The organism is Yokenella regensburgei, assembly GCF_003634235.1.
Taxonomy (GTDB): domain Bacteria; phylum Pseudomonadota; class Gammaproteobacteria; order Enterobacterales; family Enterobacteriaceae; genus Yokenella; species Yokenella regensburgei.
In genome coordinates, this window is record NZ_RBIZ01000004.1 from 173,015 (window position 1) to 288,357 (window position 115,343).

Below are 115,343 nucleotides of genomic sequence, written 5' to 3' on the forward strand. Positions count from 1 at the left end.
GGAAACCGCCCTCGCTCGCCGGGCAGGGCTAAAAACCCAACGTGGGATCGAGGTGAACGAGACGATGCAAACCAGTCACCCGGATATTTATGCCCTCGGTGACTGTGCAGAAATCAACGGCATGGTGCTACCATTCCTGCAGCCGATTTTACTCAGCGCGATGACGCTTGCCAAAAACCTGCTGGGGCAAAACGGTGGGCTGAAGCTTCCGCCGATGCTGGTGAAAGTGAAAACGCCGGACGTGCCGCTGCACCTGGCGGGTGACACCCGCCGCGCCGATCTCACCTGGAATATCGTCTGCAACGGACGGGGGATGGTCGCGAAAGGGATCGACGCAGAAGACAAACTGCGCGCCTTCGTGGTCAGCGAAGACCATATGAAAGATGCGTTTGCACTGCTGAAAAACTTATCAGCGTAACGGCGAGTATTAACCCTCCAGCCACTTAATCGCAGCACATGGATGTGTCGCTTGCATGTCGACTTACCGACATTTTAGCCCCTATGTCCGGGGCTTTTTTTGTTTCCTGAGTATCTGTAAGAAGCTGGCAACCCAGACTTAAACATGGAATGCGATTCTCTTCCCACCGGGTAAGGTCACATCAATACGCAGCTCCCCCCCCAGGGCAGACACGTAGCGTTTGAGAGTAGAAAGTCTCGGGTCGTTGCCAGGCTGCTCGATTTTCGCAAGCGTCGGCTGCTTAACACCCATGGCTGCTGCAAGTTGAGTTTGCGACAAATTTAATTCTTCACGCAGCTGCGTCAATGCCACGATCTGGCGCATTTCCTCAACTTTCTCAGTCACGCGCTGCTGATCCTCAGGACTCTGCTGCGCCATCAGCGCTTTTAAAGTAGACATATGACTTCCTTACTTTACCAGGTGCTTACTGAATTCGTTATCAGCTAACCTAATCATTTCTTTGTAAAAACGTCGCTCATTGACCCCTCTTTTACTACCGGCACAAAGCACTACCGCTTTGCGTCCAGGGTCAAATGCAAAGAATGCTCTCACCGGATTACCGGCATGCTGTATACGAAGCTCTTTCATATTGGCGTAGTTTGACTCATTAACCGTATCGACATAAGGGCGACCCAGTTGTGGACCAAATTCTTCCAGAAGATGCATCGCAGCCAGCATATCAATTTTTAAAGCTTGTGTTTGCACCATAAACCATTCATCAAACAAATCCGTTGTTTCAACATCCCACATCCGCGATCCCTCATAGCTTATTTGCTATAAATCATATTATAGCCTATTTGCTATAATATCAATACCACCACGCGATACCTGCTCAAATCATCATAAATCCGGAACAACTCGAAAAATCACGGCCTGTTTTAATCCAGGAGCCTGCCCTATTCTGGCTGTGAATTAACCACCCGGAGAGAAAAAATGACGACGCTTACTCACGACCTGCGCTACTTTGCTCAGTACTTTACGTCGGTTCGTCATGCTGAGAACCCGGGGAAATTTAGCTGGTTATATCTTTCCCCGCAGGAGCGCATCGAGCGGCTTGAAGAGCTGCTGTCTCCGCTCAGCAAAGACGCGCTTTCCCGCCACTAGCGGGCTTTCCGGCGGTACATCGCCGCCGGATGCTCCATGCTCAGATCTTGTTGCCATCTACCGACAGCGCGTCGTAGCCGCGCCAGCGATAGTTCACCACCGACAACAACCAGCACGCCACGAACAGCGCAACCACCACAAAGCCGGCATTGCCGAGGTTGTCGTTAAGAAATGCCACCCCACGCCACAGCCCGCCGTCGAGGGAAAACTTGTCGGCAAACAGCCCCAGCGCTTCCAGGCCGCCGATAAACAGCGCCACGACGACCGAAGTACCGGTAATGGTCATGTTGTAATAAAGCTTGCGCTGAGGCTTGTTGAACGCCCAGCCATAGGCACCGACCATCAGCACATTGTCGAGGGTATCGATAAGCGCCATACCGCTGGCAAACAGCGCCGGGAACACCATGATTGACCAGATGGACATCCCGTGGGAGGCTCCGGCCGCGGAAATACCCAGCACCCCGATTTCTGTCGCGGTGTCAAACCCCAGCCCGAATAAGAAACCCACCAGATACATATGCCAGCTCTTACCCACCAGGCGGAACGTACGGCCAAACAGCCAGCTCATGCTCCCACCGGTGAAGGCGGCATCGGCGTCCACTTTCTTGCCGCGCTTCAGTGCCTGAAAACTACGCCAGACGCTGCGTAAAATCACCAGATTAACCAGCGCCATGGCGAGTAAAAACAACGCCGATACCGCCGTTCCGATGACGCTGCCGGTATCATGAAACCACGCCATGTTTTTCTGAAATGCCGTCGCGGTGGCGGCAATCGCTACGGTTGCCAGCACCACAATCGTCGAATGACCCAGCGAAAACCACGCCCCTACGCCGCAGGGACGACGACCCTGCTGCATCATTTTTCGCGTAACGGTATCGATCGCCGCAATATGATCGGCATCGACCGCGTGGCGCAGACCATAGCCCCACGCCAGCACGCTCGCCGCCATCAGCGCCCCGCTATGCGCAAACTGCTGCCAGGCCAGCGCCCATACCAGCAAGTTCACCAGAGCTAAAACCAGCACCAGTACCGCCGCCCGCGGCTGCTGGCGTAAGATTCGTAAGAACATCGTGTCTACCTCAATGTACTAATCGGGCGGCGGCAATCACCGCCTGACCGAAGGAGATTGCTCCATCGCCAGCAGGCAGCAGGCGTGGGAACAGAAGAGTAAAGTCGCAGAGCCAGGTGCGAAGTCTGGCGGTCAGCAACCGGTTGTGCATCACGCCACCGCTAAACGCCAGTGTCTGAATGCCATGCGCCAGCGCCTGCTCGCGCATCATCATCGCCAGCCCCTGCGCCAGTGCATCATGGAACGCCCATGCTTTTTGATCTGCCGGTGCCTGCCAGTGCAGCCAGCTCTGCCAGAAAGAAGCCAGGCATAGCTCGCCGTTGCGATACGGCAACCGCAGCGGGTGATCGACGCTTGCACACTGCATCGCCAGCGCTTCGAGGCGACAGGCCGCCTCCCCTTCATAGCTCTGCGTATCGGGGGCGCAGCCCGTCGCGTAAGCAACCGCATCAAACAACCGCCCGCAGGACGACGCCAGCGGTGAGTTAATGCCCCGCGCGACGGCGTTGGCCAGCGGCGGCCAGTTATGCTGATGCAGCACGGCAAGCTCCGGCTCCTGCTGCCAGTAAGGGATAAACGCCAGGCATTGTGCCAGCAGGTTACGCCATGGTTGTCGCGCCGCCAGTTCACCACCCGGTAGCGCCACCGCGGGCAGGCCCCCCAGACGCTGGCAGTCGCGATAGTTCACCCGCAGACACTCACCGCCCCACAGCGCACCGCCTTCTCCCATACCGATGCCGTCGAGCGTCAGTGCGATAACGTCACCGCCGTCGAGCGGCCACTGATGCTCCGCCAGGCAGGCCGCCGCATGAGCATGGTGATGCAGCACGGTCTGCTGCGGTAAACCAAGCGACGCCGCCCACCGCGTGGAGCGGAAACCAGGATGGGCATCAACCACCACCTGCTGCGGGGTAAAATCGTAGATGCGCTGCATCAGCGTCAGCGCCTGCCGCCACTGCTGCTCGACGCCGTCGTCATCCACATCGCCAAAGTGCTGGCTCAGCACCGCCTGCTCGCCGCGCACCAGGCAGAAAGTATTTTTCATATCCGCACCAAGGCACAGCAGCGGCGGCACATCGTGAAACCCCGGCGGCAGCGGCAGCGCGTCCGGCACAAAGCCACGGGCGCGGCGCAGCATTTCGCCGCTGGCACGCATCACCGAGTCATCCATCCGCTGGACGATATCGCGGTTATGCAGCAAAAAGCCGTCGGCGATCTCCGCAAGGCTCGCCAGCGCCTCCTCATTGCTGACGGCCGGCGGTTTACCGCTCAAGTTACCGGAGGTCATCACCAGCGGACGCGCCAGTGCCTGCATCAGTAAATGCTGGACAGGGTTGGCGGGCAGCATCACGCCGACTTCACGTAGCCCCGGGGCGATATCCGGGCTTAAACCCTCAATCAGCGATTTATCAACCAGCACAATCGGGGCGGCGGGGGTCGTAAGACACTGGCGGGCGCTGAGCGGTAGACCGCTGGCATCAGAGGTCATCACCGCCAGCGGTTTCGCCGGGCGATGTTTGCGCAGGCGGAGCAGGGCTACCGCCTCATCGTTTCCGGCATCGCAGGCAAGATGAAAACCGCCAATGGCTTTGATGGCAACAATGCCACCCGCAGCAAGCATGGCAATAGCCGCCTGCAGCGCCGCCTCACCCGCCAGAGACTGCCCGGACGATCGCCAGGAGAGCATTGGCCCGCAGGCTTCACAGGCTACCGGCTGCGCATGAAAACGCCGGTCTGCCGGGTTGCGGTACTCCGCTTCACATGCCGCGCATAACGGGAATGCCGCCATCACCGTGAACGGTCGGTCATAGGGCATGGAATTGATGATGGTAAAGCGCGGCCCGCAATGGGTGCAGTTGATAAACGGGTAACGGTAACGGCGCTCGGCGGGCGTGTTCATTTCGGAAAGACACGCCGGACAGGTGGCCGCATCGGGCACAATTTGGGTGGACATGCTCCCGGCGCCGCTTTCACGAATCGTGAAATCATCCGGTATCTGCGGCCAGTCAAACGCGCTCATAGTGACGCTTTCGATACTCGCCAGCGGCGGACAGCGATCGTGCAGCTGGGCGACAAAATCCCCTTCACCGCCCACCAGCCTGACCAGCACGCCGGAGCCATCGTTACAGACATCCCCCACCCGTCCCAGCTGATGGGCAAGCTGCCAGACAAAGGGGCGGAATCCCACCCCCTGTACTTTGCCGCGAATACGCAGCGCGGTTCCGTAATGGCTCATGCAGGACATTAGAATGGCATGGTCATGGCAGGATCCAGCGCCGTACGACGGCGTTTTTCCGCGCTGAGCTTATCCAGCGTACCGCGGTCGATGCACACCAGCGCATGGGTTGGACACACGCTGATGCAGGCCGGGCCCTCTTTATGCTGGTGGCAAAGATCGCATTTGTTAGCTTCCGCCTTGTCAGCCATCACACTCAGCCCGCTGCCGCTATTGCGGATAACCGGGCGCACCACCACCTCCATCGCTCCGTACGGGCAGGCCACAACGCAGGTTTTGCAACCGATGCAGCGCTCCTGCATCACGTGCACAAAACCAAACTCACGTTTAATGGCCCCGTTCGGGCAGACGTTGGCGCAGGGAGCATCTTCACACTGGCGACAGGCGGTGGCGGTAGAGACGTTAACGCCTTTAATCACGTGAATACGGGGCAGAAAGTTACGCGGCGTCAGCGCGGCACAATCCTGATTCTCCTGATGAGAGACCACGCAGGCCACTTCGCAGGTGCGGCAGCCAATGCACTTGCTCGCATCAGCAATGATGAAACGGTTCATCGGTTTCTCCAGCAATGTCAGTTAGTTGACCAGAGAATGCATAATCCACGCCACTTCTGTAGTGACATGATTATTAAAGACTAATTCTATAATTAAAGGGAAATCGACCTGTCATCGTCACAAATGACGATGACAGGTGACGAGCTCAGGGGTGCGGGTGACGAAGCACGGACTCACGCAGGATGAGTTCTCCCTGAAACGCCTGCTGCTGCTTAAAATCACCGCCATCAAGCATGAATATCAGCCGGTTGATGGTCTCTTTAATCATCTCAGTCACCGGGATCCGCACGCTGGAGAGCGCGGGAAGGGTGTAAGGCGCGAGAGCGATATCATCAAAACCAAACACTGAAACCTGCTGCGGGACACTGATACCCTGCTGCTGCAGCTGTCTGATGGCACCGATCGCCATGTCATCGTTGCTGGCCACCAGCGCGCTGAATTCAGCGTCACGGGCCAGCAGTGTATCCACCGCAGCGGCGCCGGTGGCGGGAGTCCACTTCCCCTGCGCAATCAGCGCATCACGCAGCGGGATCCCGTGCGCCGCGAGCGCATCTTTATAGCCTGAAAGGCGTTCCACGCCGGTAGGGGAATCCAGTGAACCGGTGATAAACGCAATGTCGCGATGTCCGAGCGCAATGAGCTGCTCGACCGCCGCCCGGCTGGTGGCTTTATGATCGCAGAACACGCTGTGGCTGCTGTTACGTCGTAGACGGCGGTTCAGCACCATAATCGGCTGACTGTGGTTCTGGACGATGTCGTCCATCTCATCGACGCTGAGGAAACGCGGATAAATAACAATAGCGTCGCAGCGCAGATCGAGCAGATACTGAATCGCCTCCCGCTCTTCCTGCGCGCTGTGTTTACCGTCGGCGAGGATCAAACGACGCCCCTGATCTTCGGTCATTCGCGCAGCGTGAAACAAAAGCTCGCTGAAATAGGTGCCGTGATACAGGGTGTTGGTCACCACCAGACCCAGGGTCTGAGATTTCTGCGTCGCCAGGTTGCGCGCCAGCAAATTGGGGCGATAGCCGCTCTCTTCGATGGCCTTAAAAACGCGATCTTTGGTTTCCTGGCTGACGTAACCGTTGCCGGACAGCACTCGTGAAACCGTGGCCTTCGACACTCCTGCGCGCTTTGCCACTTCCAGCATCGTTGCCATATTGTAATACCGTATCAATGAGTTGCTGGCAGTGTACTTCAGCCGCTGCGCTTTTTCAGCACCAGGAACCGCCAGGCGATCTCAATCACAAAAATAAAAAATGACCAAAAAGTGATCTTGTTTGGAATCATGAAACTCTTCATGATTTTGTGGAACCGGTTTCCTACACACCCTACACGACGATAAAACAGGACCACAACCCGATGTCCAAAAACTACCCGGCTCTGGCCCGCGCCATCATCGACGCGCTTGGCGGCGTCGACAACATTACCGCCGTCACCCACTGCATGACCCGCTTACGCTTTGTGGTGGTCAATAACGAGCGTGTCGATGCCGCTACGCTTAAAAGCCTGAGCGGCGTGCTGGGCGTGGTGCGCAGCGACAACCAGTGCCAGGTCATAATCGGCAATACGGTTTCCCAGGCGTTCCGCGAAGTCACCGCCCTGCTCCCCGGCACGCTGCCACTCGCCGTCGAACAGGCAAAACCCAAACTCACGCTGCGCCGTATCGGCGCGGGGATCCTCGATGCGCTGATCGGCACCATGTCACCGCTGATCCCGGCGATCATCGGCGGCTCGATGATCAAGCTGCTGGCGATGGTGCTGGAGATGTCCGGTTTGCTCAGCAAAGGGTCGCCAACGCTGACCATTCTGACGGTGATTGGTGACGGCGCCTTTTTCTTCCTGCCGCTGATGGTGGCCGCTTCCGCCGCGCTGAAGTTCAAAACCAACCTGTCGCTTGCCATCGCCATTGCCGGCGTGCTGGTGCACCCGGCGTTTATCGATCTCATGGCAAAAGCCGCCCAGGGTGAACAGGTACAGTTTGCGATGATCCCGGTCACGGCGGTGAAATACACCTATACGGTGATCCCGGCGCTGGTGATGACCTGGTGCCTGTCGTACATCGAGCGCTGGGTCGACAAAATCACTCCTGCGGTGACCAAAAACTTCCTCAAACCGATGCTGATCGTTCTGATTGCCGCCCCGCTGGCTATCCTGCTGATTGGCCCGATTGGTATCTGGATCGGTAGCGCCATTTCCGCGCTGGTGTACACCATTCACGGTTATCTGGGCTGGCTCTCCGTCGCCATTATGGGCGCGCTGTGGCCGCTGCTGGTGATGACCGGGATGCACCGCGTGTTTACACCAACCATCATTCAGACCATCGCTGAAACCGGTAAAGAAGGCATGGTGATGCCCTCAGAAATTGGTGCCAACCTGTCGCTCGGCGGCTCTTCGCTGGCGGTGGCATGGAAAACCAAAAACCCGGAACTGCGCCAGACGGCGCTGGCAGCGGCGGCTTCAGCCATTCTCGCCGGGATCTCCGAACCTGCATTGTACGGCGTGGCGGTACGCCTCAAGCGGCCGCTGATAGCCAGCCTCATCAGCGGTTTTATCTGCGGCGCGGTCGCCGGTATTGCCGGGCTCGCCAGCCATTCGATGGCGGCTCCGGGCCTCTTCACCAGCGTACAGTTTTTTGACCCGGCTAACCCGATGACCATCGTCTGGGTGTTCGGCGTCATGGCGCTGGCGGTAGTGCTCTCTTTCATCCTGACGCTGCTGCTGGGCTTTGAAGATATTCCCGTCGACGCCGACGCCGCCGAGGCGCGGGCAAAACATGCGGCAGAAAACCGCGTTGTAAAAATTTGATTCACATATTAATGAGGTAACGGATGTCGAGTTTTCCGCAGGGATTTTTATGGGGCGGCGCCCTGGCCGCCAACCAGTCGGAAGGGGCATACCTTGCTGGCGGTAAAGGCTTAACCACCGTGGATACCATTCCCCACGGCGAACACCGGATGCCGGTTAAGCTGGGGCTTGAGAAACGCTTCACCCTGCGTGAAGACGAATATTATCCGAGCCATGAGGCTATCGATTTCTATCATCGTTACAAAGAAGATATCGCTCTGATGGCGGAGATGGGCTTTAGCGTCTTTCGCACCTCTATCGCCTGGAGCCGCCTCTACCCGCGCGGCGATGAGTTGACGCCAAACCCTGAGGGCATTGCCTTCTACCGTGCCGTTTTTGAAGAGTGCCATAAATACGGAATCGAACCGCTGGTCACGTTGTGCCACTTCGACGTACCGATGCATCTGGTGACCGAGTACGGCTCCTGGCGCAGCCGCAAGATGGTCGAGTTTTTTACCCGCTATGCGCGAACCTGTTTCGAAGCCTTTGACGGGCTGGTGAAATACTGGCTGACCTTCAATGAAATCAACATCATGCTCCATAGCCCTTACTCGGGCGCCGGTCTGGTATTTGAAGAAGGTGAAAATCAGGAGCAGGTAAAATATCAGGCCGCACACCACGAGCTGGTGGCGAGCGCCCTCGCCACCCAAATCGCTCATCAGGTCAACCCCAACAATCAGGTCGGCTGTATGCTCGCTGGCGGTAATTTTTACCCCTGGTCCTGCAAACCTGAAGATGTCTGGGCGGCACTGGAAAAAGACCGCGAGAATCTGTTCTTTATTGACGTCCAGGCGCGCGGAGCTTATCCGGCCTATGCCGCACGGGTGTTCCGTGAAAAAGGCATCAGCATTGTCAAAGCGCCGGGTGATGATGAAGCCTTGCGGCACACCGTCGACTTCGTCTCTTTCAGCTATTACGCCTCTCGCTGCGCCTCAGCTGATATGAATCAGCAGAAGACTAATGCGGCAAACGTGGTGAAATCGCTGAAAAACCCGCACATCCAGGCAAGCGAATGGGGCTGGGGGATTGACCCGCTGGGACTGCGCATCACCATGAACATGATGTACGACCGCTACCAGAAACCGCTGTTCCTGGTCGAAAACGGCCTCGGCGCGCGCGATGAAGTTAACGCCCATGGTGAAATTCACGATGACTACCGCATTGCCTACCTGCGTGAACACATTAAAGCGATGGCACAAGCCATTGACGACGGCGTGCCGCTGATGGGCTATACCACCTGGGGCTGCATCGATCTGGTGTCCGCCTCTACCGGTGAAATGAGTAAGCGCTATGGGTTTGTGTATGTCGATCGTGATGACGCTGGCCACGGTACGCTGGCGCGCACGCGTAAGAAATCATTCTGGTGGTACAAAAAAGTGATCGCCAGTAACGGGGAAGATTTGACGTAGGTGTCGGGTTCCCCTTCACCCTGACCCTCTCCCCACGGGGAGAGGGAAAAATGCTACTCTTCTTCCGCTACCAGCAGAGCGAAACCGCCGTTGCCCTGCCAGTCGCCGAGACGTTGATACAGCACCTCGACGGCGGCTTTAATCTTCGGCGTCATCGGATAATAAAAACCAACAATATCAGGCTGAATGCCGACAAATATCACCTCGCCGATGTCCTCTTTCAGCTGATCGATCAGGTAGTTCAGCGGCATATTGTGGGTGGTCATCAGGAACATTTCTGCAATATCGTCCGGGTCGACAATGCGAATTTCACCGGGTTCGAGCCCCATGTCAGTGGCATCGACAATCATCAGCCGCTGTGGCTGCAGTTCACGGATGGCTGCCACTTCTCTTTCCGGCGCACTGCCGCCATCGAAAACAATCCACTCACCCTGCGGCGCGGCGGCACACATTTCCGCCAGCAGCGGACCGGCTCCGTCGTCTCCCATCATGCTGTTGCCGACGCACAGTATTACGCTGGTCACATTAATCTCCCACCTTAATTGAAGAAACACCCTGCTGATGTCAACGAAACTTCAGCGCCGAATATCTTATATTGCACGCAGCACATAAATACTGATCTCAAATAGCATTGCTGAATCATTGCGACTATCAGACGATTTCTATCGAACAGGCTGAAGAGATGAATGACGTAAAGAAGCTGTCAGGCAAGAAAATAAGAACGATTCCCATTTCAAATGAGGAATGGAATAAACACCTGATAGCGATGATTAATTCCGGCGTCGAACCTGAACTGCTGGAATTCTTTCATCAGTTAAAAGACGAGCGTGACGAATATCGTATTCTGGTTGATATCACCAACTCGGTGCTGGCCCACCTCGATCGTGATGGTCTGGTCGGCGCTATCGCCGAAGATATTCATCGTTATTTCGCCATTCCGTCAGTCGCTATCGCCTTTCTCGACGGCGGAAATGCAGGGCACTACCCGGTTACGCACTGCCTGTGGAAAGAGGATAACCGCTATTACTGCGAACAGAAAAACTATCCGCTGACAAATCACCTCCAGCAGCCACAGGCGGTGGCGCTGAGTGAACACACCAGTGAACCGCTGCTTCACCATCTTTATTGTGCTGGAATGCGGGTGGCGCTGCTATTACCGCTAACCTTTAATTCCCACTCGCCGGGTATTTTGATCCTCGCCCATACCGATATCGGCGCGTTTACTCCCGCCGTCTGTTCGCTTTTGGGACAAATCGCATCGCGTATCAGCATTGCCGTCGATAATTCCAACGCCTGGGACGAAATAACCCGGCTTAAAGATGCACTGAAACAGGAAAATACCTGGCTTAACGAACAGATCCAAAATGCTGAAAGCCTGAACGATATTATTTTCCAGAGCGCGGCGATGAAGAATTTGCTGCGCCAGGTCGAGATTGTCGCGACCAGCGACAGCACCGTTCTATTGTTGGGTGAAACCGGCACTGGCAAAGAGCTTATCGCTCGCGCCATTCACAAACTCAGCCCACTGTCTGCCGGACCGCTGGTAAAAATTAACTGTGCCGCGATCCCGGCAAGCCTGCTGGAAAGCGACCTCTTTGGTCATGAAAAAGGAGCGTTTACCGGTGCCACCAGCACCCATATCGGACGCTTCGAAATGGCGGAAGGCGGTACGCTGTTTCTCGACGAAATTGGCGACATGCCGCTTGAGCTGCAGCCCAAACTGTTGCGGGTACTGCAGGAGCGCGAAATCGAGCGCGTCGGCGGCCACCAGGTTATCCCGGTGAACGTGCGGGTAGTGGCCGCCACCAACCGCAATCTGCAGCAGATGGTGGAAGAGAAAACCTTCCGCAGTGACCTCTTTTACCGCCTGAACGTCTTCCCGGTGGAGGTGCCTCCGCTGCGCGATCGCCCGGAGGATATTCCCCCACTGGTGACCAGCTTTACCCGTAAGCTGGCAGCGCGAATGAATAAAACTATCGATACCGTCCCTGCCGCCGGGATCCAGGCGCTGTGCAGCTACCCGTGGCCGGGTAACGTGAGGGAGCTACAGAACGTGATTGAACGTGCGGTGATCCTCACCCAGGGCAGTACGCTGAATCTGCAGCTTAACGATCTGAAAATACCGACCGCTGTCGCCCCGGTGGCACCCGCCCACACGGCAACCCGCAGGCTGCCCGCCATGTTCAACCCGCAGACGCCGGAGAACGACGATGCCGAGCGGGCCCGTATTATTCAGGCGCTACGCGAAACCAACGGGATTGTCGCCGGGCCGAAAGGCGCGGCTATCAAGCTTGGGCTAAAGCGCACTACGCTATTATCGAGAATGCAGCGGTTAGGGATTAACACGCGGGAGCTGTAAGCGCTCCCGCATTATACCCGTCATACTTCAAGCTGCAGGTGCGTTGGCTACGTTTGCCTGCAACTCGAATTATTTAGGGTTTAGTTGGGCATCAATGACGTTTAACGATCAGGTAAATCGCCGGTTCGCGCTCAATTTCCGCCAGCAGCTCAATCAGGCGCAGGCTCCAGCTTTTGAAGGGCTCTGCGCCGGTTTTACTCAGCGCATCAACGGTATGGGCGAGCAACGAGGTGTGCGTCGAGTCGATGGTAATTTCACCAAACTTCAGCAGCCCGCTCAGTTTGCGCCGCCCCTCACCTTCGGGCAACAGCGCCAGCCAGTCGTTGAAGCCTGCCAGCGGACACTGTAGCTCCGTTTTCAGACAATCAATCATGCCGACGTGATGACCAATCGCCAGCGAGTAGTACATCACCTGCTGGCTTTCGGTGGGCATATCCTCGTCGCTGTCGACAAACTTCTGGCGCAGCGACCAGAAGGTCACTTTTCCGCTGTCGCTCATGCCACCACCTGCCCGGCAACAATGCCCGTCAACCGCTGCACAATCTCTGCCAGCCGCGGATCGTTTTCCTGCTTGAGCCAGGCTTCAACGCCCGCCGCTTCTTTGTGCTGCAACAGGTCGAGGAAACGGTGGCTTATCATTTTCCCCTGCCGGTAACCGGCCATTCGCCGCGCTTCACGCTCAACCGACACGCGCAGGCTCAACGGGATATCCGGCAGGATAAGCGTTGGCTTCTCGTCCTCACCCTGGACGTGTTCAATGCCTTTCAGTTTTTGGTCGAGCAACCCCAGCGCTACGGCAAAACCGTGGATGGTCGCCGCAGGAGTTGGCGGGCAGCCCGGGATCCACACGTCTACCGGCACGATGGTGTCGCTACCGCCCCAGACGCAGTAGAGATCGTGGAAGATCCCACCGCCGACGCCGCAGGCGCCGTAGGAGATGCAGATTTTCGGATCCGGAGCCGATTCATACGCCCGCAGCGCGGGTACGCGCATGGCGCGGGTCACGGCGCCGGTGAATAGCAGAATATCGGCATGACGCGGTGAAGCCACCACTTTGATACCGAAACGCTCGGCGTCGAAAACCGGGGTAATCGCGGAGAAGATCTCGATTTCGCAGCCGTTACAGCCGCCGCAGTCCACGCGGTAAACATAAGCCGAACGCTTGATATCTTTCAGCAGCGTTTGCTTCATCCGTGCGACGTCGTCGGCAAGCGTAATCGGCTGGCTGACGTGATGGTTAAATTCGCTCATGACGCTCCTCCGCGACGGTAAAACTGATGGGCTGCCGGTCATGACTGGCGAGGGTCTGCTTGCGTTTGCACGCCGGGCAGGTACAGAACTGCTCGCTCATCCCCGCCAGCGCCTCATCGCTGACGCCGGACTGGCGCAACAGCTCGATGGCATATTGCACCGATTTCTCCGGCGTGAAAGGCTGCTGGCACGACACGCAGTGCTGCAGGCGAAACACCGCCGTCACGTAAAGATCGGCTTTATTCGTGACCGCCAGTTCGAAATCTTCCGACAGCCGAATGGCGTTCGTCGGGCACACTTCTTCGCAGCGGCCGCAGAAGATGCAGCGACCAATGAACAACTGCCAGATGCGTTCGTTCGTTTCCGGATGCGTTTCCATAGTCAACGCATTCGCCGGGCACGCCATCGTACAGGCGGCGCAGGCGATACACTGCTGTGGGTTCAGCTCCGGTTTTCCACGAAATCCCGGGCAAACCTCCAGCGGCTGGAACGGGTATTTCACCGTCGGTTCACCGGCTTTCAGGATAGTTTTAAACAGTTTCAGCATCGTTCAATCCTTACTTAAGCGGCGACTGGGCGCGCTCAATGCCATAACGTTCAATCTCTTTGTACGGCACCGTGGTGGATTTGCGTTTGCGCACGTCCACTAAGGTCACGCGGTCGGTACAGGAGTAGCACGGGTCAAGACTCCCGATAATCAACGGCGCATCAGAGATATGGTTGCCGCGTAGCATGTAGCGCAGCACCGGCCAGTTGGCGTAGGTCGCCGCACGGCAGCGCCAGCGGAACAGCTTCTGGTTATCGCCGAGCATGCTCCAGTGCACGTCTTCACCACGCGGTGCCTCAACGTAGCCCAGCGCAAACTTATGCGGCTGATAGGTAAAGCCCTCGGTCAGCAGCGGCCCTTCGCCCATGGTTTCCAGCGCATATTCAATCATCGCCAGCGAGTCAAAGGTCTCTTTTACCCGCACCATCACGCGGGAGAAGACGTCGCCGCCGTCAAAGGCAAACAGGGTTTTCGGTAGGTTGCCGTAGTCGGCGTACGGGTGGTCAAAACGCATATCGCGCTTGAAGCCGCTGCCACGGATAAGCGGGCCCACCGGGCTGTAGTCGCGCGCCACCTGACGGTCGAGGATCCCCACGCCCTGGGTACGCTGTTCGATGTTTGGCGTCGCCATCAGCATCTCAACCAGGTCACTGACCTCGGCACGCATCTCGCGTACCAGCTGCAGCGTTTTGATCCGCTGCTCTTTCAGAATGTCGCGGCGAATACCGCCAATCAGGTTCAGGCCGTAGGTTTTACGCGAACCAGTGAGCAGTTCCGCCATGGTCATCGACTTCTCGCGCACGCGGAAGAACTGCATAAAACCGGTGTCGAAGCCGACAAAGTGACTGGACAGTCCGATATTCAGCAGATGGCTGTGCAGGCGTTCAACCTCCAGCAGAATCGAGCGAATGGTGTGCGCCCGCTGTGGCACGACGATACCTAAGGCATTTTCAACCGACGTGGCGTAGGCCACGCTGTGGGCAAAGCCGCAAATGCCGCACACGCGGTCAGAAAGGAAGGTGACTTCGTTATAGCCCATGCGCGTTTCAGCGAGCTTTTCCATCCCACGGTGTACGTAGAACAGACGGTAATCAGCATCGACTATCTGCTCGCCGTCGACGAACAGGCGGAAGTGGCCTGGCTCATCGGAGGTGATATGCATCGGGCCTACGGGCACCACGCGCGAACTCTTGTCACCGTCATTGATAAACGGATAGGTTTCAGTCTCCGTCGTCGGTGCCGGGCGCTGGCGATAGTCCATCGCATCTTTGCGCAGCGGATACATATCATCCGGCCAGTCGTCCGGCAGCACCAGACGGCGCTCATCCGGCAGACCCACCGGCGTCAGGCCGTACATGTCACGGATTTCACGTTCGCCCCACACCGCCGCCGGAACGCGTGGCGTGACGGACGGGAACTCAAGAGAGTGATCGACCAGCGCCTTCACCACCACCCAGCACTTCTCGCCCTCTTCCATCGACAGCGCATAGTACACGGCGAAATGGCCGTTAAGGGTGCGCTCATCGTTGCCGAACAGCACCGGCAACCAGCCGCCGCACTGGTAGTAAAGAAACTCGACTATCTCCGGCATCACGTTCATTTTGACGGTGATGGTGAGCTGGTCGTTGGTCTGGCGTTCTTCATCAAGAATGGCGCCGGGGAATTTCTCCCGCACCGCCGCCACATAGCCCATACCACGAAGACCACCCTGCGCCAGGCCGTTCATATATTGTTGATAACTCACTTCATTTCTCCAGTACACTCACGGGTGCAATCACTGTGATTCGAGGATGTGGCGCGGCTTGCCGCCCATGGCCATTGAAAGGTTTGCTGCGGCGTGGCCTTCATCACCACCGAGGCGGCGTTTTCCAGCATGCGGCTTACCGGCTGCGGAATATGCGTCCCCATAAGCAGCATCAGCACCAGCAGAATCGCCATCGGCAGCGTGGTCAGCAGACCAAGCTCACCGCGGCTGGTGGCTTGTGGGGCGGCACCAAACAGCAGACAGGCCACCATGCGTACCAGGCCGCCGAGCACCACGGTTAACAGCAGCAACAGGACGATGGTCAGCCATAAATGCCCGGCTGCCAGCCCCGCGGTGACGGTCATAAACTCACTGAGGAAGATGTTGAACGGCGGCATCCCGCCGAGCGCCAGCGCGCCTCCCGCCAGCAGTACTGCGCTGAACGGCATCAGTTTGAGCATGCCGCGCACCACGCCTAAATCACGGGTGCCGTACTTGAGCAGTACGTTACCGGAACCACAGAACAGCAGCGTTTTCGCAAGGCTGTGGTTGAGGGTGTGCAGCAATGCCGCCAGCACGCCAAGCGGGCCGCCAATCCCTAATGCCACGGCGATAAGCCCCATGTTCTCCACGCTGGAGTAGGCCAGCAGACGCTTAATGTCATGCTGTACCAGGATAAAGAACGCCGCCACGGCCACCGACAGCAGGCCGAAAATCAGCAGCAGCGTGCTCGGGAACTGTGGGCCAATGGCCTGGCTGATGATGATGTAGAAACGAATAATCACCAGCAGCGCGCAGTTGAGCAGCACCGCCGACAACAGTGCACTGGTAGGGCTTGGCGCTTCACTGTGCGCGTCCGGCAGCCAGGCATGCATCGGGAACAGCCCGGTTTTGGTACCAAAACCAATCAGCACGAACACAAACGCCAGGTGCATCAGCGTTGGGTCAAGTTCCCCGGCATGTTTCAGGACCTCGGTCCAGAAAATGGCATTGCCAGGATCCGGCATAAAGCTTGCCGCATTGGCGTACACGAGGATGGTGCCGAACAGGCCAAACGCAACGCCGACGGTACAGATGATGATGTACTTCCACGCCGCTTCCAGCGACGAACGCTGGCCGTAGATCCCCACCAGAAACGCCGAACTGAGGGTGGTGGCTTCAATGGCTGCCCACATCACAATCAGATTATTACTGGTCACCACCAGCATCATGGTGAACAGGAACAGATGGAAGAAACCGTAGTAGTTGCACAGCGTCGCAACCGAGATTTCCCCTTCGTCTACCTCGTGGCGCATATAACCCATCGAGTACATCCCGGTCAGAAAACCGATAAGGCCAAGGATGCCAAGGAACAGTGCGCTCAGGCTGTCGACGTGCAGCCACAGGTTGCTGGAGAAAATGTCCCCCTGCTGATACACCGCGCCTACGGCGTAAAAAGTAACGCCGAGGAGCGCGAGAATACCGATACCGTGCAGCAGCGTGACCGCCGACCGTGCCGCAGCGCCGAGCGGCCTGCAGGCAAACGCCAGCAGCGAAAACAGCAGCGGCGTGACGATGAGTAAAGTAAAAATAGCATTATGACTCATGGTGTTATCCCTTCAGCGCCGTCAGTTTATTCACATCCAGCGTGCCGAGCGTGCGCCAGATTTTCCTCACCAGCAGCACCATGACGATCACCGCAAAGATAGCGTCAGTGGCAATCCCAATCTCCACCAGCTCCGGCGCTTTGTTCGCCAGCAGGGCGAGCACCAGGTGGGAGCCGTTCTCCATCAGGCAGTAGCCAAACACCTGCTTAAGGATGTTGCGTTGGGTCACGATGCACAGCAGCCCCAGCAGGAAGTGACCCAGCGCCACCGCCAGAGCAGGCTTCAGCTCGTGCAGCAGCGGCAGCGCCACCGGGCGCACCACAAACCAACACAGCACCACGATCACCGCTGCGGCAACCATCAGCATTGCCGGGCTTATCAGGCTCACATCGGCTGCAGGGTCGGAGATCTTACGCAGGGCAAAGCCCATGATCAGCGGCACCAGCACCACCTTGGTGAGAAACGCGCTAAACGACCACATCAGCAGTTGTTCAGAATCCAGCGTTCTCGAGAGGGTGAAGAAAATCAGCACCAGCACCAGAGATTGCAGGGCGTAGAACCAGCAGGAACTACGCGGATGCCTGGCACCAATCACCAGCAGTGATGTCACCATCATCAACCCGGCGAGATTATTAACAATTAAGGCTCCGGTCATCATCGACTCCCTTAGTTAAGCCAGAGGGCAGCAATGACGCTCGAGCACAGCGACATCACTATCAGCACGACCAATACCACACGCATTGCCAGCGGCAGCGGCGACATCTGCGCCACTTCCGGGCTCGGCTCACCGGGCACCACGCGACCAAACCAGTAAATCAGCCAGCCGAAGCTTGCCACCGACTCAATCAGCGCCAGCACCATTACCGGGATCAGCGCCCAGTCGTGGGTAGAGAGTGAGAAACCGGCGGCAAAAATCGGGAATTTACTGAAAAATCCGTTGAATGGCGGCACCCCGGCAATCGCCAGCGCGGCGGCGCAAAAGCCGATACCGAGCAGCGGAGATTTCCCCATCACGCCGCGCAGTTTCGGCAGCAGGCGCGTACCGCAGCTGTAGCTGAACGCCCCGGCAACGAGGAAGAACAGGCTCTTGGCGAACGCGTGGTTGAAGATGTAGGCGATACCGCCGTCGAAGGCCTCTTTCGAGCCCAGCACCGCCAGCGACAGCGCGAGGAAGATCCAGGCGAGCTGCGCAATGGTGGACCACGCCAGCAGGCGCTTCATATCTTTCTGCGGCAGATACATCATAAAGCCGTAGATAAGGGTGATGGTCGCCATCACAATGCCGACCCAGCCAATCACGTGCGGCACATTGCCGCCGTCAATAATGGCGCGGGCAAAGATATAAACCCCGACTTTGACCATAGAAGCGGCGTGCAGGTAAGCACTCACCGGGGTAGGTGCTTCCATCGCGTCCGGCAGCCAGGCCTGTAACGGCAGCTGCGCAGATTTCCCCCATGCGGCGAACAGGATCCCGCCGTAGACGATGTAGCTGGCGCTGCCGGAAAGCTCGCGGAGCGCGCTCAGGGCAAATGTCCCGGTGTTGAGGAACAGCGTGGCCGCCGCCAGATACAGCCCCAGTGAAGCCACGTGGGTGATCAGCAGCGCTTTCATTGCCGAACGCTGGGATTTTGGCGTCTGGTAGTAACCAATCAGCGCCCAGGAACAGCCGCCGGTAATTTCGAAGAACAGCAGTTGCCCAAGCAGCGTGGATGAAAGCACCAGCCCGGCCATCGCGCCGATAAAGATAAGCAGAAACGCGTAGTAGCGATTGCCGCCATCATGCGGATGCTCACGGTTGCCGGTGGTCAGATAACCGGTCGAGTACAGGCTAACCAGCAGGCCAAGGAACACCACCGCAAACACAATCAGCGTGCTTATCCGGTCGATAGTGAAGCCGAAGAGCGCCACGCCGTGATAGCTCGCAAGCGTTACCGTTTGGGCGACCTTTCCGCCCACCAGAAATTGCCAGCCGAGCGCCACGGTGCCAAGGGTTGCCAGCAGCGCAAACAGGGTACAGATAATGCGCGCCCGGCGCTGGGGCAGACAGGCCGTCAGCAGTGCGCCGATAAACGGCAGCAGCAGGGTCGTCAGCGCTATTTTTTCCATCATTGAGTGCGCTCCTTACAGACCGGTAAAGTAAAAGACGAAGGCCAGCACCGCGACGCCGAAACCAAGCCAGGTCACGCGGTGGGTCAACAGAAAGCGTCCGCGCGCCAGCGAGTTCTCAACGATGGAGGCCAGCACAAACACCACCACCAGCTTGATGAGCATCACCACCAGCGCCAGCAGCAAGGCCGATGCCGTAAAGCTCGTCGCTTTGCCAAACGGAATGAACACCGCGAGGAACATTTCGGCGACCACCACCTGCTTGAGGCCAATCCCCCACTTCACCAGCGCAAAGTCGGAGCCGGAATACTCGGTCAGTGGCCCTTCCTGCAGCTCCTGCTCGGCTTCCGCAACGTCGAACGGGATTTTGCCCATTTCGATAAACGCGGCAAATCCGCAGGCGAGGAAGGCCATGAAAATCGCCAGTGGTGAAGACCAGCCTTCTGACAGCACGGCGCTGATGGTGCCAATATTGGTAGAACCGACAATCAGCGCCACCACCAGCAGGCCGAGGATTAAAATCGGCTCCACCAGGATGCCAAGCGTCAGCTCGCGGCTGGCGCCAATTCCGGCGAAGGTGCTGCTGCTGTCGAGCCCGGAAAGCGAAAAGAAGAAGCGGAACAACGCAAACAGGTACAGCAGGGTTATCAGGTCTCCCGCCCCGCCGAACGGCGAGGTACGGGTAAAGACCGGCAGCGCCATCGCCACCAGCAGCATGCTGCTGAGCAGCACCCACGGCATAACGCGGAACATTGCGCCGGACTGCTTCGGCCCTACCGGCTGGCGCTTCATGAGCTTGCCGAGGTCCCGGTAGTCCTGAAGAATGCCCGGGCCACGGCGCGACTGCATTCGTGCGCGGATCTGGCGGGAAATGCCGGTCATCAGCGGCGTCAGCGCCAGCAGCACCGCTGCCTGGCAGAGCGCAAACAGCCCCATTCCCCACTCTGGCGTTTGTTGGATTAACATCTCATTCTCCTCACAGGGCCACGGTCAGTAACAGAACGACCAGCGCCACCACCACGTACAGGCAGTAGAGGCGGAAGTCCCCGCTCTGCATCCGCTGGATCCCGGCACCCATCCGCTGAACCAGGCGCACCAGCGGCCAGATAATGCGATCGTCCCAGAACGGCTCGACCGCCGCGGCGCCTTCGGTGACTTTCGTCAGGCTGCGGTTTAGCCGTGCAGAAGGATCAAGCTGCTTACGCATCCGGTACAACGGAGCGAACATCACCCGCAGCGGCTGGGTAAAGCTGCCTGCGGAAGCAGACATCGCCTCTTCCCACGCGTAGCCACAGGCCCACGGCTCACCGCGACGGCGAAACGCACCACGCTCACCGCGCAGCGCCCACCACACCGCAAGCGGCAGTACCGGCAGCGCAATCAGCAGCAGGAACGAGACCGCCGGAGAGAGCATCGCCTGTCCGCTGCTTCCCGGCTGCAGCACCATGTTGCTTGCCACGGTCACCTCGGCGCCGTGGGTCAGCGAAGCCGCCACCTGCGCCAGTACCGGAGCCACGACGGAAGCCCCGACGCCCAGCGCCACGCACAGCAGCGCCATGACGATCATCGCCGCGGTCATCGGCCACGGCACCTCACGCGCATGCTCCGCCTGCTCGCTGCGCGCACCGCCGCAGAAGCTAATTCCGTAAACTTTGACGAAGCACATCGCCGCCAGCGCACCGGTTATCGCCAGCATGACGATGGCTACCGGCCCCGCCAGACGCATAGCGAAATCGCCGTCGTGACTCATGGTGAAGAGCGACTGATAGGTAAACCACTCGCTGACGAAGCCGTTCAGCGGTGGCAATGCAGAAATGGACATACAGCCGATGAGGAAAGCAGCACCGGTAAGCGGCATCAGCTTCGCGAGACCGCCCATTTTTTCCATATCACGGGTGTGAACGCGGAAGATAACCGCCCCGGCGCCAAGGAACAGCAGGCCTTTAAACAGAGCATGATTCAAAAGGTGGAACAGTGCGCCAAGCAGACCAATGACCGCCAGCACCGGGTGATGGCTGGCAATGCCGACCATTCCAACGCCAACGCCCATCAGGATGATGCCGATGTTCTCAACCGTGTGCCACGCCAGCAGGCGTTTGATATCGTGTTCGGCCAGCGCATACAGCACGCCCAGCACTGAAGATACCGCGCCAAAGGCCAGCACCAGAATGCCCCACCAGCTCTGGCTTGCACCGAGCAGGTCGATACCCACTTTGATGATACCGAAGATCCCGACCTTCACCATCACCCCGGACATCAGCGCGGAAGCATGGGAAGGCGCCGCCGGGTGCGCTTTCGGCAGCCAGCTATGCAAGGGCAACATACCGGCTTTGGCACCAAACCCGAGGAACGCGAGGATAAAGACGACCGATGCCATTACCGGATTCAGATTCAGGTGACGGAAGGATTCAAACTCGAGGCTGCCGCTTTCGCGCCACATCAGGAAGAAGGCCACCATGATGAGCACCGAACCGGCATGGGCGATAAAGAAGTAGAGCAAGCCCGCTTTAATGGACTCTTCGCTCTGGTCGGCAATCACCAGGAACCACGATGCCAGCGACATCATTTCAAACAGAATGATGAACCAGAAGCCGTTATCCATCACCATCAGGCCAACCATCGAGGCGATGAACAGATTCATAAAGAAGCCCATCGACGCAGCGCCTTTGCCAAGATACTCCTCCATATAGGAGAGCGAGTAGAGCGCGCAAAGAGTGACCAACAGCGAGATGACCATCACCATGAAGGCGGCCAGGCTGTCCATACGGACGCTAAATGAGGCAAACGAGAACGGCCCCGTCGCGCTCCAGGTCAGCACCTCACCACCTAACAAGACCGGCAGCGCGCTGCAAAGCCCGAGGATCCCGCCCACGATGGCGCACAGCCCGGCAATGCGGATAGCGCCCCGCTCGTTATTCTGCAGCAGCAGCGAAATCACCCCACCGGCGACATACAGCACCACAGACCACATCAGTAATTGCAGTGAATCCATCAGTTTTGCTCCCCTGTAAGGTTAGCCATGCCCGGCAGCGCATCCGGCATCGACAGCGCCGTCAGCGCCCGGCGCTGCTGCATCTGTGCGTCTACCGATTCAGGCTCGATCAGGTGCAGCGCGTGCGTTGGACAAGAGCGAATGCAGGCAGGCCCTTCCGGCAGGAAATGGCACAGATCGCACTTCACCGCGATGCTGCGGATACCCGCGTCCCAGCTCAGGAACGGGTTTATCCCCTCCGGACTTGTCGGGACGTCGCCGAGCAGCGAAACGGGTACCACGTGTTCGTACTGGCGGGGCACGTCCACCGGCGTACTGCCTGCCGGAGTAATGGCGCCAAAGGGGCACACCAGGCCGCAGAGCTTGCAGCCAATGCACAGGCTCTCATTAAGCTGAACGCCGCCGTCTTCGAAGGCGATAGCGTTCACCGGGCACACCTGTTTGCAGGGTGCGTCTTCGCAATGACGACACAGCATCGGCGCAGTGCTGTTTCCGGTTCGCGTCATCGTAAGCCTGGGGTGTTGCTGTAACCCCTGCGCTTTGTGGACATCCGTGCATGCCGCGAGGCAGGTATTGCATCCGATGCACCACTGAGGATCCGCAATCACAAAGCGGTTCATGTGTATTCCTCTGAAGCTGAAGAAAATGATCTCGCTGGATTAGCAAATCCCGTGCCATTTAATTATTTGTAATAAAATCAAATAAATATACAAAACAAGCGCTCATGGGAGGGTGTCATCGACAGCGTGACGACGTTTGTGACGATGGCAATTTCCCGGTTTCCCTGTCGCCGTCATTAGTGGCGAAGCATCGTCATAAGTGTCACTTCCGGAGTGTCATCCAGACTGTTATCCTTAATAATCATGTGGATACAAGATGGCCTGTATTTTGCACTTCCCCGGCGAATTGCAGACGGAGGCACGATGCACGAAATCACCCTTTGCCAGCGGGCGCTGGAAATTGTTGAACAACAGGCCATGGCGCACGGTGCCAAACGCGTCACCGGGGTATGGTTGAAGGTCGGAGCGTTTTCCTGCGTCGAACCCAGCGCCCTGACCTTCTGCTTTGAGCTGGTGTGTCGTGACACCCTGGCTGAAGGCAGTCAATTGCACATTGAAGAACAACAGGCGGAGTGCTGGTGCGAACAGTGTCAGCAGTACGTTCAGCTGATATCACAGCACGTGCGGCGCTGCCCGCAGTGCCAGAGCGATTCGCTGCAGATCGTGGCGGACGACGGCATGCAGATCCAGCGCATAGAAATAGAGAAGGAATAAGTTATGTGTACCACTTGCGGTTGCGGTGAAGGCAACCTGTATATTGAAGGTGACGAACGTAATCCCCATTCGGCGTTTCGCAGCGCCCCTTTCGCGCCGGCCGCACGGCCAACGATGACGATAACCGGCGTCAAAACCCAGGACTTTACGCCGAGCCAGGATGAGCAAGGTGACCTCCACTACGGCCATGGTGAAGCCGGTACCCACGCACCGGGCATGAGCCAGCGGCGGATGCTCGAAGTTGAAATCGACGTTCTGGAGAAGAATAACCATCTGGCAGCCCGCAACCGCGCGCGCTTTGCCGCCGAAAAACAACTGGTGCTGAACCTGGTATCCAGCCCTGGCTCCGGTAAAACCACTCTGCTTACCGAAACGCTGCAGCGCCTGAAAAACCAGGTCCCCTGCGCGGTCATCGAAGGCGACCAGCAGACGGTGAACGACGCCGCCCGCATTCGTGCCACGGGTACACCGGCGATTCAGGTCAATACCGGCAAAGGCTGTCACCTCGACGCGCAGATGATTGCCGACGCTGCGCCGCGCCTGCCGCTGGAATCTGGCGGCATTCTGTTTATTGAAAACGTCGGCAACCTGGTGTGCCCGGCGAGTTTCGATCTCGGCGAGCGGCACAAAGTGGCGGTGCTCTCCGTGACCGAAGGCGAAGACAAACCGCTCAAGTACCCGCATATGTTTGCCGCCGCCTCGCTGATGCTGCTCAACAAAATCGATTTACTGCCGTATCTCAACTTCGACGTCGAGAAGTGCCTGGCCTATGCCCGGGAAGTGAACCCGCAGATTGAAATTCTGCTTATCTCCGCCACCAGCGGTGAAGGCATGGCCGAGTGGCTCGACTGGCTGGAGACGCAGCGATGTGCATAGGCGTTCCCGGCCAGATTTGCGCCATTGACGACAACATGGCGAAGGTCGACGTCAGTGGGATCCGCCGCGACGTCGACCTCACGCTTGTCGGCGTCACAGACGAACACGGCCAGCCGCGGCTTGGTCAGTGGGTGCTGGTCCACGTGGGCTTCGCCATGAGCATCATCAATGAAGACGAAGCCCGCGACACCCTCGAGGCGCTGCACAACATGTTTGAAGTCGAGCCCGACGTGGGCGCACTGCTTTACGGCGAGGAACGCTGATGCGATTTATCGATGAATACCGCGCCCCGGAGCAGGTGATGCAGCTTATCGCCCATCTGAACGAAAGAGCGAAGCGCCTGAATTACAGCGCCGCACGACCGCTGCGCATTATGGAAGTCTGCGGCGGACACACTCACGCCATTTTCAAATTTGGCCTCGATCAGCTGCTGCCGGAGAACATTGAGTTTATCCATGGCCCCGGCTGCCCGGTCTGCGTACTGCCGATGGGGCGTATCGACGCCTGTCATGAAATCGCCAGTCACCCGGAGGTCATTTTCTGCACCTTCGGTGACGCGATGCGCGTACCAGGGAAACACGGATCGCTGATGCAGGCGAAAGCGCTAGGGGCGGATGTACGCATTGTTTACTCACCGATGGATGCGCTGGCGCTTGCCGAACAGAACCCGGGGCGCAAAGTGGTCTTTTTCGGCCTTGGCTTCGAAACCACCATGCCCACAACCGCCATCACCCTGCAGCAGGCGCTGGCGCGCAACATCGACAACTTCTTCTTTTTTTGTCAGCACATTACGCTCATCCCAACGCTTAAAAGCCTGCTCGAACAGCCGGACAACGGTATCGACGCCTTTCTGGCGCCCGGCCACGTCAGCATGGTGATTGGCACCGAAGCGTACCAGTTTATTGCAAGCTGTTATCAGCGCCCGCTGGTGGTCGCAGGCTTTGAACCGCTCGATCTGCTGCAGGGCGTCAGCATGCTGGTGGAACAGAAAATTACCGCCGACATCCGGGTGGAGAATCAGTATCGCCGGGTGGTGCCGGATGCCGGAAACCCGCTGGCTCAGGCCGCCATCGCCGACGTATTTTGCCTTAACGGCGACAGCGAGTGGCGCGGATTAGGCGTAATTACCGATTCCGGCGTGCAGCTGACGCCGCGCTATCAGCGCTTTGATGCCGAAGCCCATTTTCGCCCGTCGCCGCAGGCGGTTTGCGACGACCCTGCTGCCCGCTGCGGCGAGGTGCTCACCGGGCGCTGTAAGCCTCACCAGTGCCCGCTGTTTGGTAACACCTGCAACCCGCAAAGCGCCTTTGGGGCGCTGATGGTTTCTTCAGAAGGCGCCTGCGCCGCCTGGTATCAATATCGCAGTCAGGAATGTGAAGCATGAAAAATCACGTACAGATAGCCCACGGCAGCGGCGGTCAGGCGATGCAGCAGCTTATCAGCGAGCTGTTTATGCGCGCCTTCAGTAACCCCTGGCTGGCGGAGCAGGAAGATCAGGCGCGCATTGCGCTCTCCCCCCTCACCGCCCAGGGTGACCGACTGGCGTTTTCCACCGACAGCTACGTTATCGACCCACTGTTTTTCCCCGGCGGCAACATCGGCAAGCTGGCGGTGTGCGGAACGGCTAACGACGTGGCGGTCAGCGGTGCGGTGCCGCAATATCTCTCCTGCGGCTTCATCCTTGAAGAGGGGCTGGAGATGGCAACGCTCGAAGCCATCGTCAACAGCATGGCGCAGACGGCGCAGGCCGCCGGGATCGCCATCGTCACCGGTGACACCAAGGTGGTGCCACGCGGCGCGGCGGATAAATTATTTATCAACACCGCCGGAATAGGCGCCATTCCCACCGGGATCCGCTGGGGCGCGCAGCAGATCACCACAGGCGATATTTTGCTGGTGAGCGGCACGCTCGGCGATCACGGTGCGACTATCCTTAATCTGCGGGAAAAATTGGGACTCGACGGCGAACTGCTGAGCGACTGCGCGGTGCTGACGCCGCTTATCCAGGCGCTGCGCGATGTTCCGGGCGTGAAAGCGCTACGCGATGCCACCCGTGGCGGGGTCAACGCCGTGGCTCACGAGTTTGCTGCCAGCAGCGGCTGCGGCATCGAACTCCAGGAAGCGGCGCTTCCGGTAAACCCCGCCGTGCGTGGGTTGTGCGAACTGTTAGGCCTCGATCCGCTGAATTTCGCCAACGAAGGCAAGCTGGTCATCGCAGTTCATCGCGATGCGGCTGAAGCGGTGCTGGCCGTCCTGCGCGCGCACCCGCTCGGCGAACACGCCGCCATCATCGGAGAAGTGGTTGAACGGCGCGGCGTTCGCCTGGCCGGGTTATACGGTGTAAAACGCACGCTTGATTTGCCCCATGACGAACCGCTGCCAAGAATTTGTTAATCATCAGGAAACCGCCATGTCTTACACGCCAATGGGCGACCTCGGACAGCAAGGGCTGTTCGACATCACCCGGACACTCTTAAAACAAACCAGCCTGCCCGCGCTCAGCGAAGCGCTGACGGCGCTGGTAAAGCACGCGTCACTGGCAGAGCGGGCGGCGATTATTCTTTGGCACGAGGGGCACCACCGGGCGAGCTACTATCCCGCCGGCGAGGGGGTAAAACCGGTATCTGGCGAAGAAGAAGGTCTGCTGGCGCACGGGCCGGTGCGTCGTTTGCTGTCGCGCCCTGACGCCCTGCACTGTACGTATCAGGAGTTCAGCGATACCTGGCCGCAGCTGGCAGCCGGTGGCTGGTATCCGCCGTTTGGCCACTACTGCCTGTTGCCGCTGGCCGCCGACGGACACATCTTTGGCGCCTGCGAATTCATTCGCGATGAAGCGCGTCCGTGGAGCGAAAAGGAGTACCAGCGGCTCCATACCTTCGCGCAGATCGTCGCGGTGGTCACCGAACAGCTGCAAAGCCGGGCGAGCAACAACGCCGACTACGAAATGCTGTGCAGCGAGCGCGACAACTTCCGCATTCTGGTGGCCATCACCAACGCGGTGCTGTCGCGTCTCGACATGGATGAGCTGGTCAGTGAAGTCGCCAAAGAGATCCACCACTACTTTAATATCGACGCCATCAGCGTGGTGCTACGCAGTCACCACAAGGGCAAGCTCAATATCTACTCCAGCCACTATCTCGACGACCATCACCCGGTACACGATCAGTGTGAAACTGACGAAGCGGGCACGCTGACCGAGCGGGTATTTAAGAGCAAAGAGATGCTGCTTATGAACCTGCGGGAGCGCGACGTGATGGCTCCGTATGAACGTATGCTTTTTAAGGTGTGGGATAACCAGATCCAGACGCTGTGCCTGCTGCCGCTGATGTCCGGCGATACCATGCTTGGGGTATTGAAGCTCGCACAATGCGACGAGCAGGTTTTTAATGCCGCCAACCTGAAGCTGCTGCGCCAGATTGCCGGACGCGTGTCGATTGCCGTCGATAACGCGCTGGCCTGGCAGGAAATTCAGCGACTGAAAGAACAGCTGGTGGATGAAAACCTGGCGCTCACCGAGCAGCTTAATAACGTCGATGGTGAATTTGGCGAAATTATTGGCCGCAGTGACGCCATGACAAATGTGTTAAGGCAGCTCGAAATGGTCGCACCGAGCGACAGCACGGTGCTTATCCTCGGTGAAACCGGCACCGGCAAAGAGCTTATTGCCCGTGCTATCCATAATCTCAGCAACCGTAATCGGCGGCGGATGGTGAAAATGAACTGCGCGGCAATGCCCGCGGGTCTGATGGAAAGCGAGCTTTTCGGCCACGAACGTGGCGCCTTTACCGGTGCCAGCGCCCAGCGAATGGGCCGCTTTGAGCTTGCCGATAAAAGCTCTTTGTTCCTCGATGAAGTCGGCGATATGCCGCTGGAACTACAGCCTAAACTGTTACGAGTACTGCAGGAGCAGGAGTTCGAGCGGCTTGGCAGCAACAAGCTTATCCACACCGACGTGCGCCTGATTGCCGCGACCAACTGCGACCTCAGACAAATGGTGAACGACCGGGAATTTCGCAGCGATCTCTACTATCGTCTGAACGTGTTTCCGCTCCATCTGCCGCCGCTGCGCGAACGACCGGGAGATATTCCTCTGCTGGCCAAAGCTTTTACCGCGAAAATTGCCCATCGACTGGGGCGTAACATCGACAGCATTCCGGCAGACGCGCTGCGCCAGCTTGAGCGCATGGAGTGGCCGGGCAACGTGCGTGAACTGGAAAATGTCATTGAACGTGCCGTTCTGCTAACCCACGGTAATGTGCTACAGCTGTCGTTGCCGGAACTGGCTTACTCGCCGGCCCCCCCGCCAGCCGTGGATGCCGCACTCCCCGGAGAGGATGAAGCGCAGATGATTATCCGCATATTGAAAGAGTGCAACGGCGTCGTTGCCGGGCCCAAAGGGGCCGCACAGCGGCTGGGGCTCAAGCGTACGACCCTGCTCTCACGGATGAAGCGTCTTGGCATTGAAAAGGATATGCTGGTATAACTGACTGATATTAATAAAAACCCTGACCTACTGGAGGAATTATGGCTGTATCCGCTCGTAACCAACTGACCGGTAAAATTAGTGCTGTTGCCACAGGCGCAGTGAATGATGAAGTGGAGCTGACGCTCGAAAACGGGGCGAAACTGGTTGCCGTAGTGACTCACAGCAGCAAAGAGGCGCTGGGGCTGGCGAACGGCAAAGAAGCTATCGCGCTCATCAAAGCGCCGTGGGTAACGCTTGCCACCGAAGACTGCGGCCTGAAATTCTCCGCCCGTAACCAGTTTGCTGGCAGCGTGAATTACGTTTCTGAAGGTGCCGTGAACGCCACGGTGACCATCACCGCCGACGCCGGATTTGAGATTGTGGCGGTTATCACCAACGAAAGCCGCGAAGAGATGCAGCTCAACCAGGGCAGCCGCGTTATTGCCCTTATCAAAGCGTCCGCCATTCTTATCGCCACGCGCGCATAATCACCAAAGCACGCCGTGCCTGGCGCGGCGTGCGCTTACTTCTTCGGCTTGTATTTTTCCGGTAGTTCCGGCACCGGGCGCTTGTCGTCAATTAAATGACGAATCGTCAGGATCGGGTGCCGCCAGAGCATTCTCGGCCCTGCCCAGCGCATCACCTGCTTCATCTCTTCGCGTTTTGCGGGCTGATAGCAGTGAACCGGACACTGTTTGCAGGCGGGTTTTTCCTCGCCAAACACGCATTTTTCCAGCCGTTTGTCGGCATAGGCGTTCAGCGCCTGGTAGTGCCCGGCATCCTGAATGGCGTCGGGGTTGCGGTTTGCGTAAAGCGTAATCATCTTCGCGATGGTCTGCTTTTCCCGCTCAATACGTTTACCCACCGTGGTCTCCCTCCAGACATAAGTTGCATTAATAATACCCCTTTGTATTTCTCTGCACCAGCGCCCGGGATCCCCGGAAAGAAGACGATATTCTGGAAAAGTCCTCGCAGATTTCTCCGCCGCTGCTCGGTGCTACGCCCCTCCCGGTGTACGCTGCTGCACACTGAATCTTCGGTAAATGGAACGAGCAGAGGATAAAAATGAATAAGAGAACGGCAGTTGCTACCCCACCCACTTCACCTGCGTCCCGCAGAGTCACCGTTGGCTACGTTCGTCGCGGTCGTATTGATAAAGAGAGCGGGCTGGCGTTTCAATTTTCACGCACGCCGAGCCTGGTACTCAGCGGTAAATGGCTGGAAGCAGCAGGATTCCCTACCGGCACCCGGGTGAGCGTGCTGGTAGAGCCGGGGCGCATCACCATTCGCCCTATTACCGGTTCAGAAGATAAACCCCACTGAACCGGCAGAAAGCGGCTTTAGCTGTGGCTATCACCGCGCAGCATCGCCCGGAAGTGCGAGACCAACGGGCGCTGGTTAGCCTTGTGCCACGCCGCCCACAGCTGGGTGGAGTAATCCATCCAGGGCAGCTCGCGCAGCACCACGCCTTCCGGGGCGTTGTGTCGCAGGCTGTGCTGAATCAGCGCCAGCCCCAGCCCTGCGGCCACCAGTCCTAACGCAGTCAGCGGTTCCCCGGCTTCTAAACGAATATCCGGGTTGAACCCGGCTTTCACACAGGCGGCAACAAAGTTGTCACGCGAATGCGCATCATCGTTGTGAATAACCGCGATCCACTGCTCATCCGCCAGCTGTTCTGCCACCAGTTTCTCCTCCTGGGCAAGCGGGTGGCTCTGCGGCAGCGCCAGCAGCATACGGTCGTTCAGCACCTGCACATATTCCAGATCCTGCTCGCCGGCATCGGGGGGAGTATCCACCAGCGAAAAATCGAGGCTGCGCTGGCGCAAACCTTCGATCTGGGTAGCAGGCGGCTGGCTGTAGAGCGCGATATGCACGTCCGGGCGCGAATCGCGCAGGGTGCGCAGCGCCGTCGAGAGCACGCCTGAGTGCATGGCGTTTTCAATATAGCCAATACACAGGCCGCCATCTTCACCACGCCCCAGCCGCTTGCCCAGCGATTCCAGCCGATTGGCGTGCGTCAACAGCGATCGCGTTTCGGCTAAAAACGTCTGCCCGTCGGCGGTCAGGCGTATACGCTGCTGGTTGCGTTCAAACAGCATTAGGCCCAGGCGCTCCTCAAGCTGCGCAATCTGGCGGCTTAACGGCGACTGGGAGATATGTAACCGCTCGGCCGCACGCCCTACGTGCTCCTCTTCCGCAACGACCACAAAGTACTTCAACTGGCGTAAATCGATCATGTAAGACCTCAAAGGACTCAAGTTAGACTAATTATGTCCTATCAAGTCACAAGTGCGCAAGGTATTGTGATCTCCGTCACAGAGCAGCAGCAAATAAATGCCCTGCCTGAACCCTAAAAAAGAGGACATCTTCATGAGCATTAAAAATATTCTTCCAGGCAACATCGGCTTAGGCGGCGCACCGCTCGGCAACATGTTCCGCGCAATCCCTGAAGAGGAAGCCCACGCCACCGTCGCCGAAGCCTGGAACCTGGGTATTCGCTATTTCGATACCGCACCGCTGTACGGCTCTGGTCTTTCCGAAATCCGCATGGGTGAAGCACTTTCTCAGTACCCACGTGATGAATTCATTCTGAGCAGCAAAGTGGGCCGCATCATGCTGGATGAAATGGAAGACCCGACAAAACGTGACTTTGGTGAGAAAGGTGGACTGTTCGAACACGGTCTGAAAAACAAAATTCTCAACGACTACTCTGCCGATGCCACCCTGCGCTCTATCGAAGATAGCCTGAAACGCCTGAAAACGGACCATCTGGATATCGTCTGGATCCACGATCCAGCACAGGATTTCTACGGCGACAGCTGGCTTGAGCAGTTCAACATCGCCCGTACCGGTGCGTTCCGTGCGCTGACTCGTCTGCGTGACGAAGGGGTTATCAAAGCCTGGGGGCTTGGTGTTAACCGCGTTGAGCCTTGCGAACTCACCCTGGCGCTTGATGAACCAAAACCGGATGCCTTCCTGCTGGCGGGACGCTATTCCCTGCTGGATCACAAACGCGCCCTGCAGCGTCTGATGCCGGAAGCGCTGGAACAGAACGTCGATATCGTGGTGGGTGGCCCTTACAGCTCCGGCGTTCTGGCGGGCGGTGAGCACTTTGAATATCAGAAAGCCTCTCCGGCAATCCTGCAGCAGGTCGCGCAGATCAACGCCATTGCAGCACGCTTCAATGTGGATGTGAAAGCGGCAGCTCTGAAGTTTGCTCTGGCCAACCCGGCGGTAGCCGCAGTGATCCCGGGCTCCAGCCGTCCGGGCCGTATGGCTGAAGATCTGGCGGCCCTCAGCGCCCCGGTTCCTGCTGAATTCTGGGCAGAAATGCGCCGTCAGAATCTGGTGGCTGAAAACGCCCCGCTGCCGACCCGTTAATCAACATCACGAGATAACTATGAAACTGGATCTGACAGGTAAAGTCGCTGTCGTCAGCGGCTCTACGTCCGGCATTGGGCAGGGTATCGCCGCCGGGCTTGCCAAAGCGGGCGCCACCGTAGTGGTGGTGGGTCGCAACCAACGTGGTGTTGATGCCGCGATAGCTGCCATTACGGCACAAACGCCTGCTGCATTGCTGCGCGGCGTGGTGGCTGACCTTAGCACTGAACGCGGTGTGGCAGAGCTGATTGCAGCGGTCCCCACCGCCGACGTGCTGGTCAACAATCTCGGTATTTTCAACGATAAAGACTTCTTTAGCGTTCCGGATGACGAGTGGCTGCACTTCTATAACGTCAACGTGCTGTCGGGCGTTCGGCTGGCGCGCCACTATGCGCAAGCCATGTCGGACAGCGGATGGGGACGAATCATCTTTGTTTCGTCAGAGTCCGGCGTTGCTATCCCAGGTGACATGATCAACTACGGCGTCACCAAAGCGGCCAACCTCGCGGTTTCCCACGGTCTGGCAAAACGCCTGGCGGGTACTGGCGTCACCGTCAACGCCATCCTGCCCGGGCCGACCTATACCGAAGGGTTGAAAGCGATGCTGGCAGACGCCGCCGCGCAGTCGGGCCGCAGCCCTCGCGAACAGGCCGATGAGTTTGTCAAAACCGCGCGTCCAGGCTCCATTATCCAGCGAGCGGCAGACGTCGAGGAAGTGGCGAACCTGGCGGTTTACCTGGCATCTCCGCTCTCATCGGCGACCACCGGGGCAGCCCTGCGCGTCGATGGCGGTGTCGTCGACACTCTCACAATGTAACCCTCATATATTTAAGAGAAAATTATCATGGCTAATACTACTGTATCGATTGAAATTCCGGCATCCGCCGACAACGTATGGCAACTGATGGGCGGCTTTGACACGCTGCCGGACTGGCTGCCGTTCATTCCGATAAGTGTCTCTTCTGAAGGTGGCCGCGTACGCTCTCTGACCACTTCAGACGGTGGCACGGTGATTGAACGTCTGGAAGCGTTTGATAACCGTCAGATGAGCTACACCTACTCCATCATTCAGGCGCCGTTCCCGGTCGTGAACTACCTCTCTACGATTCAGGTGTTCGCAACCGCCAACGATAACGTCTCCCGCGTGGAGTGGTCCGGTGAATTTACCCCGGTCAACGTTTCTGATGAAGAAGCCGAGGCGCTGTTTGCGGGTATCTATCGCGACGGTCTTGCGGCGTTGAAAAACAACTTCGTTGCCTGACAGCACTCAGGGCGTTGGCAAAAACCAGCGCCCTATTATGAACAAAAACAGAATAGTCTATTGCCATTTATACCATTTTTGTCATCGAGCAACAGGCGTATTCTTCCCCCATCGCGTTACTCCACGCCGTTTAATAAATGAATTCTGGATATAGATATGAAAACCATTACCGCTATTTTTGCTGCTTCTCTGTTATCTGCTGCTGCCTTTAGTGCTTCAGCACAAAGTATCACCGCCTGTGGTTCAACCCTTGATAGCGCTGAAGCCGCGATTGCGCAGAAAGCCAAAAGCATGAACGCCACTCATTACAAAATTACCAGCGCTCGCATGGGCAATACCGTCACCATGAGTGCAGAACTGAATAAATAATCGCGCAAGGAACCCATTATGTTATTTGATAAATATTCGCTGAATGCACTGCCATTAAATAATCGTATTGTAATGCCGCCGATGACGCGTTCCCGCGCCGGGGCAGGCGATGTTGCAACCGACATGATGGCAGACTACTACGCGCAGCGTGCCAGTGCCGGCCTTATCATCAGCGAAGGCACGCAAATCAGTCAGCAGGGTCAGGGCTATGCCTGGACTCCTGGCGTCTACTCCGATGCCCAGATTGCTGGCTGGAAAAAGGTGACCGACGCAGTACACCAGGCCGGTGGTAAAATCTTCGCCCAGCTATGGCACGTTGGCCGCGTGTCACACACGGTTTTACAACCAAACGGCGCGGCACCGGTCTCTTCTTCCGCCATTCAGGCTGAAGGCGTCAAAGTGTTTGTTGATGTTGAAGGGCGTGGCCCGCAGAACGGCGTAGGTGAGATGGTGCAACACGCCATGCCGCGTGCGCTGACCCTGGAAGAGATCCCGGCAATCGTCAACGACTATGCCCAGGCCGCACGCAATGCGATTGCCGCCGGGTTTGACGGTATTGAGCTGCACGGCGCCAACGGTTACCTCATCAACCAGTTTATTGATTCGCAGGCCAACCTGCGTGACGACGAGTACGGCGGCTCGCTGCAAAACCGTCTTCGCTTCATGAAAGAAGTCGTGGAAGCGGTCTCTGCCGCAATTGGCAAAGAGCGCGTGGGGATCCGTCTGGCACCGCTGACCACCCTGATGGGCTCCCGGGACGATACGCCAGAAGCGACCTATCTCGCCGCCGCCAGCGTGCTGAATGCCTTAGGGATTGCCTATATTCATATCGCGGAAGCCGACTGGGAAGATGCGCCGGTGATGCCTGCAGCTTTCAAAGAAGCACTGCGTATTATCTTCCAGGGCACGCTGATTTACTCAGGTAAATACACCAAAGCCCGCGCGGAAGAAGCGCTGGCAAACGGCTGGGCAGACCTGATTGGCTTTGGTCGTCCGTTTATCGCTAACCCGGACCTGCCGCACCGGCTGGCAAACGATTTGCCGCTGAATACGCCGGTTAAAGAGCAATTCTTCGGCGGCGGTAAAGAGGGTTATCTGGATTATCCGGCACTCGCTTAAATTCCAGAAGACCACTGGATAACTTTCCGACGCATCCCGGCCAGGGATGCGTCACAATCAAATTCTGAACGACTCCGATTCCCTCACATTAGCCGTTTTACCCCTTTCCCCTCTGCCTTTTGTTTTCCTGCCCGAAAGACTCCGTTATCATGTCTGCTACGTCACCATAAAGTGCAATGAGAGTGAAGATGAATGAGAACAACTAACTTCACTAACTCATTAAAATTTAAGAAAATGGACATCACAAACGGATGAGCACAATCGATAATTTAGACGCCCACACGCCAATGATGCAGCAGTATCTGAAGCTGAAAGCTCAGCATCCGGAGATCCTGCTCTTCTACCGTATGGGCGACTTTTACGAGCTGTTTTACGACGATGCGAAACGCGCATCGCAGCTGCTCGACATTTCCCTGACTAAACGCGGCGCTTCAGCCGGTGAGCCGATCCCGATGGCCGGGATCCCTCATCACGCAGTGGAAAACTATCTGGCGAAGCTGGTCAACCAGGGCGAATCGGTCGCGATTTGCGAACAGATTGGCGACCCGGCCACCACCAAAGGACCGGTCGAACGTAAAGTCGTTCGCATCGTCACCCCGGGCACTATCAGCGATGAAGCACTGCTGCAGGAACGTCAGGACAACCTGTTGGCCGCCATCTGGCAGGATAGCAAAGGCTTCGGCTATGCCACCCTCGATATCAGCTCCGGACGTTTTCGCCTGTGCGAACCGGCAGACCGCGATACCATGGCCGCTGAACTCCAGCGCACTAATCCCGCAGAACTGCTGTATGCAGAAGACTTTGCCGAGCAGGCGCTGATTGAAGGCCGTCGCGGTCTGCGTCGCCGCCCGTTGTGGGAGTTTGAAATTGACACCGCTCGCCAGCAGCTGAACCTGCAGTTCGGTACCCGCGATCTTATCGGTTTTGGCGTAGAGAACGCCCCGCGCGGCCTGTGCGCAGCGGGTTGTTTGCTGCAGTATGTAAAAGACACCCAGCGCACCGCCCTGCCGCACATTCGTTCCATCACCATGGAGCGCCAGCAGGACAGCATCATCATGGATGCCGCCACCCGTCGTAACCTCGAAATCACCCAGAACTTATCCGGCGGATTTGAGAACACGCTGGCGGCGGTACTGGATAAAACCGTCACCCCGATGGGCAGCCGCATGCTCAAGCGCTGGCTGCACATGCCGGTGCGCAGTACCCAGGTGCTTGTCGAGCGCCAGCAGACGATTGCCGCGCTGCAACCGAGCTACAGCGAACTGCAGCCGGTGCTGCGTCAGGTGGGCGATCTGGAGCGTATTCTGGCTCGTCTGGCGCTGCGCACCGCACGTCCGCGCGATCTGGCGCGCATGCGTTATGCCTTCCAGCAGTTGCCGGAACTTCGCGCCCAGCTGGCTGACGTGAACAGCGCACCGGTACAGCGTCTGCGTGAACAGATGGGCGAATTCAGCGAGCTGCGTGAGCTGCTCGAGCGCGCCATCATTGAATCACCACCGGTGCTGGTACGTGACGGCGGCGTTATTGCGCCGGGTTACCATGAAGAACTCGACGAATGGCGAGCGCTCGCCGACGGAGCCACCGACTACCTCGACAGGCTGGAGATCCGCGAACGTGAACGTCTGGGGCTCGATACCTTAAAAGTCGGTTACAACGCGGTGCACGGCTATTACATCCAGATTAGCCGTGGGCAAAGCCACCTGGCGCCGATTCACTACGTCCGCCGTCAGACGCTGAAAAACGCCGAGCGCTACATTATTCCAGAGCTGAAAGAGTACGAAGACAAAGTCCTGACCTCCAAAGGGAAAGCGCTGGCGCTGGAAAAACAGCTCTACGAGCAGCTCTTCGATACGCTGATGCCGCACCTGGCAGACCTGCAGTTAAGCGCCGCGGCGCTGGCGGAACTGGATGTGCTGGTGAACCTGGCTGAACGTGCGGAAACCCTCAACTACTGCTGCCCAACCTTTACCGATAAGCCGGGGATCCAGATTGTTGAAGGTCGCCACCCGGTGGTGGAACAGGTGCTGAACGAGCCGTTTATTGCCAACCCGTTGAATCTCGCTTCACAGCGGCGGATGCTCATCATCACCGGTCCAAACATGGGTGGTAAAAGTACCTATATGCGCCAGACGGCGCTGATTGCGCTGCTGGCCTATATTGGTAGCTACGTTCCGGCGCAGAAAGTTGAGATTGGCCCAATCGACAGAATTTTCACCCGCGTAGGCGCTGCGGACGATCTGGCGAGCGGCCGTTCCACCTTCATGGTAGAGATGACCGAAACCGCCAATATTCTGCACAACGCCACGGAAAACAGCCTGGTGCTGATGGACGAAATTGGCCGTGGCACCTCTACCTATGATGGTCTGTCACTCGCCTGGGCCTGTGCGGAAAGCCTTGCCAACCGCATCAAAGCGCTGACGCTGTTTGCCACCCACTACTTCGAGCTGACCCAGCTGCCGGAGAAAATGGAAGGCGTTGCCAACGTCCACCTCGACGCGCTGGAGCACGGTGATACCATTGCGTTCATGCACAGCGTTCAGGACGGTGCCGCCAGTAAGAGCTACGGCCTGGCCGTCGCTGCCCTTGCCGGTGTACCAAAGGACGTTATCAAGCGTGCCCGCCAGAAGCTGCGCGAGCTGGAGAGCCTTTCGCCAAACGCGGCGGCGACCCAGATAGACGGTACGCAGATGTCACTGCTTGCTCCTGCCGAAGAAGCGTCCCCCGCCGTTGAAGCGCTGGAAAACCTCGATCCGGATTCCCTGACGCCGCGCCAGGCGCTGGAGTGGATCTACCGTCTGAAAAGCCTGGTGTAACCCCCTCTGACCGGGTCAGACTTCACGTGGCCCGGTCGTTTCTCTCTCCCGCAGGAAATCAATAAACGCACGCACCTTTGCCGGAACATGTCTGGCATCGGGGTAAACCGCATAAATACCCTGTTGAGGAAAACGATACTCCGGCAGCAGCGCTACCAGCGCTTTCTCTGCCAGTGCTTTACCAACCAGCCATTCCGGCAACAATGCAACGCCGCTGCCCGCCTTAGCAAATGCCAGCAACGCGGCAGCGCTGTCCGCATAGAGACGCGGTGATTGAGTAATTTCAAACGCCACCTCCTGCTGGAGCGCATCCGTCAATGTCCAGCGCAGCGGCGACGACAGGCGGTTATGAATAATCCATCCCGCTTCGCTCAAATCCTGAAGCGAATTCATTGGGTGCTGTGCCAGCCAGCCAGGAGAGGCCACCGGGATAATTGCAAACCGGGCGATAAGCGATGCCCGATAGCGGGAATCCGCCAGCGTACCAAGGCGAATGGCCACATCAAAGCGCTCTGAAATCAGGTCTGCATGTTGAGAAGAAGAGACGTGGCGGATGCGCAGATCCGGGTGCTGTTCGCTGAACGCCGCGAGCGCCGGAATAACCGTCCGGCAACCGTATTCCGGCGTGGTGGTGATACGCAGTTCGCCACGCAGGCCATGGTGGCTTGCCCGCACCTCATCCTGCAGGTTTTCCGCTTCCTGCAGCAGTGAAACGCCGCGGCGATAGAAGGTCTCGCCGGCTTCCGTCAGCGTCAGGCGGCGAGTAGAACGCAGCAACAGCGTCACCCCAAGCTCGCTTTCCAGCTGGCGAAGATTAAAGCTCACCACCGCTTTGGTTTGCCCAAGTACGTCCGCCGCCGCGGTAAAACTCCCCGCCTCTACTACCGCGACGAACATGGTCATGCGTTGCAAATTCAGCATAGTCACTCGTCATACTGTCAAAAATATTTTGACAGTATATCTGTTCCGTCACCGTTTATCCGCCGCCCTTCGCTCATTACAGTACGCCTGTGTATTTATGGAGGCGCTATGACGTATCGCAGCAAGGTGGCGGTAATTTTTCTACTGGGGTTCTTCCTCGATCTTATCAATATGTTTATCGCGAGCGTCGCCTGGCCTGCGATGTCGCACAGCCTGCAGGCCACGGTCGCCGGGCTGGCGTGGGTGAATAATGGCTATATTATCGGGCTGACGCTGGCCATCCCTCTCAGCGCCTGGCTCACCAGGCACCTGGGCGCAAAGCGCGTGTTTCTGCTTTCCCTGCTGGTCTTCAGCCTGGGGGCGGTGGCGTCAGGGTTTGCCGGTTCACTGGCTACACTCGTGACCTGGCGTATTGTTCAGGGAGCTGGCGGCGGTTTGTTGATCCCGGTGGGACAAGCGCTGGCCTGGCAGCTCTATAAACCTCATGAACGGGCCAGACTTTCAGCAGCGGTTATGCTGGTGGGCCTGCTGGCGCCCGCGCTGTCGCCGGCGGCGGGCGGTTTACTGGTGGAGACCCTCAGCTGGCGATGGGTATTTTTCGCAAGCGTACCGCTGTCGCTAATAACGCTGCTGCTCGCCGGATGCTGGCTGAAGCCGGGGAAAAATGCCAGCGGGCCGCGCCCTCTGCTGCGCCTTTCCTTGCTTCGCGATCCGCTGCTACGCTTTGCGATGCTGATTTACCTTTGCGTGCCGGGGATTTTTATCGGCGTCAGCGTGGTCAGCATGTTCTGGCTACAGACCATCATCGGCCTGTCCCCTGCCGCCGCGGGTGCGCTGATGCTGCCGTGGTCGCTGGCATCGTTTTTGGCCATCACCACAACCGGAAGATATTTTAATCGCCTGGGGCCACGACCGTTGATTATTGCCGGTTGTCTGCTGCAGGCGCTGGGAATGCTGGCGCTGTTGGTTAGCGATAATCATGCCCTGCTGGTCGTCGCCTTCACGCTGATGGGAGCAGGAGGAAGCCTGTGCAGCAGCACCGCGCAAACCAGCGCGTTTATGTACATCAACCACCACGATATGACCGACGCCAGCGCACTGTGGAACCTGAACCGCCAGCTCAGCTTCTGTCTCGGCGTCAGCCTGCTAACCCTGACCTTCGACAGACTGGCCGCATTTTTACCAATGGCGGTCGCCTGTTCGTGGACCTTCGCGCTCGCCGCAACGCTGACGCTGATTCCGCTTTTGTTTTGCCTTCGCCTGGATAACCGGGCGGTTATCCAACATATTACGACTGAACGGGAACGTGTATGAACCGCTATATCACTGAAGTTATTGATGCTCACATCGCTATTGAGAACTGGCTAGGTCAGGGAGAAGGTCACCCACAAACGCTGCTGTCACGCTTTGCAGCTGACTTTACGATGATCGCGCTGAACGGTTCAACGCTCGACCGTAGTACGCTGGAAAGTTTTTTTCTGACACAGAAACAGGCGCGTCCCGGGCTTAAGATTGTTATTGATAGTATGGACATCGTCGCCGAGTGGCCTGACGGCGCGGTAGTGAAATACCGTGAACTTCAGACACTTCCGGAGCAAGGCCAGAACGTTCGCTGGTCAACGGCGGTCTTTCGTTTGCAGGAGGGGCGAGTGTGCTGGCGCTTACTGCAGGAAACACGCGCGGGGGAATAACAAAGAAAAAGGCCAGTCGATGACTGGCCTTTTTTTGAAAGAACTTTGCTTATTCGCGGAACAGCGCTTCGATATTCAGACCTTGCCCCTGCAGGATTTCACGCAGGCGACGCAGACCTTCAACCTGAATCTGGCGAACGCGTTCACGAGTCAGGCCGATTTCACGACCAACATCTTCAAGCGTTGCCGCTTCATACCCCAGCAGACCGAAACGACGTGCCAGCACTTCACGCTGTTTGGCGTTCAGTTCGAACAGCCATTTGACGATGCTCTGTTTCATGTCATCGTCCTGCGTGGTGTCTTCCGGGCCGTTGTCTTTTTCATCGGCCAGGATGTCCAGCAGCGCTTTTTCGGAATCGCCACCCAGCGGGGTGTCGACCGAGGTGATGCGCTCGTTGAGACGCAGCATACGGCTAACGTCATCAACCGGTTTGTCCAGCTGCTCGGCAATCTCTTCCGCACTCGGTTCGTGGTCCAGTTTGTGGGACAACTCACGCGCGGTACGCAGATAGACGTTCAACTCTTTGACGATGTGGATCGGCAAACGGATCGTACGGGTTTGGTTCATAATCGCCCGTTCGATGGTCTGGCGGATCCACCAGGTCGCATACGTCGAGAAACGGAACCCGCGCTCCGGGTCAAACTTCTCAACGGCACGGATAAGTCCCAGATTGCCCTCTTCAATCAGATCCAGCAAAGCCAGACCACGATTGCTGTAACGACGGGCAATCTTCACCACCAGACGCAGGTTACTCTCTATCATCCGGCGGCGGGAAGCGACATCTCCGCGCAGCGCACGGCGTGCAAAATAGACTTCTTCTTCGGCCGTTAGCAGTGGAGAGTATCCAATCTCTCCAAGATAAAGCTGAGTCGCGTCCAGCACACGCTGTGTGGCACCCTGAGATAACAGCTCTTCCTCGGCCAGGTCGTTATCACTGGGTTCCTCTTCAATCAAGGCCTTCTCGTCGAAAGCCTCTGTTCCGTTCTCATCAAATTCCGCGTCTTCATTTAAATCATGAACTTTCAGCGTATTCTGACTCATAAGGTGGCTCCTACCCGTGATCCCTGCGCGGAACAGGCAGTTAGGCCATGCTCCGCCGAATTATCGCTGCGGCAAATACTGCAGCGGGTTTACGGATTTCCCCTTGTAACGAATTTCAAAATGCAAGCGTGTAGAACTGGTTCCGGTGCTACCCATGGTAGCGATTTTTTGCCCCGCCTTAACTTCTTGTTGTTCCCGGACCAGCATCGTATCGTTATGGGCGTAGGCGCTCAGGTAATCATCGTTGTGTTTGATGATAATAAGATTACCGTAACCACGCAGTGCGTTACCGGCATAGACGACGCGTCCATCAGCGGTCGCGGCGATTGCCTGTCCTTTACTGCCTGCGATATCGACACCTTTATTCCCGTTTTGCGAGAACTGTTCGATAATTTTGCCGTCAGTCGGCCAGCGCCACGATGAAATTGGCGAACTGGTAGACGTACTGCTCGCAGTTGGTTGGGCTGTGTTCACAACAGGTGCCGTTACAGGCGCTGTGACCGTAGTCGCAGGCTTGTTATTAGGCAACATTTTGTTAGCACTTTGTTCACCTGAATCCTCAGAATACGTAATTGTTGGTTTAGAAGCAACCACTGCGCTGGAATTTTGTGCAGGTTTCGTGACCATACCCTGAGAGCCGCTGCTGGCCTGAACACTTGCCGCTGCCACCGCGTTATTGCCGGTAATTGGCTGCCCTGAAGCGTTGCCAACCTGCAGGGTTTGCCCCACATTCAGGCCGTATGGGGCAGGAATATTGTTGCGCTCGGCAAGGTCACGGAAGTCGTTGCCGGTCACCCAGGCAATATAGAACAGCGTGTCACCGCGCTTCACCGTATAGGTGCTGCCGCCGGTATAGCTGCCCTTCGGAATATCACCGTATTTACGGTTATAAACGATACGCCCGTCTGCATTAGTTTGCACGGGCTGCTGTGCAACCTGCTGTGCCGGAGCCTGAGTCGCAGGCATAGTCTGCGTTTGCATCGGCTGGATTTGTGGCTGTGCTACCGGTGCCGATGTGGCGGTGTTGCCCATTTTCGGCGGCGGCGTGATGAGCATTCCGGAGCTGGTGCTGGAGGAGGCGTTGCCACCTACAGAGGACACAGGCGCCGGGGCATTATTTGTCGTTGTACAACCCGCCAGCCAGAATGACACCAGCGATAACGCCGCAATACGGCTTAAGGTAAAATTTGGGCTTCCCGCGCTCATTTATCCCCCAGGAATAAGTTAGATCTTCTTTACCGTGCGACGCGCCGGTAAGGCACTGAAAAATGTGCTTACCCTACGCCCGAACACACGTTCATTAAACCAGGAAAACTCCTGATATCACGCCAGTTCGCCTTTGACTAATGGCACAAAGCGAACGGCCTCCACGGTATCAATAATAAATTCGCTCCCCCGCCGACGAATCCGCTTTAACCACTGCAGTTCGTCGCCAACCGGCAGCACGAGAATACCGCCTTCAGCCAGCTGCGACATCAGCGCCGTCGGGATCTCCGGTGGCGCTGCGGTCACAATGATAGCGTCAAACGGCGCACGCGCCTGCCAGCCCTGCCAGCCATCGCCGTGGCGGGTAGAGACGTTATGTAAATCAAGCTGTTTTAAACGACGGCGTGCCTGCCATTGCAGGCTCTTTATACGTTCCACCGAGCAAACATGATGAACTAAATGTGCCAGGATCGCCGTCTGGTAGCCAGAGCCGGTGCCGATTTCCAGCACCCGCGACTCCTCGGTAAGCTCCAGCAGCTCGGTCATTCTCGCGACCATATAAGGCTGAGAGATGGTTTGCCCCTGGCCAATGGGTAACGCAACGTTCTCCCACGCTTTGTGTTCAAACGCCTCATCGATAAACTTTTCCCGCGGCACCTGCGCAATAGCCTCAAGCACGAGCTCATTGTGAATTCCCTGAGCGCGTAATTGATTCAGCAGGATTTGTACGCGTTGACTTACCATTGCGCATCAACTCCCACGCGGTCCAGCCAACCTGCCACGACCTCCTGCGCATGGTGAGCCGTTAAATCAACGTGCAGCGGCGTCACCGACACATAGCCTTCATCCACCGCGGCAAAGTCCGTATCCGGACCTGCATCGCATTTACCGCCCGGTGGCCCTATCCAGTAGAGCGTGTTACCGCGCGGATCCTGCTGCGGAATAACCTGATCGGCCGGGTGTCGACTGCCACAGCGGGTGACGCGGATCCCTTTGATCTTCTCCAGCGGCAGATCCGGCACATTGATGTTGAGGATGCGCCCGGTACGCAGCGGTTCACGCGCCAGCGCCCGCAGAATTGAGCAGGTCACTGCCGCTGCGGTGTCATAATGCTGGTGGCCATTAAGCGAAACGGCAAGAGCCGGGAAACCGAGATGACGCCCTTCCATTGCGGCGGCAACGGTCCCGGAATAGATAACGTCATCGCCGAGATTGGGGCCCGCATTGATGCCGGACACCACGATATCAGGACGAGGACGCATCAGCGCATTGACGCCAAGGTAGACGCAGTCGGTCGGCGTCCCCATCTGGACGGCAATATCGCCATTTTCGAACGTGAAGGTACGAAGCGAAGATTCCAGCGTCAACGAATTCGACGCCCCGCTGCGGTTACGATCGGGTGCTACAACCTGTACCTCGGCAAACTCGCGCAGCGCTTTCGCCAGCGTCTGAATGCCTGGTGCATGGATCCCGTCATCGTTACTCAGCAATATTCGCATAATCACCTGTTGTATTGATAAGTTCCCTTACCACACCGGTGGCAAAACTTCCCGCTGGCAGCCAGAAGCGCAGCTCAACGGTGACGTCATCCCACCAGTTCCAGTTCAGTTGTTGCGGGTAAAGCAGCATGGCACGACGGGAGGCTTCCACCTTTTCGCGCACCAGCAGCGATTGCAGGAGCGTTTCTTGCGCCAACGCGCTTTGCTCAAAGGCCAGCGCCGCGCGCTGCGTGCCCCAGTCGCCGCTACCCGGCATTGCCGCCGTAATCATCAGCTCACGATTGTCCACCCGAGCCTGCAGTTCGTCGCGCTCTTCGACCGTCGCTACAAACCAGCTGCCGCGCCCCGCTAATTGTAGCGCATCGCCGTCAACAACTTGATTAAAGTCTGTTTTTTTTAATTTATCGCTGACTATCTGATTAAACAAGGCGCTGCGTGCGGCAGAAAGCCAAAAACTGCGTTTGTTGCGATCGCGAACCGGGCCGCCGTTCTCCGCCCAACGCAGCGCGCCGTGCAGGTTACTGCCGCCGATACCAAAGCGCTGAGCGCCAAAGTAGTTAGGCACGCCGCGTTCAACGATAGCCTGCAGACGGGCTTCCACATCGTTACGATCGGTGACTTCCCGCAGGATCAGCGTGAAGGCGTTCCCCTTCAGTGCCCCCAGTCGCAGCTTACGCTTATGCCGCGCGTACTCAAGCACCTGGCAGCCTTCAAGCTCAAACTTGCTGAGATCCGGCATCGCGTTGCCCGGCACCCGGGCGCACAGCCACTGTTCGGTAACGGCATGCTTATCTTTCTGCCCCGCGAAGCTCACTTCCCGGGCATGAATTTTGAGGAACTTCGCCAGCGCGTCAGCGACAAAACGCGTATTGCAGCCGTTTTTACGAATGCGCACCAGAATGTGTTCGCCTTCGCCATCTGGCGCAAAGCCCAGATCCTCCACCACCAGAAAATCTTCCGGATTGGCTTTAAGCATTCCCTGCCCCTGCGGTTTACCGTGCAGGTACGTCAGGTCGTCAAACGCAATCATGGCTTCGCCTTATGCAGTAGCGCCACGGCTTCGCAGGCAATGCCTTCGCCGCGACCGGTAAAGCCGAGCTTTTCGGTGGTGGTGGCTTTCACGTTGACGTCGTCCATATGGCAGCCAAGATCTTCGGCGATAAACACGCGCATCTGCGGAATGTGCGGCAGCATTTTCGGTGCCTGCGCGATAATAGTGATATCGACGTTACCCAGGCTGTAGCCTTTGGCCTGAATACGACGCCAGGCCTCGCGCAGCAGCTCACGGCTGTCTGCGCCTTTAAATGCCGGATCGGTATCAGGGAAAAGTTTGCCGATATCGCCCAGCGCCGCCGCACCAAGCAGCGCGTCGGTCAGCGCGTGCAGCGCGACGTCGCCGTCAGAGTGGGCGAGCAGCCCTTTCTCGTAAGGAATACGTACGCCACCAATAATAATCGGGCCTTCACCGCCGAAAGCGTGTACGTCAAAACCGTGTCCAATTCGCATTATGCCGTCTCCTGGTGTTCAGATCGGGTAAGGTAAAATTCTGCCAACGCCAGGTCTTCCGGACGCGTGACTTTAATATTATCAGCACGGCCCGCCACCAGCTCTGGATGGAAACCACAATATTCGAGCGCCGAGGCTTCGTCGGTGATTGTCGCCCCTTCATCGAGGGCGCGCGTCAGGCAGTCTATCAGCAGTTCGCGGGGGAAAAATTGCGGCGTCAGGGCGTGCCAGAGGTCATTACGGTCAACGGTATGGGCAATGGCCGCTTTTCCCGGTTCGCCGCGCTTCATGGTATCGCGCACGGGGGCTGCCAGAATACCGCCAACCCGGCTGGTCTCACTGAGTTTGAGCAGTCGTTCGAGGTCATCCTGATGCAGGCAGGGGCGTGCGGCGTCGTGCACCAGCACCCACTCGGCATCACCGGCCGCTTTCAGGCCCGCCAGCACCGAGTCGGCGCGTTCGTTCCCGCCTTCTACAACGGTGACCTGCGGATGCAAAGAAAGGGGTAGCGCCTGAAAGCGCGCATCACCGGCGCTAACGGCTATCACCACCCGCTGAACACGCGGATGCGCCAGCAGTGCTGCGACCGCATGTTCAAGAATCGTTTTGTTACCGATTGAGAGATATTGTTTAGGGCATTCCGTTTGCATGCGGCGGCCAAATCCGGCTGCCGGGACCACGGCGCAAACGCCCGGAGTAGTTGCTGCCATGTTTTAATCCTGGAACACGTGTCTATCGATTCGTCTGCGAGGAACCCTGATTGCGTTTAGAGGCGTCCGGCACCAGACGATAGAACGTCTCGCCCGGGCGAGTCATGCTGAGTTCGTTGCGTGCGCGCTCTTCAATCGCTTCCTGACCGCCGTTGAGGTCGTCAATTTCGGCGAAAAGCTGATCGTTACGTGCTTTGAGTTTGGCGTTAGTTGCCTGCTGTGCGGCGACATCATCGTTGACCCGGCTGTAGTCATGCAGACCATTTTTGCCAAACCACAGCGAATACTGCAGCCAGACCAGCAAAGCCAATAATAGCAGCGTTAGTTTACCCATCCTGCCCCCTGAAAAACGGCATCATCATCCCATATCTTGTCCGGGTACTCTACCCCGGGCGCGGACGATGCCGCGTACTCGCGGGAAATGTACCACATTTTATCCGCTAGCACGTATGCCTCGTTGCAGCCCAGCCATTCATCTGCCGCCGTTTAGCCCATCAGCCAGTAAAAAAGCAGGCCGAAAAGCACGACTACCGTCAGTATGGTTGCCGGAAGACTATAGAGCAGTCGACTATTTAACAAAGAGTGTAGCGCAACGCCCACCACCACGGCGACAGGCATCAACGCTAAGAAGAAGGGCCAGGTGTAAAGCAGAAAGAAGACCGTGTTGCCGCCGTAAATCAGAAACGGGATCCCAAGCGCCAGCAGCCAGGACAGGAAGCCAACGACCGCACCTGGCAGTGACCACGTCGTTTCCTCACTCTGGGTGAGCGATTGTCCTGGGGTAATACTGATGTTCTGGCTGCTATCGCGCATATCAAATCCTGTAACCTGACTGGCCGGATAAGTAATATTGTTATCCGGCGCTGTCTCAGGATCTGATGATATCGTCTCGTCGGAGGAGATCTAATAATTGGTTAACCAAATTTGTTACCAATTGTTCACCCTGAAGGTGAATTTCTGGGGCATCTGGATATTCATACGCTGAATCTATACCGGTAAAATTCCGTAGTTCTCCGGCGCGCGCCTTTTTATACAATCCCTTAGGATCGCGGGCTTCACACACCGCCAAAGGCGTATCAACAAAGACCTCGAAGAAACGGTCTTCACCGATAAGTTCGCGAACCATCTGCCGTTCAGCCCGGTGCGGAGAGATAAATGCCGTCAATACCACCAGCCCGGCATCAACCATCAGCTTCGCCGTCTCTCCTACCCGTCGGATATTCTCTTTACGCGCATCATCGCTGAACCCCAAATCACGGCACAGGCCATGACGCACATTGTCACCATCCAGCAGATACGTACTGACGCCGAGGCGATACAGCGCCTCTTCCAGCGCACCGGCGACGGTCGATTTCCCCGAACCAGAGAGCCCGGTAAACCACAGCACAACCCCACGGTGGCCGTGGAGCTGTTCACGCTGTTCACGTGTGACCGGATACGGATGCCAGACGACGTTTTCGTCATGCTGCGCCATCAGCGTCCTCCCAGCAGGTCGCGTGCGCCCCAGTGCGGGAAGTGCTTACGTACCAGCGCATTCAGCTCCAGCTCAAAGGCGCTGAACCCGGATGCCGTTGCCGACGCTTCGCTTTGCGGCTCGCGCACCATACCGGCGCCCACCGTCACGTTCGTCAGACGGTCGATAAAGATAAGCCCACCGGTGACCGGGTTCTCCTGATATTTATCGAGCACCAACGGTTCGTCGAAGGTTAAATCAACCAGCCCAATGCCGTTCAGCGGCAGGTTATCCACCTCACGCTGGCTCAGGTTGTTGATATCAACCTGATACTGCACCGCATCCACGCGGGCGCGGGTTTTCTTCCCGGCGATTTTAATATCGTAGGATTGCCCTGGCTGCAGGGCTTGTTCGGCCATCCACACCACATCCACGCTGGCGCTCTGCACCGCCGGTAACGATGCACCGGCATCGACCAGCAGGTCGCCACGGCTGATGTCGATTTCATCTTTCAGTACCAGCGTAATCGCTTCTCCTGCACCGGCTTCCTGAAGGTCGCCGTCGAAGGTGACGATGCGCGCCACGCTCGATTCCACTCCTGAAGGCAGCACTTTCACTCGCTGACCAACCTGCACGGTGCCTGAGGCCAGAGTGCCGGCGTAGCCGCGAAAATCAAGGTTCGGGCGGTTCACGTACTGCACCGGGAAGCGCATCGGCTGCAGCTCCACCGCGCGCTGGATTTCTACGGTCTCGAGCACTTCGAGAAGCGTTGGACCGCTATACCACGGCATGCTCGTACTCTGCCCTGCCACGTTGTCGCCTTCCAGCGCGGACAGCGGCACAAAGCGAATATCGAGGTTACCAGGCAGCTCTGCGGCAAACGTCAGGTACTCTTCACGAATGCTGTTGAACTTCTCTTCGCTGAAGTCCACGAGATCCATTTTGTTCACCGCCACGACCAGGTGCTTAATGCCCAGCAGCGTGGAGATAAAGCTGTGGCGACGGGTCTGATCGAGCACGCCTTTACGCGCATCGATAAGCAGGATCGCCAGGTCACAGGTCGATGCACCGGTCGCCATATTACGGGTGTACTGCTCATGCCCCGGGGTGTCGGCGATAATAAATTTGCGTTTTTCGGTCGAGAAATAGCGGTACGCCACGTCGATGGTGATGCCCTGCTCGCGCTCGGCCTGCAGGCCATCCACCAGCAGCGCTAAATCAAGCTTCTCGCCCTGCGTACCGTGACGCTTGCTGTCGTTGTGTAATGAAGAGAGCTGATCTTCGTAAATCTGCCGCGTATCGTGCAGCAGTCGGCCAATCAGCGTGCTTTTCCCGTCATCGACGCTGCCGCAGGTTAAAAAGCGCAGCAGGCTTTTGTGCTGCTGAGCGTGCAGGTACGCCTCAACGCCGCCTTCATCGGCAATTTGTTGAGCAATAGTGGTATTCATGACGGCTCCTTAGAAATAACCCTGGCGTTTTTTCAGCTCCATGGAGCCTGCCTGGTCGCGGTCGATAACGCGGCCCTGACGTTCACTGGTTGTTGAAACCAGCATCTCTTCGATGATTTCCGGCAGCGTCTGCGCGTCGGATTCCACCGCTCCCGTCAGCGGCCAGCAGCCCAGGGTACGGAAGCGAACCATCCGTTTTTTGATCATTTCGCCCGGCTGTAAATCGATACGATCGTCATCGATCATCATCAGCATCCCGTCGCGCTCCAGCACCGGACGCTCGGCGGCGAGATACAGCGGAACGATCTCAATATTTTCCAGATAGATATATTGCCAGATATCCAGCTCGGTCCAGTTGGAGAGCGGGAAGACGCGAATACTCTCACCTTTGTTAATCTGACCGTTGTAGTTGTGCCACAGCTCCGGGCGCTGGTTTTTCGGATCCCAACGGTGGAAACGATCGCGGAAGGAATAAATACGCTCTTTGGCTCGGGATTTCTCTTCATCGCGGCGCGCGCCGCCAAACGCGGCATCAAAACCGTATTTGTTCAGCGCCTGCTTCAGCCCTTCGGTTTTCATGATATCGGTATGCTTGGCGCTACCGTGAACGAACGGATTAATCCCCATCGCCACGCCTTCCGGGTTTTTATGCACCAGCAGCTCGCAGCCGTAGGCTTTGGCGGTGCGGTCACGGAACTCATACATCTCACGGAATTTCCAGCCGGTATCCACGTGCAGCAGCGGGAACGGCAGCGTGCCCGGATAAAAGGCTTTGCGTGCCAGATGCAGCATCACGCTTGAGTCTTTCCCGATGGAGTACATCATCACCGGGTTGGAAAATTCGGCGGCCACTTCACGGATAATGTGGATGCTTTCCGCCTCCAGCTGCCGCAAGTGGGTGAGTCGTTTTTGGTCCATTACCGTTCCTTAAGCCTTTCTGTACGTATTAGAAGCGACTATAGGGCGCGGTTTAGAGCAAATGAAATTACGAAATGGAATGAGTAGTTCCTCAAAGGAATAACCCGCCAGGAATAGAAATATCAAAAAGTGCTTAACGCGAGAATTTACGGGGATTTAAGAGCAAATGAAATTGTGTAGCGCGGGTCACAGTTTCATACTAGTGCAGTCATAATATTTTGAACGGTAAGGACACGTTATGTTTTCCGCATTGTGCCAACGCCTGCTTCCTCTGGCGCTCGGCGCATGTTTCGCCCTCCCGGTACAGGCAGCGACCAAACCCGTCGGAGAGATGGCGAACACCCAGGCTCGCTATATTGCCACCTATTTCCCCGGCCGCATGACTGGCTCTCCGGCTGAAATGCTGTCAGCAGACTATCTACGCCAGCAGTTTGCCGCGATGGGCTACCAGAGCGATATCCGCACCTTTAACAGCCGCTACATCTATACCGCGAAAGATAAACGCCAGACCTGGCACAACGTCACCGGCAGTACGGTGATCGCGGCCCATGAGGGGAAATCGCGGGAACAGATAATCGTGATGGCACACCTCGACACCTATGCACCGCTCAATGATGTGGACAGCGAGAACAATTTGGGTGGCCTGACGTTGCAGGGCATCGACGATAACGCGCTGGGCCTTGGCGTGATGCTCGAACTGGCAAATAATCTGAAAAATACGCCAACGCAGTACGGTATTCGCTTCGTCGCCACCAGCGGCGAAGAAGAAGGCAAGCTGGGTGCGGCGAACCTGCTGAAACGCATGAGCGCAGAAGAGCGCAAGAACACGCTGCTGGTGATTAATCTCGACAACCTGGTGGTGGGTGACAAGCTTTATTTCAACAGCGGGAAGAAAACCCCGGCTTCGGTTCGCAAGCTGACTCGTGACCGGGCGCTGGCCATTGCCCGCAGCCATGGCGTGCTTGCCGCTATCAACCCTGGCCTGAATCCCAACTATCCGAAAGGCACCGGCTGCTGTAACGACGGTGATGTGTTTGATGAGGCGGGGATCCCGGTGCTTTACGTCGAAGCCACCAACTGGTCGCTGGGCAAAAAAGATGGTTACCAGCAACGGGCGAAATCCCGCGCGTACCCGGACGGCACCAGCTGGCACGATATCCGCCTCGATAATCAGCAATACATCGACAAAACCCTGCCAGGCCGCATCGCCCACCGCAGCCGTGACGTGGTGAAAGTGATGCAACCGCTGCTGAAAGAGCTGGCGAAAGGCGGGTAATCAAGATGAGGTCAGATGCCCTTCCCTCCCTTACGGGGAAGGGAGGGAAAGTATCACCCTTCGTGCAGCCCGCACTCGCGCTTCAGGCCGAAGAAGCGAGTTTCTTCCTCCGCCATCCCCGGTTCCCATTTACGGGTCGTATGGGTGTCGCCAACGGAGAGATAACCCTGGTCCCACAGCGGATGGTATTTCAGGCCATGTTTTTGCAGGTACTGATAAACCGTGCGGTTATCCCAGTCGATAATCGGCAGGATTTTAAATACCCCACGTTGAATGGCCAGCACCGGCAGATGTGCCCGACTACCAGACTGCTCCCGGCGCAGACCGGCAAACCACGTTTGAGCCTTCAACGCCTTTAGCGCACGGTTCATCGGCTCAACTTTGTTGATGTCGTTATACTTCTCAATCCCTTCGACACCCTGTTCCCACAGCTTACCGTAGCGTGCTTCCTGCCACGCCGGACTGGTGGACGCGCGATAAACCTGTAGATTTAACTTCAGCTTATCGGTTAGCTCATCGATAAACTGATAGGTTTCGGGGAACAGGTAGCCGGTATCCGTCAGGATAACCGGAATGTCGGGGCGAATCTGATTCACCAGATGCAGGCTCACCGCCGCCTGAATACCGAAGCTTGAAGAGAGCACATACTCGCCGGGCAGATTCTCCAGCGCCCAGCCGACGCGGCCTTCCGCGTCCAGCTTTTCCAGCGCGGCGTTGGTTTCCGCCAGCGCCATGACACGCTCAACTTTCGGCAGTTGGTTTAAGGCGTTCAGATCGAGTGCAGACATAGATTCCTCACTTTGCCTGATGCGCTGCGCTTATCAGGCCTACGGGGTAACATCATCGGGTAGGCCGGGTAAGGCGCAGCCGCACCCGGCAGAATGACAGTTATTCCCAGAAGTCACGGGCGGGGTCGAGCACCGGGCGAATGATGCCCGCACGCACCGTAAAGTCACCGAAGCCTTCCTCTGCTTCGCGCTCTTTCGCCCAGCGCCCTACCAGTTCGTCAATATTGTCGAGAATTTCTGACTCAGTAATATTTTCACGATACATGCGCGGAATGCGCGTACCCGCACGGTTGCCGCCCAGGTGCAGGTTGTAGCGCCCCGGCGCTTTACCCACCAGCCCGACTTCCGCCAGCATCGCGCGGCCACAGCCGTTCGGGCAGCCGGTCACACGCAGTACAATATGCTCCTCGCCCACGCCGTGACGGCCCATAATCGCCTCCACTTTATCGACGAAAGTCGGCAAAAAGCGTTCGGCTTCGGCCATCGCCAGCGGACAGGTCGGGAAAGAGACGCAGGCCATGGAGTTTTCACGCTGCGGTTTTACCGCCGCCATCAGGCCGTGCTCACGCGCCAGTTTTTCGATCTTCGCTTTTTCGCTTGCCGGCACACCGGCCACGATCAGATTCTGGTTGGCGGTCAGGCGGAACTCACCTTTGTGGATCTTTGAGATCTCAAGCAAGCCGGTTTTCAGCGGACGCCCCGGATAATCCAGAATACGGCCGTTCTCAATAAACAGCGTCAGATGCCATTTATCATCAATCCCTTTCACCCAGCCGATACGATCGCCGCGACCGGTGAATTCATACGGGCGAATGGGCGCGAACGTGATACCAGCGCGTCGCTCCACTTCCGCTTTGAACGTCTCGACACCCACACGCTCAAGCGTGTATTTTGTCTTGGCATTTTTACGATCGGTACGGTTACCCCAGTCGCGCTGGGTCGTGACCACCGCCTCTGCCACCGCCAGCGTGTGTTCAAGCGGAATATACCCAAACTCACTCGCGGTACGGGCGTAGGTTTTCTTGTTACCGTGTTCGATAGACAGACCGCCACCCACCAGCAGGTTAAAGCCCACCAGCTTGCCATTTTCGGCGATCGCCACAAAGTTCATGTCGTTCGCGTGCAGATCGATATCGTTCTGCGGCGGGATCACCACCGTTGTTTTGAACTTACGCGGCAGATAGGTCTGGCCGAGGATCGGTTCTTCATCGGTCGTGGCAACCTTTTTCTGATCGAGCCAGATCTCGGCGTAGGCGCGAGTCCGCGGCAGCAAATGCTCAGAGATCTTTTTCGCCCACTCGTAAGCCTCAGCATGCAGCTGCGACTCGTAGGGGTTGGAAGTACACAGCACGTTACGGTTCATGTCGTTGGCGGTTGCCAGCGCATCCAGCCCTACCGAGTTCAGCATCTGATGCACCGGTTTAACGTGCTTTTTCAGAATGCCGTGAAACTGAAACGTCTGGCGGTTGGTGATTCGAATGCTGCCGTAAATGGTGTTATCGGCAGCAAACTTATCAATCGCCTGCCACTGGGTGGTGGTGATAATACCGCCCGGCAGACGACAGCGTAGCAGCATGGCATGACGCGGCTCCAGCTTCTGCGCTGCGCGCTCGGCACGGATATCGCGGTCGTCCTGTTGATACATACCGTGAAAACGGATCAGCAGGAAATTGTCGCCGCTGAATCCGCCGGTCAGGCCGTTGTTCAGGTCTTCTGCAATGGTTCCGCGCAGATAGTTGCTTTCAACCTTCATGCGCTCAGCATCGCTCAGCTTGCCTTCGACCACTAAAGGTCCGGGGTGTTTTTCACTCATTAGTAAACATCTCGCTGATAACGGCGCTCAACGCGCAGCTCACTTAAATAGTCGTCCGCCGCTTCGGCGTCCATCGCGCCAAATTCGGCAATCACTTCCAGCAAAGCCTGCTCAACGTCTTTCGCCATACGATTGGCGTCGCCGCAGACATAAATGTGGGCACCGTCATTGATCCAGCGCCACAGCTCTGCGCCTTCTGCGCGCAGTTTATCTTGTACGTAGACTTTTTCTTTTTGGTCACGCGACCAGGCAAGACTGATGCGGCTCAGTACGCCGTCTTTGACGTAGCGCTGCCACTCCACCTGGTAGAGGAAATCTTCGGTGAAATGCGGATTGCCGAAGAACAGCCAGTTTTTACCTTCTGCCCCCTCCGCCGCACGCTGCTGCATAAAGGCGCGGAACGGCGCAATACCGGTGCCCGGGCCAATCATAATCACCGGGGTCTGCGGATTTGCAGGCAGACGGAAGTTATCGTTGTGCTCGATAAAGACGCGCACTTCACCGTCCTCTTCCAGCCGGTCAGCGAGGAAGCCGGAAGCACCGCCGCTGCGGGCGCGGCCTTCGATGTCATAACGCACGACGCCTACCGTTACATGCACTTCGTTTTCGACTTCTGCCTGTGCGGATGCGATTGAGTACAGACGCGGCGTCAGCGGGCGCAGCAGGCCGATAAGCGCTCCGGCATCAAGCTGTGCCGGGGCAAAGCGCACCATATCAACGATTGGCGTTGTCGCGGCGTAGTGCTGGAGCTTCGCTTTATCACCCACCAGCGGCAGCAACGCGTCGCTACGGGTCAACTGGGCGTAGTTCTCAACGATATTGGCGGTGTTCACCGTCAGCTCGAAATGCCATTGCAGAGCCTCAGCAAGCGCCAGCGTATTGCCATCCACCATCACCGGTTCGTCACCTTTAAGCCACAGCAGCTCGACCAGCTCCTTCACCAGCGCCGGGTCATTCTGATACCAGACTCCAAGCGCATCGCCCGGCTGGTAGCGCAGGCCGGAGTCACCCAGCGCAATCTCGAGGTGACGCACATCTTTTTCTGAATCACGGCCCGTGATCTTCTGGTTCGCGGAGAGCGTCGCCGTCAACGGCGCTTCTTTGGTATAGGGACTGGTATGAATTTCGTTGACCGCACCGCTGGCGGCAAGGGCCGGGGAAGCGGATTTTGGCGCACGGGCTTTCAGAACGTCCACCACCCGCGCACGCCATTCGGCGGCAGCGGTCTGGTATTCAACATCCGCATCTACCCGGTCGAGCAGCCGTTCACCGCCCAGTTCAGCCAGCTTGCTGTCGAAATCGCTGCCCGCTTTGCTGAAGAACTCATAGGAGGTATCGCCAAGACCGAAAACAGCAAACGCGGTGTCGCTGAGTTTTGGTGCTTTCTTTGAGAACAGGAACTTATGCAGCGCAACGGCCTCTTCCGGCGGTTCACCTTCACCCTGCGTTGAGGTCACGACGACCAGCAGTTTTTCTGACGCGATTTGCTTAAATTTATAATCCCCGGCATTCACCAGGTTCACGTTCAGTTCAGCGGCAAGCAGGTCATCGCGCAGCTGTTCGGCCACGCGGCGGGCATTCCCGGTCTGGGATGCCGAAAGCAGAGTGATGGAAGGCGTTTCAGCCACAGGCGCCGGAGCTGCGGCAACCGCGCCGGGCTGCTGATTCAGCATGCCCCAGAAATAGCCAGACACCCAGGCAAGCTGGGTCGGTGATAAATCGGTGGTGGCTGCCTGCAGGCGAGCCAGCTGCTCCGGATTCAACGGCAGCAGTTGCGAAGGTGGGGCCTGTGTCGTCATTCGTTGTTATGTTCCAGTATTAAAGCTAAAGCAGAAAAACCCAAACTGAAGGTAAGGGTAACTTTCTGGATAATAACAATTAAAGAAGGGATGGAAATAATTAATAACCAAACGGACTAACCTGTTTTAGTCATACTTGTTAACAGGAAAATCGATTGAATAACTCTATGAATTATCTGGAAAACCAGTAATTTCTCACCCCATCATCCCCCCCTGTGCGATCATGACGGTTTTAGTTAATGAGAAAAAAGATGCTTTCCGGTATGATCCGCCGGTTTTTTCCGCACTACAGAGAGTTTCATGATGTCCACCACACTGTTTAAAGATTTCACCTTCGAAGCCGCACACCATTTGCCACACGTCCCGAAGGGCCATAAATGCGGTCGCCTGCATGGTCACTCCTTCATGGTGCGTCTTGAGATAACGGGTGATGTCGATCCGCACACGGGCTGGATCATGGACTTCGCCGATCTGAAAGCGGCGTTTAAACCGACCTACGATCGTCTCGATCACTACTACCTGAACGATATTCCGGGTCTCGAAAACCCGACCAGCGAAGTGCTGGCAAAATGGATTTGGGATCAGGTAAAGCCGGTGGTTCCCCTGCTTAGCGCGGTGATGATTAAAGAGACCTGTACCGCAGGTTGCGTCTATCGCGGCGAGTGATCGAATGCTTTGTGTCGCGGGTCAATTTTAGAGAAATAACACCATGTTATACCCTAAATAATTCGAGTTGCAGCCAACGCAGTTGCAACTTGAAGTATGACGGGTAGGGTTTCCAGTTCCATCCTTCTGGAGCATAACATGGCTGACGATTTCGATATTATTGTCATCGGCGCAGGGATTGCCGGTTCTGCCTGTGCGCTGCGCTGCGCCCGGGCGGGGCTAAACGTTCTCCTGATTGAGCGCGGCGAGCAGGCCGGCAGTAAAAATCTCTCCGGCGGTCGCCTCTATACTTACGCCCTTAACGACCTGCTGCCTCAGGCAACAGACAGCGCCCCCCTTGAACGCCGCATCACCCGGGAAAGCCTCTCTCTACTAACCCCTGACGCCGCCAGTACCTTTACCAGCCTCCAGCCGGAAGGCGACTCCTGGAGCATTCTACGCGCACGTTTTGATCCATGGCTGATGAGCCAGGCCGAAGCCAGTGGAGTGCAGTGTCTGACTGGGGTGACGGTTGACTCCCTGTTTGAAGAGAATGGGCGCATCAGCGGGGTTAACTGCGAAGGCGAAACCCTGTGCGCACGTTATGTGGTGTTGGCCGAAGGCGCAAACAGCGTGCTCGCAGAACGGCACGGCCTACTGGAGAAGCCTTCGCGTACCACCATGGCGCTTGGTATCAAAGAGGTGCTGGCGATGGACAAAGCGACCCTCGAATCCCGCTTCCTGCTGGAAGAGAATACCGGCGCGGCGCACCTGTTCAGCGGAGAGATTTGCGGTACCTTACCCGCCGGGGCGTTTCTTTATACTAACCAACACACGCTGTCGCTCGGCGTGGTCTGCCCGCTCTCCTCCATCACCCAGGGCAGCTACCCGGCCACAGAGTTACTGGCTCGTCTGAAATCACACCCGGCACTCCGCCCATTATTACGTGGTAGTGAAACCCTGGAGTACGGCGCCCACCTGGTCCCTGAAGGGGGACAGCACAGCATGCCGCGCCAGTTTGGTGGAGAAGGCTGGCTGCTGGTGGGTGATGCGCTGCGCACCTGCATCAACACCGGGTTTACGGTGCGAGGTATGGATACCGCCCTGCTCAGCGCCGAAGCCGCGGCCAACGCCCTCATCTATGCCTGCCAGCAAGATGCCCCGCAGAATCTCTTCACGCTCTACCATCGCGCCATTGAACGCAGCACACTATGGCCGCTGCTGAGCCGCTATGCCAGCGTTCCAGAACTGTTGCAACGCCCCGGCTGGTATCGTCAGTGGCCAGCGCTGATGAACGACGTTGCCCGCGATCTTTTCAAGGCGAGTCCGGATCCGACCCCTCTTTTACCACAGCTGCTGTGGCGTCATGCTCGTCGTCACGGACTACGCGGGCTTGCCGTCGATATGCTAAGGAGCCTGAAATGCCTGTAACCCCGGCTTTAAGTCGCAATCAGTGGCGCTCCTCTGAACAACCGCACATCGTCGTTGCAGACAATCCCCCGCGCGAGATGGCTCAAACGCTGATTAACGCCTGCCCCGCCGGATTATTCACTCTGACAACGCTGGGAGCGCTGCAGGTTGATTACCGGGGTTGTCTTGAGTGCGGAACCTGCCGGTTATTGTGCGATGAAAAAACGCTGGTGCGCTGGGGGTATCCTGAAGGCGGTTTCGGTATTACATTGCGTTTTGGCTGATTGATATACAGGAAAGAAAACCATGCCCCTCTTACACCTGCTTCGCCAGAACCCGATAATCGCGGCGGTAAAAGACAATGCCAGCCTGCAGCTTGCTATCGATTCTGATTGTCAGTTTATCTCGGTGCTTTACGGCAACATCTGCACCATCAGCGGTATTGTGCAAAAAATTAAAAGCGCCGGAAAATATGCGTTTATCCACGTCGACCTGCTGGAAGGCGCATCGAATAAAGAGATAGTCATCCAGTTTCTCAAGCTGGTGACCAAAGCGGACGGCATCATCAGCACCAAAGCCGCCATGTTGAAAGCCGCACGCGCAGAGGGGTACTTCTGTATTCATCGCCTGTTTATTGTCGACTCTATCTCATTTCATAACATCGATAAGCAGGTGGCGCAGTCGAATGCCGACTGTATTGAGATTTTACCCGGCTGTATGCCAAAAGTACTGGGCTGGGTCACAGAGAAAATTCGCCAGCCGCTGATTGCAGGCGGCCTTGTGTGTGATGAAGAGGATGCCCGCAACGCGATAAGCGCAGGGGCGGCGGCGCTTTCTACCACCAATATTGACGTCTGGAAACTGGCAAAACAGCTGAGCTAATCCACCTTTGCGCATTCCACCAGGGCCGTCAGCACCGACGGCCAGTCATCAACAATCCCGACATCTGCAATAGTGAAAATAGCGGCCTGCGGATCCTGGTTGATTGCAACAATAAACTGGCTATGACGCACTCCGGCACTAAAGGCCGCCGCACCGGACGCGCCGACAACAATACACACCTCTGGCGCCAATAAATGCCCGGAAATCCCGAGCGTGCGATCGACATCAACGCCGCCATTCATCACCCGCGCGCGGCTGTAGCCAACCTCGGCATCCAGGGCGTTTGCGTATTGCTGAATACGGTACTCATCCACCTCCTCTGCACCCTGTCCTACCGCCAGCACAAAGGGAGATTCAGTGAGCGGATGGGCAGCTGCGACTGCTGACGGACTAAGTTCACAAAGCCACGCCGGTAAGGGTGTCGGTGTTATTGCACATTCGCTGGAATATTGCAGAGGGATGTCTACCTTGCCGCCAGGCTGGCGCGCCAGTGACAGGCAATACGGCGAGGCACTCAGCGTCAGAGTTGCCACCAGCCCGTTGCCGTACGTCGCTTTACTAACCTGTCCCGTATTAGCATCGAACGACAACGCCTGGCAAACGCTGCTACCGCCCAACCGCCAGGCGAGCCGCGTTGCCAGTTCATCCCCCAGGGGGCCGGGAGGGAACAGCAATGCCTGAACCGGCGTTTGTCGCCACTGTTCCACCAGCACATCCAGCAACTGCTCTGCTACCGTTACCGGCGATGTCACCCGCCAGCGCCCCAGGCTTTCGGTAACAAGGCTCCCTCTCGTCAGCGTTCGGGCGATCTCTTGCTCGCTATTTTCATCCAACAGCACCAGCGCAATATTCATTTCACCATCCTGGGTTGCAAATACTTCCGCCACAACGTCTGCGCTTTCTCTTGCGCCGTAGCCCCATCGATCATCGTCACTGCGCCTCGCGGCGGCGGTGTCTGCGTACTGACTACCGTTGTGCGCGGACTCTCTTCAAAAGCCAGTGGCTCACGGATAATGTCTGATTTTGCGGCAGCAAGCCGCTGTCGCATTCCCGGTACCGGCATCGCCGGTGCACCGGTCTGACAGACCGCAATGATGGCCGGGAGTCGCACCCGGCAGCGACGGGTCTTTTGCTGCACCACGACAAACGGGGGTTCTACACTGAAGTCGGTCACCTGACTCAGGCACGGCCAGCCGAGCATTTCCGCAACCAGATACGGCGTTTGCCCGTTCTGCCCTTCACTGCTGAGGCTGCCGGTGACGATAAGCTCAGCATGGTTTATTCCCTGCTGCCGGGCTATCTGGCGGGCCACCGTTTCAGGAGCGAAGCGGTGAATATTGTCCGCTTCGATCAGGATCCTTTTCTCAAAACCCAGCGCGGCAAAATAACGCAGCCAGTGCAGCGCCCGCTGGTCACCGAGGGTCAGCGCTGTCAGCTTCAGCGCGTTGTTCGTCTTCACCTGCGCCAGTAAAATCGCGGCCGCCGTTTGTTCATCGGCGCCAGGACTCACCGGCAGCGCCGAAGTATCAGGCCCGCCCTGCCGTGCTGCTGCCTGCCACTCCAGCGTGGATAGCATGCCGAGATCGGGCTCGGCTTTAAACGTGAACAGAATGTTCATTGATTGCTCCCTGTTTTTTATCGCCATTTCCGGCTGCGACCAGAGACAGATCCTTCGTTTCGGGAGCCCACAGCCAGGTCACCAGTAAGCCCACCAGCAATACGCCTGCCAGCAGCAGTAGCGTTACCTGCATTCCCAACGCCGAAAGTGCCCAGGGCAATAAACCGGTGCTGATAGCAGCACCCAGGCGGCTCATTGCGGTGGCGAATCCCACCCCCAACGAGCGAATATCGGTTGGGAAGCTTTCAGCAGGCAGTATCCCCACCAGATTGCTTGCAGCTGAAATTGTGGTGCTGAACAGAATAAACAGCAGCAACAGTGCGAAGGTGCTTCCTGCCGGAAGAAACGCCATCATAGTCAGCGTGGCGGCAAGCATAGCGAAGCTTGCCAGCAGAAAGCGCCGCCGCGTTAACCGGTGGGTGAGCCATAACCCCAGAACCGCACCGGCAATCAGCAACACGTTCAGCATCAGGCTGGCAGTGAGTGCATCTTCCAGCCCCAGCGTGGTAGCGATGGTCGGAAGCCAGGTATAAATGACAAACCACGGGATAACCAGACAGACAAAGAACAGACTGTTGAACAGGGTCCGTCGCCAGTAACGTGCGGAAAACAGCGCACTGATATGCCGGGTACTGGCGACAGCCACTTCATCCCCCAACAGTACATTTGGCCCAAGATGACGATGTACCACCGCATATGCCTCGGCGATCCGCCCCTGACGCATAAGCCAGCGAGGAGATTCCGGTGTGCCCCAGCGTAAAAGCGTAATGATGAGCGATGGCAGCGCCGCCGAGGCCAGCAGCCAGCGCCAGGCATCGGGTTCCCCCTGAATAAGCCAGTGCCCCATCAAGCTTGCCAGCACGTATCCCACCGTCCAGACCACGCTGAACGCCCCCAGCAACATGCCGCGATGGCGGCGTGGTGAGAACTCGGCCAGCAGCGTATGCCCAACGGAGTAATCTCCGCCAAGGCCAAACCCTATCAATACCCGCAGCCAGAAAAGCTGCTCCGGCGTACTGGCAAAATATTGCAAAAAGGATGCGAGGGTAATCAGCAAAAAGCTGAAGGTGAAAATCTTCTGTCGTCCGATGTAGTCAGAGAGCCAGCCTAACGTCAGGCTGCCGATAAACAGGCCAATCAGCGCGGAGCCGCCAATGAGCCCCTCCTGCAGCGGCGAAAGCTGCATAGCAGGAACCAACTGGATCATCGCATAGCCAATCACCCCCAATACGTAGCCGTCCGTCAGATGCGCGCCAAAGGTCAGCCCGGCTATCCGGCAGTGGAAACCGTTAAGGGGTAAATCATCCATTCGCACCGGTGAAGTGTTCATTGCTACCCCTTCATTTTCCGGTAAAAGGAACGGCTCCCCGGACGGGAAGCCGTTTTGTCTTCATTTCTCAACAGGATAAATTGTCCCGCTATTCATAATGCCGTTAGGATCGAACTGGCGCTTCAGCCCTTCCATCAGCGCCCAGGCACTACCGTGTTCCTGCTTGCTCCAGTGAACGCGGTGCTTACCAATACCGTGGTGATGAACCATAGATCCACCAAAGCGCAGCGTCTCTTCGACAATTATCTGGTTCAGCGGGTTGTGGTATTTGTCGATCTCCTCTTCTGGCTTGCAGTCCACCACGTTGTAGTCATACACAAAATACATGTTGGTGCCGTTGATATAGCTGTGTGACGAGTGGCCGCCCAGCATGGTGATGTCGTCCGCATGTGGGAATTCACGACGAATGCGTTCAATCACGCTTTCGTAGATGTTGTTGATATTGGCCCAGTCACCGGAGACTTCTGTCGTAAAGCCCATGTTGCCGGTCTTGAGTATTTGTACACGCTCGGCGGCCACTTTGTCCGGCCCCCAGTTCAGATGATTAAACCAGGTTTCAATCAGCTTGCTGTCAACGCGCTGGCATCCCTTGAAGCGGGAAACAATATCGGCAATCCCTTCTCCGGTTGCTTTCGCCATCCGTGGATTCCCTTCCGCCATAAATATCAGCACGCATTTGCCATCGGCAAAATGGGTAAAGTGCTGGGTGCCATCTTCCGCATCGTACAGACGGGCAATAGACGGGCGATACCCTTCCACCATCACTTCCCGCAGGATGCTGAAGCCGGTTTTCATATCGTCCAGCACGTAGCCGTAAAACAGGTTGTTTTCTGGCATGTATTTGAAGATTTTCACCGTCACTTCAGTGATGTAGCACAGTGCCCCTTCATTACCGATAATGATGTGGCGAATATCCGGGCCAGCAGCGCGGCGCGGCACATTTTTGATGCGGGTGATAGTGCCATCAGGCAGTACAGCCTCCAGACCGACGACCATATCTTCAATGGCGCCGTACAGGGTAGAAAACTGCCCAATACTACGGGTTGCCACCAGCCCTCCCATCTGCGCCAGCGGTTTTGACTGCGGTGAGTGTCCGGTGGTGTAGCCTTTGGCCCGCAGCGCCTCTTCAAGTACTTCCAGCGGCACGCCGCACTGTGCGGTCGCCTGCATGTTTTCAATATCGATACTCAGAATGCTGTTCATGCCGGAACCATCGAGCACGAGGGAGTTTTTAACCGTAGTCTCAAGCCCCCCTTCCGTAGCGGAAGCGCCGGTACGCGGCACCCCATTGATATGATGCTGGTTCATGAATGTCAGCACCCGTGAGACCTGCTCGGTTGAGCCCAGCTTTACCACCGCTGCAGGGATCGGTAGCGTATATACGCCATGAATATCGGCGTATTTGCGAAAGCGGTCGATACTGCTTTTCTTCAGCACCGTTTCATCAGTAATAACGCGCTCGGGACCAACAATTTCTTTTAACTGGTCGACAATCTCTTCGCGGGATAAAGACATAACCATTCCTTCCTGATAATTAACACGGAATAAAAATTCATTCACCTACAGAAACCACAAAAATAAAGATTCAGGACTTACCTTACTAAATATCCGCCATCAACAACCAATAAATGACCGTTAACATAATTCGATGCCCGGCTGGCCAGATAAACCATTGCCCCCATTAAATCCTGAGTATCTCCCCAACGATTAGCCGGAATATGATCCAATACACGCTGGTTCGTTTCCGGATTACTACGCGTAGCCAATGTAATATCCGTAGCGTAATATCCCGGCGCAATACCATTCACCTGAATATTGTATTGTCCTAATTCATCACAATAGGCTTTAGTGAATCCAGCCAGCGCATGTTTGGTAGCAGAATAGGCCGGGGACCACTGGCCACCCAGGTAAGAGAACAGCGAACAGATATTAATAATCTTACCGCTATTTTGTGGAATCATGACTTTTGCCGCTTCGTAGCTCAGTTCAAAAGCCGCCGTCAGGTTAACGTCGATCATTGGGTCCCAGTCTGCACGACCAAAATCCAGCACCTTGTTGAGCTTACAGATCCCTGCATTGTTAACCAGAATATCAACGGTGCCAAAACGCTCGCAGCAGGCCGCGATGATCTGACGTGGCGCGCCTGCGGCGGTGATATCTACCTGCATCAGCTCAACTTCGACACCCTGCTGTTTAATCAGCTCTTTCGTTTCACCGTTGTCCATCACGAAACTTGGGATAAACAGGTTAGCTCCAGCCTTGGCCAGCGCCATCGCGAACGCCTGGCCCAGGCCGCTGTTGCCGCCGGTGACGATCGCGGTTTTACCTTTCAGGGAGAAAAAATCCATTGAAAATGCATTAAGTGATTCGATTGACATAATGGTTACGCTCCGGGTTCCTTTAGGCAAAAAAAAAAGAAAGGCAACTTCCCCTGCGAGAGGGAAGTCACCTTTCTCATTATCTCTGGTAACTGGTTTGAATTTTTAACACAGCCATCTGCGCGCTAATGTGAGCTGACTCACAGACATGGTTATTAATATCATTTTGCGAAAATTTTCCATGAAGCGTGATAATTCTCACACTCAGAACACAGCTTCCATGTTATTTCTGAACGCCATTACTAGAGACCATGAGAAAAGTAATCCACCTGAAAAGGCGGCTTACTTTTCTCTTTTTTTTGCCTGTAAAACCATGAGGCCACGATATGCAACATTCATCATATCGCCGTTGGATTACCCTCGCCATTATTAGCTTCAGCGGTGGCGTCAGCTTTGATTTGGCCTATTTACGTTATATCTATCAAATCCCAATGGCAAAGTTTATGGGATTTAGTAATACCGAAATAGGATTAATCATGAGTACCTTCGGTATTACCGCCATTATTTTGTACGCACCAAGTGGCGTCATTGCCGATAAATTCTCACACCGTAAAATGATCACCGCTGCGATGATTATTACCGGGCTGTTGGGGTTGGTGATGTACACCTATCCCCCTCTGTGGGTGATGTTGTTAATTCAGGTAGCCTTCGCCGTGACCACCATTCTGATGCTGTGGTCGGTATCGATAAAAGCAGCCTCACTGCTCGGTGACCACAGCGAGCAGGGGAAAATCATGGGCTGGATGGAGGGACTGCGCGGTGTGGGGGTCATGTCGCTGGCGGTCTTCACCATGTGGGCGTTTTCCCGCTTCGCGCCAGACGACCCGCAGAGTCTGAAGACGGTGATCCTTATCTACAGCGTAGTGTATCTGCTACTCGGCGTACTGTGCTGGTTCTTTGTCAGCGATAGCCACAAAGAGGTTTCGCAGGAGAACCGGGCCTTCAGGCTCAGCGATATCCTGTCGGTACTGCGCATCAGCACCACCTGGTATTGCAGCATGGTTATTTTTGGCGTGTATACCATCTACGCCATTCTGAGCTACTCCACCAACTACCTGACCGAAATGTACGGTATGGGTCTGGTGGCGGCGAGCTACATGGGGATCGTCATCAACAAAATTTTCCGCGCCATCTGCGGCCCACTCGGTGGGCTGATAACCACCTATAGCCGGGTGAAATCGCCAACGCGGGTGATTCAAATTCTTTCCGTCATCAGTGCCCTCGCGCTGGTCGCTCTCCTGTTGACTAACCGCAACCCGCAGTCCGTGGTGCTGGGCATCGGGCTTATTCTACTGCTGGCCTTTACCTGCTATGCCTCGCGCGGACTTTACTTCGCCTGCCCGGGAGAAGCCAGAACGCCCACCTTTATTATGGGCACCACGGTCGGGATTTGTTCGGTGATTGGCTTTCTGCCTGACGTGTTCGTTTACCCGGTTGTCGGCTACTGGCAGGACACACTGCCGCCCGCCGAGGCATATCGCAATATGTGGCTGATGGGGCTGGCGGCGGTCGTGATGGTTATCGTGTTTACCGTATTACTGTTTCGGAAGATCCGTGCTGAAAATGCCGCGCCAGTGATGGCTGAAAATTAAGGAGAATGAGCATGTCTGGAAAATATATCATCGGAATTGATGGCGGGAGCCAGAGCACCAAAGTCGTGATGTATGACCTGCAGGGGAACATCGTTTGTGAAGGCAAAGGTGCGCTACAGCCGATGCACACGCCGGATGCAGAGACCGCCGAGCATCCTGACGACGATCTGTGGACTTCGCTGTGTGCCGCGGGACAGGATCTAATGCGCCATTTTACTGGCCGTGCTGAAGACATTGTTGGCATCGGCCTCGGCTCTATTCGCTGCTGTCGCGCCCTGCTTAAAGCCGACGGTACGCCCGCCGCACCGCTTATCAGCTGGCAGGATGCGCGGGTCACCCGCCCCTACGAGCATACCCAGGCTGACGTGGCCTGGGTCACTTCGTTCTCCGGTTATCTGACCCACCGCCTCACCGGCGAGTTCAAAGACAACATCGCCAACTATTTTGGCCAGTGGCCCGTCGATTATAAAACCTGGACATGGAGCGACAATCCTCACGTCATTGAGAAGTTTAACCTCCCACGGCGTATGCTATTTGATGTCCAGATGCCGGGTACGATATTAGGGCATATCACGGCTGAGGCGTCGCAAGCGAGCGGGTTTCCACAGGGGCTGCCCGTCGTCTGCACCACCAGCGACAAACCGGTAGAGGCCCTCGGCGCCGGCCTGCTGGATGATGAAACGGCGGTGATTTCCCTCGGGACTTATATCGCCCTGATGATGAGCGGAAAAGCCCTGCCGGATAACCCTACCGCTTACTGGCCTATCATGTCATCCATCCCTGAAACGCTGCTGTATGAGGGCTACGGTATCCGCAAGGGGATGTGGACCGTCAGCTGGCTGCGCGACATGCTTGGAGATTCGCTGATTCAGGACGCCGCCGCCCGGGGAATATCTGCCGAAGACTTGCTGAACCAAAAAGCCGCCCTGGTGCCACCGGGCTGTGATGGACTGATGACCGTTCTCGACTGGCTTACCAACCCCTGGGAGCCGTTCAAACGTGGGATCATGCTCGGTTTTACCGCGAACATGGATTACGCATGGATCTACCGTTCGATCCTCGAAAGCATCGCGCTGACGTTAAAAAATAACCACGACAATATGTGCCGCGAAATGCAGCGCCACGCCCGTCAGCTCATCATCACCGGCGGAGGCTCGAACAGCGATCTGTTTATGCAGATTTTCGCTGACGTCTTTAACCTGCCGACCCGGCGCAATAGTGTAAACAGCTGTGCAAGCCTGGGGGCGGCTATCAATACGGCAGTCGGTCTCGGCTTGTATCCCTCTTACGCTCAAGCTGTCGCCAGCATGGTAAGGGTGAAGGATGTGTTTGAGCCGATCGCCGATAACGCCCGCCGCTATGAGACGATGAACAGGGGGATCTTCCGCGAGCTAACGCAGTATACCGATCCGATTTTAAAAAAATCGTATGCGGTATTTCACGGTGATTTAAACGAAGTGGATGCCATCCAGAGCTGGTCGAATGCGTAAATAAAAGATACCGGGCCAGGGCAATATAGCCTGCCCCGGTATTAGCAGTTATTGTAATAATTCCCCGTCCTTCTCTGCTTACTGACTCCCCAAATAAATAAAATCATTGCCGTAGCATAAAAACGGGTGCAGACTAAACTTCGAAAATTGCATTATCATTTTCCATATGAATATATAAAAGAGAATAATATGTCAAACTTATCATGGCTAACGCTTAAAGGTAGCCAACAGGGACTCATTTCTGAAAACTGCGGTTCACGAAACTCCATTGGTAATAAATCCCAAGTTAACCATATTGACCAGATAATGGTTTACGGGCTGCAACACGAAACCTCACGGGAAAGCAATGTATGCCATCATGCGCTACAGATGATAAAACCCGTCGACCGCGCCTCACCGTTGTTAAACAAAGCGATTAATGATAACGAGGAACTGGAGTGTGAGTTTTTTCTCTATCGCACAAATCCTGTAGGTTTGCAGGAGATATATTACAAAATTAAATTATTCAAGGCTCATCTCTCTAATATCATGGCAATCATCCCTCATAATATTATTGAAAATAATAATGAAGCACAGGAGCGCATATCAATAATCTATGAATCGATAAGCTGGGAGCACGTCATGGCAAATACCAGCGCATTTAGTCTGTGGGAAGACCGTGTTTTATAACGATTAATGAGGAAAATAATGAAACTATCCAGAAGCTCATTATATGACCAAAATGAATCCATTCCGTGGCCTTCCATGAACCCGGTGTTACGCGATATGGGGGTGATGAACGGCTCTTTCATTACCGAAAGCCACGCCATTCTGCTGCTTACTCTTGAAGAGGCTCAGCAGGTTAGCGACGACCTGCTCGTGGGTATAGATTATTTCTTTTCGTTCCGGGCCGCACCGGGAAACATAAAGGACGGGCTGGATGCATTTCGTCACATCAGTAAGCTGTCTACCTGGTACAACCCGGCCCAGCAGCTGATTATGAATTTTAAGGCTCTCAGCATCAAAGCCGTTGAATACAAGGTGAATGGTCAGTCTTACATTAAAATTACCGGCTACCCGGGATTAAGACGGATCCTGACCGGTACACGCTACGGCACCCATCATCCCCAGATACTGGAACTGGCCATTGGCAGACGCGGCATGTTTCACACAATTGTCAGCGGGATAAAATATTGCATCGTCTTCTCGCTGGCCTGGCGGGCTATAGAGTTTATTTTTAAATCAGATTATCACCTTACCGATTTTCTCGTCGATATCACCATGGATGTGGCAAAGATACTGGTGTCGGGACTGGTGATTGGGGCAGTGGCGGGGGGACTAGTGTTGGTAACAACCTCTATCATATTAACAACTTTTTACTTTATAGCTGCGGGGATCATCTCAAATATTGGTTTTAACATTCTCGATGAGAATTTAGGTATATCAGACAACCTAAAATACGAAATTAGAAGAAAAATGCATTTTAGCAATCAGAGTATTAACACCTCCTCCTTAAGAGAATCATTATTTTTCAATCCATTACTAAAATATTGAAATCATGATAAACAATCAATTCATCAAGATAAAATTAGCCTCTTTTTCATTGCTAGTTATATCTTCAATCATGATCTGGTTCATTTTACTTGGTCCAGTAATGGTCGAATTTTTATCTATAATACAATGGAGTGATATCATCATAACTGGAAAGGCATCAATGATTGGTATCGGTGCGTTACCAATCACGATTTATATTTTAATCTTATCATTACGAAATATCTTTAATAAAAGTAGTGAGAGGGTAAATGACAACACCCTGTTTGATGTTATCGCCATTCCGGTTGTCGGCATTTCATTTATAGTAGGTTTCATCGCCACCTTTATTTTATGGCTTGCCCTGGCATTATCTCCTTACATCAGATGTAATATCTCAGACGATGCAATCCAAAATTTTTATGTGACAGACCAAAGCCTTTGTAAAACTATCGACCCTCATGCTTATTTTATGCACCACTTTTAAACAATATGGGAAGACTTCATCTTCCCATATCACTACCGTCAGGCAATATTCAAATACTTGTGCGTCTGCATCGACAGGCGCCAGTTGCGCGCAATGCAGGTTTCAATGCACAGACGGGTGGCGTCTTCTTTCTGGCTTATCGGCTGCAGGGCGATAATCCGCGCTTTGTCATCGCGAAGCGTCGCCAGCAGTTCATCCAGCGCTTCGATATCACGCACGCGGCCGACCGGATGTTTGATTTCGTCGGCGCGCAGCAGCGCCTGCTCGAGCACGTCGTAGCCACCACGCATATTAACTTTTGGCGATACGGTGACCCAGGTCTCTGGCGAGCAGCGAACCTCATGGGTGCCGCTGGTTTCAATCTGGCAGCTGTAGCCGTTTTGCTCGAGAAGCGTTGTCAGCGGGGTTAAGTCGTGAATGCACGGCTCACCGCCGGTGATGACCACGTGGCGCGCCGTCCACCCCTGGCGACCAATAATCGCCAGAAGATCGTCGGCGCTGCCGGCTCCCCATTTATCGCTCTCTTTGGTTTTCGCAAGAATACTGAACAACGACACTTCCCGATCGCTAAGCTTATCCCACGTATGTTTGGTATCACACCATGCACAGCCCACCGGGCATCCCTGCAATCGAATAAAGATGGCAGGAACGCCAGTGAAGTAACCCTCGCCTTGCAGGGTCTGGAACATCTCGTTAATCGGGTACTGCATAGTCATCTCAATCTGGGGAGTAAACGATAAGTATCGCAGATCCCGGCCCGAGGGTCATGCTCCATCGGTGCTTTGCGCCTGAATCGCCGCCGCAAAACGCCCGGTTATCTGCTGCGGACGGGTAATCGCGCCGCCCACCACGATGGTATGCGCCCCAATCTCCAGGCAGCGCGCAGCCAGTTCCGGTGTCTCCACGTTCCCTTCTGCCACCACGGGAATCGAGACCGCCGCTACCACCTCGCGCAGAAACTGACAGTCGTTTTCCGGAAGCTTGTGCCCCGCCGTCTCACGGGTATAGCCGTACAGCGTGGTGCCTACACAGTCGAAGTCCAACTCCTGCGCGGTGACGGCCTCAGATACGCTTGAAATATCCGCCATCAGCAGCAGCGTTGGATAACGCTCACGAATTTGCGCGACCAGCGCCGCCAGCGTTTGCCCGCCCGGGCGTGGGCGGTCGGTGGCGTCAAGGGCGATAATCGTTGGTTCGACAGTCATCAGCTCGTTCACTTCACGCAGGGTGGCGGTGATAAACACCTCGCTGTCCGGGTAATCACGTTTGATGATCCCAATGACCGGCAGTGCCACCTGGTGCTGGATGGCGTCAATATCGACAACGCTGTTAGCGCGAATAGCGACCGCCCCACCCTGCGCTGCCGCCAGTGCCATCCGTGACATAATATACGGGCTGTGCAGCGGTTCGTTTTCCAGCGCCTGGCAGGAGACAATCAGTTTACCTTTCAAAAAATCCAGTCGTGTCGTCATTAGGCTAAAATCTCTTCTACTTCGTTTTTGATGATGGTGACGTGCGGTCCATAAATAACCTGTACGCCGTTGCCGCGCAGGATGACGCCTCGCGCACCGGTCGCCTTCAGCGCCGCTTCGTCTACTTTGCTTCCGTCTTTCACCGTGACCCGCAGACGCGTCGCGCAGCAGTCCACCTCTTCCAGATTATCTTTACCACCTAAGCCGCGAATGATGGCTTCGGCACGTTCACTCTTCGTTAAGGATGCCTCCACAACGGCCTCTTTCTCACGGCCTGGCGTGGCAAAATCAAAGCGCTTAATCAGGAAGCGGAAGGTGAAGTAATAGAGGAAGAACCACGGCACACCGACCAGCGGAACGTACAGCCAGTGGGTTTTCGCTTCGCCCTGCAAAATGCCGAACAGGATGAAATCAATAAAGCCACCGGAGAAAGTCTGCCCGATAGTGATATGCAGAATATGTGCGAGCATGAACGCCAGCCCGTCAAACAGCGCATGAATGACGTACAGCACCGGCGCGATGAACAGGAACGAGAACTCAATTGGCTCGGTTATCCCGGTGAGGAAAGAGGTCAGCGCCGCCGAAAGCAGCAGACCGGCCACGCGCTTTTTGTTTTCCGGTTTTGCCGTGTGGTACATCGCAAGGCACGCACCGAGCAGGCCAAACATCATGGTGATAAAGCGCCCGGACATAAACCGCGCGGTGCCAATATAGAACTGCTGGGTATTAGGATCCGCCAGTTGGGCGAAGAAAATACGCTGAGTCCCTTCCACCAGATGCCCGTTGATCATTTCGCTGCCGCCAAGGGCAGTTGTCCAGAACGGCAGGTAGAAGATGTGGTGCAGGCCGAACGGGCCAAGCATGCGCAGGATAAAACCGTAAAGGAAAGTGCCAAGATAGCCGGTGGCATCCACCAGCCCACCGAGACCAAAGATCAGCTTCTGGAAGTGCGGCCAGACCACGGTCATGATGGCGCCAACGCCGATGGCCGCAAGCGAACTGATAATCGGAACAAAGCGTGAACCGCCGAAGAAGCCGAGGAACTGCGGCAGCGAAATTTTATTAAAGCGATGATGCAGCGTGCAGGTTACAAGGCCTATCACCACCCCACCAAAGACCCCGGTCTCCAGCGTCTGGATACCCAGCGTCATCCCCTGCCCGACCGCTCCCGGATTACTGGTCGCAAGCTTGCCGGTCAGAATGAGCAACGCGTTGATGGTGGCATTCATCACCAGAAAAGCCAGCAGCGCAGAAAGACCCGCGGTGCCTTTATCCGTCTTCGCGAGGCCGACCGCCACACCGACCGCAAACAGCACCGACAGGTTCGCAAACACAATCGATCCGGCGCTGCTCATGATGGTAAAAATCGCCTGCAGCCAGCCGACGTCGAGGAACGGATATGCCGTCAGCGTGTTCGGGTTCGACAACGCGCCACCAATCCCCAACAGCAGACCCGCTGCCGGTAGTACGGCGATAGGCAGCATGAAGGATTTACCAAACCGCTGTGCCTTTTCAAACCAGCCCCCCGATGAGGCCCCACTGAATAATGTCATTGTCTTATCTCACGCCCGTTGATTGATGAAAATTTTTACCATACAAATTTATTAAAGTGAAAATTATCACCAATAACCTGGAAGCCGATCATACTTTTTTAAAATGACTGGCGTGATTACCCCCGTTTCCGCCACACTATCCGGCAAAGAAACGCATAAAGGACCCGGCATGTCAGAAAATGAAAACCTGCTGCTCAGACTGCGACAGAGCATCAGCGGCTACAGCCCGACGCAGCAGAAGCTGGGCGAGTTTGTGCTGAACGACCCGGCAAAAGTGTTGTATCTGACGATAACCGAGCTTGCTCGCGAGAGTAAAACCAGCGAAGCCAGCGTGACGCGGCTATGCCGTGTGCTGGGGTGTAAGGGATATAACGAATTTAAAATGGCGCTGGCGCTGGATATTCAGAGCAGCCAGCCGCAGCAGCCTTCCGGGGATAAGATTGATTCAGTGGTGAACGAATCCGTGCTGGCGCTGCAGGACACCGCAAAGCTTCTTGACCGCAGCATGCTCGAAACCGCGGCACAGTCACTGCATCAGGCGCGTTCGGTGCAGATTTACGGCGTGGCGGCGAGCGCTATTCTGGGGGATTACCTGCACTATAAACTGCTGCGTTTCGGTAAGCCGGCGCAGCTCTTTAGCGATATGCACCGCGCGGCGATGAATGCCACCACCCTCAGCAAAGAGGATCTGGTCGTTGCTATCTCCAGTTCTGGTTCAACGCGTGATTTGCTGCACGTGGTTAAACTTGCCCGTAAGCGCGGTGTACAGGTGCTGGTACTGAGCAACACCCCAAGCAGCCCGCTGGCATCGTTAAGCGATATGCTCCTGGTCGCCGCCAAACCGGAAGGACCGCTGAGCGCGGGAGCCATGAACGCCAAAGTCGGTGTGATGTTGTTGATCGAGCTGCTGACCACTTCACTTATTTCTTTAAATAATGAATACAGCGACATAAGTCAGCAAACCGCCAGCGCCACATTACCGTTGTTATTGTAATGTTATTAAACGCAGGTGACTTTCCCCGTGACCTGCGTTTAATAAAAACGCTGATTTCTCATGTAACAAATCATTTTTTATTTTACAAATAGAATTGTTTTATTTTGCTTAAAAAAACGAAATCAACAAAATAAATCACATACAAATCATTAAGTTATTTATTTTTTAATTTACTACGGAATTTTATTCACTCGACTAATGTCAAATATCGTCCCGCATTTTTCCTTACCTTAAAATTAGCTTAAGAAACCATCAAACCCGCCTTCATTTTATTTACATGCCGTTTAATTAAGCGCGCCTAAAATCCGCCTCACTAACCATGATGAGATAGCTTGCATGAATACATTATTCATTACCGGGGTGACAGGATTCCTTGGCGGGGCAGTATTAGAAAAAATCCTCAATAGCAATCAGCACATGGATTTGTTGCTTCTGGTACGCGCGAATGACCCACTATCTGGCCTTGAGCGGGTACGGGACAATATGCGTAAATTCAATATCAGCGAGGAGATCCTCCAGCGTCTAACGCCTGAGCAGATCCTGCTTGGCGATCTGGGCAATCCGGAGGATTTTCTTGCCGACTCGCGCCTCGATAAAGTTACCCACGTGCTTAACTGCGCGGCGGTGGCTTCTTTCGGCAACAATCCGCTTATCTGGAAAGTCAACGTCGAAGGCACGCTGGCCTTAGCCCAGCGCATGGAAAAAGTAGCCGGGCTGCAGCGTTTCCTGCACGTGGGTACCGCCATGTCCTGCACGCCGGAGCCAGACTCGCTGGTCGCGGAGAGCGCTGAGCTGCGTGAGAACGCCGAGCATCTGGTTGAATACACGCATTCCAAATCCACCATCGAACGCCTGATGCGCGAGCAGTGTCCGAAATTACCGCTGCTGATTGCCCGCCCTTCCATCGTGGTCGGTCACACCCGTCACGGCTGTCAGCCTTCCAGCAGTATTTTCTGGGTATTCAGCATGGGTCTGATGCTGCAGAAATTCATGTGCTCCATGGAAGACCGCATTGACGTGATCCCGGTAGATTACTGTGCAGATGCCATGCTGTTGATGCTGGAAAGCTCACTCGCCAGCGGTGAAGTGGTGCATATTTCTGCCGGTGAAGAGAACAGCGTGAAGTTTGCAGATATCGACAACGCAATGGCTCAGGCGCTTGAGAAAGCCCCGGTTGGCGATAAGTATGCTCAGGTAAGTTATGAAACGCTGGTGAAGATGCGCCGCGAGCTGAAACATATCTTTGGCCCATGTAATGAGCGTCTGATGCTGAAAGCCATGCGTCTGTACGGTGCCTTTGCCACGCTTAACGTGCGTTTCAGCAACGACAAGCTGCTGAGTATCGGGATGCCGAAGCCGCCGCGTTTTACCGACTATATCGCCCGCTGCGTACAAACCACTCAGGGGTTATCGATTCCCCAACAAATGGCCGTAGATTTTAAATAATCGCTCCAAAAAAAATGCCAGTCTCGCGACTGGCATTTTTCATTTCAGATTAAGGAAGGCGATTATGCCTGGCCTTTAATCTCTTTACGACCGTTGTACGGTGCTTTTTCACCCAGCGCTTCTTCGATACGAATCAGCTGGTTGTATTTAGCAACGCGGTCAGAACGGCTCATGGAACCGGTTTTGATCTGGCCTGCAGCGGTACCAACAGCCAGGTCGGCAATGGTCGCATCTTCAGTTTCGCCAGAACGGTGAGAGATAACGGCAGTGTAGCCAGCATCTTTCGCCATCTTGATAGCAGCCAGAGTTTCGGTCAGAGAACCGATCTGGTTGAATTTGATCAGGATGGAGTTAGCGATGCCTTTATCGATACCTTCTTTCAGGATCTTGGTGTTGGTTACGAACAGATCGTCACCAACCAGCTGGATTTTGTCGCCCAGTACTTTGGTCTGGTATGCGAAGCCGTCCCAGTCAGATTCGTCCAGGCCATCTTCGATGGAGACGATCGGGTACTGTTTGGTCAGCTCTTCCAGGAAGTGAGTGAACTCTTCAGAGGTGAACGCTTTGTTGCCTTCGCCAGCCAGAACGTATTTACCGTCTTTGTAGAATTCAGAAGCTGCGCAGTCCATCGCCAGAGTGATGTCTTTGCCCAGCTCGTAGCCTGCTGCTTTAACCGCTTCAGCAATAACAGCCAGTGCTTCGGCGTTAGAGCCCAGGTTCGGCGCATAGCCACCTTCGTCACCAACAGCGGTGTTCATGCCTTTAGACTTCAGCACTTTCGCCAGGTGATGGAACACTTCAGAACCCATGCGTACAGCTTCTTTCAGGCTCTTCGCGCCAACCGGCTGAATCATGAATTCCTGGATATCAACGTTGTTGTCTGCGTGCTCACCGCCGTTGATGATGTTCATCATCGGAACCGGCATAGAGAATTTGCCCGCAGTACCGTTCAGCTCAGCGATGTGCTCATACAGCGGCATGCCTTTGGAAGCAGCAGCAGCTTTAGCAGCAGCCAGAGAAACGGCCAGAATGGCGTTCGCACCGAAGTTAGATTTGTTTTCAGTACCGTCCAGATCGATCATGATCTTGTCGATATTGGCCTGGTCTTTAGCATCTTTACCAGTCACTGCCTGAGCAATCGGGCCGTTAACCGCAGCAACTGCTTTCAGTACGCCTTTACCCAGGAAGCGGGATTTGTCGCCATCGCGCAGTTCCAGCGCTTCGCGGGAACCAGTAGAAGCACCTGACGGAGCAGCTGCCATACCGACGAAACCACCTTCCAGGTGTACTTCGGCTTCAACAGTCGGGTTACCACGGGAGTCGATGATTTCACGACCGATGACTTTAACGATTTTGGACATTAGATTTTCCTCAGTACAAGTTAAACTAAAACTCCAGACAAACAACGCCCCTCGTGGGGCGTTGTCGTGCTAACTTTTCTTACTTCTCCTGACGCTTCTGGTACTCGCCAGCGGCTTTCACAAAGCCAGCAAACAGCGGATGCCCATCACGCGGCGTAGAAGTAAACTCCGGGTGGAACTGACAAGCGACGAACCATGGGTGGTTCGGTACTTCAATGATCTCGACCAACTGATCATCCCCGGAACGGCCCGCAACGCGCAGGCCCGCAGCTTCAATTTGTTTCAACAGCAGGTTGTTAACTTCGTAACGGTGACGATGGCGTTCGGTAATAACCGGCGCACCGTACAGCTTGCGAACCAGGCTATCGTCAGACAGCTGGCAAGCCTGCGCGCCAAGACGCATAGTGCCGCCGAGGTCGCTTTTCTCGGTACGAACTTCAACGTTACCTTCTTCGTCACGCCACTCGGTAATGAGCGCCACAACCGGGTACTTACAGTCTGGCACAAATTCCGTTGAGTTGGCGTTTTCCATGCCAACCACGTTACGTGCGAACTCCATCAGCGCAACCTGCATACCCAGGCAAATACCCAGATACGGAATATTGTTTTCACGCGCATAGCGTGCGGTGGCAACCTTGCCTTCTACACCGCGGTAACCGAAGCCACCTGGGATAAGAATAGCATCAAGACCTTTCAGAATTTCGACACCACGTGTTTCAACATCTTGCGAATCGATCAATTTGATGTTGACGGTCAAGCGGTTCTTCAGGCCACCGTGCTTCAGCGCTTCAATCACTGATTTGTAGGCATCCGGCAGTTCAATGTACTTGCCGACCATACCAATCGTGACTTCCCCTGCCGGATTAGCTTCTTCATAGATAACCTGCTCCCATTCGGCCAGGTTAGCTTCCGGACAGTTCAAGCTGAATCGTTTACAAATATAATCGTCAAGGCCCTGTGATTTCAACAGGCCCGGGATTTTATAAATGGAATCGACGTCTTTCAGAGAAATAACGGCTTTTTCAGGAACGTTACAGAACAAAGCAATCTTGGCGCGTTCGTTGGCCGGAACGGCACGATCGGAGCGGCAAATCAGGACATCCGGCTGAATACCGATAGAAAGCAGTTCTTTAACGGAGTGCTGCGTCGGTTTGGTTTTCACTTCGCCGGCTGCAGCCATGTACGGCACCAGCGTCAGGTGCATATACAGGGTGTGTTCACGGCCGACTTCGACCGCCATCTGCCGAATCGCTTCAAGGAACGGCAGGGATTCGATATCACCCACGGTACCGCCAATCTCAACCAGCACCACGTCGTGGCCTTCGCCACCTGCGATAATGCGCTCTTTGATAGCGTTAGTGATATGCGGAATAACCTGTACGGTCGCGCCCAGATAGTCGCCACGGCGCTCTTTGCGCAGAACGTCTGAGTAGATACGGCCGGTGGTGAAGTTGTTGCGGCGTGTCATCTTGGTGCGAATGAAACGCTCATAGTGACCCAGGTCCAGATCGGTTTCAGCGCCGTCTTCAGTAACGAACACTTCCCCGTGTTGGATTGGGCTCATGGTACCCGGATCGACGTTGATGTACGGATCCAGCTTCATGATGGTCACATTGAGGCCACGGGCTTCAAGAATGGCTGCGAGGGAGGCTGCGGCAATGCCTTTACCCAGAGAGGATACGACCCCGCCGGTCACAAAAATATAGTTCGTTGTCATGCTGAACCTGAGAAGTTAGGGTGAAACGATGGAATAACCAGGACGGGAAAGTAGTATACCCGAACACGACGAGCGCCACAAACTTTCATTCTTCCACCTCTTCAGCAGGTTCACATAATTTCAGGGAGTGAGAAAATAGCCGCTTTTGAGTAATTGTTTTTGACGCAAATCAAGCGCTTGTCATTTTAAAAATCACACAAATCGCGCTTGAAGTGCAAAAGTCGTTAGAGATCAGTTTCCTGGCGTTTTACTTCCTGCCACACCGCTTCCATGGTATCGAGGTCAACGCCGGTCATTTCCAGGCCTCGCTCGGCAACAATCCTTTCCACTTCGCGGAAACGACGCTCAAATTTGAGGTTCGCTTTTTGTAACGCTACCTCGGCTTTTACCCCCAGATGGCGGGATAAATTGACCGTGGCGAACAGCAGATCGCCCATTTCCTCTTCGAGCTTAGCCTCATCCACCACCGCCTGCTGCGCTTCGTGCATGACCTCATCAATCTCTTCATGCACTTTGTCGAGCACCGGGCCCAGCGATGTCCAGTCGAAACCCACGGCAGAGCAGCGGCGCTGAATTTTATGCGAGCGCATCAGCGCCGGCAGGCTGTGCGGAATATCATCCAGCGCAGAGTGCTGAGATTTTTCAGCTCGCTCAGCACTTTTGATTTGCTCCCAGCGCGCCAGTACCTCAGTGCTGTTTTCCGCCGTCGCATCACCGAAGATGTGCGGATGGCGGCGCTCTAACTTTTCGCTGATAGCGCGGCAGATATCGTTAAAGTCAAAACGTCCTTCTTCCTGCGCCATCTGCGCGTAGAACACAACCTGGAAGAGCAGATCGCCAAGCTCACCGCGCAAATCGTCAAAATCTTCGCGGGCGATAGCGTCGAGCACTTCGTAAGTCTCTTCCAGCGTGTAGGGCGCGATAGTGGCAAACGTCTGCTCTTTATCCCACGGACAACCGTTTTCCGGGTCACGCAGGCGCTGCATAATGCCAAGCAGGCGGTCAATTTGAGTCATGGTTCTTCCTTAAATATCAACTTCCGTGCAGACGGCGAGCGTCAATCACGTCCGGCACCTGGTTCAGTTTACCGAGCACGCGGCCCAGCACCTGCAGGTTATAAATTTCAATCGTCATGTCGATGGTCGCCAGCTGCTGTTTGGTATCGCTGCGGCTGGCAACGCCAAGGACGTTCACCTTCTCGTTGGCAAGAATCGTGGTGATGTCGCGCAGCAAACCGCTGCGATCGTTCGCCACCACGCGCACCACCAGCGAGTAGCCCGCAGAGTAGCTCTCCCCCCACACCGCCTCAACAATACGTTCCGGCGCATGAGACTGCAGCTCTGCCAGCTGGTCGCAGTCGGCACGGTGCACCGAAATACCTCGCCCCTGGGTGATGAAGCCAACGATCTCGTCGCCAGGAATCGGCTGACAGCAGCGGGCGATGTGGTGCATCAGGTTACCAACCCCTTCAACCACAACCCGTCCATCGTCTTTCTTGCGGTTGCTTTGCGGCGCGTAAGTCTTCTGCTGAAGCTGTTTCAGCGCGGCGGCATCCTGCTCCGCAGCGCTGGGTTTGTTGAACTGCGACTGCAGGAAGTTAACCATCTGGTTGAGACGAATATCACCGCCACCGATGGACGCCAGCAGCTCATCCACTTCGTTAAAGTTGTAGCGCGGCAGCAGGTGTTTTTCTGCTTCCTTCAGGCTGATGCCCAACCGTTCCAGTTCGTCATCAAGGATCTGACGCCCGGCAAGGATATTTTTATCTCTGTCCTGTTTACGGAACCAGGCGTGAATTTTCGACCGTCCACGGCTGGTGGTGATATACCCGAGGTTCGGGTTCAGCCAGTCGCGGCTTGGGTTCGGCTGCTTCTGGGTGATAATTTCAATCTGATCGCCCATCTGCAGCTGATAGGTAAACGGCACGATACGCCCGCCTATTTTCGCCCCGATACAGCGGTGCCCAACGTCACTATGAATATGGTAGGCAAAGTCGAGCGGCGTGGAGCCGGCAGGTAAGTCCACAACGTCGCCCTTCGGCGTAAAGACGTAGACCCGATCGTCAAACACCTGGCTGCGCACTTCGTCGAGCATCTCGCCGGAGTCGGCCATCTCTTCCTGCCAGGCAATCAGCTTACGCAGCCAGGCGATACGGTCTTCATACCCGGAGCGCAAGCCGCTTGCTGCCCCCTCTTTGTACTTCCAGTGCGCGGCAACGCCGAGTTCGGCATCCTCGTGCATCTGACGGGTACGAATTTGAATTTCAACGGTTTTACCGCCCGGCCCCAGCACCACGGTATGGATAGACTGATAACCGTTGGGTTTTGGGTTGGCAACGTAGTCGTCGAACTCGTCCGGCAAATGACGGAAGTGAGTATGCACTATCCCCAGCGCGGCGTAGCAGTCCTGCAGACGCTCAGCGACAATTCGCACGGCGCGGACGTCAAACAGCTCGTCAAAAGCGAGGTGCTTTTTCTGCATTTTGCGCCAGATGCTGTAGATATGCTTCGGACGACCGTATACCTCGGCTTTCACCCCTTCTTCTTTGATAGAAGAGCGGAGCTTACCGACGAATTCATCAATGTAGTGCTCCCGGTCGAGACGGCGTTCGTGCAGCAGTTTCGCGATGCGTTTGTACTCTTCCGGATGCAGGTAGCGGAAGCAGTAGTCTTCAAGCTCCCATTTGAGCTGACCAATTCCGAGACGGTTCGCCAGCGGCGCGTAGATATTGGTGCACTCTTTTGCCGCCAGCACGCGCTCATCTTCCGGAGCGTCTTTTACCTCGCGCAGATGTGCCAGCCGCTCGGCGAGCTTAATGACCACGCAGCGGAAATCGTCGACCATCGCCAGCAGCATCCGGCGAACGTTGTCGACCTGCTCTGAAGAAACGGAATCATTGTGAGTGGCTTTTAACTGACGAATTGCCGCCATGTCGCGCACGCCATGGATAAGCGCCACAACAGATTTACCAAAATGCTCCTGGATGGCCTCTTCCGTTACGGCGCCGCTGTCAACCAGCGGGAAAAGCAGTGCCGCGCGCAGCGTGTCGCTGTCCATGCTGAGCATTGACAGGATCTCCACCATCTCAACCCCGCGCCACAGCAGCAGGTCGGCGTCAGCATGTCCTTCGGTTTGCTCACGACAATAGGTCCATGTCTCGGCTAAGCGTTCACACGTCTGCTGGCTGGTGTTACCCAGGCTCGCAATCCACTTTTGCGGATCAAATTCGCCAGCTTTATTTATATGTGCACTTCTTACCGCAACCATTGTCCTCTCCTTTTGGGACCGGGCCTGGCGAATTCGACAAGCCTTGATTCATTAAATGTGCTCGAACAACACCATCGACTCCAGGTGCCCTGTGTGCGGGAACATATCCAGCATCGCCAGACGCCCAATCCGATAACCCGCCTGCAATAGCGCCTCGCTGTCTCGAGCAAGCGTTGCCGGGTTACAGGAAACATAGACCACACGTTTCGGTGCAAGTTTGATTATGTGCTGCATTACGCCTGGCGCACCGGCACGCGCCGGATCGAGCAGGACCTTATCAAAGCCGTGCTGCGCCCACGTTTGCCGGGTAACATCTTCCTCCAGATTTTCGTGAAAGAAGGTCACATTGTGTAAATGATTCAACGCCGCGTTCTGCTGCCCTTTCTCAACCAGAGCAGGTACCCCTTCGACCCCCACCACCTCAGCGGCACGCTGGGCCAGCGGGAGCGTAAAGTTACCCATTCCGCAGAACAGGTCGAGCACGCGATCGTCTGGCTGAACATCGAGCCAGGACAGCGCCGTCGCGACCATTTGCTGGTTCACGTTGTCGTTTACCTGGATGAAGTCGCGCGGACTGAACGTTAAGCGTAGACCGTTTGACGTATACCATGGCGTTTCACCATACACGTGCTCCAGTATCTCGCTTTGCGGGGCCAGATACAGCGCAAGTGCGTGAGTATGCGAAAAGCGTTCCAGTTTTTCTTTGTCGGCAGCAGGCAGCGCTGCCGTATGGCGTAGCACCATCAGCGGGCCGTTATCGGCCAGCACCAGCTCGACGTGGCCCAGCTGACGAGCAGATTTCAGGCTACTCAGACATTCCCGCAGCGGCGCGAGCAGCGCCTCAAGTTGGGGCACCAAAATGGGGCATTGCCCCACATCGATGATGTCGCTGGCATTGGCTTTACGAAACCCCATCTGCAGTTGCTGGGTTTTCGGCTGGTAATTCAGGCTGAGACGCGCCCGACGACGATAGCCCCAGGGCGTTCCGGCAATCACTTCATCAACGTCATGTTTCATCAGACGCGCAAGCGCTGCCCGCTTGCTGCGCTGCTGCAGGTCAACAGAGGCATGTTGTTGCTGGCAGCCGCCGCAGGTTCCGAAGTGCCGACATTTCGGCTTTTCACGCTCCGGGCTATCATTTAGTCGACGTTTTACCTGTGCGCGGGCATACTGCTTTTTATCTTCGGTGAGCGTCACCTCCGCGCTTTCCTGCGGCAGTAAGCCACTCACAAACAGCGCTTTTCCGTTATGGCGGGCCACGCCCTGACCGAAGGGATCGAGGTCATTGACCGTCACGGTTATGATCTGGCGCGTCGTCACGCGCCGTTTTGCAGAGTAGAATTGCGCCATTGTAGAGATTTGTCTCGAACGTACATATTGACTCACATTCTCCCATAACGGAACTCCATGACCAACTACAGCCTGCGTGCTCGCATGATGATTCTGATCCTGGCACCGACCGTACTGATTGGTTTGCTGCTCAGTATCTTCTTTGTGGTACACCGCTATAACGATCTACAGCGTCAACTGGAAGACGCCGGAGCCAGTATTATTGAACCTCTCGCGGTTTCAAGCGAGTACGGCATGAACCTGCAAAATCGTGAGGCCATTGGCCAACTGATTAGCGTTCTGCATCGCCGCCATTCCGATATTGTGCGGGCGATTTCAGTGTACGATGAACACAACCGTCTGTTTGTTACCTCCAACTACCAGCTGGATCCGGGTCAGCTACAGTTGCCAAAAGACGCGCCCTTCCCACGAAGGTTGAGCGTGGCACGCCACGGCGACATTATGATCCTGCGCACGCCGATAATCTCCGAGAGCTATTCTCCTGATGAATCGCCAGAGTCTGACGCCAAAACTCCGGTCAACATGCTGGGCTACGTGGCACTGGAGCTCGATCTCAAGTCGGTACGTCTGCAGCAGTACAAAGAGATTTTTATCTCAAGCGTCATGATGCTGTTCTGTATCGGTATTGCGCTCATATTTGGCTGGCGGCTGATGCGTGATGTAACCGGCCCAATCCGAAATATGGTCAATACCGTTGACCGCATCCGCCGGGGGCAGCTCGACAGCCGCGTCGAAGGTTTTATGCTCGGCGAACTGGATATGCTGAAAAACGGCATCAACTCGATGGCGATGTCGCTTGCCGCCTATCACGAGGAGATGCAGCACAACGTTGACCAGGCGACCTCCGATCTGCGCGAAACCTTAGAGCAGATGGAGATCCAGAACGTTGAGCTTGATCTGGCGAAAAAGCGCGCCCAGGAAGCCGCGCGAATCAAATCCGAATTCCTGGCCAATATGTCTCACGAACTGCGTACACCGCTTAACGGGGTGATTGGTTTCACGCGCCTGACGCTGAAAACTGACCTCACCACCACTCAGCGCGATCACCTGAACACCATCGAACGCTCGGCGAATAATCTGCTGGCTATCATCAACGACGTGCTGGACTTCTCCAAGCTGGAGGCCGGGAAGCTCATTCTTGAGAGTATTCCGTTCCCGCTGCGTAACACCCTTGATGAGATTGTCACTCTGCTGGCGCATTCGGCACACGACAAAAACCTTGAGCTGACGCTTAACATCAAAAACGATGTGCCGGACAACGTCATTGGCGATCCGCTGCGCCTGCAGCAGGTGATCACCAACCTGGTGGGAAATGCCATCAAGTTTACCGAAAGCGGCAATATCGACGTTCTGGTTGAGAAGCGCGCACTCAGCAATACCAAGGTGCAGATTGAAGTACAGATCCGCGATACCGGCATTGGTATTCCGGAGCGCGACCAGTCGCGGCTGTTCCAGGCGTTCCGTCAGGCCGATGCCAGTATCTCCCGCCGCCACGGCGGTACCGGGTTAGGCCTCGTCATTACCCAGAAGCTGGTAAAAGAGATGGGTGGCGATATCTCATTCCACAGCCAGCCTAACCGCGGCTCCACCTTCTGGTTCCACATAAACCTCGATCTCAATCCGAACGTCGTTTCCGATGGCCCGTTAACCGATTGTCTGGTCGGTAAGCGTCTGGCCTACGTTGAAGCCAACGCGGCGGCGGCGCAATCGACGCTGGATCTGCTGGCCACCACGCCGCTCGAGGTGGTCTACAGCCCGACGTTCTCGGCGCTACCGCAGGATCACTACGACATCCTGCTCATCGCCATTCCGGTGTCGATGCGCGATCTGGATGCGCACTATGACAAGCTCGCTATCGCGCGTTCGATGACGGATTACCTGCTGCTGGCGCTTCCTTGCCACGCTCAGGTCAGCGCGGAGATGCTCAAACAAAACGGCGCAGCCGCCTGTCTGCTAAAACCGTTAACCGCCACTCGTCTGCTGCCGGCGTTGACGGCCTATGGTCGTCACAGTCAGCCGGTACCACCGCTGTTGGTGGATAACAACAAGCTGCCGATGACGGTTATGGCGGTGGACGATAACCCGGCAAACCTGAAGCTCATCGGCGTACTGCTTGAGGATCAGGTGCAGTACGTTACGCTTTGCGATAGCGGTAAGCAGGCCATCGAGCGCGCTAAACAGATGCAGTTGGATCTGATCCTGATGGATATTCAGATGCCCGATATGGACGGCATTCGTGCCTGTGAGCTTATCCGCCAGCTACCACACCAGCAGCAGACGCCGGTGATTGCGGTCACCGCCCACGCGATGGCGGGGCAAAAAGAGAAGCTGCTGAGCGCCGGGATGAACGACTATCTGGCAAAGCCGATAGAAGAGAACAAACTGCGCAACCTGCTGCTGCGCTACAAGCCCGGCTACAACGTATCTAACGCTCTGACATCGCAGGAATCCCCGGAGCCCGCCGTCAACATCAACGCGACGCTCGACTGGCAGCTGGCGCTGCGCCAGGCGGCTGGAAAGCCGGATCTGGCGCGAGAAATGCTGCAGATGCTGGTGGCGTTCCTGCCGGAGATCCGTAACAAAGTTGAAGAGCAGTTAGTCGGCGAAGCGCCGGAAGGGCTGATTGATGCCATTCACAAACTGCACGGTAGCTGTGGTTATAGCGGCGTGCCGCGGCTGAAAAACCTGTGCAATCTGATTGAGGGGCAGCTACGCAATGGAACCCCGGCGGATGAACTGGAGCCGGAGTTCCTGGAATTGCTGGACGAGATGGATAACGTTACGCGCGAAGCGCGTCGGTTAATTGACTGACGGCGCTTACCGTCAGCTGAGGAGCGTCGCCCACTGTTCAACCCACGGGTTGGAGACGCTTTCCGGCTCCGGATCTTCGCTGGCATCAATCATCAACATGTCACCAATCCGCTGGGCGCCCTGCTCCTGCAGCAGGGCGTCAAAGCGTTTGCCGCCACCGCAGAAATTCGCATAGGTGCTGTCGCCAAGCGCGATAATGCCGTAGCGCATATGCGGCTGATACATATCTTTGATCCCCTCATACAGCGGGACGATGCTGTCCGGCAGATCGCCCTGCCCGGTTGTCGAAGTGACCACCAGCGCGTATTTCCCGGTGTACGACTCCCAGTCGCCCACCTCAGGATCTTCATAGACCGTCGCCTTATGGCCAAGACCCGTCAGGATGGTTTCTGCCTCTTCGGCAACCAGCAGCGCGTTTCCGTACATCGTGCCGACAAAAATACCAATCTCCGCCATGATTCACTCCCTGTTTAACGTTTAATTAACTCATCCTGACCGCTGACAGCATTAAACTCAACCCTTTCATTTATCGGGAGAAGCCCGCGCCAGCCAAAGTGTGACAGCGCCTGCATCCAGACGCTGTCGAACCCGGCGTGCAGCGTTAAAGGTTCGTGAGTAAAAGGATGGGTCAGGCTGAGGGAGCTCGCATGCAGCATCAGGCGATGACAGCCGAAATGCTCGGCCGCACTGCGGTTCTGGCGCAGGTCACCGTGCTTGCTGTCGCCAATAATGGGGTGACGAAGGTGGCTCAGATGGCGGCGCAGCTGATGTTTACGCCCGGTTTTCGGTTCCAGCTCGACAAGACCATAGCGGGTTGTCGGGTAGCGACCCGTAGCCACCGGCATTTCTACCGTTGCCAGGCCACGATAATGGGTGACTGCCGGTTGCGGATCTTTATTCTCACGGGCGAACTTATCGGCGATTTTATCGAGCTCTTCCACCAGCGGGTAGTCCAGCACCGCGTCGTCGGTCAGCCAGCCGCGTACGACCGCATGGTAGCGTTTCTGGATCTGATGTTGCTCGAACTGCTGCGACAAACGTCGTCCGGCCTCGCTCGACAACCCCATCAGCAGAACGCCCGAGGTAGGGCGATCGAGACGATGAGCGGTAAACACGTGCTGGCCAATCTGGTCACGCACGGTCTGCATGACCACCACTTTTTCATCGCGATCGAGCCAGCTACGATGCACCAGCCAGCCCGACGGTTTGTTGACCGCCACCAGCCACTCGTCCTGATAGATAATTTCCAGCATCAGGCGCTACCATCCGGGAACAGCGCATCGAGCGCCACCAGCTCGGGCAGAATATGCTCACGCAGAGGGTGGCTGGCATCCAGCGCAATTTCGTAATACGGCGCTACCGCGAAACTCGTCGGTAGCGGCTGGGCGTTATCCAGCAGTTGATGCATACGTGGGATAAGCACCCACTGCAGCCACTCAAGCGGCTCGAGGGTATCCATGCAAAACGGCTGATCGCTCAAAAATGCGCTCTGCGCCGGTGCGGTTTCCTGCCAGTGCTGGTGCAGGCGCAGTACCGTTTCGATGGCGCGCAGTTGGGTGCGTACGTTGTCGTGAAGCGTCATGAGAACCTCGGAAGCATAAAATCTGGCGCGAAGAATAGCACTGGTGGAGGAAAAACAAAAAAAGGGAGCACTGTTTACACAGTGCTCCCGGTTCGTTTCGCAGCATTCCGGCTACTTTTGGTGCTCCCTGCTCATCCTTGACAACTTTTCCTGAGGGTCTCCTGACCCGTGTTCATCCGTAAACCAGTGCATCCTGCTTCGCACCACCCCGATGCGAAATTGCTAATCCCTGAGCAAATCCTTTGATCTTCCTGATCCACCGAACATCCCGACCGGCTCTCGTTCTCCCTCCTGGAGGTGTCCTTTAACGCGTTCCTGCGTTGTCCACTTGCTTCATCCTGAAGCCTTTCCCTGCAGCACCGTCCTGGTGTGTTCCTGAAACGTCATCATCCTGATGTTCGTTTCTCTGTGCGACTTCCTGTCGACGGACATAGAATCTCTTATTCCGTATCGTCTTACAAGCCCACTCCAGGACAAATACCCAGAGTCTATTTCATTCGAAAGTGAAAGGTTATTACCTTAACTTATTGAATTTGTTCGAATGAGTGCGTCAGACGTCCTACGCGGCTTACCCTTGTCCAGGCGATCTCTCACAGTGCGTGTAAGAGATCTCTCACAAGGTCTGTAGCAAACTGGATTACAGAAGAGGCTCAAGTTGATTGAGAAAGCTCGCAAGAGAGGGAGCCAGCACCGTGCGATTGCGCGTTCCGAGGGTCTCTTTGATGACTTCGCCTGAGATATTACAGACCGAAATCACGTCCAGTTCGCTCGCCAGGGTGGCAATGAACAACGTCGGAGAGAGCTTCAGACGTTTTTGCGTTACCAGATGACCAATCAGATTTTCCTGTACCCGACGAAAGTCGTCCGGACTCCAGGTCTGCAGTAACGTCAGCGAGTCGCCGGCAAACCGGGCATGCATATCGCCCGCGTACTGAGTGGTATAATAACTATGAAGCGGCTGTTGTACCACAATGTCCATTGCACGTTCAACCGCATTTAGGTTCTGCTCAAGATCAAAGGGTTGTGGCTGCCAGTACACGGCATCCTCAGTGCTGGAAATAATGCAGGGCGACGGCACGCCGTGCAGATCTTCACTGAGCGGCCAGCTATCACGAGCCTGATGCCATGCCTCACAATAACGTTGGGTAAATGCCTGCAGCGCTTCTGCGGTCTGATTTGCCACCGATTTCTCTCTTCTCTTTAGCCAGGGTACACTTGCGCGATAGTGTACCTGCTTTATAACGGTGAAACATGTCCTCTTACGAAAATCATCAGGCGCTGTCGGGGCTGACGCTCGGCAAAGCCACCGACTACCGCGACATCTACGATGCCAGCCTGCTGCAGGGCGTACCCCGTAGTCTGAACCGCGATCCGCTCGGTCTGCATGCCGATAGCCTGCCTTTTCACGGCGCGGATATCTGGACGCTCTACGAACTGTCATGGCTTAACGCTCGCGGCCTGCCGCAGGTGGCAGTCGGCCACGTTGAGCTTAGCGACAGAACGGTAAACCTCATTGAATCAAAGAGCTTTAAGCTCTATCTCAACAGCTTCAACCAGACGCGTTTTGCAAGTCTGGAAGAGGTGCGAGACACTCTGGAGCGCGATCTCAGCGCCTGCGCACAGGGCAAGGTGAGCGTCGCGTTGTACCAGTTGGATGAAATTGAAGGGCAGCCGATAGCTCACTTCCACGGTACCTGCATCGATAATCAGGATATCGAAATCGATAACTACCAGTTCAGCACCGACTACCTGGAGAATGCCGCCAGCGGCAAAGTGGTGGAAGAGACGCTGGTCAGCCATCTTTTGAAATCAAACTGCCTGATTACCCACCAGCCTGACTGGGGGTCCGTGCAAATTCAGTATCGCGGGCCGAAAATCGACCGTGAAAAGCTGCTGCGTTATCTGGTGTCGTTCCGCCACCATAACGAGTTTCACGAGCAGTGTGTCGAGCGCATTTTCAATGACATCCAGCGCTTGTGCCAGCCCGAGACCCTGAGCGTTTATGCACGCTACACGCGTCGCGGCGGTCTGGACATCAACCCGTGGCGCACCAATACCAACTTTGTTCCCGCCACCGGACGTCTCGTCCGTCAGTAATCAATTCTTACTCAACAGGCGCGGAAATAGTCCGCGCTTCCCCTTGTAGAAACAGATCCGGCAAGGCTATTGTAATCCATAGGGAAAGACGATACTTGTCCCGTAAGGAGTTCACTTGATTACACATATTAGCCCGCTTGGCTCTATGGATATGCTATCGCAGCTGGAAGTTGACATGCTAAAAAGCAACGCCAGCAGCGATTTGTATCAACTGTTTCGCAACTGCTCACTGGCCGTACTTAACTCCGGTAGTCTGACCGATAACAGTAAAGAGCTACTTTCTCGCTTCGAGAGTTTTGATATCAACGTGTTACGTCGTGAACGTGGCGTAAAACTGGAACTTATCAATCCGCCGGAAGAGGCATTTGTCGACGGACGTATTATTCGCTCTTTGCAGGCCAACCTGTTCGCCGTACTGCGCGATATTTTGTTCGTTTACGGACAAATTCATAACACCGTCCGCTTCCCGAATCTGGATCTCGAGAGCTCCACCCATATCACTAACCTGGTATTCTCGATTCTGCGTAACGCCCGTGCGCTGCACGTTGGCGAGGCACCGAGCATGGTGGTGTGCTGGGGTGGCCACTCTATCAACGAAAATGAGTACCTGTACGCCCGCCGCGTCGGAACCCAACTGGGCCTGCGCGAGCTGAATATCTGCACCGGCTGTGGTCCTGGTGCGATGGAAGCGCCGATGAAAGGTGCCGCCGTCGGTCACGCGCAGCAACGATACAAAGAAGGCCGTTTCATTGGTATGACCGAACCTTCTATCATTGCCGCCGAGCCGCCTAACCCGCTGGTGAACGAACTCATCATCATGCCGGACATCGAAAAACGCCTTGAGGCGTTTGTACGTCTGGCTCACGGGATAATCATCTTCCCGGGTGGGGTCGGAACCGCAGAAGAGTTGCTGTATCTGTTGGGTATTCTGATGAACCCAGCCAACAAAGACCAGGTACTGCCGCTCATCCTCACCGGCCCGAAAGAAAGCGCCGACTACTTCCGCGTACTCGATGAATTTATCGTTCATACGCTGGGGGAAAGCGCGCGTCGCCACTATCGCATTATCATCGACGATGCGGCAGAGGTTGCTCGTCAGATGAAGAAAGCCATGCCGCTGGTGAAAGAGAACCGCCGTGATACCGGTGATGCCTACAGCTTCAACTGGTCGATTCGTATTGCGCCGGACCTGCAACAGCCGTTTGAGCCGTCGCATGAGAATATGGCGAACCTGAAGCTCTACCCTGACCAGCCGGTGGAAGTGCTGGCCGCCGACCTGCGCCGCGCCTTCTCTGGCATCGTGGCGGGGAACGTTAAACAGGTAGGCATTCAGGCGATTGAGAAGTATGGTCCGTACAAAATCCACGGTGACAGCGAAATGATGCGCCGCATGGACGATCTGCTGCAGGGATTTGTGGCTCAGCACCGCATGAAACTCCCGGGCTCTGCCTACATACCATGTTACGAGATTTGTTCCTGATAACACCCTCAGGGCGGCGAAAAAGCCGCCCTTCTCTTTTCTTACCTAAACTTTCCGAAACGACCAGTTATCATTCTGATAAAAGTTCTATTTATCACTAAAAAGCGTGATAAACCGTCTAAAAACGCCACTTCCGTCACTTTTCCCAGTTTAAAAATCGCTTTGCCATCAAGGCACTACCTCTGTATATCCCGCTTCCAGCGACATTTGCGCCAATAAAATTCTATGTGTTTTTAATTTTTAGGTTGATGGTCTAAGAACAGACACATTGATAGTATAATATCGCAATTGAGATCGCGATCACTGATACATTGACAACTTGAATGTATCTTTCCGCCCATTAATAGTGACAGGTGAAAACTACAAAAAAACCGTTGTTGAGCGGATTTTTAATCATTGTTAGCAGTTTATTAAATAGATTCGATTGATTCCTCCAGGAGATACAGATGGAAAACACTCAAACCAGCACCATTGCTTCGGTAGAAACCCGAAGCGCATGGCGTAAAACGGACACCATGTGGATGCTGGGCCTTTACGGCACTGCTATCGGCGCGGGCGTTCTGTTCCTGCCGATTAACGCCGGTGTAGGCGGTATGATCCCGCTTATCATCATGGCAATCCTTGCTTTCCCGATGACTTTCTTCGCACACCGCGGCATGACCCGCTTCGTGCTTTCCGGTAAAAACCCGGGCGAAGACATCACTGAAGTAGTTGAAGAACACTTTGGCGTTGGCGCAGGTAAAATCATCACCCTGCTGTACTTCTTCGCTATCTACCCGATCCTGCTGGTTTACAGCGTGGCAATCACCAACACCGTAGACAGCTTCATCACCCACCAGCTGGGTATGACTGCTCCGCCGCGTGCTATCCTCTCCCTGATCCTTATCATCGGCATGATGACCATCGTGCGCTTCGGTGAGAAAATGATCGTTAAGGCGATGAGCATCCTGGTGTTCCCGTTCGTTATCGCTCTGATGCTGCTGGCGCTGTACCTGATCCCTGAGTGGAACGGTGCTGCACTGGAAACCCTGTCTTTCAGCAGCGCAGCATCTACCGGCAAAGGCCTGTGGCTGACCCTGTGGCTGGCTATCCCGGTGATGGTGTTCTCCTTCAACCACTCTCCGATCATCTCCTCCTTCGCGGTAGCGAAGCGTGAAGAGTACGGCGACGGTGCAGAGAAAAAATGTTCCAGCATCCTGGCCCGCGCGCACATCATGATGGTTATTACCGTGATGTTCTTCGTGTTCAGCTGCGTACTGAGCCTCACCCCGGCAGACCTGGCTGCGGCAAAAGATCAGAACATCTCTATCCTGTCTTACCTGGCAAACCACTTTAACGCACCGCTGATTGCGTGGATGGCTCCTATCATTGCGATGATTGCTATCACCAAATCCTTCCTCGGCCACTATCTGGGCGCACGTGAAGGCTTCAACGGTATGGTTATCAAGTCTCTGCGCGGTAAAGGCAAGACCATTGAAATCAACAAACTGAACAAAATCACCGCGCTGTTCATGCTGGTGACGACCTGGGCAGTAGCGACCCTGAACCCAAGCATCCTGGGTATGATTGAAACCCTGGGCGGCCCGGTTATCGCGATGATCCTGTTCCTGATGCCGATGTACGCGATTCAGAAAGTACCGGCAATGCGTAAATACAGCGGCCACATCAGCAACGCCTTCGTTGTTATCATGGGCCTCATCGCTATCTCCGCTATCTTCTACTCTCTGTTCAGCTAATCCCCCGCGCCGCCTTCGGGCGGCGCCAATCTCTTCAGGAATGGACGCATTATGATCAGCGTATTCGATATTTTCAAAATCGGCATTGGTCCTTCCAGCTCCCACACCGTTGGGCCAATGAAAGCGGGCAAGCAATTCACGGACGACCTGATTGCACGCGGGATCCTCAATGATGTAACCCGCGTAGTCGTCGACGTGTACGGCTCGCTCTCCCTGACCGGTAAAGGTCACCACACCGATATCGCCATTATCATGGGCCTGGCGGGTAACCTGCCGGACACCGTCGATATCGATGCTATCCCGGGCTTTATTCAGGACGTGAACACTCACGGCCGACTGCTGCTGGCAAACGGTCAGCACGAAGTCGAGTTCCCGGTTGACCACTGCATGAACTTCCACACCGACAACCTTTCTCTGCATGAGAACGGTATGCGCATCACTGCGCTTAGCGGAGAAAAAGTTGTTCACAGCAAAACCTATTACTCCATCGGCGGCGGCTTTATCGTCGACGAAGAACATTTTGGTCAGTCCAACAGCGCGCCGGTAGAAGTTCCTTACCCGTACAGCTCTGCGGCTGATCTGCAGCGCCACTGCCAGGAATCCGGACTGTCACTCTCCGGCCTGATGATGAAGAACGAGCTGGCGCTGCACAGCAAAGAAGAGCTGGAGCAGCACTTCGCCAGCGTCTGGGAAGTCATGCACAGCGGTATCGAGCGTGGCATCACCACCGAAGGCGTGCTGCCGGGCAAGCTGCGCGTTCCGCGCCGTGCCGCCGCGCTGCGCCGCATGCTGGTAAGCCAGGACAAAACCACCAGCGATCCAATGGCGGTTGTTGACTGGATCAACATGTTTGCCCTCGCGGTAAACGAAGAGAACGCTGCCGGTGGCCGCGTAGTGACTGCACCGACTAACGGCGCCTGTGGCATCGTTCCAGCCGTGCTGGCGTACTACGACAAGTTCATCCGTGAAGTGAACGCCAACTCACTGGCACGCTACATGCTGGTGGCAAGCGCTATCGGTTCACTGTACAAAATGAACGCCTCTATCTCTGGCGCAGAAGTCGGCTGTCAGGGTGAAGTCGGTGTTGCCTGCTCCATGGCGGCGGCAGGCCTGGCAGAACTGCTGGGCGGTAGCCCGATGCAGGTGTGCATTGCCGCGGAAATCGGCATGGAGCATAACCTGGGACTGACCTGCGATCCGGTTGCCGGACAAGTACAGGTACCGTGCATCGAACGTAACGCCATTGCCGCAGTAAAAGCGGTCAACGCCGCACGTATGGCACTGCGCCGTACCAGCGAGCCGCGCGTATGTCTCGATAAAGTTATCGAAACCATGTACGAAACCGGGAAAGACATGAACGCCAAATACCGCGAAACCTCACGCGGTGGTCTGGCGATGAAGATTGTCACCTGCGATTAAGCCCCCTCAGATGCCTCGTTTTGCGAGGCATCTTCCGGATTATCCGCACCTACATAGCCTCCTGCCGCTCGCGATGTTACCCTTAGCGCATCTGTTCAGGGAGGAAAACCATGGCCGTCCATCTGCTTATCGTTGATGCACTCAATCTGATTCGCCGCATACACGCGGTGCAGGGCTCTCCCTGTGCGGAGACCTGCCTGCATGCGCTGGAGCAACTCCTCGTCCACAGCCAGCCTACGCATGCGGTAGCGGTATTTGATGACGAGGCCCGCAGCCACGGCTGGCGGCACCAGCTATTGCCGGATTACAAAGCCGGCCGCCCTCCCATGCCGGACACGCTGCATGATGAAATGCCGTCATTACGCGCCGCGTTTGAAGCACGCGGTATCCGTTGCTGGGCATCAGAAGGGGACGAAGCGGACGACCTGGCGGCAACGCTGGCGGTGAAAGTGGCGAAAGCCGGGCATCAGGCGACGATTGTGTCGACTGACAAAGGTTACTGCCAGCTACTCTCCCCCACCGTTCGCATTCGCGACTATTTCCAGAAGCGCTGGCTGGATGCACCGTTTATTGCCAGTGAGTTTGGCGTCAATCCGCAGCAGCTACCAGACTACTGGGGGCTTGCGGGCATCAGCAGTTCGAAGATCCCAGGCGTTGCCGGAATTGGCCCGAAGAGCGCTACCCAGCTTCTGAGCGAGTTTCCAACCCTGGAAGCACTGTATGAGAATCTGGAGGCGGTGCCGGAGAAATGGCGTAAAAAGCTGGTGGAGCATCGGGAGATGGCGTTTATTTGCCGCCAGGTGGCGCAGCTGAAAACGGATTTAACCCTTGACGGGAATTTACAGCAGCTGCGGTTGAGCTGATTACCCTCTCCCAAAGGAGAGGGTAAAGAGAGATATCATCGCTCGTCGCGGCGACCACCCACCGCCGCCCACATGCGACGCACATGCACCGTCACTTCTTCGCGGTCGTGGTACAGCTGGCGCGCCTGGATCTGCACGGCAATGTTATTCGCCTTCATCTGCTCCTCAATGTACGCCAGATTCTGCGAGACCTCTTCGTAACGCTTTTTCATCGGTAGCTTGAGGTTAAAGATGGTTTCACGACACCAGCCGTTCACCAGCCACTGCGCCATCAGCGCGGCAACCTTCGCCGGTTTCTCAACCATGTCGCACACCATCCACGAGATGTTGCTACGCGTCGGACGATAGCGGAAACCATCTTCACGCAGCCAGGTCACCTGCCCGGTATCCATCAGGCTTTGCGCCATCGGACCGTTATCGACAGAGGAGACCCACATGTTGCGTTTTACCAGCTGATAGGTCCAGCCGCCCGGGCAGGCCCCGAGATCGACCGCATACATCCCGTTCGCCAGGCGTTCATCCCACTCGTCAGCCGGAATAAAGACGTGAAACGCCTCTTCAAGCTTAAGCGTTGAACGGCTTGGCGCATCAGATGGAAACTTGAGGCGCGGGATCCCCATATAGAACGGCGAATTGTTGGTCGTGAGGGAATAACCCACATAGCAACAGCCTGGCGCAATAAAGAACACATGCACCACCGGACGCTTCGGCGTTTCATAGTTGGTGAGGATCTTCGCTTCACGCAGTGCTGCACGCAGCGGTACCGTGAACTTACGGCAGAACTTCATCAGCTCTTTGCTTTCGTTGGTGTCCGCGACCTCAACGCGCAGGTCACCGCCCTTCTCCACCACGCCGGTCAGCATGCCGACGACCGGCGTTACGCGGTCTTCCGGCGGCAAATCACGCAGCAGTTCACCTGCCACAAACATCTGGCGGGCAAAGATCAGCGAACTGAACGGTAAATCGCGGATGATTTTCTCCGCGTCACCTTCCTGATAGCATTCAAAAATCACGTATCCCGCGTTTTCTTTCACACGGGCAAAACCGTACACCTCAAGGCGACCGGCCTTGTCGGTGATTTCCGCTGCACACTCTTTCTCAAAGCCGGGGCGGCAATAGAGAACAACCTTATTCATGAACGACGCCCTTACGTTTAAGACGAATTGCACCAATTAACATTAATACCCATCCTGCGAGGAAACTGACGCCACCCACCGGGGTGACAAACGCCCACAGGCGAAGGTGAGACAACGCGAGACAGTAGAGACTACCGCTGAACAGTATCGTACCGAGCGCCATAAACACGCTGCTCCAGTAGAACCAGATACTGATTCGACGCTGCATGGCCACTGCCAGACCGAAAATCGCCAGCGTATGAAACGCCTGATATTCGAGACCGGTCTGGATCCAGCCCATCTCTACCACGCCTAAAGACTTACTTAATACGTGTGCGCCGAACGCTCCCAGCGCCACAAAGATAAAACCGCTGATGGCGGCAAAAATCAGCATAAAACGACTGGTCATAGCTTTACCTTATGGTCCATTCATTGTTCGTAACGAAAGCGGAATTTCTCTTGTTCGCTTGCCGCTTTCGCCAGAATCCACTGCCGAAAAGCGGCTATTTTACCGAGTTCCGCCTGACTGTCATGGCAAACCAGATAAAACGCGTTTTTACTGACCAGTACATCATTAAACGGGCAGACCAGACGGCCTGCTTCAATTTCGGACTGAGCCATTACGTTGTTGGCCAGTGCGACACCCTGTCCATGGATAGCAGCCTGCAGCACCATCGCGCTGTGGCTGAAAATTGGTCCCTGTTGCACATTAATATGATTAAGACCCAATTGGCGGGTATAAGTTTGCCAGTCACGACGAGAAGCATCGTGCAGCAGCGTATGTTGCGCCAGATCGGCAGGCACTTTCAACGCTTTCTCGCCGGTTAGTAGCAGCGGCGAACAGACGGGAAGCAGATACTCTGCGTACAATTTTTCGACACGCAGCCCCGGCCAGTTGCCGCGGCCATAAAAAATCGCCACGTCGACATCGTCGGCAAGTTTATCTTCCTGACGGTCGACGGCCTGGATCCTGACGTCGATTCCCGGATAAGCTGAGTTAAAGCTTGAGAGTCTTGGCACCAGCCATTGAATGGCAAAACTGGGCAACAAACTGACCGTCAATGCCCCTTTCGCACTCCGGGCCTGCAGTTTGCGCGTCGCCTCGGTAAGCTGGGAAAAGATCTCTTTAATATCCAGAAAATAGCTCTGGCCTTCTTCGGTCAGCAGCAGCGAACGATTACGCCGACGAAACAGCTTCAGCCCCAGGAAATCCTCGAGGGACTTGATTTGATGACTTACTGCGGCCTGCGTCACAAAAAGCTCATCTGCCGCCCGAGTGAAGCTCAGATGGCGTGCTGCAGCATCAAAAACACGTAATGCATTCAGAGGTGGTAATCGCTTGGACATGGTTATCTGGCTTAGATGTTAAGGCAATTTAACAAATAGGAAACAACATTTAACCTATTAGTTTTTTTTATCTGAGACATTATAATTTGTCCGTTGAGGAACTACCAGCAAATACCTATAGTGGCGGCACTTCCTGAGCCGGAACGAAGAGCTTTTATCGGAATGCGTGTTCTGATGGGCTTTTGGCTTACGGTTGTGATGTTGTGTTGTTGTGTTTGCAATTGGTCTGCGATTCAGACCATGGTAGCAAGGCTACCCTATTTTCACTTCCTGTACATTTACCCTGTCTGTCCATAGTGATTAATGTAGCACCGCAAACTGCGGTGCTTTTTTTTGCCCGCGATTCCTCCCCTTGCCCTGACGCGTAAATTGCGCGACGATCTCAGCATCGTAATGAGGAATTCCATGAACGCATTCAATCCCGCGCAGTTTCGCGCCGAATTTCCCGCACTCAGCGATGCCGGTGTCTATCTCGACAGCGCCGCCACCGCCCTGAAGCCGCAGGCCGTCATCGAGGCGACCCGTGAGTTTTACAGCCTGAGCGCCGGGAACGTCCACCGTAGCCAGTTTGCCGAAGCGCAGCGCCTCACCGCGCGCTACGAGGCCGCCCGCGAACGCGTTGCCCAGTGGCTGAACGCCGCCAGCGGTCAACAGGTTGTCTGGACCCGGGGCACCACCGAATCTATCAATATGGTCGCCCAATGCTACGCTCGTCCTCGCCTGCAGCCGGGTGATGAAATCATCGTCACCGAAGCCGAACACCACGCCAACCTGGTGCCGTGGCTGATGGTGGCAGAGCAAACCGGCGCGCGCGTGGTCAAACTGCCGCTCGGTCACGACCGCTTGCCGGATATCAATCAGCTCTCTGCCTGCATCACCCCACGAAGCCGAATTCTGGCGATTGGACAGATGTCTAACGTCACCGGCGGTTGCCCAGACCTGGCGCACGCCGTTGCGCTTGCCCATGATGCGGGCATGGTGGTGATGGTGGATGGCGCCCAGGGTGCGGTGCATTTCCCGCTCGACGTTCAGCAACTGGACATCGATTTCTATGCGTTTTCCGGACACAAGCTCTACGGCCCAACCGGCATCGGTGTGCTGTACGGGAAAGCAGAGCTGCTTGAAACCATGACGCCGTGGCTCGGCGGCGGCAAAATGATTACCGAGGTGAGCTTCGACGGCTTTAAAACCCAGCCGGTACCGTACCGTCTGGAGGCGGGCACGCCGAACGTCGCCGGGGTGATCGGGCTAAGCGCCGCACTGGAATGGCTGGCGGGAGTTGATCTCACCCAGGCCGAAAGCTGGAGCCGGGGTCTAGCCACGCTTGCGGAAGCCGAACTGGCGAAGCGTCCGGGCTTCCGCTCATTCCGCTGTCAGGATTCCAGCCTGCTGGCCTTCGAGTTTGCCGACGTGCACCACAGCGATATGGTCACCCTGCTGGCGGAATACGGTATCGCCCTGCGCGCCGGGCAGCACTGCGCTCAGCCGCTGCTGGCAGCGCTTGGCGTCCAGGGAACGCTCAGAGCGTCCTTCGCCCCCTATAATACTCAGGATGACGTCTACGCGCTGGTGAACGCCGTTGACCGCGCCCTTGCTTTGCTGGTGGATGAATGACCAACCCAATTTTCGCCGGACACCCGTTCGGCACAACCGTAACCGCCGATACGTTACGGCAGATTTTTACCCCACTGAAGCAGTGGGAAGATAAATATCGTCAGCTGATACTGCTGGGTAAGCAATTGCCGACGCTCGCGGATACAGACAAAGCGCAGGCGCATGAAATTGCGGGCTGCGAGAACCGCGTCTGGCTGGGTTCAGTGGTGTCACCTGAGGGGAAAATGCATTTCTACGGTGACAGTGAAGGACGAATCGTTCGTGGTTTGCTTGCCGTGCTGCTGACGGCGGTAGAAGGGAAAAGCGCCGGGGAGCTGCTGTCGCAGGATCCGCTGGCGCTGTTCGATGAGCTGGGATTACGTAGCCAGCTTAGCGCCTCGCGCAGCCAGGGGCTGGCCGCGCTTGCAGAGGCTGTGCTTGTGGCCGCGCGTCAGGCTGAAGCCTGACGTTCCGCCTTCGCCATCATTTTTTTCAGCGCATGGGATACCGCGACAAAGCCAAAAGTGGCGGTCACCATGGTTGCGGCACCAAACCCGGAGGCACAATCCATGCGCTTCGGGCCTTCCGCTGTGCTTTTCATCGCACATACGCTGCCGTCGGCCTGCGGGTAAACCAGCGCTTCGGTTGAAAACACGCAGTCCACGCCCAGTTTCCCTTTACTGTTTTTCACCACGCCGAACTCGCTTTTCAGCCGTTCGCGCAGCTTCGCCGCCAGCGGATCCTGGATGGTTTTCGCCAGATCGCTCACCTGGATCTGGGTAGGATCGATTTGCCCACCCGCACCGCCGGTGGTAACCAGCGGAACCTTATAACGGCGGCAGTAAGCAATCAGCGCCGCTTTTGGCCGCACGCTGTCGATGGCGTCAATCACGTAGCTGTAGCCCGCGCTCATATACTGGGCTACGTTCTCCGGTGTGACAAAATCATCAATCACCGTCACCCGGCACTCCGGGTTTATCAAGCGAATACGCTCGGCCATCACCTCGGCCTTCGCCAGCCCAACGTTGCCACCAAGCGCATGAACCTGCCGGTTGGTGTTGGTCACGCAGACGTCATCCATATCGATAAGCGTAATCGCGCCAATACCGGTTCGCGCCAGCGCTTCTGCCGCCCACGACCCGACGCCGCCAATACCGACGACACAGACATGCGCTGCCGCGAAGCAGTGCAGCGCTTTTTCACCGTACAAACGTGCCGTGCCGCCAAAACGCTGGCGCCAGGCATCGCTGATTACCACAGACATAGGACCTCAATTACCCGCTAAAGACGTTGCCTGCTCCCGGCGCGCTTTTCAGCACCCAGACGCGGCCATAGTGATTGTACCATCCTGCGCGGTGTCCGGCATCCGGACCAATACCCTGGTAAATGTCGAAATGCTGGCCCTTAATCGCACCACCAACGTCCAGCGCCACCATCAGACGCAGTTCATATTGACCGTTGAATTTACCGTTGTTGTCGAGTAGCGGCACTTCTGCCAGCAGCGTGGTGCCTGCCGGGATAATATTGCGGTCAGAGGCAACCGAGGCACGGCCAATCAGCGGTACCGCACTTGCCCCTTTCACCGGTGCAAACGACTGTGGTTTAAAGAAGACGAATGACGGGTTCTGCTCCAGCAGCTCGCGCACTTCCGCTTCGCTGTGCGTTTCGCCCCAGTGGCGGATAGCCTGCATCGACATATCTTCTTTCTTCACTTCACCGCGATCGATAAGCACACGGCCAATGCTGCGATATTCCCAGCCGTTTTTACCGGCGTAGCTGAAGAAGTTAAGCGGAGAGCCGTCGCCGAAGTCGATATAGCCGCTGCCCTGCACGTCCATAATGAAGTTGTCCATCAGCGAGTTGCTGTAGGCCAGCACGTAGCTGTCGCTGAGCGCACCGGCATAAATATCGGCGCGGGATGGCAGGCGGCCACGTTTAGGTGGCATGCGGTAAATAGGATACTGGAACGCGCCCTGGCGAGTATGACGGGCCTGCACGACCGGCGTGTAGTAGCCGGTAAACTGCACGTTGCCGTAGTTGTCAGCGCCCTGCATCTGCCAGGCATCAATACCAAACTGGCGCATGTTGCGGGTGTCACCACCGGCACGCAGCCACTGCTGGACGGCGTTAAACACGTCGCTTTGGCTGTTATAAAGGCGCGGTGAGGAATTACGTACCTGATACACCTGCTCGGAGAAGTCACCGGCGTTGATCGGTGCACCGACCGCATCAGGCTGGTTAACCAGTGAGAACGGCTGGGTGAACTTTCCGTCACTATACTGCTGACCGCGATCGGTCGGTTTTGAAGAACAGGCCGCCAGCATTGCCAGCAGTGAGCCTGTTACCAGATATTTTGCCCAACGTCCTTTCATGGTCTCTCTTCTATATACGTTTACTGAATGCGTGATGAAGATAACAAACCCCCCAGGGTAATGAAACGAGCGCACGCGGCTAAAACGAAATTTCGCACATAAAACAAACGATTCGTCCCATTTTTACGCGATTAACAGCAATATCAGGAAAATCGTCAAAAAAAGGTTGCATCGAAAAGCGAGCAGAGTATAGTGCGCATCCACGGACGCGGGGTGGAGCAGCCTGGTAGCTCGTCGGGCTCATAACCCGAAGGTCGTCGGTTCAAATCCGGCCCCCGCAACCAATTAAAATGTGAAAAGATTTACTCGACGGAAGAGTAAATAAGACGGACGCGGGGTGGAGCAGCCTGGTAGCTCGTCGGGCTCATAACCCGAAGGTCGTCGGTTCAAATCCGGCCCCCGCAACCACATTTTAAAGCACACAATAGACACCCTGACGGGTGTTTTTTTGTTTCTGGCGTCCGTAAAAAAAGGCGCTTTTCAGCGCCTGCTACTTATCCCCGTCGTGCCAGCGTCGCCCCATCGGCGAAGTAGGCTTTAATTCCTGCCAGAATAGACTCTGCCACTTCCTGCTGGAATTTCGCGGTCTTGAGCTTACGCTCTTCTTCAACGTTACTGATAAACGCAGTTTCTACCAGAATAGAAGGGATATCCGGCGCTTTCAGCACCGCGAACCCCGCCTGTTCGACTTTGTTCTTGTGCAGGTCATTCACCTGCCCTAGCTTCTGCAGTACCGCTTTCCCGAACTTCAGACTGTCGTTAATGGTCAGCGACTGCACCATATCGAACATGGTGTGGTCGAGATAGCGATCCCCACTTTTACTTACCCCACCGATAAGGTCAGAGGCATTCTGTGTTTCAGCGAGAAATTTCGCGGCGGTACTGGTTGCGCCTTTCGTCGACAGTGCAAACACCGAAGAGCCGCTCGGTTGTCGGCTGGTAAAGGCATCCGCATGGATGGACACAAACAGATCGGCGCGCTGCTTCTGCGCCTTAGCAACACGCACCTTCAGCGGGATGAAGACATCCTCGTTGCGGGTCATAAAGACCTTCATGTTGCCTTCTTTTTCAATCAGCGCACGCAGGCGACGGGCAATCTGCAGCACCACGTCTTTCTCGCGGGTGCGGTATTTGCCAACGGCGCCGGAATCTTCACCGCCGTGTCCCGGATCGAGCATGATGACTATCGGACGATCGCGACCCGCTTTACCCGGCTGCGGGCCGCTTTGCGCAGGCGGCACCTGGCTCTCAAGGGATCCTTTATTGTAATCCTCGAGCAGTGCCAGCAGCGGATCCTGAATCTCCTGAGCGTTGGAAGGATAGAGATCCATCACCAGACGCTCTTTGAAACCCGCCACCGGTGCCAGAGCAAACAACTGCGGTTTCACGTTTTGCTTCAGTTCAAAGACCATGCGCACGGTTTTCGGATCGAACTGCCCTACTCGTGCAGATTTAATATACGGGTCGTCGGCGCGGATCTGCGCTCCCATGCCTTTCAGCACCGAATTCAGATTCACACCTTCTATATCAACCACCACACGCTCCGGATTACTGAGCGCAAACTGGTTATATTTCAGCACCTGTGAGGATTCCACCGTCACACGCGTGTAGGTCGACGATGGCCAGACGCGTACCGCCACCACCTGACTCGCGGCAGCAAGACCCACCCGACTTACGCTTAACAACCACATAGCGCCCGCCCCTTGTAATAAACGGCGGCGGCTTAATGCTGACTGACTTCCCGACATGCTTCTCCCGAGCAAAGTAGCGAATTTAAAACGATAAATATCCAGTTTGACCGAAAACTTTAACCAAACACGCATAAGCTGTCATCCAGAAAAGGGTAAACATTCTTATGTCGTTTGCCATATCGCTATGAAATATCTTCGCCAGAGGCAAAACTTTGGCTTGCGCCAAACGTAAAAACAGAATAAAAATACATTAATTTCGAATATTCATGCACAGAGGGTTTTGCCGTGGTGAAGGAGCGTGGAACCGAACTGGTTGAAGGATTTCGCCATTCCGTCCCCTATATCAATGCACATAGGGGTAAAACATTTGTCATTATGCTGGGAGGAGAAGCCATTGAGCATGAAAATTTCTCCAGTATTGTGAATGACATAGGTCTTCTTCACAGCCTGGGTATCCGCCTGGTGGTGGTCTATGGCGCACGCCCGCAGATAGACGCTAACCTGCTTATCCATCATCACGAACCGGTGTATCACAAGCATACCCGGGTGACGGATGCTAAAACGCTGGAACTGGTTAAACAAGCAGCCGGTACGTTACAGCTGGATATCACTGCTCGCCTGTCGATGAGCCTGAATAATACGCCGCTACAGGGCGCGCATATCAACGTGGTCAGCGGTAATTTTCTCATTGCTCAACCGCTTGGGGTGGATGACGGTGTGGACTACTGCCACAGCGGGCGCATTCGCCGTATTGATGAGGAGGCGGTAAACCGCCAGCTCGACAGCGGCGCAATTGTGCTGATGGGGCCTGTTGCGGTGTCGGTAACCGGCGAAAGCTTTAACCTGACTTCAGAAGAGATTGCCACCCAAATGGCCATCAAGCTGAAGGCGGAGAAGATGATTGGCTTTTGCTCGTCGCAAGGGGTATTCAACGACGAAGGCGAGATTATCTCTGAGCTGTTCCCCAATGAGGCTCAGGCGCGGGTCGAAGCGCTGGAAGCCGCAGGAGATTACCACTCCGGCACCGTGCGTTTTCTGCGCGGAGCGTTAAAAGCCTGCCGCAGCGGTGTGCGTCGCAGCCATCTCATCAGTTATCAGGAGAACGGCGCCCTGCTGCAGGAACTGTTCTCCCGCGACGGGATTGGCACGCAGATAGTCATGGAAAGCGCCGAGCAGATCCGCCGGGCGACCATCAACGATATCGGCGGCATTCTGGAGCTTATTCGTCCGCTGGAGCAGCAGGGGATCCTGGTGCGCCGTTCACGTGAACAGTTGGAGATGGAGATCGACAAATTCACCATTATTCAGCGTGATAACACGACCATTGCCTGCGCCGCGCTGTATCCGTTCCCGGATGAAAAAATTGGCGAGATGGCCTGCGTGGCGGTGCATCCGGATTACCGGAGTTCCTCACGCGGAGAAGAGCTGCTGCACCGCATCGCCACTCAGGCAAAGCAGATGGGGCTCAGCAAGCTGTTTGTCCTGACAACGCGCAGCATTCACTGGTTCCAGGAGCGCGGCTTTGCCCCGGTGGATATTGATTCCCTGCCGGAAAGCAAAAAAGAGATGTACAACTACCAGCGGCGCTCGAAGGTGCTGATGGCAGATCTCGGCTAAATCACCGCCGGGTAGGCTCTCTACCCGGCAAAAATCTCCGCCAGCCCGCTGCGGCGCTCGGTTCGTGCCGCGATAGCCTGGGTCAGCAAACTCTCTTCGGCATATAGCGATAAACGTTTTTTCGCACGGGTAATGGCGGTATACACCAGCTCTCGCGTCAGCAGAGGCCCGGGTTGAACCGGCAAAATAAGCGCGGCGTGGTCAAACTCAGATCCCTGTGATTTATGCACCGTCATCGCCCAGGCGGTGTCATGCTCCGGCAAGCGGCTTGGCTGGAACGACTTAATACTGCCGTCAGGCATCGGGAACCAGACGCGAAGCCCCTCTTCACCGCGCGCCAGCGCAATACCAATATCGCCGTTGAACAGCCCCAGGGCGCTGTCATTGCGTGAAATCATCACCGGCCGCCCCTCATACCAGCGGGTATGCTTTGGCAGGGTGATAATCCGCTGGCTTGCCAGCCGGCGCTCCAGTTGCTCATTAAGCCCACGAACGCCGTATGGCCCCTCGCGCAGCGCGCACAGCAGCTGATATTCTCCAAACGCCGCGAGCACGTCTCCCGGCTCCGCCTGCTGGAGCAGACACTCCAGATAGTGGGCGTAGCCGTGGCGGGCCGCCGTCAGCATCTCATCGTACTCTTCCGCCGTACGCAGCGGTTGCAGACTGATATCCGCATAGCCCTCCTGCAGCACCTGACGAACCGCTCGCTTATCGCCTGCGTTAACCGCACGAGCCAGATGACCGATACCGGAATGGCTGTCAAAGCGGTAGCTCTTTTGCAGCAGGCACAGGCTGTCACGCAGGCCGCTGGCAGTGCTGCTTTCTCCGGCGGGTACGTTCATCCCGCTGAGGCGGTTCAGCTCAGCCGCACGTGCCGCAGAGTACCCTTTACTTACCCAGGCACAGATATCGCCCAGCACCGCCCCGGCTTCCACCGAGGCCAGCTGATCGCGATCGCCGAGGAAAATCACTCGCCCGTGAGCCGGTAAGGCATCAATCAGCCGTGACATCATCGGCAGGTCAATCATCGAGGCTTCATCCACTACCAGCACATCCAGGTGCAGCGGATTTCCGGCGTGATAGCGCAGCCGCTGACTCCCCGGCTGCGCCCCGAGTAAACGGTGCAGCGTGCTGGCTTCGGCAGGTAGCTGCGCTTTTTGACTTTCGTCGAGCGGCAGCTTGCGCAGCGCAGCGCCAAGCGACTCGGTCAGACGAGCCGCAGCCTTACCGGTCGGTGCCGCCAGCCGGATCCTGCAACGTTGCCCTCCGGCCAGATGAATAAGCGCCGCCAGCAGTTTTGCCACGGTGGTGGTTTTGCCAGTACCGGGCCCGCCGGAGATAACCGAAATACGCCGGGTCAGCGCCACCGCCGCCGCGACCTTTTGCCAGTCAATGCCTTCTACCGGCGGGAATAGTCCGTCCAGCGTCTGTTTCACCAGAGCTTCATCAACGACAATAGGTTGATTACCGTCATTAAAGAAGCGCGCCACGGTCTGCTCGTTACGCCACATACGGTTCAGATACAGACGTTCTCCGCTCAGTACCAGCGGCGTGGGGCGTTCGCCACGGCTTACCGCCTCGCTTGCCAGCAGTCGCTGACCCCAGTCTTCTGCTGCATCAACATAGTCATACAGCCGGGTCCACAGCTCGCGGGCTTTGCCGCTGAGTGCGTTATCAACGCCAAGTCTTGAGAGTGGCAGGCAGACGTGTCCCTCACCGGCATCGTGGCTGAGCTGGGCCGCCGCCAGGACCAGCGCCGGTTCTTCTTCGGGAGACGCCAGCATCATGGCGAACTGGACGTCCAGCGGGCGCAGAAGCTTCTGCTCTGCCGCTTCCAGCAACAATGCTCTCATCGTCATTTACACCACCTCCTGTGATTCACCGGCAAAGCACTGGTCCAGCCCATCGATCAACGCGCGTGTCGGACGGGTGGTAAAGATGCCCTGCCCCGGTGCCGCGCCATCAACGCCGCGCAGGAACAGATAGATAACCCCGCCGAAGTGACGTTCATAATCATAATCCGCCAGTCGATGGCGCAGGTAGCGGTGCAGCGCAAGGCTGTAGAGCTGATACTGCAGGTCATAACGATGCGACTTCATCGCCTGCGCCATGGCCTGTTCGGTATACGCCTGCGCATTCTCGCCAAGCCAGTTGGACTTATAATCGAGCAGGTAGTAACGGTCATCGTGGCGGAACACCAGGTCAATAAACCCCTTCAGCATACCGCGTACCTGGCGGAAATCGAGCGGTGGACACTCCGCCGACAGCGGGTCGTGCGCACGGATGACGGCATCCAGCTTTTGCGGCTCGAGCAGTTGCTCAATAGGCAGATAAAACTCCATCTCCACCTGCTTGTGGTTTGGTGCCAACTGGCTTAGTGAAACCCCGGCTCCCGGCAACGGCGCCTGGAGCACCGTGGTGAGCCACTGCGTCAGCACCGGAGTCCAGTGTTCTTCAAAGCCCGCAAGCTGCAGCTTCTCGCGCATCTCGTCGGCGGAAACCGGCCGGGTAAAGTCGATATCTTCAAACAGGCTGTGCAGGAACGTCCCGGGAGATGCCCCGCGCGGGAACTGATGCGGAGTTAACTCAGGCTCCTCCAGTACTTCTCCCACACCCGCTGCATCGATATCCAGACGCGGCAGCAGATCCTGAGCGACGCTGTGTCCACGCTGCTGCAGCCCGGAGTAGCTGGTCACTCGCCAGTCATCAATCATGCGGCGGCGCACTTCGCGGGCATGCAGTTCAGGGAGTTCCGCCTGCGGGGCCTGCCAGCGGTGGTTATCCGGCGTCGGAGGCGTGCTCAGGGCAATCGACGAGCAGCACAGCGCCTGCAGGCAGGCTTCGAGCCCGGCAGCGTCTTTTGCCTCGCCTTTTTGTACCAGCCGCCCCAGAGCGCTGTGGTGGAAATCCGTATCGCTCAGCTTATCGCCACGACGGCTGGTCAGCGGGGCAACGCCGAGGCTGCAGTGCCAGACCGCGCGGGTCAGCGCAACGTACAGCAGGCGTAAATCCTCGGCAAGGCGCTCGGCTTCTGCAAGCTCGAGGCTCGCTTCGTTTTCCTGCAGATCCAGCACCGCCTCAAAGGAGTTGCGGTCGTGGTAGAACGCCTGATCCTGCTTTCGGAAACGTGCGATAAACGGCAGCCAGACCAGCGGATACTCCAGACCTTTTGATTTATGGACGGTCACGATTTGTACCAGATGCTTGTCGCTCTCAAGACGCATCTGCTGGTTCGCCGCGTTGGTGTCCGGTTCAGCAATATGCTGTGCCAGCCAGCGGACCAGCGCATGCTCGCTTTCAAGCTGCAAAGCCGCCTCCTGCAGCAGTTCACTGATATGCAAAATATCGGTTAACCGCCGCTCACCGCCGGGTGTGGCGAGCAGGTTTTCAGCCAGGCGACGGGCACTCATCATCTCACGCAGCATCGGCATCACGCCGCGCTGCTGCCAGCGCACCTGATACTGGGCAAACTCATCCACCAGCGCATCCCAGGCGGCTTCATCCTGATTGAGCCTGTCGATATCCTGCGCGTTCAAACCAAACAGGGCCGTTGCCAGCGCGCTGCGCAGGGTATTTTCCCGCTCCGGGTTAAGCACCGCCTGCAGCACCCACAGTATCTCCTGGGCCTCGGGGGTTTCGAAAACGCTGTCGCGGTTAGAGAGATAAACGGACGGGATGCCAAGCAGGTTCAACGCGTCACGGATAAGCGCTGCTTCCTGACGGTTTCGCACCAGCACGGTTATGTCGGAGGCTTTCACCGGCTCAGCGTTATCGCCGCGCCAGAGCAGCGCCGTCCCCTGTTGTCCGGCACTCAGCCAGTCACGAATTTGCGCCGCACACACCTGCGCCATATAGCTCTGATAATCTCCTGAGCCAACGCCGTTTCCCGGCATTAGCCAGAAATGCATGGCAGGCCGATCGTTACCGTTGAACTCAAAGCGCAAAGCGTGGTTCTTTTCCGCCGCCTTCACCGCAAGGAACGGGATTTCGCGGAACATGAAAGGATTATCCATCTGGCTGAACAAGCGGTTGACGCTCTCAACCATGCCAGGAGCTGAACGCCAGTTGGTATCGAGCGTGTAGTGTGCACTAACGTCGCTTCTGGCCTTCATGTAGGTGAAGATGTCCGCGCCGCGGAAGGCGTAGATGGCCTGCTTCGGGTCCCCAATCAACAGCAGCGCGGTCTCCGGCTGCTGACGCCAGATGCGGCGGAAAATACGGTACTGCTGCGGGTCGGTGTCCTGAAATTCATCAATCATCGCCACCGGGAAACGCTGACGGATCGCGGCGGCCAGCGCCTCTCCGCTTTCGCCGTGCAGTGCGGTATCAAGACGGCTTAGCATATCGTCAAACCCGAGCTCTCCACGGCGGCGTTTCTCGAGGGCCACCGCTTCACGGATTTCGGTTAACGCCTGGGCGATAACCAGGTCGTCAAGGGTCAGCGGCTGCGCTAACAGCGCAGTAATTGCCATAAACAGCGGATGACGGGGAACCTCACCGCCGGCTTTGGTGCGCGCTTCAAGGAAATCCTGGGAGAACTTCTCCAGCGCATCGGGCAGTGCGTAAGTCTCCGTCTCTTCCTGAGCCCAGGCCGTAATTTTCTCGACCCATTTGCCCTGATTGCCACGATTAAATTTACGCCGATCGATGCCTGAGTTTTCAATTATCCCGTCAATCTCATCACAGGCTGCCAGCCACTGTGCTTTCAGCGCGTTGATTTCGCGCAGGATCCGCTGATGCCGGGAGGCCAGCGTTTCGTCATTGCCGGGCGGCGTCTTCAATTGCGGGGCTTCACCCTGCAGATAGCGGTCGATGGATTTCAGCAGTTCCTGCGGGCCCTTCCAGGAGGCGTGGATCACGCCCGCGATATCCCGGTCGAGTGGGTAGCAATGACGCCGCCAGAAATCAGCGCAGGCCTGGAATCGCAGGCGAGATTCGTCTTCTATCAGCTGCTGTTCGAACAGCATGCCGGACTCAAACGCGTTGAGGCTCAGCATCCGCTGGCAAAAACCGTGGATGGTGAACACCGCCGCTTCATCCATCTGCCGTTCGGCCAACAGCAGAACCTTTGCGGCATGGGCTGTATCATCTATTTCGGCAAGCAGGCTGGTGTACAGCGGGTTGTCAGAACCGTTACGCAGGCAGGCAATTCGCAGCTCATGAATATTGCTACGAATACGCCCGCGTAGTTCTTCTGTGGCGGCTTCGGTGAAGGTCACCACCAGCAGTTCTTCAACGTTGACGGGCCGGGGGTAAGCGTTTTCGCCCCCAAGCCCGAGCAGGAGCCGCAGGTATAACGCGGCGATGGTAAAGGTTTTTCCGGTGCCCGCAGAGGCTTCAATCAGGCGCTCGCCGATGAGGGGCAAGCGCAGGGGATCAAGGGACTCGGCGGTATCGGTCATTCGTTCTCTCTCATCAGAGGTAGGCTTTGCTGCAACGCGCTGACGCTCTTCCAGACTTTCCAGCCCTGCGGTTTGGCGTAATCCGCCTTCCCGTTCTGGCTACCGGAAACCTGAGAAAGAATCGCCATACCCTGCGGCTCAACCACCGTCTGATGGAAGAAATCGGCAAGCTTTTGCGGCGTCAGCAGTTTAATCTGAGCCACTACTTTATCACGTGAATCGAAGCGCATATTACCGCGATCGAAATCTTTGCTAAGCTGCGATGCTTCATCGCTGAGCGTCTGCGGTGCCTGCTGCATCTGTGTGACGACGGCCTGTTGGATCTGCGCAAACTCTTCTGGCGTCATCGCCCGCAGTTTTTTCTCCGCAGTCGGGAAGAACGCCTTAAAACGCTCCCACAGAAACGCGGGTTGTTTATCACTACTTTGCAGCAGGAAACCCATACCCCACTGGCGGCCGACGCTCATCGGGAATGCAAATACCGCATAGCCAAGCTGCTCTTCGGTTCGCAGTTGGCTGTAGAACCACGGTTGAACAATCTGCCCCAGCAGAGCTGCTGCCGCCGAGCTGCTGTACTCATCAACATTTGGTGGAGCAAAGACCGCTGCCAGCGCGGAATCTGTGCTGCTACCGGCTTTCTCAAAGATAACCGACTGTTTCTTGTTGATGACCACGTTCTGGTTACGGCACCACTCGCTGCCGTTAGCACCCAGCGTTTGCTGTACCTGATGCGCCAGCGCTTTTGATTGTTCTGCCGACATATTGCCGACAACCATGAACTCAGGTCTTCCGTTGGCTTTCAACTTGTCGCGGTAGCTTACTATCTCGTCGAGGGTTATCGACGGCAGCAGCGCCCGCCGCTCTTCGCGCTGGAAGTACGGCACCTGTGAAAGCATCTGCACCGGCATAATGGCCTGGTCGAACGCCTTGCCTTTCTCGGCAGAGTCCATCATCTGGGTGTACCAGGACTTAGCCTGATCCAGCTGTTCCTGAGTTGGGGTATAGCTGAAATAGCCCTTGAGCAGCGCCTCAAACAGCTGGGGTAAGCGCTGACTATAGCCGCTCGCGTTAAGCATCAGGCCGTTATTAGCACCGGTCGAGAAGCCAATTCCGCCCACTGCGGCCTGGTTGGCGAGCTGGTCGAGCGCAATCCCCGCCAGATAGTCATTCAGGGCAAAAATCACCTGGCTGCGCGCTGTATCCATGGCTTTCGGATTACGTAGCACCATGGTGACGTCAACTTTCGGCTCATTGGCAAAATAGCGGCTCGGCATATAAGCCACCCTCAGGGTGGGCTCATCGACGATCAGTTCAGGACGGGTATAGCTTTTCCCGGTCTTGATAAGGCTGAAATCGTCAGGAATATAGGGGTTCAACTCAGGCAGAGAGAGTGCAATTTCACTGCTCTTTTTCTGCCAGTCGGCGAACTGTGCCGCGCTGATTTTATCCACCTGATACGGGGCATTGACGAAATAGGCAGTCTTGTTGTGCGGCTCTTTCGGGCTGATGTACCAGATACGTGCATTCTGCGGCGTCATCATCGCCAGCCGCGCTTTCACGGCCTCAGCATCATATTTATCGGCAATATTCACCGCATCAAGGGTGTGCTCAACCGGGACGCGGATCATCGTGTCGGCAAGCCACTCCACGTAGTCCATGTCGCGATTAATCGACGGGTAGCGGAAATCGAGATCCAGTACGTGCGCCAGTTCGTCGAAATATTGTTTATCGACGCCCTTCTCACGCAGCATATTAAGATAGCTGAAGATAGCCGCCACCACTTCATCCCGGTGGGCAAGGCCCTTGTCGGTCAGGGTCGCGGAGATAGCCAGCACCCCGCTGTTACCATTCACCACCGGATCGGAGTCAGCACGGATCCCTTCAGCCAGGCCCTGCTTTTGCAACCAGTCGGAAAGCGTACCAGGGCTACGATTGCCAATCATATAGGTAACAAGCTCGTCGGTTTTGCTGCGGAACTGCGCGCTGTTGTTATCAATTCGAAACTCAACGCGCACCGATTTACGCGGCATCGCCGGTACGTAGTGGATAATGATGCCTTTCTGCGCATCAGTCACCACGGGTACGGTCGTTACCGGCTGCTCGATATTTTTGTTCGGCACCCGGCCATAGGTTTGTGCTGCAAGCTGCGCCAGCTCTGGCAGCGGCTTGTTGCTATAAATCACCGTCTTCATCAGATTGGCAGAGTAAAACTTATCGCGGAAAGCAAGCAGTGCGTCATGCACCGGGCTGCCAGGTTTATCGCTTAACGTTTCAAGGTTGCCGCCAGAGAAACGCGCTCCCGGGTGCGCCGGGTTAATGGTTTCGGCGCTAACCTGAGCCATACGCATGCCGTCTCGGGTACGTGCCATGGTGAGCTCGGCGTTTACCGCATTGCGCTCACGCTCGGCGTATTTTTTATCCAGCAGAGGTGCAGCAATGGCATCCGCCAGGCGATCTACCGCCCCGGACAGCGCATCGTTTTCCACTTCAAGGTAAAACGCGGTGCGATAGGGTGCCGTGCTGGCGTTATGGCTGCCACCATGCATCTTGAGGAATTCGGCGAGACTATCTGGCTCAGGGTATTTTTTCGACCCCATCAGCGTCATATGTTCCAGATAGTGGGCAAGACCGGGGTGTGCATCAGGATCTTCGAGTGACCCAACCGGTACCACCAGCGCAGAGAGCGATTTAACCGCCTGCGGATCGGAAACCAGCAGCACCACCATGCCATTATCAAGCTTTACCGCCTGATACTGACGTGTGTCTTTTTCGCTTTTATGGATAGTCTCCTGAAGCGGTTGCCATCCATTCTCGGCCTGACTTAACGGTGCCCAAAGGGCGAATAACAGCACAAAACAACGAAACCAGGTGTTACGGGGCATTCACGGACCTCATCATTCAATTGCCAACAAGCAGTACTTCTCTTCACATCAGTCCGTGACACGTGCGCATGATAAAAGAAGCCAATCAATTGCGCAATTTTTATACAGCACCTACGACTGATTAAAACGGAAAACCGGCAGCAGATAACGCTTTGCTTGTGCAGTAATGGCTTCGTAGTATTCAGGCTCCAGGGTGCGCCAAAGACGCTGATACCAGACATCGGCCCCTTCACCGCTGACCACCATATTGCCCTCATACGCCTGCAAAAACTTACTACGCGCTTTTTGTTGCGTCTCTTCATCGCTTAAAATCGCATCGCTTTCCGCGTGGTAGCAGGCCTTAAGCCACGCACCACCGCTTTCCGGCATAAACAACAACGGGGAACACATTCCCTGACGGTAACCTTCGACTAACTCCGCCAACAGAGCACTGGCCTCGTCTGCTTCCAGTGGAGGGAAACGCCATTCACCCTCTTTACGCACAAACAAACGGCTTTCACCGTTGCCGCCACTGGCACAGTAGACAAGATGCTCCAGCCAAAGTTGCATGCCTTGTGAAACGCTAATCAAAGACGGACGCCAACGCAATAACCCATCGGGCTGAACCTGCTGCAACCATCCCGTTATGTTGACCCCATCACATTGCAGATCGATTTCCATGCTCTGACCTGGCTGTTTGCAGGCGATTACCCGCTCTGCCAGCGCCTGCATTTCTCGCCGCTGTGTCTCCCAGGCGATTTCGCCAAACGACCCGTAGGGCAGCTCCCCAGCCGCCCGATAGCGACGATACATCGAGTCGGCATCGCCTTCCTCAATAAGGGTGTTTAGCAGCTGCTGGTTAAGCTGGTAGCGGGTCAGTCCTTCGAGGGTGAAAGGTTCATCCTCCGGAATTTCGCTCTCTTCGGCGCGGAAGTTGACCCGCAGGCGCATCTGGAAAAACGCGCGGACCGGGTGCTGCCAGAAGCGCAGCAATTGCTCCAGCGGTAGCGTATCAAAATCCAGGGGCGGCAAGGGCTGGATAAACGCCGGGTGCGCCTCTCCCTGCTGATTCGCCGCGGCCAGCCATTCACGGGCATAGCTTCGCTGTTCGTCTGAGAGGAAATTTTCTGCGTCGAACGGCATGCGCGTATGCAGGCGGGTGATATGGGTTTTCACCCGCTTCTCACTTTCATCACAGTTCAGCGCCGCATCGCCGGCCAGATAGTGGCTTTGCCCGATATAATCCACCAGTTCCTGCACCAGTACAGAAGGGAAGCGCTCGCTGTTATCCTGAATCGATCGCCCGATATAGCTGATGTAAAGCTTTTGCTCGGCTGACATCAGCGCTTCGAGGAACAGATAACGGTCGTCATCACGACGGCTGCGGTCACCACGTAGCGGCTTCTGGCTCATCAGATCAAAGCCCAGCGGCGCCAGCGTACGTGGGTAAACGCCGTCGTTCATCCCCAGTAAGCAAACCACTTTAAAGGGGATTGAGCGCATTGGCATCAGGGTACAAATATTGACGGGCCCCGCGAGGAAACGCTGGCTGATTCGCTGCTGATCGAGACGCTGTGCCAGCTCATCGCGCAACAACGACAGCGGAACGCTTTCGCCGTACTGTGCAGAAGTGCCTTCCTCGATAATGGCCTGCCACTGCTGCTCTATCAGGGTTAATGCCGCCTCGGTGTCGGCATCCGGCAGGAAAAAGTCGCCGAGCATTTCGCGACACATCGGCAGCCATTCCTCAAGGGGTCGCTCCTCAGCAAGTTTTCGCCGCCAGAGATTCAGCTGCATCAGCAAAGAGGCGAGATGCCCGACCAGACCGGCAATGAGTCCGCTCGACTCATCGTAGGGAAGCACGGACTGCCACTCGCCCTCCCGGCTCTCCATGGCGTAGCCCAACAGCATTCGGGTTAACCCAAAGCGCCAGGTATGCTGCCCGGTGGCCGGAAGCTCCAGCTCACGAACGTTGTCATCGTCAAGCCCCCAGCGCACGCCAGATTCGTTAACCCACTGGCGCAGATAGCGCAGACCTTCTTCATCGATATGAAAGCGCGCGGCCAGCACCGGGACATCGAGTAACGCCAGCACGTCTTCGCTGACAAAACGGCTGTCCGGCAGAGACAGCAGCGTAATAAAGGCCTGTAATGCCGGATGAGACTGACGGGCACGACGGTCAGAAATGGCATATGGCAGGTAACGATCGCCAGTGGCGCTGCCAAACACCGCCTGAATGAACGGGCTGTAACTGTCGATGTCCGCCACCATCACGATAATATCGCGCGGAGTCAGCGTTGGGTCGGCCTCCAGCATAGCCAGCAAATTGTCGTGCAGCACTTCCACTTCACGCTGTGGGCTGTGGCAGACCTGTATCGTCAGACTACGGTCATCCAGCGCCAGTTCACGTTTCGCGCCGCTATGGGCAAACTCTTCTGCCGTCCGCCCCAGTACCAGCGCATTACTAAGCTCCAGCACATCGTTTTGCAGGTTATGCAGCAGGTTGTCAGGCGGGATCTCAACGAATGCATCCAGCTCTTCATAGCGTTCAAGGCCTGCCAGCAGATACAGGTAATCCCGTCCGAGTTTCCCCCAGGAAGCCAGCATCGGGTTACCAATATCCTGCTCACCGTCATCGTTAAACAGGCCGGGAGCGGCGCTTGCGTCGCGAAACAGCGGCAGATTTTTGTCATCACGGTGATGGCGTCGTTGACGCGTCATGAGTCGCGCCAGGAAGGCCGGATCTTTAATATCCCCCCAGTAGAGCCTGCAGGGATTAGTAAATAAAACATAAACATCAATATGCTTGCCCAGCGCCTGTAGCGCCTGCAGGTAAACCGGAGGCAATGCGGAAATCCCGCAGATAAACACGCGCGGTGGCAGCCCTGGCGGGCAGGTATCAGCGGACTCCAGAGTGTTGATAAAACGTTGATACAGGTTGGCGCGATGCCAGAGCGGTTGCCCAAG

The 115,343-nt window shown here is 56.1% G+C and carries 104 protein-coding genes and 2 tRNA genes (2 of these 106 running past the window's edge); 44 read left to right on the forward strand and 62 right to left on the reverse strand.

From position 1 onward, the window contains the following. A protein-coding gene (norW, locus tag C7387_RS12230) for an NADH:flavorubredoxin reductase NorW (protein ID WP_120816789.1) crosses the window boundary here: on the forward strand, positions 1 to 418 show its 3' end. It extends 716 nt beyond the left edge of the window; the window shows 418 of its 1,134 coding nt (coding positions 717–1,134); the start codon falls outside the window, past its left edge; it ends in the stop codon at positions 416 to 418. Positions 419 to 556: 138 nt separating this feature from the next. Here norW and C7387_RS12235 read toward each other — a convergent pair whose 3' ends face one another. Beyond that, positions 557 to 856 (reverse strand): helix-turn-helix domain-containing protein, encoded by a 300-nt coding sequence (locus C7387_RS12235; protein ID WP_038255230.1) that lies wholly within the window; start codon positions 854 to 856, stop codon positions 557 to 559. A 9-nt stretch (positions 857 to 865) separates the two neighbouring features. Then, entirely contained in the window at positions 866 to 1,207 is a 342-nt protein-coding gene (locus C7387_RS12240) for a type II toxin-antitoxin system RelE/ParE family toxin (protein ID WP_038255232.1), read from the reverse strand. A gap of 183 nt (positions 1,208 to 1,390) precedes the next feature. On the opposite strand from C7387_RS12240, the gene C7387_RS23015 reads away from it, so the two are divergent. Then, positions 1,391 to 1,561 carry a hypothetical protein gene (locus C7387_RS23015; RefSeq protein WP_166791108.1) on the forward strand — a complete coding sequence of 57 codons (171 nt, stop codon included), beginning with the start codon at positions 1,391 to 1,393 and terminating at the stop codon, positions 1,559 to 1,561. Between the two features lie 40 nt (positions 1,562 to 1,601). On the opposite strand, the gene C7387_RS12245 is transcribed toward C7387_RS23015, so the two are convergent. From C7387_RS12245 to C7387_RS12260, 4 genes are all read right to left on the reverse strand, one after another. Further along, positions 1,602 to 2,630 carry a HoxN/HupN/NixA family nickel/cobalt transporter gene (locus C7387_RS12245; protein WP_006818568.1) on the reverse strand — a complete coding sequence of 343 codons (1,029 nt, stop codon included), beginning with the start codon at positions 2,628 to 2,630 and terminating at the stop codon, positions 1,602 to 1,604. A gap of 10 nt (positions 2,631 to 2,640) precedes the next feature. After that, a complete protein-coding gene (gene hypF, locus C7387_RS12250) occupies positions 2,641 to 4,866 on the reverse strand; it encodes a carbamoyltransferase HypF (protein WP_147424907.1) in 2,226 nt (741 codons plus the stop codon). 8 nt (positions 4,867 to 4,874) lie between these two features. Next, positions 4,875 to 5,420, reverse strand: a complete 546-nt coding sequence (gene hydN / locus C7387_RS12255) for an electron transport protein HydN (RefSeq protein ID WP_006818566.1) — start codon at positions 5,418 to 5,420, stop codon at positions 4,875 to 4,877. A gap of 145 nt (positions 5,421 to 5,565) precedes the next feature. After that, a complete protein-coding gene (locus tag C7387_RS12260) occupies positions 5,566 to 6,579 on the reverse strand; it encodes a LacI family DNA-binding transcriptional regulator (protein ID WP_120816791.1) in 1,014 nt (337 codons plus the stop codon). 203 nt (positions 6,580 to 6,782) lie between these two features. Between C7387_RS12260 and ascF the strand changes: the two genes are divergently transcribed. Both ascF and C7387_RS12270 read left to right on the forward strand, forming a co-directional pair. After that, the gene (ascF, locus tag C7387_RS12265) at positions 6,783 to 8,228 is read left to right on the forward strand and encodes a PTS cellobiose/arbutin/salicin transporter subunit IIBC (RefSeq protein WP_120816792.1); all 1,446 of its coding nucleotides are present in this window, start codon (positions 6,783 to 6,785) and stop codon (positions 8,226 to 8,228) included. Between the two features lie 23 nt (positions 8,229 to 8,251). After that, on the forward strand, positions 8,252 to 9,676 hold the full coding sequence (locus C7387_RS12270; protein WP_006818563.1) for a 6-phospho-beta-glucosidase: 1,425 nt from the start codon (positions 8,252 to 8,254) through the stop codon (positions 9,674 to 9,676). Positions 9,677 to 9,729: 53 nt separating this feature from the next. Here C7387_RS12270 and hycI read toward each other — a convergent pair whose 3' ends face one another. Further along, positions 9,730 to 10,200, reverse strand: a complete 471-nt coding sequence (gene hycI / locus C7387_RS12275) for a hydrogenase maturation peptidase HycI (RefSeq protein ID WP_038255241.1) — start codon at positions 10,198 to 10,200, stop codon at positions 9,730 to 9,732. Between the two features lie 158 nt (positions 10,201 to 10,358). Here hycI and C7387_RS12280 point away from each other — a divergent pair, with 158 nt between their 5' ends. Continuing rightward, on the forward strand, positions 10,359 to 12,035 hold the full coding sequence (locus C7387_RS12280) for a sigma 54-interacting transcriptional regulator (protein ID WP_276329987.1): 1,677 nt from the start codon (positions 10,359 to 10,361) through the stop codon (positions 12,033 to 12,035). A 91-nt stretch (positions 12,036 to 12,126) separates the two neighbouring features. Here C7387_RS12280 and C7387_RS12285 read toward each other — a convergent pair whose 3' ends face one another. From C7387_RS12285 to C7387_RS12330, 10 genes are read right to left on the reverse strand one after another with little or no spacing between them, the layout of a single operon-like run. Further along, complete coding sequence (locus C7387_RS12285) at positions 12,127 to 12,534, reverse strand: formate hydrogenlyase maturation HycH family protein (protein WP_006818560.1); 408 nt, start codon at positions 12,532 to 12,534, stop codon at positions 12,127 to 12,129. Then, positions 12,531 to 13,286, reverse strand: coding sequence for an NADH-quinone oxidoreductase subunit B family protein (locus C7387_RS12290; protein ID WP_038255242.1), 756 nt, complete (start codon positions 13,284 to 13,286; stop codon positions 12,531 to 12,533). The genes C7387_RS12285 and C7387_RS12290 overlap by 4 nt, the downstream gene beginning before the upstream one ends. After that, positions 13,273 to 13,833: a hydrogenase 4 subunit H gene (hyfH, locus tag C7387_RS12295; RefSeq protein WP_006818558.1), complete on the reverse strand. Its 561-nt coding sequence runs from the start codon at positions 13,831 to 13,833 to the stop codon at positions 13,273 to 13,275. The genes C7387_RS12290 and hyfH overlap by 14 nt, the downstream gene beginning before the upstream one ends. A gap of 10 nt (positions 13,834 to 13,843) precedes the next feature. Continuing rightward, the gene (locus C7387_RS12300) at positions 13,844 to 15,577 is read right to left on the reverse strand and encodes a hydrogenase large subunit (protein ID WP_040903267.1); all 1,734 of its coding nucleotides are present in this window, start codon (positions 15,575 to 15,577) and stop codon (positions 13,844 to 13,846) included. After that, on the reverse strand, positions 15,574 to 17,163 hold the full coding sequence (locus C7387_RS12305) for a hydrogenase 4 subunit F (protein WP_006818556.1): 1,590 nt from the start codon (positions 17,161 to 17,163) through the stop codon (positions 15,574 to 15,576). Before C7387_RS12305 ends, C7387_RS12300 begins: the two co-directional genes overlap by 4 nt. Before the next feature lie 4 nt (positions 17,164 to 17,167). Further along, the gene (gene hyfE, locus C7387_RS12310) at positions 17,168 to 17,818 is read right to left on the reverse strand and encodes a hydrogenase 4 membrane subunit (RefSeq protein ID WP_038255247.1); all 651 of its coding nucleotides are present in this window, start codon (positions 17,816 to 17,818) and stop codon (positions 17,168 to 17,170) included. An 11-nt stretch (positions 17,819 to 17,829) separates the two neighbouring features. Then, positions 17,830 to 19,272, reverse strand: coding sequence for a hydrogenase 4 subunit D (locus C7387_RS12315; protein WP_006818554.1), 1,443 nt, complete (start codon positions 19,270 to 19,272; stop codon positions 17,830 to 17,832). Positions 19,273 to 19,284: 12 nt separating this feature from the next. After that, entirely contained in the window at positions 19,285 to 20,235 is a 951-nt protein-coding gene (locus tag C7387_RS12320; protein ID WP_006818553.1) for a respiratory chain complex I subunit 1 family protein, read from the reverse strand. A 10-nt stretch (positions 20,236 to 20,245) separates the two neighbouring features. Further along, the gene (gene hyfB, locus C7387_RS12325) at positions 20,246 to 22,261 is read right to left on the reverse strand and encodes a hydrogenase 4 subunit B (RefSeq protein WP_038255249.1); all 2,016 of its coding nucleotides are present in this window, start codon (positions 22,259 to 22,261) and stop codon (positions 20,246 to 20,248) included. Beyond that, positions 22,261 to 22,881 carry a 4Fe-4S dicluster domain-containing protein gene (locus tag C7387_RS12330; RefSeq protein WP_120816794.1) on the reverse strand — a complete coding sequence of 207 codons (621 nt, stop codon included), beginning with the start codon at positions 22,879 to 22,881 and terminating at the stop codon, positions 22,261 to 22,263. Before C7387_RS12330 ends, hyfB begins: the two co-directional genes overlap by 1 nt. Positions 22,882 to 23,184: 303 nt before the next feature. On the opposite strand from C7387_RS12330, the gene hypA reads away from it, so the two are divergent. Genes hypA through C7387_RS12365 form a run of 7 tightly spaced genes read left to right on the forward strand, consistent with a single transcriptional unit; the run spans position 23,185 to position 29,364 of the window. Beyond that, positions 23,185 to 23,535, forward strand: coding sequence for a hydrogenase maturation nickel metallochaperone HypA (hypA, locus tag C7387_RS12335; RefSeq protein WP_038255250.1), 351 nt, complete (start codon positions 23,185 to 23,187; stop codon positions 23,533 to 23,535). Positions 23,536 to 23,538: 3 nt separating this feature from the next. Beyond that, positions 23,539 to 24,411: a hydrogenase nickel incorporation protein HypB gene (hypB, locus tag C7387_RS12340; RefSeq protein ID WP_120816795.1), complete on the forward strand. Its 873-nt coding sequence runs from the start codon at positions 23,539 to 23,541 to the stop codon at positions 24,409 to 24,411. Then, positions 24,402 to 24,674, forward strand: coding sequence for a HypC/HybG/HupF family hydrogenase formation chaperone (locus C7387_RS12345; protein WP_120816796.1), 273 nt, complete (start codon positions 24,402 to 24,404; stop codon positions 24,672 to 24,674). Before hypB ends, C7387_RS12345 begins: the two co-directional genes overlap by 10 nt. After that, the gene (gene hypD / locus C7387_RS12350; RefSeq protein WP_120816797.1) at positions 24,674 to 25,795 is read left to right on the forward strand and encodes a hydrogenase formation protein HypD; all 1,122 of its coding nucleotides are present in this window, start codon (positions 24,674 to 24,676) and stop codon (positions 25,793 to 25,795) included. The genes C7387_RS12345 and hypD overlap by 1 nt, the downstream gene beginning before the upstream one ends. After that, the gene (gene hypE, locus C7387_RS12355; RefSeq protein ID WP_120816798.1) at positions 25,792 to 26,805 is read left to right on the forward strand and encodes a hydrogenase expression/formation protein HypE; all 1,014 of its coding nucleotides are present in this window, start codon (positions 25,792 to 25,794) and stop codon (positions 26,803 to 26,805) included. Before hypD ends, hypE begins: the two co-directional genes overlap by 4 nt. Positions 26,806 to 26,821: 16 nt before the next feature. Then, positions 26,822 to 28,894 carry a formate hydrogenlyase transcriptional activator FlhA gene (gene flhA / locus C7387_RS12360; RefSeq protein WP_120816799.1) on the forward strand — a complete coding sequence of 691 codons (2,073 nt, stop codon included), beginning with the start codon at positions 26,822 to 26,824 and terminating at the stop codon, positions 28,892 to 28,894. Between the two features lie 41 nt (positions 28,895 to 28,935). Continuing rightward, on the forward strand, positions 28,936 to 29,364 hold the full coding sequence (locus C7387_RS12365) for a TOBE domain-containing protein (RefSeq protein WP_006818544.1): 429 nt from the start codon (positions 28,936 to 28,938) through the stop codon (positions 29,362 to 29,364). A 35-nt stretch (positions 29,365 to 29,399) separates the two neighbouring features. Here C7387_RS12365 and C7387_RS12370 read toward each other — a convergent pair whose 3' ends face one another. Next, positions 29,400 to 29,741, reverse strand: a complete 342-nt coding sequence (locus C7387_RS12370) for a nitrous oxide-stimulated promoter family protein (protein ID WP_038255258.1) — start codon at positions 29,739 to 29,741, stop codon at positions 29,400 to 29,402. Positions 29,742 to 29,941: 200 nt separating this feature from the next. Here C7387_RS12370 and C7387_RS12375 point away from each other — a divergent pair, with 200 nt between their 5' ends. Beyond that, a complete protein-coding gene (locus tag C7387_RS12375; protein ID WP_120816800.1) occupies positions 29,942 to 30,199 on the forward strand; it encodes a SymE family type I addiction module toxin in 258 nt (85 codons plus the stop codon). A 17-nt stretch (positions 30,200 to 30,216) separates the two neighbouring features. Here C7387_RS12375 and C7387_RS12380 read toward each other — a convergent pair whose 3' ends face one another. Next, complete coding sequence (locus tag C7387_RS12380; protein WP_120816801.1) at positions 30,217 to 31,113, reverse strand: LysR substrate-binding domain-containing protein; 897 nt, start codon at positions 31,111 to 31,113, stop codon at positions 30,217 to 30,219. Between the two features lie 133 nt (positions 31,114 to 31,246). Between C7387_RS12380 and C7387_RS12385 the strand changes: the two genes are divergently transcribed. The 6 genes from C7387_RS12385 (at position 31,247) to mutS (ending at position 37,819) form a co-directional block, all read left to right on the forward strand. Beyond that, complete coding sequence (locus C7387_RS12385) at positions 31,247 to 32,257, forward strand: aldo/keto reductase (protein ID WP_120816978.1); 1,011 nt, start codon at positions 31,247 to 31,249, stop codon at positions 32,255 to 32,257. A 19-nt stretch (positions 32,258 to 32,276) separates the two neighbouring features. Next, entirely contained in the window at positions 32,277 to 33,074 is a 798-nt protein-coding gene (locus C7387_RS12390) for an SDR family NAD(P)-dependent oxidoreductase (protein WP_006818539.1), read from the forward strand. 27 nt (positions 33,075 to 33,101) lie between these two features. Next, positions 33,102 to 33,518, forward strand: a complete 417-nt coding sequence (locus C7387_RS12395; RefSeq protein WP_120816802.1) for an SRPBCC family protein — start codon at positions 33,102 to 33,104, stop codon at positions 33,516 to 33,518. A gap of 156 nt (positions 33,519 to 33,674) precedes the next feature. Then, positions 33,675 to 33,887 carry a YdgH/BhsA/McbA family protein gene (locus tag C7387_RS12400; protein WP_038255261.1) on the forward strand — a complete coding sequence of 71 codons (213 nt, stop codon included), beginning with the start codon at positions 33,675 to 33,677 and terminating at the stop codon, positions 33,885 to 33,887. 18 nt (positions 33,888 to 33,905) lie between these two features. Beyond that, entirely contained in the window at positions 33,906 to 35,006 is a 1,101-nt protein-coding gene (locus C7387_RS12405) for an alkene reductase (protein ID WP_040903261.1), read from the forward strand. Between the two features lie 251 nt (positions 35,007 to 35,257). After that, positions 35,258 to 37,819, forward strand: coding sequence for a DNA mismatch repair protein MutS (gene mutS, locus C7387_RS12410; RefSeq protein WP_006818535.1), 2,562 nt, complete (start codon positions 35,258 to 35,260; stop codon positions 37,817 to 37,819). A 15-nt stretch (positions 37,820 to 37,834) separates the two neighbouring features. On the opposite strand, the gene C7387_RS12415 is transcribed toward mutS, so the two are convergent. Next, positions 37,835 to 38,740 (reverse strand): LysR family transcriptional regulator, encoded by a 906-nt coding sequence (locus tag C7387_RS12415; protein ID WP_006818534.1) that lies wholly within the window; start codon positions 38,738 to 38,740, stop codon positions 37,835 to 37,837. 108 nt (positions 38,741 to 38,848) lie between these two features. Here C7387_RS12415 and C7387_RS12420 point away from each other — a divergent pair, with 108 nt between their 5' ends. Both C7387_RS12420 and C7387_RS12425 read left to right on the forward strand, forming a co-directional pair. Beyond that, positions 38,849 to 40,054: an MFS transporter gene (locus tag C7387_RS12420; RefSeq protein ID WP_120816803.1), complete on the forward strand. Its 1,206-nt coding sequence runs from the start codon at positions 38,849 to 38,851 to the stop codon at positions 40,052 to 40,054. Then, positions 40,051 to 40,431 carry a DUF4440 domain-containing protein gene (locus tag C7387_RS12425; RefSeq protein ID WP_120816804.1) on the forward strand — a complete coding sequence of 127 codons (381 nt, stop codon included), beginning with the start codon at positions 40,051 to 40,053 and terminating at the stop codon, positions 40,429 to 40,431. Before C7387_RS12420 ends, C7387_RS12425 begins: the two co-directional genes overlap by 4 nt. 49 nt (positions 40,432 to 40,480) lie before the next feature. Here the strand turns inward: C7387_RS12425 and rpoS are convergent, their stop codons facing one another. From rpoS to cysD, 12 genes are all read right to left on the reverse strand, one after another. Further along, positions 40,481 to 41,473: an RNA polymerase sigma factor RpoS gene (gene rpoS, locus C7387_RS12430; protein ID WP_006818531.1), complete on the reverse strand. Its 993-nt coding sequence runs from the start codon at positions 41,471 to 41,473 to the stop codon at positions 40,481 to 40,483. Between the two features lie 60 nt (positions 41,474 to 41,533). Further along, positions 41,534 to 42,625: a murein hydrolase activator NlpD gene (gene nlpD, locus C7387_RS12435; RefSeq protein ID WP_237723245.1), complete on the reverse strand. Its 1,092-nt coding sequence runs from the start codon at positions 42,623 to 42,625 to the stop codon at positions 41,534 to 41,536. Between the two features lie 171 nt (positions 42,626 to 42,796). Then, positions 42,797 to 43,423, reverse strand: coding sequence for a protein-L-isoaspartate(D-aspartate) O-methyltransferase (locus C7387_RS12440; protein WP_006818528.1), 627 nt, complete (start codon positions 43,421 to 43,423; stop codon positions 42,797 to 42,799). Next, positions 43,417 to 44,178, reverse strand: a complete 762-nt coding sequence (surE, locus tag C7387_RS12445) for a 5'/3'-nucleotidase SurE (protein ID WP_006818527.1) — start codon at positions 44,176 to 44,178, stop codon at positions 43,417 to 43,419. The genes C7387_RS12440 and surE overlap by 7 nt, the downstream gene beginning before the upstream one ends. Then, positions 44,159 to 45,208: a tRNA pseudouridine(13) synthase TruD gene (gene truD, locus C7387_RS12450; protein WP_006818526.1), complete on the reverse strand. Its 1,050-nt coding sequence runs from the start codon at positions 45,206 to 45,208 to the stop codon at positions 44,159 to 44,161. Before truD ends, surE begins: the two co-directional genes overlap by 20 nt. Further along, positions 45,205 to 45,684: a 2-C-methyl-D-erythritol 2,4-cyclodiphosphate synthase gene (gene ispF / locus C7387_RS12455; RefSeq protein WP_006818525.1), complete on the reverse strand. Its 480-nt coding sequence runs from the start codon at positions 45,682 to 45,684 to the stop codon at positions 45,205 to 45,207. The genes truD and ispF overlap by 4 nt, the downstream gene beginning before the upstream one ends. Continuing rightward, entirely contained in the window at positions 45,684 to 46,394 is a 711-nt protein-coding gene (gene ispD, locus C7387_RS12460) for a 2-C-methyl-D-erythritol 4-phosphate cytidylyltransferase (protein WP_038255311.1), read from the reverse strand. Before ispD ends, ispF begins: the two co-directional genes overlap by 1 nt. 22 nt (positions 46,395 to 46,416) lie before the next feature. Then, positions 46,417 to 46,728: a cell division protein FtsB gene (gene ftsB, locus C7387_RS12465; protein ID WP_006818523.1), complete on the reverse strand. Its 312-nt coding sequence runs from the start codon at positions 46,726 to 46,728 to the stop codon at positions 46,417 to 46,419. A 152-nt stretch (positions 46,729 to 46,880) separates the two neighbouring features. Beyond that, a complete protein-coding gene (locus tag C7387_RS12470) occupies positions 46,881 to 47,207 on the reverse strand; it encodes a DUF3561 family protein (RefSeq protein WP_006818522.1) in 327 nt (108 codons plus the stop codon). A gap of 55 nt (positions 47,208 to 47,262) precedes the next feature. Beyond that, positions 47,263 to 47,868, reverse strand: coding sequence for an adenylyl-sulfate kinase (gene cysC / locus C7387_RS12475; RefSeq protein WP_120816805.1), 606 nt, complete (start codon positions 47,866 to 47,868; stop codon positions 47,263 to 47,265). Continuing rightward, positions 47,868 to 49,295: a sulfate adenylyltransferase subunit CysN gene (gene cysN / locus C7387_RS12480; RefSeq protein ID WP_120816806.1), complete on the reverse strand. Its 1,428-nt coding sequence runs from the start codon at positions 49,293 to 49,295 to the stop codon at positions 47,868 to 47,870. Before cysN ends, cysC begins: the two co-directional genes overlap by 1 nt. Before the next feature lie 9 nt (positions 49,296 to 49,304). Then, positions 49,305 to 50,213 (reverse strand): sulfate adenylyltransferase subunit CysD, encoded by a 909-nt coding sequence (cysD, locus tag C7387_RS12485; RefSeq protein WP_006818519.1) that lies wholly within the window; start codon positions 50,211 to 50,213, stop codon positions 49,305 to 49,307. A gap of 238 nt (positions 50,214 to 50,451) precedes the next feature. Between cysD and C7387_RS12490 the strand changes: the two genes are divergently transcribed. After that, entirely contained in the window at positions 50,452 to 51,489 is a 1,038-nt protein-coding gene (locus C7387_RS12490) for an aminopeptidase (RefSeq protein WP_120816807.1), read from the forward strand. A 53-nt stretch (positions 51,490 to 51,542) separates the two neighbouring features. Here the strand turns inward: C7387_RS12490 and cysH are convergent, their stop codons facing one another. From cysH to cysJ, 3 genes are all read right to left on the reverse strand, one after another. Continuing rightward, the gene (gene cysH, locus C7387_RS12495) at positions 51,543 to 52,277 is read right to left on the reverse strand and encodes a phosphoadenosine phosphosulfate reductase (protein ID WP_006818517.1); all 735 of its coding nucleotides are present in this window, start codon (positions 52,275 to 52,277) and stop codon (positions 51,543 to 51,545) included. 100 nt (positions 52,278 to 52,377) lie between these two features. Next, positions 52,378 to 54,090 carry an assimilatory sulfite reductase (NADPH) hemoprotein subunit gene (gene cysI / locus C7387_RS12505; protein WP_006818516.1) on the reverse strand — a complete coding sequence of 571 codons (1,713 nt, stop codon included), beginning with the start codon at positions 54,088 to 54,090 and terminating at the stop codon, positions 52,378 to 52,380. Further along, positions 54,090 to 55,889, reverse strand: coding sequence for an NADPH-dependent assimilatory sulfite reductase flavoprotein subunit (gene cysJ / locus C7387_RS12510; RefSeq protein ID WP_120816808.1), 1,800 nt, complete (start codon positions 55,887 to 55,889; stop codon positions 54,090 to 54,092). Before cysJ ends, cysI begins: the two co-directional genes overlap by 1 nt. Positions 55,890 to 56,189: 300 nt before the next feature. On the opposite strand from cysJ, the gene queD reads away from it, so the two are divergent. The 4 genes from queD (at position 56,190) to C7387_RS12535 (ending at position 58,826) form a co-directional block, all read left to right on the forward strand. Continuing rightward, positions 56,190 to 56,555: a 6-carboxytetrahydropterin synthase QueD gene (gene queD / locus C7387_RS12520; protein ID WP_006818514.1), complete on the forward strand. Its 366-nt coding sequence runs from the start codon at positions 56,190 to 56,192 to the stop codon at positions 56,553 to 56,555. A 138-nt stretch (positions 56,556 to 56,693) separates the two neighbouring features. Further along, a complete protein-coding gene (locus tag C7387_RS12525) occupies positions 56,694 to 57,965 on the forward strand; it encodes an FAD-dependent oxidoreductase (protein ID WP_166791107.1) in 1,272 nt (423 codons plus the stop codon). Further along, entirely contained in the window at positions 57,956 to 58,228 is a 273-nt protein-coding gene (locus tag C7387_RS12530) for a ferredoxin family protein (protein WP_166791106.1), read from the forward strand. Before C7387_RS12525 ends, C7387_RS12530 begins: the two co-directional genes overlap by 10 nt. 22 nt (positions 58,229 to 58,250) lie before the next feature. Beyond that, on the forward strand, positions 58,251 to 58,826 hold the full coding sequence (locus C7387_RS12535; protein WP_006818511.1) for a glycerol-3-phosphate responsive antiterminator: 576 nt from the start codon (positions 58,251 to 58,253) through the stop codon (positions 58,824 to 58,826). On the opposite strand, the gene C7387_RS12540 is transcribed toward C7387_RS12535, so the two are convergent. The 5 genes from C7387_RS12540 to C7387_RS12560 all read right to left on the reverse strand — a co-directional run bounded on the left by C7387_RS12540 (position 58,823) and on the right by C7387_RS12560 (position 64,152). Beyond that, positions 58,823 to 59,680 carry an electron transfer flavoprotein subunit alpha/FixB family protein gene (locus tag C7387_RS12540; protein ID WP_120816810.1) on the reverse strand — a complete coding sequence of 286 codons (858 nt, stop codon included), beginning with the start codon at positions 59,678 to 59,680 and terminating at the stop codon, positions 58,823 to 58,825. The genes C7387_RS12535 and C7387_RS12540 overlap by 4 nt on opposite strands. Continuing rightward, positions 59,677 to 60,444 (reverse strand): electron transfer flavoprotein subunit beta/FixA family protein, encoded by a 768-nt coding sequence (locus C7387_RS12545; protein WP_120816811.1) that lies wholly within the window; start codon positions 60,442 to 60,444, stop codon positions 59,677 to 59,679. Before C7387_RS12545 ends, C7387_RS12540 begins: the two co-directional genes overlap by 4 nt. Further along, positions 60,422 to 61,774, reverse strand: coding sequence for an MFS transporter (locus C7387_RS12550; RefSeq protein WP_244922373.1), 1,353 nt, complete (start codon positions 61,772 to 61,774; stop codon positions 60,422 to 60,424). The genes C7387_RS12545 and C7387_RS12550 overlap by 23 nt, the downstream gene beginning before the upstream one ends. Positions 61,775 to 61,834: 60 nt before the next feature. After that, a complete protein-coding gene (locus tag C7387_RS12555; RefSeq protein ID WP_038255329.1) occupies positions 61,835 to 63,289 on the reverse strand; it encodes an FAD-binding oxidoreductase in 1,455 nt (484 codons plus the stop codon). A 77-nt stretch (positions 63,290 to 63,366) separates the two neighbouring features. Then, a complete protein-coding gene (locus tag C7387_RS12560) occupies positions 63,367 to 64,152 on the reverse strand; it encodes an SDR family oxidoreductase (protein ID WP_120816812.1) in 786 nt (261 codons plus the stop codon). A 326-nt stretch (positions 64,153 to 64,478) separates the two neighbouring features. Here C7387_RS12560 and C7387_RS12565 point away from each other — a divergent pair, with 326 nt between their 5' ends. The 5 genes from C7387_RS12565 (at position 64,479) to C7387_RS12585 (ending at position 69,230) form a co-directional block, all read left to right on the forward strand. Continuing rightward, positions 64,479 to 65,744, forward strand: coding sequence for an MFS transporter (locus C7387_RS12565; RefSeq protein WP_120816813.1), 1,266 nt, complete (start codon positions 64,479 to 64,481; stop codon positions 65,742 to 65,744). Between the two features lie 11 nt (positions 65,745 to 65,755). Beyond that, complete coding sequence (locus C7387_RS12570) at positions 65,756 to 67,234, forward strand: FGGY-family carbohydrate kinase (protein ID WP_120816814.1); 1,479 nt, start codon at positions 65,756 to 65,758, stop codon at positions 67,232 to 67,234. A 189-nt stretch (positions 67,235 to 67,423) separates the two neighbouring features. Continuing rightward, complete coding sequence (locus C7387_RS12575; RefSeq protein WP_040903246.1) at positions 67,424 to 67,903, forward strand: Hcp family type VI secretion system effector; 480 nt, start codon at positions 67,424 to 67,426, stop codon at positions 67,901 to 67,903. An 18-nt stretch (positions 67,904 to 67,921) separates the two neighbouring features. Next, a complete protein-coding gene (locus C7387_RS12580) occupies positions 67,922 to 68,767 on the forward strand; it encodes a hypothetical protein (RefSeq protein WP_244922374.1) in 846 nt (281 codons plus the stop codon). Positions 68,768 to 68,867: 100 nt separating this feature from the next. Continuing rightward, positions 68,868 to 69,230: a DUF1240 domain-containing protein gene (locus C7387_RS12585; RefSeq protein ID WP_276329990.1), complete on the forward strand. Its 363-nt coding sequence runs from the start codon at positions 68,868 to 68,870 to the stop codon at positions 69,228 to 69,230. Positions 69,231 to 69,268: 38 nt separating this feature from the next. Here C7387_RS12585 and queE read toward each other — a convergent pair whose 3' ends face one another. The 3 genes from queE to C7387_RS12600 are packed head-to-tail and all read right to left on the reverse strand — an operon-like array spanning position 69,269 to position 72,255. Beyond that, positions 69,269 to 69,940, reverse strand: a complete 672-nt coding sequence (gene queE, locus C7387_RS12590) for a 7-carboxy-7-deazaguanine synthase QueE (RefSeq protein ID WP_038255334.1) — start codon at positions 69,938 to 69,940, stop codon at positions 69,269 to 69,271. Between the two features lie 54 nt (positions 69,941 to 69,994). Then, complete coding sequence (locus C7387_RS12595) at positions 69,995 to 70,702, reverse strand: N-acetylmannosamine-6-phosphate 2-epimerase (protein ID WP_120816816.1); 708 nt, start codon at positions 70,700 to 70,702, stop codon at positions 69,995 to 69,997. Continuing rightward, a complete protein-coding gene (locus C7387_RS12600) occupies positions 70,702 to 72,255 on the reverse strand; it encodes a PTS transporter subunit EIIC (protein ID WP_006818497.1) in 1,554 nt (517 codons plus the stop codon). Before C7387_RS12600 ends, C7387_RS12595 begins: the two co-directional genes overlap by 1 nt. A 169-nt stretch (positions 72,256 to 72,424) precedes the next feature. On the opposite strand from C7387_RS12600, the gene C7387_RS12605 reads away from it, so the two are divergent. Both C7387_RS12605 and C7387_RS12610 read left to right on the forward strand, forming a co-directional pair. Further along, a complete protein-coding gene (locus C7387_RS12605; RefSeq protein ID WP_038255338.1) occupies positions 72,425 to 73,249 on the forward strand; it encodes a MurR/RpiR family transcriptional regulator in 825 nt (274 codons plus the stop codon). 336 nt (positions 73,250 to 73,585) lie between these two features. Further along, on the forward strand, positions 73,586 to 74,695 hold the full coding sequence (locus C7387_RS12610; RefSeq protein WP_006818495.1) for an SDR family oxidoreductase: 1,110 nt from the start codon (positions 73,586 to 73,588) through the stop codon (positions 74,693 to 74,695). Between the two features lie 62 nt (positions 74,696 to 74,757). Here the strand turns inward: C7387_RS12610 and eno are convergent, their stop codons facing one another. From eno to rlmD, 5 genes are all read right to left on the reverse strand, one after another. Continuing rightward, on the reverse strand, positions 74,758 to 76,056 hold the full coding sequence (gene eno / locus C7387_RS12615; protein WP_006818494.1) for a phosphopyruvate hydratase: 1,299 nt from the start codon (positions 76,054 to 76,056) through the stop codon (positions 74,758 to 74,760). 79 nt (positions 76,057 to 76,135) lie between these two features. Continuing rightward, positions 76,136 to 77,773, reverse strand: a complete 1,638-nt coding sequence (gene pyrG, locus C7387_RS12620; RefSeq protein ID WP_006818493.1) for a glutamine hydrolyzing CTP synthase — start codon at positions 77,771 to 77,773, stop codon at positions 76,136 to 76,138. Positions 77,774 to 77,997: 224 nt separating this feature from the next. Then, positions 77,998 to 78,789 carry a nucleoside triphosphate pyrophosphohydrolase gene (gene mazG, locus C7387_RS12625; protein ID WP_006818492.1) on the reverse strand — a complete coding sequence of 264 codons (792 nt, stop codon included), beginning with the start codon at positions 78,787 to 78,789 and terminating at the stop codon, positions 77,998 to 78,000. Positions 78,790 to 78,805: 16 nt separating this feature from the next. Beyond that, positions 78,806 to 81,040 carry a GTP diphosphokinase gene (gene relA, locus C7387_RS12630; RefSeq protein ID WP_006818491.1) on the reverse strand — a complete coding sequence of 745 codons (2,235 nt, stop codon included), beginning with the start codon at positions 81,038 to 81,040 and terminating at the stop codon, positions 78,806 to 78,808. Positions 81,041 to 81,091: 51 nt separating this feature from the next. Further along, on the reverse strand, positions 81,092 to 82,390 hold the full coding sequence (gene rlmD, locus C7387_RS12635; protein WP_120816817.1) for a 23S rRNA (uracil(1939)-C(5))-methyltransferase RlmD: 1,299 nt from the start codon (positions 82,388 to 82,390) through the stop codon (positions 81,092 to 81,094). A 57-nt stretch (positions 82,391 to 82,447) separates the two neighbouring features. Between rlmD and barA the strand changes: the two genes are divergently transcribed. Next, positions 82,448 to 85,201 carry a two-component sensor histidine kinase BarA gene (gene barA / locus C7387_RS12640; protein WP_120816818.1) on the forward strand — a complete coding sequence of 918 codons (2,754 nt, stop codon included), beginning with the start codon at positions 82,448 to 82,450 and terminating at the stop codon, positions 85,199 to 85,201. A gap of 12 nt (positions 85,202 to 85,213) precedes the next feature. On the opposite strand, the gene C7387_RS12645 is transcribed toward barA, so the two are convergent. From C7387_RS12645 to syd, 4 genes are all read right to left on the reverse strand, one after another. Continuing rightward, entirely contained in the window at positions 85,214 to 85,657 is a 444-nt protein-coding gene (locus C7387_RS12645) for a flavodoxin (protein ID WP_006818488.1), read from the reverse strand. A 14-nt stretch (positions 85,658 to 85,671) separates the two neighbouring features. Continuing rightward, the gene (truC, locus tag C7387_RS12650) at positions 85,672 to 86,454 is read right to left on the reverse strand and encodes a tRNA pseudouridine(65) synthase TruC (RefSeq protein ID WP_006818487.1); all 783 of its coding nucleotides are present in this window, start codon (positions 86,452 to 86,454) and stop codon (positions 85,672 to 85,674) included. Next, a complete protein-coding gene (locus C7387_RS12655; RefSeq protein ID WP_006818486.1) occupies positions 86,454 to 86,783 on the reverse strand; it encodes a YqcC family protein in 330 nt (109 codons plus the stop codon). Before C7387_RS12655 ends, truC begins: the two co-directional genes overlap by 1 nt. Before the next feature lie 637 nt (positions 86,784 to 87,420). Beyond that, positions 87,421 to 87,966, reverse strand: a complete 546-nt coding sequence (syd, locus tag C7387_RS12665; RefSeq protein ID WP_120816819.1) for a SecY-interacting protein — start codon at positions 87,964 to 87,966, stop codon at positions 87,421 to 87,423. Between the two features lie 68 nt (positions 87,967 to 88,034). On the opposite strand from syd, the gene queF reads away from it, so the two are divergent. From queF to xni, 5 genes are all read left to right on the forward strand, one after another. Next, a complete protein-coding gene (queF, locus tag C7387_RS12670; protein ID WP_120816820.1) occupies positions 88,035 to 88,880 on the forward strand; it encodes an NADPH-dependent 7-cyano-7-deazaguanine reductase QueF in 846 nt (281 codons plus the stop codon). A 115-nt stretch (positions 88,881 to 88,995) separates the two neighbouring features. Further along, positions 88,996 to 90,360: a nucleotide 5'-monophosphate nucleosidase PpnN gene (gene ppnN, locus C7387_RS12675; RefSeq protein ID WP_038255352.1), complete on the forward strand. Its 1,365-nt coding sequence runs from the start codon at positions 88,996 to 88,998 to the stop codon at positions 90,358 to 90,360. A gap of 446 nt (positions 90,361 to 90,806) precedes the next feature. Beyond that, on the forward strand, positions 90,807 to 92,096 hold the full coding sequence (locus C7387_RS12680) for an HAAAP family serine/threonine permease (RefSeq protein WP_006818482.1): 1,290 nt from the start codon (positions 90,807 to 90,809) through the stop codon (positions 92,094 to 92,096). 51 nt (positions 92,097 to 92,147) lie between these two features. Next, a complete protein-coding gene (locus C7387_RS12685) occupies positions 92,148 to 93,515 on the forward strand; it encodes an L-serine ammonia-lyase (RefSeq protein WP_006818481.1) in 1,368 nt (455 codons plus the stop codon). A 110-nt stretch (positions 93,516 to 93,625) separates the two neighbouring features. Further along, a complete protein-coding gene (xni, locus tag C7387_RS12690; protein ID WP_006818480.1) occupies positions 93,626 to 94,378 on the forward strand; it encodes a flap endonuclease Xni in 753 nt (250 codons plus the stop codon). Positions 94,379 to 94,413: 35 nt separating this feature from the next. Here xni and rlmM read toward each other — a convergent pair whose 3' ends face one another. Genes rlmM through gcvA form a run of 3 tightly spaced genes read right to left on the reverse strand, consistent with a single transcriptional unit; the run spans position 94,414 to position 96,840 of the window. Further along, complete coding sequence (rlmM, locus tag C7387_RS12695) at positions 94,414 to 95,514, reverse strand: 23S rRNA (cytidine(2498)-2'-O)-methyltransferase RlmM (RefSeq protein ID WP_006818479.1); 1,101 nt, start codon at positions 95,512 to 95,514, stop codon at positions 94,414 to 94,416. Continuing rightward, on the reverse strand, positions 95,507 to 95,902 hold the full coding sequence (locus C7387_RS12700) for a DUF423 domain-containing protein (RefSeq protein WP_006818478.1): 396 nt from the start codon (positions 95,900 to 95,902) through the stop codon (positions 95,507 to 95,509). The genes rlmM and C7387_RS12700 overlap by 8 nt, the downstream gene beginning before the upstream one ends. Before the next feature lie 20 nt (positions 95,903 to 95,922). After that, positions 95,923 to 96,840 (reverse strand): glycine cleavage system transcriptional regulator GcvA, encoded by a 918-nt coding sequence (gene gcvA, locus C7387_RS12705; RefSeq protein WP_006818477.1) that lies wholly within the window; start codon positions 96,838 to 96,840, stop codon positions 95,923 to 95,925. Between the two features lie 405 nt (positions 96,841 to 97,245). Between gcvA and csdA the strand changes: the two genes are divergently transcribed. Together csdA and csdE are read left to right on the forward strand one after the other, a co-directional pair. Then, complete coding sequence (csdA, locus tag C7387_RS12710) at positions 97,246 to 98,454, forward strand: cysteine desulfurase CsdA (RefSeq protein ID WP_120816821.1); 1,209 nt, start codon at positions 97,246 to 97,248, stop codon at positions 98,452 to 98,454. Beyond that, positions 98,451 to 98,900: a cysteine desulfurase sulfur acceptor subunit CsdE gene (gene csdE, locus C7387_RS12715; protein WP_006818475.1), complete on the forward strand. Its 450-nt coding sequence runs from the start codon at positions 98,451 to 98,453 to the stop codon at positions 98,898 to 98,900. The genes csdA and csdE overlap by 4 nt, the downstream gene beginning before the upstream one ends. Here csdE and tcdA read toward each other — a convergent pair. Both tcdA and mltA read right to left on the reverse strand, forming a co-directional pair. Beyond that, positions 98,885 to 99,697, reverse strand: a complete 813-nt coding sequence (tcdA, locus tag C7387_RS12720) for a tRNA cyclic N6-threonylcarbamoyladenosine(37) synthase TcdA (RefSeq protein WP_006818474.1) — start codon at positions 99,695 to 99,697, stop codon at positions 98,885 to 98,887. The two genes, csdE and tcdA, sit on opposite strands and share 16 nt — an antisense overlap. Positions 99,698 to 99,707: 10 nt before the next feature. Then, a complete protein-coding gene (mltA, locus tag C7387_RS12725; protein ID WP_006818473.1) occupies positions 99,708 to 100,805 on the reverse strand; it encodes a murein transglycosylase A in 1,098 nt (365 codons plus the stop codon). Between the two features lie 207 nt (positions 100,806 to 101,012). On the opposite strand from mltA, the gene C7387_RS12730 reads away from it, so the two are divergent. After that, a tRNA-Met gene (locus tag C7387_RS12730) sits at positions 101,013 to 101,089 on the forward strand. A gap of 47 nt (positions 101,090 to 101,136) precedes the next feature. Then, positions 101,137 to 101,213 (forward strand) — tRNA-Met (locus C7387_RS12735). Positions 101,214 to 101,299: 86 nt separating this feature from the next. Here C7387_RS12735 and amiC read toward each other — a convergent pair. Continuing rightward, a complete protein-coding gene (gene amiC / locus C7387_RS12740) occupies positions 101,300 to 102,553 on the reverse strand; it encodes an N-acetylmuramoyl-L-alanine amidase AmiC (RefSeq protein WP_038255391.1) in 1,254 nt (417 codons plus the stop codon). Positions 102,554 to 102,781: 228 nt separating this feature from the next. Here amiC and argA point away from each other — a divergent pair, with 228 nt between their 5' ends. After that, a complete protein-coding gene (argA, locus tag C7387_RS12745; protein ID WP_038255363.1) occupies positions 102,782 to 104,113 on the forward strand; it encodes an amino-acid N-acetyltransferase in 1,332 nt (443 codons plus the stop codon). Between the two features lie 20 nt (positions 104,114 to 104,133). Here argA and recD read toward each other — a convergent pair whose 3' ends face one another. The 4 genes from recD to recC all read right to left on the reverse strand — a co-directional run. Further along, complete coding sequence (gene recD, locus C7387_RS12750; RefSeq protein WP_120816822.1) at positions 104,134 to 105,972, reverse strand: exodeoxyribonuclease V subunit alpha; 1,839 nt, start codon at positions 105,970 to 105,972, stop codon at positions 104,134 to 104,136. After that, the gene (recB, locus tag C7387_RS12755; protein WP_120816823.1) at positions 105,973 to 109,515 is read right to left on the reverse strand and encodes an exodeoxyribonuclease V subunit beta; all 3,543 of its coding nucleotides are present in this window, start codon (positions 109,513 to 109,515) and stop codon (positions 105,973 to 105,975) included. Next, positions 109,512 to 112,397 carry a pitrilysin gene (gene ptrA, locus C7387_RS12760; RefSeq protein ID WP_120816824.1) on the reverse strand — a complete coding sequence of 962 codons (2,886 nt, stop codon included), beginning with the start codon at positions 112,395 to 112,397 and terminating at the stop codon, positions 109,512 to 109,514. Before ptrA ends, recB begins: the two co-directional genes overlap by 4 nt. Positions 112,398 to 112,508: 111 nt before the next feature. Continuing rightward, positions 112,509 to 115,343: the 3' portion of an exodeoxyribonuclease V subunit gamma gene (gene recC / locus C7387_RS12765; protein WP_120816825.1), read on the reverse strand. Its footprint extends 534 nt past the window's final position; the window shows 2,835 of its 3,369 coding nt (coding positions 535–3,369); its start codon lies off the right edge, out of view; it ends in the stop codon at positions 112,509 to 112,511.

Coding starts and splice junctions, on each gene's coding strand:
- ispF (WP_006818525.1), bottom strand. CDS start 45,684: ATGCGAATTGGACACGGTTTTGACGTACACGCTTTCGGCGGTGAAGGC.
- C7387_RS12560 (WP_120816812.1), bottom strand. CDS start 64,152: ATGTCAATCGAATCACTTAATGCATTTTCAATGGATTTTTTCTCCCTG.
- C7387_RS12345 (WP_120816796.1), top strand. CDS start 24,402: ATGTGCATAGGCGTTCCCGGCCAGATTTGCGCCATTGACGACAACATG.
- C7387_RS12550 (WP_244922373.1), bottom strand. CDS start 61,774: ATGAACACTTCACCGGTGCGAATGGATGATTTACCCCTTAACGGTTTC.
- surE (WP_006818527.1), bottom strand. CDS start 44,178: ATGCGAATATTGCTGAGTAACGATGACGGGATCCATGCACCAGGCATT.
- eno (WP_006818494.1), bottom strand. CDS start 76,056: ATGTCCAAAATCGTTAAAGTCATCGGTCGTGAAATCATCGACTCCCGT.
- C7387_RS12490 (WP_120816807.1), top strand. CDS start 50,452: ATGTTTTCCGCATTGTGCCAACGCCTGCTTCCTCTGGCGCTCGGCGCA.
- C7387_RS12285 (WP_006818560.1), bottom strand. CDS start 12,534: ATGAGCGACAGCGGAAAAGTGACCTTCTGGTCGCTGCGCCAGAAGTTT.
- ftsB (WP_006818523.1), bottom strand. CDS start 46,728: ATGGGTAAACTAACGCTGCTATTATTGGCTTTGCTGGTCTGGCTGCAG.
- C7387_RS12565 (WP_120816813.1), top strand. CDS start 64,479: ATGCAACATTCATCATATCGCCGTTGGATTACCCTCGCCATTATTAGC.
- cysC (WP_120816805.1), bottom strand. CDS start 47,868: ATGGCGCAGCATGACGAAAACGTCGTCTGGCATCCGTATCCGGTCACA.
- truC (WP_006818487.1), bottom strand. CDS start 86,454: ATGCTGGAAATTATCTATCAGGACGAGTGGCTGGTGGCGGTCAACAAA.
- hypF (WP_147424907.1), bottom strand. CDS start 4,866: ATGAGCCATTACGGAACCGCGCTGCGTATTCGCGGCAAAGTACAGGGG.
- ascF (WP_120816792.1), top strand. CDS start 6,783: ATGTCCAAAAACTACCCGGCTCTGGCCCGCGCCATCATCGACGCGCTT.
- flhA (WP_120816799.1), top strand. CDS start 26,822: ATGTCTTACACGCCAATGGGCGACCTCGGACAGCAAGGGCTGTTCGAC.
- hypE (WP_120816798.1), top strand. CDS start 25,792: ATGAAAAATCACGTACAGATAGCCCACGGCAGCGGCGGTCAGGCGATG.
- C7387_RS12305 (WP_006818556.1), bottom strand. CDS start 17,163: ATGAGTCATAATGCTATTTTTACTTTACTCATCGTCACGCCGCTGCTG.
- C7387_RS12685 (WP_006818481.1), top strand. CDS start 92,148: ATGATCAGCGTATTCGATATTTTCAAAATCGGCATTGGTCCTTCCAGC.
- C7387_RS12245 (WP_006818568.1), bottom strand. CDS start 2,630: ATGTTCTTACGAATCTTACGCCAGCAGCCGCGGGCGGCGGTACTGGTG.
- queF (WP_120816820.1), top strand. CDS start 88,035: ATGTCCTCTTACGAAAATCATCAGGCGCTGTCGGGGCTGACGCTCGGC.
- relA (WP_006818491.1), bottom strand. CDS start 81,040: ATGGTTGCGGTAAGAAGTGCACATATAAATAAAGCTGGCGAATTTGAT.
- rlmD (WP_120816817.1), bottom strand. CDS start 82,390: ATGGCGCAATTCTACTCTGCAAAACGGCGCGTGACGACGCGCCAGATC.
- mltA (WP_006818473.1), bottom strand. CDS start 100,805: ATGAAAGGACGTTGGGCAAAATATCTGGTAACAGGCTCACTGCTGGCA.
- barA (WP_120816818.1), top strand. CDS start 82,448: ATGACCAACTACAGCCTGCGTGCTCGCATGATGATTCTGATCCTGGCA.
- ispD (WP_038255311.1), bottom strand. CDS start 46,394: ATGGCAGCAACTACTCCGGGCGTTTGCGCCGTGGTCCCGGCAGCCGGA.
- C7387_RS12580 (WP_244922374.1), top strand. CDS start 67,922: ATGAAACTATCCAGAAGCTCATTATATGACCAAAATGAATCCATTCCG.
- recB (WP_120816823.1), bottom strand. CDS start 109,515: ATGACCGATACCGCCGAGTCCCTTGATCCCCTGCGCTTGCCCCTCATC.
- C7387_RS12610 (WP_006818495.1), top strand. CDS start 73,586: ATGAATACATTATTCATTACCGGGGTGACAGGATTCCTTGGCGGGGCA.
- amiC (WP_038255391.1), bottom strand. CDS start 102,553: ATGTCGGGAAGTCAGTCAGCATTAAGCCGCCGCCGTTTATTACAAGGG.
- C7387_RS12395 (WP_120816802.1), top strand. CDS start 33,102: ATGGCTAATACTACTGTATCGATTGAAATTCCGGCATCCGCCGACAAC.
- C7387_RS12525 (WP_166791107.1), top strand. CDS start 56,694: ATGGCTGACGATTTCGATATTATTGTCATCGGCGCAGGGATTGCCGGT.
- csdA (WP_120816821.1), top strand. CDS start 97,246: ATGAACGCATTCAATCCCGCGCAGTTTCGCGCCGAATTTCCCGCACTC.
- gcvA (WP_006818477.1), bottom strand. CDS start 96,840: ATGTCCAAGCGATTACCACCTCTGAATGCATTACGTGTTTTTGATGCT.
- hyfE (WP_038255247.1), bottom strand. CDS start 17,818: ATGACCGGAGCCTTAATTGTTAATAATCTCGCCGGGTTGATGATGGTG.
- C7387_RS12290 (WP_038255242.1), bottom strand. CDS start 13,286: ATGAGCGAATTTAACCATCACGTCAGCCAGCCGATTACGCTTGCCGAC.
- C7387_RS12655 (WP_006818486.1), bottom strand. CDS start 86,783: ATGACGCTTCACGACAACGTACGCACCCAACTGCGCGCCATCGAAACG.
- C7387_RS12375 (WP_120816800.1), top strand. CDS start 29,942: ATGAATAAGAGAACGGCAGTTGCTACCCCACCCACTTCACCTGCGTCC.
- C7387_RS12420 (WP_120816803.1), top strand. CDS start 38,849: ATGACGTATCGCAGCAAGGTGGCGGTAATTTTTCTACTGGGGTTCTTC.
- C7387_RS12585 (WP_276329990.1), top strand. CDS start 68,868: ATGGTCGAATTTTTATCTATAATACAATGGAGTGATATCATCATAACT.
- C7387_RS12575 (WP_040903246.1), top strand. CDS start 67,424: ATGTCAAACTTATCATGGCTAACGCTTAAAGGTAGCCAACAGGGACTC.
- tcdA (WP_006818474.1), bottom strand. CDS start 99,697: ATGTCTGTGGTAATCAGCGATGCCTGGCGCCAGCGTTTTGGCGGCACG.
- C7387_RS12555 (WP_038255329.1), bottom strand. CDS start 63,289: ATGTCTTTATCCCGCGAAGAGATTGTCGACCAGTTAAAAGAAATTGTT.
- cysI (WP_006818516.1), bottom strand. CDS start 54,090: ATGAGTGAAAAACACCCCGGACCTTTAGTGGTCGAAGGCAAGCTGAGC.
- cysH (WP_006818517.1), bottom strand. CDS start 52,277: ATGTCTGCACTCGATCTGAACGCCTTAAACCAACTGCCGAAAGTTGAG.
- csdE (WP_006818475.1), top strand. CDS start 98,451: ATGACCAACCCAATTTTCGCCGGACACCCGTTCGGCACAACCGTAACC.
- hypA (WP_038255250.1), top strand. CDS start 23,185: ATGCACGAAATCACCCTTTGCCAGCGGGCGCTGGAAATTGTTGAACAA.
- C7387_RS12400 (WP_038255261.1), top strand. CDS start 33,675: ATGAAAACCATTACCGCTATTTTTGCTGCTTCTCTGTTATCTGCTGCT.
- C7387_RS12440 (WP_006818528.1), bottom strand. CDS start 43,423: ATGGTAAGTCAACGCGTACAAATCCTGCTGAATCAATTACGCGCTCAG.
- xni (WP_006818480.1), top strand. CDS start 93,626: ATGGCCGTCCATCTGCTTATCGTTGATGCACTCAATCTGATTCGCCGC.
- C7387_RS12260 (WP_120816791.1), bottom strand. CDS start 6,579: ATGGCAACGATGCTGGAAGTGGCAAAGCGCGCAGGAGTGTCGAAGGCC.
- hyfB (WP_038255249.1), bottom strand. CDS start 22,261: ATGGATTCACTGCAATTACTGATGTGGTCTGTGGTGCTGTATGTCGCC.
- C7387_RS12405 (WP_040903261.1), top strand. CDS start 33,906: ATGTTATTTGATAAATATTCGCTGAATGCACTGCCATTAAATAATCGT.
- C7387_RS12680 (WP_006818482.1), top strand. CDS start 90,807: ATGGAAAACACTCAAACCAGCACCATTGCTTCGGTAGAAACCCGAAGC.
- C7387_RS12365 (WP_006818544.1), top strand. CDS start 28,936: ATGGCTGTATCCGCTCGTAACCAACTGACCGGTAAAATTAGTGCTGTT.
- C7387_RS23015 (WP_166791108.1), top strand. CDS start 1,391: ATGACGACGCTTACTCACGACCTGCGCTACTTTGCTCAGTACTTTACG.
- cysN (WP_120816806.1), bottom strand. CDS start 49,295: ATGAATACCACTATTGCTCAACAAATTGCCGATGAAGGCGGCGTTGAG.
- truD (WP_006818526.1), bottom strand. CDS start 45,208: ATGATTGCGTTTGACGACCTGACGTACCTGCACGGTAAACCGCAGGGG.
- C7387_RS12380 (WP_120816801.1), bottom strand. CDS start 31,113: ATGATCGATTTACGCCAGTTGAAGTACTTTGTGGTCGTTGCGGAAGAG.
- C7387_RS12240 (WP_038255232.1), bottom strand. CDS start 1,207: ATGTGGGATGTTGAAACAACGGATTTGTTTGATGAATGGTTTATGGTG.
- C7387_RS12280 (WP_276329987.1), top strand. CDS start 10,359: ATGAATGACGTAAAGAAGCTGTCAGGCAAGAAAATAAGAACGATTCCC.
- queD (WP_006818514.1), top strand. CDS start 56,190: ATGATGTCCACCACACTGTTTAAAGATTTCACCTTCGAAGCCGCACAC.
- C7387_RS12315 (WP_006818554.1), bottom strand. CDS start 19,272: ATGATGGAAAAAATAGCGCTGACGACCCTGCTGCTGCCGTTTATCGGC.
- C7387_RS12540 (WP_120816810.1), bottom strand. CDS start 59,680: ATGAATATTGCGCTGGTGCTGTTGGATGAAAATAGCGAGCAAGAGATC.
- C7387_RS12385 (WP_120816978.1), top strand. CDS start 31,247: ATGAGCATTAAAAATATTCTTCCAGGCAACATCGGCTTAGGCGGCGCA.
- C7387_RS12425 (WP_120816804.1), top strand. CDS start 40,051: ATGAACCGCTATATCACTGAAGTTATTGATGCTCACATCGCTATTGAG.
- C7387_RS12235 (WP_038255230.1), bottom strand. CDS start 856: ATGTCTACTTTAAAAGCGCTGATGGCGCAGCAGAGTCCTGAGGATCAG.
- C7387_RS12545 (WP_120816811.1), bottom strand. CDS start 60,444: ATGAACATTCTGTTCACGTTTAAAGCCGAGCCCGATCTCGGCATGCTA.
- C7387_RS12535 (WP_006818511.1), top strand. CDS start 58,251: ATGCCCCTCTTACACCTGCTTCGCCAGAACCCGATAATCGCGGCGGTA.
- rpoS (WP_006818531.1), bottom strand. CDS start 41,473: ATGAGTCAGAATACGCTGAAAGTTCATGATTTAAATGAAGACGCGGAA.
- cysD (WP_006818519.1), bottom strand. CDS start 50,213: ATGGACCAAAAACGACTCACCCACTTGCGGCAGCTGGAGGCGGAAAGC.
- C7387_RS12330 (WP_120816794.1), bottom strand. CDS start 22,881: ATGAACCGCTTTGTGATTGCGGATCCTCAGTGGTGCATCGGATGCAAT.
- C7387_RS12530 (WP_166791106.1), top strand. CDS start 57,956: ATGCCTGTAACCCCGGCTTTAAGTCGCAATCAGTGGCGCTCCTCTGAA.
- queE (WP_038255334.1), bottom strand. CDS start 69,940: ATGCAGTACCCGATTAACGAGATGTTCCAGACCCTGCAAGGCGAGGGT.
- C7387_RS12600 (WP_006818497.1), bottom strand. CDS start 72,255: ATGACATTATTCAGTGGGGCCTCATCGGGGGGCTGGTTTGAAAAGGCA.
- C7387_RS12595 (WP_120816816.1), bottom strand. CDS start 70,702: ATGACGACACGACTGGATTTTTTGAAAGGTAAACTGATTGTCTCCTGC.
- ptrA (WP_120816824.1), bottom strand. CDS start 112,397: ATGCCCCGTAACACCTGGTTTCGTTGTTTTGTGCTGTTATTCGCCCTT.
- C7387_RS12570 (WP_120816814.1), top strand. CDS start 65,756: ATGTCTGGAAAATATATCATCGGAATTGATGGCGGGAGCCAGAGCACC.
- recD (WP_120816822.1), bottom strand. CDS start 105,972: ATGACGATGAGAGCATTGTTGCTGGAAGCGGCAGAGCAGAAGCTTCTG.
- mazG (WP_006818492.1), bottom strand. CDS start 78,789: ATGACTCAAATTGACCGCCTGCTTGGCATTATGCAGCGCCTGCGTGAC.
- pyrG (WP_006818493.1), bottom strand. CDS start 77,773: ATGACAACGAACTATATTTTTGTGACCGGCGGGGTCGTATCCTCTCTG.
- cysJ (WP_120816808.1), bottom strand. CDS start 55,889: ATGACGACACAGGCCCCACCTTCGCAACTGCTGCCGTTGAATCCGGAG.
- C7387_RS12470 (WP_006818522.1), bottom strand. CDS start 47,207: ATGCGCGATAGCAGCCAGAACATCAGTATTACCCCAGGACAATCGCTC.
- C7387_RS12645 (WP_006818488.1), bottom strand. CDS start 85,657: ATGGCGGAGATTGGTATTTTTGTCGGCACGATGTACGGAAACGCGCTG.
- C7387_RS12390 (WP_006818539.1), top strand. CDS start 32,277: ATGAAACTGGATCTGACAGGTAAAGTCGCTGTCGTCAGCGGCTCTACG.
- hypB (WP_120816795.1), top strand. CDS start 23,539: ATGTGTACCACTTGCGGTTGCGGTGAAGGCAACCTGTATATTGAAGGT.
- mutS (WP_006818535.1), top strand. CDS start 35,258: ATGAGCACAATCGATAATTTAGACGCCCACACGCCAATGATGCAGCAG.
- rlmM (WP_006818479.1), bottom strand. CDS start 95,514: ATGAATAAGGTTGTTCTCTATTGCCGCCCCGGCTTTGAGAAAGAGTGT.
- C7387_RS12700 (WP_006818478.1), bottom strand. CDS start 95,902: ATGACCAGTCGTTTTATGCTGATTTTTGCCGCCATCAGCGGTTTTATC.
- C7387_RS12270 (WP_006818563.1), top strand. CDS start 8,252: ATGTCGAGTTTTCCGCAGGGATTTTTATGGGGCGGCGCCCTGGCCGCC.
- C7387_RS12605 (WP_038255338.1), top strand. CDS start 72,425: ATGTCAGAAAATGAAAACCTGCTGCTCAGACTGCGACAGAGCATCAGC.
- C7387_RS12415 (WP_006818534.1), bottom strand. CDS start 38,740: ATGCTGAATTTGCAACGCATGACCATGTTCGTCGCGGTAGTAGAGGCG.
- hypD (WP_120816797.1), top strand. CDS start 24,674: ATGCGATTTATCGATGAATACCGCGCCCCGGAGCAGGTGATGCAGCTT.
- hydN (WP_006818566.1), bottom strand. CDS start 5,420: ATGAACCGTTTCATCATTGCTGATGCGAGCAAGTGCATTGGCTGCCGC.
- hyfH (WP_006818558.1), bottom strand. CDS start 13,833: ATGCTGAAACTGTTTAAAACTATCCTGAAAGCCGGTGAACCGACGGTG.
- C7387_RS12320 (WP_006818553.1), bottom strand. CDS start 20,235: ATGTTAATCCAACAAACGCCAGAGTGGGGAATGGGGCTGTTTGCGCTC.